Genomic DNA, 113149 nt, shown 5'->3' with positions numbered 1-113149 from the left:
GTTGAAGTCGACGACGCCGGCCACGTTCACGACCGCGGCGATGTTGCCCGTGAGCTCCCCGACGCGGTCACCCAGCCCGAGCAGCGGCAGGCCGACGTTGCCGTTCATGGGCGTGATCTTCTGCCGCAGGTACTCCTCGAAGGCGGGCCCGGGGTACTGCTCGCGGATCGGGTCGAAGACCGGCGAGGTCACGATCTGCGACCAGAAGCGCTCCTCCGGCGACTGGTTCTCCTTGGCCCGGACGAGCAGGTAGATGTGGGCGATCTCCGGGAACCTCGCGAGCAGCATGGCCAGCCAGACCTTGCCGAGGAAGCCGGTCCCTCCGACCACCACGAGCCGCTTGCCCGAGAGCACGTGCGACGGCACCAGCGGCGGGGCCGCCGCGGTTTCGTCGCCCTTGGCCCCACCCGGCGACCCCGGCACTGCCTCTCCGGCGCCGGCCCCGTTCGTAACACCCATATGGCTCATCGAGACTCCAGGAAGGCCGCTCAATTCGCGCCTGGGCAGGAACGCGTCAAGGGTGAGGTGCCGCGAACCGGGGTTCGCGCCCTCCCGGCATGCGGTTTGCTCGATTTGCTCGTGAAATCGGGGTCATCGCCAAGGACGGACGAGGCAGCCCGGGCGTTGCTCTCCTGCGTGAGAGCGCGTGGGGGCGCGCGGGTGCGCGCGGACGTGCGGGGGCCGTGGCAGATCCGGTGGGCTCGGAGCAATGCCTTGCCGGCGGCGGGGAAGCGCCCCAAGCAGTGCGGCCCATGATCTTCGGCGCGCACGAGTCCGTGGCTGGCGGCCTTCACCGCGCGATCGCGCTGGCGGGGGAGGACCGCTGCGAGGCGGTGCAGATCTTCACCAAGGTCTCGGGCCAGTGGCGGGAGCCGGCGCTGAGCGCGGAGCAGATCGCCGCGTTTCGCGCCGCGCGCGCGGCCTGGGCCGGCGCGGGGCGGACGCTCGCCCACGCGAGCTACCTCATCAACCTGTGCGCTGACGACGCCACGATCCTCGAGCGCTCGCGGGAAGCGCTGTTCCAGGAGCTCGCGCGGTGCGACGCGCTCGGAATCGACTTCGTGGTGTTCCATCCGGGCGCGCACCGCAGCCTCGGCGAGGAGGCCGGCCTCGACCGCATCGGCGAGAGCCTGTCGATCGTGCTCTCTCGCGGGAAGGGGCTCCGCGCGCAGCTGTGCATCGAGAACACGGCCGGGCAGGGGTCGACCCTCGGCGACCGCGTCGATCAGATCGCCGCGATGATCGAGCGCGCCGGGCCGGAGGGGTCGCGGCTCGGGGTCTGCATCGACACGCAGCACGCCTTCGCGGCGGGGCACGACCTCCGGAGCGAGGCCGGCTACGAGCGGTTCTGGAGCGACTTCGGCCGGCTGCTCGGGCTGGATCGGCTGCGGTGCATGCACGTGAACGACTCGAAGGCGGGGCTCGGCCAGCGGGTCGATCGGCACGAGCGCGTCGGCGACGGGGAGATGGGGCTCGCGCCGTTCTGGCGCCTCGCGAACGACGCGCGGCTCGCGCGCGTGCCGGCGGTGATCGAGCTGCCGCCGCTCGCGAAGGAGCGGCGCGGCTACCTGGAGGAGATCGCGCGGCTGCGCGCCCTCGAGGGCGCGGCGGAGCCGGTCACCCTGCCCGGTGCGGCACCCGGACGCCCTTCTCCTCCGCGACGTGGATCGCCGTCTCGTAGCCCGCGTCGGCGTGCCGGATGATCCCCATCCCCGGATCGATGGTGAGCACCCGCTCGAGCCTCTGCCGAGCGGCCTCGGTGCCGTCGGCGACGATCACCATCCCGGCGTGCAGCGAGTTGCCGATCCCGACACCGCCGCCGTGGTGGAAGCTCACCCACGACGCGCCGCCCGCGGTGTTCGCGAGCGCGTTGAGGATCGCCCAGTCGGCGATCGCGTCCGAGCCGTCCTTCATCGCCTCCGTCTCCCGGAACGGCGACGCGACCGACCCGCAGTCGAGGTGGTCGCGCCCGATCACGATCGGCGCCTTCACCCGGCCGACGCGGACGAGCTCGTTGAAGGCGAGCCCGACCTTCGCGCGATCGCCGTAGCCGAGCCAGCAGATCCGCGACGGGAGCCCCTGGAACGCGATCTTCTGCTCCGCGAGCTCGATCCAGCGGCGGAGATCGGCGTCGCCCGGGACCGCCTCGAGCACCGCGCGGTCGGTGGCGAGGATGTCCTCGGGATCGCCCGAGAGCGCGACCCACCGGAACGGGCCCTTGCCCTGGCAGAACAGCTCGCGCACGTACGCCGGCACGAAGCCGGGGATCGCGAACGCGTCCTCGGCGCCTGCCTCCATCGCGCAGGTGCGGATGTTGTTGCCGTAGTCGAAGACCTCGGCCCCGCGCCGCTGCATCGCGAGCATCGCCTCGACCTCCATGCGCATCCCCGCCTTCGCGCGCGCGACGTACTCCCCGGGATCGCGGGCGCGGAGCTCCGCCGCCTGCTCGAGCGTGAGCCCCGGCGGGACGTAGCCGACGAGCGGATCGTGCGCCGCGGTCTGCTCGGTGACGAGGTCGGGCGTGACGCCGCGGCGCACGAGCTCCGGGTAGACGTCGGCGGCGTTGCCGCAGAGGGCGATCGAGCGCGGCGCCCCGCGCTGGACGCTCTCGAGGACGGCGTCGAGGGCGCGGTCGAGATCGTCGATGCGCTCGTCGACGTAGCGGGTGCGGAGCCGCTTCTCGATGCGCGCCGGGTCGATCTCGACGCCGAGGCAGGCCATGCCCGCCATGGTCGCGGCGAGCGGCTGCGCGCCGCCCATGCCGCCGAGCCCCGCGGTGAGCACCCAGCGCCCGCCGCCCGGGGCGCGCGCCGCGTGCGCCTTCCGCGCGGCGACGAACGTCTCGTAGGTGCCCTGCACGATGCCCTGCGAGCCGATGTAGATCCAGGAGCCCGCGGTCATCTGCCCGTACATGGTCAGGCCGAGCGCCTCGAGCCGGCGGAACTCGTCCCACGTCGCCCACCGGCCCACGAGGTTCGAGTTCGCGAGGAGCACGCGGGGGGCGTCCGGGTGCGTGCGGAAGCGGCCCACCGCCTTGCCCGACTGCACGAGGAGCGTCTCGTCGTCCGCGAGCTCCCGGAGCTCGCGGACGATCACGTCGAACGCCTCCCACGATCGCGCCGCCTTCCCGGTGCCGCCGTAGACGACGAGATCGTCGGGGCGCTCCGCGACGTCCGGATCGAGGTTGTTGTGGAGCATCCGGAGCGCGGCCTCCTGGATCCACCCCTTGCAGCTCCGCTCGCTTCCCCGCGGCGCGCGCACCACCCGGGCCCCCTGCTCTCCGGTCGTCATGCTGTCGTGTACTCCACCCGGTCCGGATCGACCAGAAGGCGCGCCGTCCGCCGCGCCGCGCGGCCAGGCGAGGCGCACGCCGCCTCGCGACGCGAGCCTGCTCGATCCTCTCCGGGGCAGCCGGCTTCGTCCGAACCGGAGTATGCTTGCTCGGGGCGCGCGCAGCGCCCGTGTGTCCGGGAGAATCCATGATCTCGACGATCCGTTCGGCCCTCGCGCGTTGTCCGGTCCGGGCCCTCCAGCTCGCAGCCCTGGCGCTCACCCTCGCGACCACGGGGTGCGACAAGGTCGGGTGCTTCGAGTGGACCGAGATCGAAGGGGAATGCCCCTCCCAGGACGAGGCGCTCGCCTATTTCGGAAGCGATTTGTGCGGCGGCGAGGTCGAGTCGGTCGACAGCGAGGCCGAGTACGACGGCGATTACTGCTGCTACGACATCACGAAGCGCGACGAGTACGGGGGCACCTGCACCTCGCCGGGCGGGCGCATCTCGCCGCCGCAGCCGGCGCCGCCGCCCGCCCCGTCTCCGCCGAACTGAGCCGGCGCGCCGGACACCCCGCGCCTGCGCATCGCGGGCCTCGCGTAGGGCGCCGCCTCCGCCCTGGTTCATCGAGCCAGAGCTCGTCCAGCGCGTTCCTGTCGAGCTCCTCTAGAGCTCGTCCAGCGCGTTCCTGTCGAGCTCCTGGAGCGCCGCGAGATCCCGCGCTGCAAGCTCCTCCACATCGCCGGGAGCCTCGCGCGGGTAGGCCAGCGTGAGCTCGCCGTCGTGGACGTAAAGGTGCTGGCTGTCGATGCACCCGTGCGCGCCTCCGGCCGCGTGGAGCGCCGCGATGGCCTCGCCGAGGCGCGCACGCTGGGCCTTGGTCAGCGCGCGCGCCTCGTCGGCGAGCGCGCGGCCCTGGGGCAGCGCCACCCAGACCTCGCCGTTCGCGAGATCGACCCGGAGGACGGACGTCAAGGCCGCGTGGCCGGCGCGCGCGAAGGCTCGGGCCCGGGCGAAGGTCGCGTCGTCGAGCTGCAGCACGAGGACGTCGCGATCGAGCCAGGCGTCGTGCCAGCGCCCCTCCGTGTCCCGGCCGTCGCCGACCTCCAGGGTCGCCGCGAGCCGAGCCGCCGTGGCGGGCGGCGCGTCGCTCGATCGGGGCCGGCCGCTCCCGCGCGACCGCCGCGGCCGCGGGCGCTCTGGCCAGGCCATCGCGGTGATCGCGCGCCGCGCCTCGAACGCGTCGGCCGGCCGCGCGGCGGGGTCCTCCGCGAGCAGCGCCGCCACGGCCGCGTCGTGGGCCGCCGTGAGGTCCGGATGGACCTCGCTCGGCGCGGGATCGAGCTGCCCGCGCACGGCGGGGGCGGGCGGCTCTCCGGTGAGCAGCTCGGCGAGCACCGCGCCGACGCCGTACAGATCGCTCGCCAGCGTCGCCGGTCGGCCCATGCGCTGCTCCGGCGACATGTACGCGAACGTCCCGATCGCGCCCGCCGTGGCGGTGGACGAGAGATCCCCGAGGTGCGCCGCGCCGAAATCCGCGAGGTGAGCCGTCCCGATCTCGTCGAAGAGCACGTTGCTCGGCTTCACGTCGCGGTGGAGGATGCCGAGGCGGTGCGCCTCGCCGAGCGCGGACAGGAGCGCGCCCGCGATCTCGACGGCGCGCGCGGGCGTGACCGGATCCCCCCGCAGCCGCTCGATCAGGGACCCGCCCGTCATCCAGGCGAGCACCATCGCCGGCCCTTCGGGGTGGTACGCGCGGAGCGCGACGACGTTCGGGTGCCGGAGCTGGGCGAGGGCGCGCGCCTCGCGCTCGAACCGGAGGAGCGCGTCGCGGCCCGCTCCGAACGCCGCGCCCGCGAAGATCTTCACGGCGACGCGCTCCGCCGTGATCCGGTCGCGCGCCTCCACCACGCGCGCGTGGGGCGTGGCCGTGACCTCGCGCAGGGTCTCGTAGCGCCCGAAGAGGAGCGGCCCGACGGGCGCGGGGCCCGCGGGAGGAGGTCCCGCGGCGGCGCTGCCGGGAGCGGCGCCTCGCGACGAGAGCGCCTCCTGGCCTGGCGGATCGAGCCGGGCGAGCTCCTCGCGGACGGTCCGCGCGGCGTCCTCGAGCCCGAGCTCGCTCAGGCAGCGGCCGAGCAACGGCAGCGCCCGCGCCCGCTCGGCGGCGGCGGGCGGCAGCTGCTGGAGCGCCCGCACGGCGGCCTCGGTGCGGCCGTGGCGCGCGAGCAGCTCGCCCAGCGCGAGCCACGCCGCCGCGTCGCCCGGGCGGCGGCGGAGCGCGGCCTCGAGCACCCGCGCGCCGTCGGCGGGGCGGCCGGCGAGCTCGAAGCTCTCTGCGGCGCGGCACGCGTCGTGGGCCGCGGTGAACGCCTCCGCGGCCGCCGCGTGAGCGCCGAGCGCCGCGAACAGCGCGCCCGCGTGGCGCGAGAACCCGCGCGCCGCGAGGTCGGCGGCGGCGCGCAGCGCGGCGTCCCGGGGCGACGTGGCGGCGATCCGCTCGAGCGCCTCGCGCGCGAGCGCCTCGTCGCCGCCGAGCGCGGCCATCAGCGCCGCGCGGGCCGGGTCCCCGGCTGCCAGCGCCTCCCGGGCCGCGCCGGCGAAGTCGCAGACGCGCTCGAGCAGCTCGGAGGCCCCCGCGTGATCTCCGGCCGCCGCGAGGAGCGCGGCGCCGCGATCGCGCTGCCCGATCGCGGCGAGCTCGGCCGCGCGACGTCGCAGATCCTCGTACGCCACGCCGATGTCGGTCGGAGCGCCGTCAGCGCGCGGCGATGCGCGCTCGGCCGTTCACGGAGAGGTCGAAGCGCACCTCGCCGAGGTCGATCCCCGAGGTGTTGATCGGCACCTGCCGCGTCCGGTGCACGGCGAGGGTCGCGTTCGCCGGCAGAGGCCCGAGCGTCGAGGGATCCAGCAAGGAGCCCGGGATCACGCCCCGCCCGGTGTCCTTGAACGCGCACCGCACGGTCGCGCCGTGCGCCGAGGTCACGTCGACGTAGATGACGTCCCGCGCCCGGCCGGCCTCGCCGCTCTCGCCCGCGCGCCACTGCACGACCGCGCCGACCCCTGCGTCGAGATCGACGCCGTCGGCCAGCTCGGCGTCGCCGATGCGCACCTCCTCGGGACCCGCGGGGGCATCGGCCTCGAACGCGAACCGGTCGAGCTGCCCCGAGCCGGAGCTCTCGAACACGTACCGCGCCGGCGCAGGCAGATCGCTGGTGGCGTCGCGCGACGTGTAGAACACGCCGAAGACCAGGGCGCCCACGTCCGGGAACGCGCGGGCGGCGAGCGGCATCTCGGTGCTCTCGGTCTTCATCGTCACGTCGCCCGCGTCGAGGAGCTCGATGGGGCTGAGCGAGCTGAAGCTGCTCGCCTCGTCGTCGGCGGCGGGCGAGAGGACCATGCAGCTGCCGGCGGAGGGGAGGACGAACGGCTTCCCGACGGCCCCCTCGGCGAGCTCGGGATCCATCGCGGACGAGAGCCGCATGAACTTCGCCAGCACGTTCGTGACCGCCCCCGTACCCTCGGCGCCCGCGCTCGGAAGCGCGGCCTCGTCGAGCTCACCGGGGGCTGCGGTCGCGGCGGCGTCCCGGCTCAGGTTGATCGCGCGCTCGACGCGCACGACCCCCTGGGTGACCACGCCGTTGGCCTCCGTCGCGTCGCCCGCAACAGGCGCCGAACAGCCGACGAGAGCCGCACCTGCGAGCAGGCATGAGGTGGCGAGGGCGCCGTGGGGACGCATAGATCCGAGTCTAAGACGGGTCCTCCGGCCGGGCAAGCGCCTGTGCTTGCCACCGAAAATGGCAGGGAATCCGTCTGATTCCGTTTTGCTACGTTTTGTTACGCTTTGCCGCGGCTTGTCGCGACGTTTGGTTACGTCTGGGAACGCTCTGAACGCGGCGTGCGCCGACGTTGCAACGTCGTTGCGTTTGTTTCGATCGTGTCAGAAAGTGACCGTGAGGCCGCCGCCCGGGGCGATGGTGCCCTGATCGATCGCGACCGGATCGCCGGCGATCTCGCCCTCGGCGTGGTGGTAGGTCGCGGTGGCCTCGATCGCGACGTGCACATGGCGGAACCCCGCGCGGACGCCCAGCACGAACCCGAGCTGGAGATGCTGGCCCGACGCGTCGACGGGCGGTCCTCGGAGCGCCGCTCCGGCGGCGGGCAGCCGCACCTCGCCGCCGAGGAGCTCGAAGCCGAGCCGGGGACCGAACCAGAGCGCGTAGAGATCCGCGTCCGACCGGAAGCCGAGCAGGAGAGGGACGTCGAGCCCTGCGCCGTGGACGTCGATCCCTTCTGCGCTGGGACCCGGCCCGCCCGCGAGCAGCGCCGAGGCGCCGAGGCCGATCGACAGGGCCGCGTCGCCGAGCGGGAATGCGTGGCGCCCGTCGAGCCGGATGGCTCGCCCCGTGTACGTCAGCCCCGCCTCGTTCTCGCCCTCGATCCCGACGCGGGCGCTGGCCCAGGGCGCGACGCCCGGCGACACGGTGATCTCGGAGAGCTTTCGCCGCGCGGCGCCCTCCGCCGCCGCCGCCGGGCCTGTGGCGCTCGCCCCTTCGTCCGCCGCTCCGGCGACGACCATGTCACCCGACAGGCCGCCGCCGAGGCGCACGGCGCCGGGACGGAGGACGTGGGCCGGGTGGAGCAGCGGACCGCTGCCATGGCAGCCCGCGCAGGCACCCGCGAGGACCACTGCGGCCCAGCGCCGGATCACGGTGTGACCCGGGCGCCGCATTGAACCGACGATGCCGGCGGAGGCATGGGAAGCGCGGCCGGAGAGGCGACGCGATGGTGCGCGAAGAGGCGCGCTACTTGCGGAAGCGCGAGGGGTAATCGTTGGCAGCGGCCCGCTTCTTCAGCTCCCCGTCGTCGGGGTGCAGCCTGACGGCGCGCGCGATGAGGACTTCCTCGGTCTCCACGATCTGCGGGTTGGGCAGGCAGCACTCGACCGGGCACACGGCCTGGCACGCTTCGTGATCATAGAAGCCGACGCACTCGGTGCAGAGCTCCGGATCGATCACATAGATCTCGTCGCCCTCGCTGATGGCTTCGTTCGGGCATTCCGGCTCGCAGGCGCCGCAGTTGATGCAGTCTTCGGTGATGTAAGTCGCCATGGCCTTCGCTTCGTTCTCCGGGGTCACCCCGGTCCGCTCGTTTGTAGAGGCCTGACCGCAAGGTGTCAATTCGGGCGGAAGCCAGCGCCGGTTCCGGGACGGCGTCGTGGGCGTCGTGGGCCTGCGCTTGCGCGCGGGCGGCCCTGCCGGTACTAAGCGGCCTCCTCGATGCTCCGCCTCACCGAGCCCGCCCTCCTGCTCGCCTTCCTTGGCGCATCCTCGCTGCTCGCCGGATGTGGCCCCCAGATCGGCGATCCGTGCACCTCGTCGCTCGATTGCGTGCAGGCAGAGCAGCAGCTCCTCTGCGATGGGACGCAGCCTGGCGGCTACTGCACGGTCTTCAACTGCGAGCCGGACAGCTGCTCCGGGAGCAGCGTCTGTGTGGCGTTCAACCCGGTGATCGATCCGGCGTGCAGCGAGCTCGAGAACGTCCGCTGGCCGCGCTTCGAGCGCACGTTCTGCATGGCCACCTGCGATGAGGACGACGATTGCCGCAGCGGCTACTCGTGCGTCGCGCTGGGCAACATCCAGGGTGCTGCAGCGATAGCGCCGGGCGAGCGCAACGCCGCGATCGTCGACGCCAGGCCGGACGGCTCGAGGGCGTGCCTGCCGAACCCGCCGTCTGCGTCGAGCGTCGCCAGCGAGCCGCCGGGCGGCATCGAGAGCGAGCCCGGGGTGTGCAGGGCCGCTCCTGAACAGACGGAGGAATGGCCCCCCTACACTCCGGATGCCTCGGGCGCAGGAGGCGCTGGCGGCGCTGGAGGGTCGGGTGGTGCGGGAGGCGCCGGCGGCTCGGGTGGCGAAGGCGGCTCGGGTGGCGAAGGCGGCTCGGGCGGCGAAGGCGGCTCGGGCGGCGCTGGCGGCGAAGGTGGCGGTTCGGGTGGCGCTGGCGGCTCGGGCGGCGGCTGAGCGCCGCTCGGTGCGGCCCGGCTTTGCGCATCGACCGTGCTAGCGTTGGCCGCGTGTTCGGACCGGCCCCCGCGAAGAGAACGCTCGAGGCTGCGCTGCGCGACGTCGCTTCGCAGAAGCCCGCCGTGCGCGCGGAGGCCGTGAGCGACCTCGTCCCGTATGCCGCGACGGCACGGGAGCAGGTCGTGCGCGCCATCGAGGGCGCGCTCCGCGTCGATGAGCACGCGGCGGTCCGCGCGGCGGCGGCCATCGCCCTCGCCGACACGAAGGCCGTCGAGGCGCTCCCGGCCCTGCTCCTCGCCGTCGAGGACGTGGATCCCTACGTCCGGCAGATGGCGATCACGGCGCTCGGTGAAATCGGCGACATGCGGGCCACGGGCCGGCTCCGGCGCGCCCTCTCGGACGAGCGGCCCGAGGTGCGGTTCCAGGCGGTGATCGCGTTCCCGCGCGTCTGCGCCCAGCAGGCCGACGCGATCGAGGCCATCATGCAGGCCACCCACGACGACGATCCGCTCGTCTGCCACATCGCGCTGCGGATGTTCGAGGAGCTGGGGGAGTCCAGCGGCGAGCTGCCTCCGTTGGGCATGGAGCGGGCCCGCGCGCTGCTCGGCCACGCGTCCCCGCTCGTCCGGGCAGCGGCGGCCGTCGTCACCGCGCGCTTCGGCGATCCGGTGGGCCACCCCGTGCTCGCCGAGATCGTGGGAGGAAAGCTCCACGGCGTCGATCACGAGGACGAGGCCGCGGCCATCGAGCTCTGCGGCGAGCTCGGCCTCGCTGCTTCGCGGAGCGCCCTGGAGCGGCGCGCCTTCGGGCTCAGGCTCGGCTTCGGCCGCGATCCGCTGCGCTGGCACGCGCGCGTCGCGCTCGCGCGGATGGGCCACGAGCGGGCCATCCGCGACATCCTCAGCGAGCTCGGCGCGTGGGACCGCCACAAGCGCACGCTCGCCGTCGCGGCCGCCGGTCGCGCCCGCCTCTCGGCCGCCCGCCCCGCGATCGCGGCGATGCGGGGAGACGAGCGGAAGGCCGATCAGGGGGCCGTCGAGGAGGCGCTCGCCGTCCTCGCTGCCGAGGTGGATGCATGAACGATGAAGCCCAGTTCAGCGAGGCGGACCTCGCCCCGAGCCCCGAAGAGCGCGCCGCGTCGCGCCGCTCCCTCATCGATCGCGTGGCCGCGAGCGTGGCCGCGCTCGCGGCGGGGGCCTGGGTCGGCGGCATCGTGGCGCTGGGCGCCTGCGCTGCCCCGTTCGTCTTCCGGCTCGCCCCGGCCCCCTTCTCCGGTGACGCGATGAGCGCGGCGTTCGCGCGCTTCGATCAATTCGCGCTCGGCGCCGCGGTGATCCTCCTCGGCGCCGAGGTGGCGCGCACCTGGGCCGCGTACCGCCTGGGCGCCGGCCGCGCGGCGCGCGTGCGCCGGGTCGTCGCCATGGTGCTGGCCGGGTGCGCCGCGTACGTCGGTCTGGCGCTCACCCCCCGCATCGCGGCGCTCCACCGCGAGGGCGTCCGGCGCGGCGAGGGGGATCTCGGCATGGAGCTCGAGCGCATCCACCGCCGCGCCGAGCTCGTGAGCAAGTCGGAGGTGTTCCTCGGGGCGAGCCTGGTCCTCTTGCACGTCTTCACGCTCGGCGCGCGCCGCCCCGAGCAGGACGACGACGAGGAAGCGGCCGCCCCGCTGCCGCCCGGCCCGCGGTAAGGACGCCGCGCATCGCGCCCACGACACGGAGGGATCCGATGCCGCGTGACAACAAGCTCTATAGCGGCTTCGTCAACCACGATTACATCCTCACCTTCTCGATCGCCGACGAGGCGAACCGGTCGCGCCTCGTCGCGCTCTGCGCCGGACCGTGGCAGGGCGACGAGGTCACGCCCGACACGTGGGAAGTGTCCAACACGCTGAGCCCCGATCAGATGGAGCGCGCCATCCTCGATCTGATGGGCGACGCGGACCGCGCCGCTTACTACTACCTCTCGGACAGCAAGCGGATGTTCCGCGTCCTGCTCGGCTGAGCTCGTGCGCGAGCGACGTGAGCCGCTTCGCTCCGGCGCGCCGCGGAGGCGGGAGGGGCGTCCCCGCGGGCCGAAGGGGCCGCGAGCGCCGTCATTTCGCGGTATGGTCCGGTCATGAGCGAGCTGGAAGCCACGCCGCCCGGCGCCTCCGCGAGGTCCGCCGCCGACGCCCCTCCACCTCACGCGCCCACGTCCCGACCAGGGGAGGGGGCCGATGAGGGCTTGCTCAGCGTCCTCCGGGACGATGGATCCCTGGATCCCGCGACCGACCCCTGCCTGAGCGACGCGCTGCTGCTGCGCGCGTACCGCGAGATCAAGCGCCTCAGGCTGCTCGACGCGCGCATGCTCCTGCTCCAGCGGCAGGGGCGGGTCGGCTTCTACGGCGCGTGCACCGGCCAGGAGGCGACGCCGATCGCCACGGCGCTCGCGGTCGAGCCCACGGACTGGATCTTCCCCGCGCTGCGCGAGAGCGTGATGATGCTGGTGCGCGGCTTCCCGCTCCGCACCTATGTGGCCCAGGTGTTCGGCAACTCGGGCGACCTCCTCCAGGGGCGCCAGATGCCGTCGCACATGAGCGGGCGGCAGGTGAACCAGGTGTCCTGGTCGAGCTGCATCGGCCCGCAGCTCCCGCAGGCGGTCGGCGCCGCGTGGGCCGCGAAGCTGCGGCGCGACAGCACCGTGGTCGTGGGGTTCATGGGCGACGGCGCGACGAGCGAGCCCGATTTCCACAGCGCGATGAACTTCGCGGCCGTCTTCAAGGCGCCGTGCGTCATGATCTGCCAGAACAACCACTGGGCCATCAGCGTGCCCACGGACCGGCAGACGGCCTCGAGGACGATCGCCGTCAAGGGGCGCGCCTACGGCGTGCCGTCGGTGCGGGTCGACGGCAACGACGTCATCGCCGTCTACCGCGCCGTCTCCGAGGCGGTCGCGCGGGCTCGTGACGGCGGCGGCCCCAGCTTCATCGAGGCGCTCACCTACCGCGTCGGCGCGCACTCCTCGAGCGACGACCCGAGCCGCTACCGATCGCAGGAGGAGGTCGATCGCTGGACGCAGCGCGACCCGCTGCTGCGCCTCGGGCGCCACCTCGCCGGCCGCGGGCTCCTCGACGACGCGGCGGAGTCCTCCCTCGAGGCGGAGCTCAACGCCGAGATCGCCGCCGCCGTCGCCGAGGTCGAGGCGATGGGCCCGCCTGCCCGAGAGACGCTGTTCGACGACGTCTACGCGGAGCTGCCCTGGCACCTGCGCGACCAGCGCGCAGAGCTCCTGCGCTCCCCGAAAGCGCCGCCGCACGGCAGCGGGCGCTGACCTCGGGGAGGGATTTCCCCTCGCTGCGAGGTCGTGTAAGCCCCGGGCACCCAGGGACGGCTCGCGTTTGCGGGCGCGGCCTCAGGGCTGTCGGCGAGGGGCTTGCCTGACGAACCCCGGCGCCCCTAGTTCCAGTCTCCGAAGCGCACAAAAGGACAAGGATGAAGACCTACGACGCAATCGTGATCGGAGCCGGCCCCGGCGGTTACCCCTGCGCCATCCGGCTCGCTCAGCTCAAGCTGAAGGTGCTCTGCATCGAGAAGGAGAACGTCGGCGGCGTCTGCCTCAACTGGGGGTGTATCCCCTCCAAGGCGTTGATCTCCGCCGCCCACCTCTACGAGAAGTCGCAGGCCGGCGCCGCGATGGGCATCAAGGTCAGCGGCGTCGAGCTCGACGCCAACAAGATGCAGGACTGGAAGGAAGGCATCGTCAAGAAGCTCACCGGCGGCGTCGGTTCGCTGCTCAAGGGCAACGGCGCCGACGTCGTGAACGGCACCGCCACGGTCGTGGGGCCGAAGCGCGTGGACGTGACGCGGGCGGACGGCTCGGTGGAGCAGTTCGAGGCGACCAAGGCGATCGTGATCGCGACCGGCTCGACGACCATCGAGATCCCGACGTTCAAGTTCGACGGCGACACGATCATCGGCGCGAAGGAGGCGGTCAGCCTGCGCCGCGTCCCGAAGCGGCTGATGGTGATCGGCGGCGGCGTCATCGGCCTCGAGCTCGGCATGGTCTACCAGGCGTTCGGCGCCGAGCTCATCGTCGTCGAGGCGCTGCCGGAGCTGCTCACGGGCGTCGACCCCGACTGCACCAAGATCGTCGAGCGCAAGATCCTGAAGCGCGGCGGCACGATCCATAAGAACGCCAAGGCGCTCGGGTACGAGAAGCAGAAGGACGGCTCGGTCGGGGTGAAGATCCAGTCCGACGGCAAGGAGCAGACGATCGTCGTCGACACCGTGCTCGTCGCCGTCGGCATGCGGCCGAGCAGCAAGGGGCTCGGCCTCGAGAAGGTCGGCGTGACGGTCGATCAGCGCGGGTTCGTCCCCACGGACAAGTTCTGCCGCACCAACGTGCCGTCGATCTACGCGATCGGCGACGTCAGCGGGCCGCCCCTGCTCGCGCACAAGGCGACGAAGGAGGGCGAGATCGCCGCCGAGGTCATCGCGGGGCACAAGGCCGAGAAGGACTGGGTCGCGATCCCGGGCGCGATCTTCACCGATCCGGAGATCGCCACGGTGGGGCTCACCGAGGCGGAGGCGAAGGCGAAGGGCCTCGAGGTCAGCATCGGCAAGTTCCCGTTCTCGGTGCTCGGCAAGGCCATGGCCATGAACGAGACCGAGGGCTTCGTGAAGATCGTCGCCGACAAGAAGACGAAGCAGGTGCTCGGCGTCCACATCGTCGGGCCGGAGGCCAGCACCATGATCAGCGAGGCGTCCCTCTCGCTCGAGATGGCGGCCTTCCTCGAGGATCTCTCGCTCACGATCCACCCCCACCCGACCCTCGGCGAGTCGCTGATGGAAGCCGCCGCCCACGCCATGGGCGCGGCGATCCACATCGCCAATCGCTGACCCGCCCGCTCTCGATCATCACCAGCCTGCGCCGTCGACGAAACCATCGAGTCGACGGCGCGGGCCACCGCCCTCATCAATCGCGCATGAAATGGCACGTGTACCCGGCCGGGTATTTTTCCAGGTACTTCTGGTGGTACTCCTCGGCGCGCGTGAACGGCCCGGCCTCCACGATCTCGGTGACGAGCGGGGCGCGCCACTTGCCGCTCTTGTCGACGCGCGCCTTCACCTCCTCGGCGATGCGGCGCTGCTCGGGCGTCGTGACGAAGATCGCTGAGCGGTACTGCGTCCCGACGTCGTTGCCCTGGCGGTTCGGCGTCGTCGGATCGTGCATGCGGAAGAACCACCTCTCGAGCAGCTCGGCATAGGACAGCTTCGCGGGATCGAAGACGATGCGCACCGACTCGGCGTGGCCCGTCGATCCGGTCTTCACGTCCTGATAGGTCGGCGCCTTCGTCCGGCCGCCGGCATAACCGACCTCCGTCTCGAGGACACCGGGGATCTGCCGGAGGAGCTCTTCCATCCCCCAGAAGCAGCCGCCCGCCAGGACGGCCGTCTCCAGCGTCGTCTGGCACCCAGGCGCCTCTCCCGGCGCCGGCACGGCGCAGGCGTTCGCGCTCGCTTGCTGCCGAGGCGCGCCGCCGCGGCCCTCGAACAGCGCCCGATAGGCGCCGTAACCCTCCGCCTCGAGGCGAGCCAGCGGGATGAACCGGAGGGACGCCGAGTTGATGCAATAGCGCAGCCCGTCGGGCCCGGGCCCGTCCTCGAAGACGTGCCCGAGGTGCGAGTTGCCGGCCTTGGAGCGCACCTCCGTTCGGACCATCCCGTGGCCCCTGTCCGAGCGCTCCACGACCCGCTCCGGCTCGACGGGGCGCGTGAAGCTCGGCCAGCCGGTGCCCGAGTCGAACTTGTCGAGCGACGTGAAGAGCGGCTCGCCGCTCGCGACATCCACGTAGAGGCCCGCCTCGTGGTTGTCCCAGAAGGCGTTGCGGAACGGCGGCTCGGTCGCGTCGCGCTGGGTGACCTCGTATGCGAGCGGCGTGAGCTGCTTGCGCAGCTCCTCATCCGACGGTTTGCGATAGCTTCTGTCCGACATCGTCACAGCCTCCTTGGACCCCGGAATCACCTTGCTCGCCCTCCCTGCATCGCCGGCGCGAAAGCACGCGAACACGGCGGCGCACGCAATGAGGACGAGCGCGAAGAGAAGACCAGCAGCGCGGAGCCGTTTCATCATCCACCTGGCCTGTCGAGGGTAGCGCACCTAACCCTCCTACGCCCCGCGGCGCCGCTGGTTTCGCCCGGCGAGCGCGGCCCACGCAGCGCCGGCCTCGGCGCTACGGGCCGCCGCTCTCGAGCGAGGCGTCGCTCTCGCCGGCGCTCTCGCCGGCGCCCCGCTCGAAGCACTCGGCGGGGATCTCGCGCGCGCGGCGGACGAGGCGGGTCGCCCCGATGAACGCCGACGTGACCGGATCGTAGTAGCCGCTCGCCCCGTGCAGGCCCGGGACCGCGCGCTGGTAATGGCGCGCGACCCGCTCCATGAGCGCCTCGCGGACGTACTTGCCCACCATCGACGCCATCGCGACGCACAGATCCGAGGCGTCGCTATCGCGGACGAACGCGATCTCGCCGAGGCCGGGGAAGCGGTAGGCGCTGCGGGCGCGGCCCTCCTCGATCACGGCGTGCATCCTCCCCGCGAGCGGGCCGAACACGGAGCCATACTTGCCGAAGCCGCCGACCTTTCCGCACACCGCGAAGACCTCGGCGCCGGCGAGGCCGCGGAGCTCCAGGACGAGGCGCTCCATCGCGTGGAGATCGAGCACGAACCTGTTCTTCCCGGCGCGCGCCCCGTCGTTCATCCGCTTCGCGCAGAGCAGCACCGAGCGCACGGCGACGACCTCGACCCCCTTCTCCGAGAGCTTGTCGAGGTCCTTGCCGATCGCGCTGAGCAGCTCGTCGGGCGCGGTGAACGCCTCGCCCTCCGCCGACCAGCACTGCTCCTCGACGTGGCCCGGGCAGAGCGCCCGGAGCGCGGGGCGATCGTCGAGCGCGACGGCGTGGAGCAGCTCGTCCACCGACGACGCGACGCTGGCCGTCCCCGCGCGGCCGCAGCCGCGCGCGACCAGCGCGCGGGCCCAGGCCTCGCCGAGCGAGACATCCCCGTGCGCCACGAGCTGCTTCGAGTCGCCGAGCCGCTGGGCGAGGGCGCCGCGAGGGGCGCGGCCGGCGACCTGCCAGCCCGCCTCCGTGACGCGCGCGAGGACCGCCGTCACCACCATCGGACCGAGCCGCGGGCCCAGCCCGTTCTCATCGACGCCGATGCGGTAGCGGACGGAGGGCTCGGCGGACGTCATGCCGGCCCCTCTGCCACACCATGGCGCCCGCGTCACCGCGAGGATCTCCGCCAGGCCGCCCGCCGCCCCGCTCGGGATCACTTGCCGGTTCGGTCGCAAAATTCTCAAACTTTCGCGAGCTCATGCGCGATCCACGCGCGCCGCGCGCACCTTTTCCCCGGCTCTCACCGGGGGCGCCGCTATAGTCGACGCCTCATGCGCATCCTCCCCGTGCCCTGCCTCAGCGACAACTACGCGTACCTCGTGGCCGCGGACGGGCGGCGCGAGGCGATCGTCATCGATCCCTCGGAGGCCCAGCCGATCATCGCGGCGCTCGAGCGCGAGAAGCTCAGTCTGGTCGCCATCGTCAACACCCACCACCACCACGATCACGTCGGTGGCAACGAGGCGCTCCGCGAGCGTTACGGCGACCTCCCGGTCTATGCGCACTCGAGCGACGTCGGGCGCGTTCCGGCGCAGACGGAGCGGGTCGAGGAGGGCACGCCGGTCCAGGTCGCCGGCCTCACGCTCCAGCCGTTGCACGTCCCCGGCCACACGCTCGGCGCCGTCTCGTATTGCGTCGAGGACGTTGTGTTCACCGGAGACACGCTCTTCATCGCCGGATGTGGCCGCATGTTCGAGGGGACGCCGGAGGTGATGCACGCCTCGCTCTCCAAGCTCGCGGCGCTCCCGGCGCATACGCGCGTCTTCTGCGGTCACGAGTACACCGTGAACAACCTCCGTTTCGCCGAGGCGGTCGAGCCCGAGAACGAGGCTGTCCGCAAGAAGCTCGCGGCCGCCCGCGCGGCCCGGGAGCGCGGCGAGCCCACGGTCGGGAGCACGATGGCCGACGAGCTCGCGACGAACCCCTTCCTGCGCTGTGGCGAGCCGAGTTTGAGGGCGCGCTTCCCGGGGGCCGCGCCGTCCGACGTGTTCGCCGCCGTGCGTCGCGCGAAGGACGATTACCGCTGACTTTCGGCGTCGCGCGCGGCCGTATTCCGCTCGCGCCCGCCGTCCGATTTCTATACGACTAGGCCCATGGACTCCCGCGCTCCCATCTTCGGGTTCAACGACGCGCGCGACGAGATCGTGCGCACCGTGGTCGACCGGGTCGTCGGCTCCACGAGGGATCCGCTGCTCGCCATGAACGAGGCGGCGTATCAGGAGTCGAAGCGGCTCGAGGGGTCGCGGAAGCCGCAGGACATCCGCGAGCTCGCCGAGTGGCAGCGGCTCGCCCGCTCGCTCGGCCGCATGCACGACGCCGAGCGCCGCCGCCGCCTGCGGGAGCTGTCGGAGGAGTACGCGTGGGACATCGCGGGGAACTTCGACCGGCGCGTCTACCAGCTGTCGTCGCGGCTCCTGCCGCCGGTCGTGAGCGCGCTGCTCGCGCCGCGGAAGCTCATGACCGTGGTCCGCGACCCGCTCAAGCTCGTCAGCCTCGAGCTCCTGGCCGACCGGGTGCTCGTGGAGGGCCCGCTCGCGAAGCTCCGCTCGCTCGTGCAGCGCGGCACGGCCGTCTACGTCCCGACCCACATGTCGAACATGGACTCGATCGTGTTCGGCTATGCCCTCGAGCGCGCCGGCCTGCCGCCCGCCACGTACGGCGCCGGCAAGAACCTGTTCACGAACCCGGTCCTCTCGTTCTTCATGCACAACCTCGGCGCCTACCGCGTCGACCGGCGCATCCGGCACAACCTCTACAAGGACGTGCTGAAGACGTACTCGGGCGTGCTCCTGGAGCGCGGCTACCACTCGCTGTTCTTCCCGGGGGGCACGCGGTCCCGCTCGGGCGGCGTGGAGCGGAAGCTCAAGCTGGGCCTGGTCGGCAGCGCGTTCGAGGCCTACACGCGGACGCTGCAGAGCGGCCGCGAGCGCCGCGTCTTCTTCGTCCCGGCCACGATCAACTACCTCATCACGCTCGAGGCCGAGACGCTGATCGCCGATTTCCTCTCCGAGGCCGGCAAGGGTCGCTTCATCATCGAGGACGACGAGTCGAGCCGCATCGGCCGGATCGCCTCGTTCCTGCGCAAGCTCCTCGCGATGAACGCCGCGGTGGTCATCCGCTTCTCCGAGCCGCTCGACCCGTTCGGCAACCGGGTCGACGAGCTGGGCCGCTCGTTCGACGCCCGCGGTCGCGAGGTCGATCCGGCGAGCTACGTGAAGGATCAGGGCGGCAAGGCGGTCATCGACGCGGCGCGCGACGCCCAGTACGCGCGCGAGCTCGGCGAGGAGATCTGCCGGGCGTACGCGCGCGACACGGTCGTGATGGCGACCCACGTCGTCGCGGCGGCGAGCTTCGCCCGGCTCCGCAGCCAGGCGCCCGCCGCGGATCTCTTCACGGTGCTCCGGCAGCGCGACGTGCTCACGGTGCCGCGCGACGACCTCGCGGCCGACGTGGTGGCGCTCTGCGATCGGCTGCGCGCGCTCGAGCAGCGGGGGTGCATCGTGCTGGGGGAGGACGTCCGGCTCGGCTCGGGCGGGGACATCGTCGAGCGCGCGCTGCGCTCCTTCGCGGGCTACCACTCGTCGCCGGTGCTCGACTCGCGGCCCGACGGCATCGCGATCTGCGACACCAACCTGCTCTTCTACTACCAGAACCGCCTCGCCGCCCACGGGATGGCGTGGGACGTCATCGCCCCGCCCGGCGTCCCTTCCGGCCTGCAGGTCCAGCCGCCGCTCCCGCCGCTCGAGCCCGCCTCGTCGGCGCCGCCCTTGGAGGAGCCGCGGGGCGCGACCTCGTCCGCTTCGTCCGCTTCGTCGTCGTCGTCCCGCGCGGGCGAGGCGGACGCGCACGTGGGCTCGATGAACGGCGCCGGGGGTGGCCAGTGAGCGCCCCGGGGAGCGCGCGTCCGGCGCCTTCGGTGGGGGTCATCGGCGGCGGTTTCTGGGGCGTGGCGCTGGCGCTCGCGGCCAGCCGCACCGGCGCGGAGGTCCTCCTGTACTCTCGCCGCGAGCAGCCGCAGATCAAAGGCGGCCCGCGGATCGTGCGGGACCACGCGGAGGTCGCCCGGGCGCGGCTGCTCGTGATCGCTGTGCCGTCGAACGCGGCGCGGACGGCGCTGCGCGCGCTCGGCGATCACATGGACGGCTCGCACCTCGTGATCCACGGCGTGCGCGGCCTCGAGGGTGAGGCGCTGAAGACCGTCTCGGACCTGGTGCGCGAGGAGACCCCGGCGCGCCGGGTGGGCGCGCTGGGCGGCCCCGTGCAGGAGGACGAGCTCCGGGAGGGCCGCCCCTCGGCGATGGTGTGCGGCTCGCGCTTCCCGGAGGTCCACGCCGCGGTGACCGCGGCGTTCCAGTCCCAGGCGCTCCACGTCTACACGACGCCGGATCTCCAGGGCCTGGAGTGGGCGTCGGCGCTGGTCGGCTGCCTCGCCGTCGGCGTCGGCTTCGCCGAGCAGGCGGGCGCGGGGCCGGGGTTGCTCGCCGCGCTGATCTCGAGGGCGGTCGACAGCGCGGCTCGCGTCGCCGCCGCGGCGGGCGCGGAGGAGCGGACGATGCTGGGGCTCGGCGGCTACGGCGACCTGCTCGCCTCGATCCGGCTCGAGGGCCGCCCCGAGGTGGTGCTCGGCAAGGCGCTCGCGCGCGGGCGGACGCTCGACGAGGCGGTCGCGGAGGCCAGGCTGCGGGTGGAGGCGATCCCGCTGATCCCGCGCGTCGTGGCGTTCGCGAAGGCGCGGAAGGTGGATGCGGGGGTGTTCGAGGCGCTCGAGGCGACCCTGAAGGGCGGCGCGCCGAGGGCGGTGCTCGATCGGATGTTCGCGGCGTGAGGCATGGCGACGGCAGCGCGCTCACTCGTTCGCGAGCGCGAGGACGGCCTGGGCCACGCCGGTGACGACCTTTGCAGCGCGCGTGTAGTCGAGCGTATCCGGCGTGTCCTTGTCGGTGTGGTAACGCCGGTTGCGCAGAAACGCTGTGTCCGTGATCATGACCGCTGGATAACCCGCTTCCCAGTAGCTCCGGTGGTCGGACCAGTCCACGCCCTGAACGAGCGCCGGAGCGCTCAGGGAATAGGCGGGCAGATCGGTCGCGCCGCCCATCGCCCCCTTGACGGTGCGAACGAGCGAGAGCCCTTCCAGGTTGCCGATCACGGCCACGAAGTTCCCCTTCGTGGGATAGAGCATGGATAGCGGCGCCAGCGGGAACGCCTGGCTGTCCTCCTCGTCGGTGAAATACCCGATCATCTCCAGGCTGATCATCGCCCGGACCTTCACGCCTGCTGCTTGCATCGCATTCGCGTGATGCGCGCTGCCCATGTGCGCAGACCGGAAATAGGGCGGCTCCTCCAGCGTGAACGCCACGAGCTCGACGTCGCCACGGAGGGGTGCGCGGCCGAGCATCCGCCCCAGCTCGAGCAGCCCAGCCACGCCGCTCGCGTTGTCGTCGGCGCCGGGCAAGTCGTCCGCCGCGTCGTAGTGGGCGCCGACCACGACGCGCGTCGACGAGTCCGGGCCGAACCGGGCGAGCACGTTGCGGTACGTCCGCCCCTCGACATCGTAGAGCTGCTCGGTCACGCGTCCTCCAGCGGCCCTGAGCTCGTCGCGGAGGTACGCCGCCGCGCGGTCCAGCTGAGCGATCTGCCGGTAGCCCCGCGGGCGGAACTCCTCCACGAGCATCCGAACGTCGCGCTCCACGCGAGCGGGGTCCGCGAAGAGCGCCGGAGCTGGCGGCGGGAGCGCCGCCACGAGGGGCTGGCTGACGCAGGCTCCGATGGCCGCGAGGCCGGAGAGGAGCAGCGCCGCGGCGGCCGTGGCCCATCGGCCGTAGCGGGGGCGAAGCCTCGTGATCGCACGAGCGTCTTCCAGGGGCGTCGCTGCGCTCGTGGTCATCGAGAGGGCAGGACATCTGGCGGAGGTGCTCTGTTCCTGGCGCGGGCAGGAATCGACGGGTGATCCTCCGAGACGGCCGACCGCGATGAGCACGCCGCGGCCGTCCCTGGGCGCAGCGTCGCTGGGGGCGCCGCCGCGGGCGAGCTCGCTGGGGCCTGCGGGCGCCGGGGATCTCGGCGCCGAGCCGCGCGTCGCGGCCGGCCGCGCTGTCAGCCGCCGCCGTCTCGCCGGCTCGCGTCGGTCGTCCCCGGAGCGGCGGGCGGCTCGACGCTGTCGCAGCAGCGGAATCCCGTGGAGTAGTCGTGATAGGTCGGCTCGTGGGCGATGGTGGTGAAGTAGCAGCCGGGGCCGAGCTCGCTTGTCGTGCTGAAGAAGCCGCCCATGAACACGCCGTTTCCCTCGTGCCACGGCTGATCGCGGCGCTCGACGCCTTCGGTGCTCATCCGTATGACGAGCTCGCCATCGACCATGTCGCCGACCCACTCATGCAGGTTCCCGACCATGTCGTGGACGCCGAGCTCGCTGGCGCAGCCGGTGTGTTCGCCGCTCCTCGCCAGGAAGCCTGGTTTCTGGTCGAGGTCGGGGCTGTTGAAGTGTCGTTCGTAGCTCCACCCGCCCGGCGGGTGCTCACCGAAGACCTCCCGCAGGAGGTGGGGTTTGCCGGTATTGCACCGCCCGCGCTCGCCGCGCGGGCCGTAGGGGTAGCGGTGGGCGCCGTTGCCGCGGCAGGCGCGCTGCCATTCCCGCCGCGTGCAGAGGCGCTTGCCCGCGGCGACGCACGCGGCCTTGGCCTCGACGCGGCTGATGTACGCCTGCGGAAAGACGCCGGCCGCGCTGCGGGCGAGGTACCGGACGCCCGGCTCGGGGCGCTTGAAGTGCGGGTGGACGGCAAGGTCGCCGCCGGCGTCGATGACCAGGTGCGCCTCGTAGCGATCGATGCAGAATCCGCCGACGAGGGCCATGTCGGCTGGGCAGGGGCCGGGCGGCGGGGCGGGAGGGGCGAGCGGCGGGGCGCCGGTCGAGCCGAGCGGGGGCGCCTCTGTGGGGAGGGCGCTCGGGCTGACGGTGATCTGCGCGGGATCGGGGGCTGCGCTGCCCGGGATGGTTGCGCCGGCGTACGCGCTGCCTGCGGACGCTGGCGCCGTGAGCGCGGAAGCCGCGGCGGGAGCCGTCCCCTTAACGGCATCCGTCATGGCGGGGTCGCCGGCGGCGTCCGCTTTCTTCACGGGGCTGGCCCCGCCGTCGTTCGGAACGGAGCACGCGGTGAGCCCTACCAGTGCGGCGAGCAAGGCGGAGCCTGCGGGACGTGACGGGCGGTGTCGGGGCGACGCGGATCTCTTCGACAGGCGAGCCCGGAGGCGATCGCTGGGCGGCGCAGAAGGCACGAGGCGGAGTGTACACGCGTCCCGCGCGGCGGCGTGAGATCGCGGTGCGCCCTTCCCTCTTGCCCGCCAGCGCGGCCGCGTCGCTCCCGTGGGCTCGCGTCGTGGTAACTGAGGTCACGCGGAAGGCAGGAGCGAAGCGTCGAAGTCAAGGAGGCTGTCGCGCTCGATCGGCGGAGCGGTGGTCTCGTCTCGACGCAACGGTCCGCGAGGAGCATTGACGCTGACGTTCCGTGCTTCTCGCACTACGATGGCGCGCATGAGAATGCGCACATCGCTCCTGTGGCTCGCTGGTATCGGCATCATGGTCGTATCCGGCTGTGGGCTGGTGCTTGGCCTCGACGACTTCCAGGACGCCGCGCCTGCCGACGGCACGACGGCGACTGGGACAGGCGGAGGCTCCGCGTGCGAGCCCGCGCACGTGATCGAGTGCTACTCCGGGCCCCCCGGGACGAAGGGCGCCGGGATCTGCGAGGCCGGGACGCAGGCGTGCAAGCGGGACGGCTCCGGATATGAGGCGTGCGAGGGAGAGGTGACGCCGGCGGTGGAGACGTGCGTGAGCACGGACGACGAGGACTGCGACGGGAAGGATTGTGTCCGGTGGGCGAGGCTCATCGGGGGCACAGAGCAAGAGACGGTGAGCCAGGTCGCGGTGGACTCAGCGGGCAATGTTTATGTTGGTGGCAAGTTCACGGGAGCGATGTCGTTCGGAGAAGATGTGCTCATCGCTGCTGGAGGTAACGACGCGTTTCTAGCCAAGTTCTCTGCTTTGGGGGAGTACGTCTGGAGTCGACAAGTGGGCGACGTAAAAGGAGATAACGTGTACGCGCTCGCGGTCAATTCCCACGGCGAAGTCATGGTCGCGAGCTTGGAGCTCGAAAGTCAGCTGGGCTCGATGAACATAGTGCTGCACAAGTACGACCCGGATGGGCGGTTGCTGTGGCGGAAGCCGTTGGGCGGAAAGATCTGCGGGCTCGTGCCGAGCGTCGTGAGGGGGATGAAGTTCCTTCCAGATGGGGACGTTGTGCTTGTGGGGGACTTCTGCGGAACAATCCGATTCGACGACGGACACAGTATTTCTAATGAGACCGATTCGGAGGAAATATTCGTGGCCAAGTTGCGGTCTTCCGACGGTTCCGTCGACGATGAGAGCGGCTGGGTCCGGGTGTGGGGCGGTGAGGACGCGCAGGTTGCCCAAAGCGTGAACGTCGATGCAGCGGGCAATATCATCCTGGCGGGGATCTTTTATGGCGAGCTGGTTCTGGGTGACCTTTCATACGAGTCCGCTGGTGGCGCGGATGTGTTCCTGGTGAAGCTCACAAGCGGTGGCCTCGTGAGCTGGGCGAGGGTTGTGGGAGGCACTGAGAACGATGCGCTGTGGTCCATCGCTGTAGATAGACTGGGTGGTCCGGCGCTTGCGGTAGGGTTCCAAGGGACGGTTGATTTTGGCGGTGGTGAGGTCGTCGTGGATGACCGCGCCGGCGCCTTGCTGAAATATACGACCTCTAACGTTTATGAATGGGCTCGAGTCTTCGACCGCGCGTTGACTATCGGTGGGATCTTGGCCGAGTCTGAGAGTGATGTGATGATCGTTGGTGGTCTGGTCGGTACTGTGGAGTTGGGCGGCGATCTGCTTCGCGCGAAATCCGAGAGAGATTTGGTGCTCGCGAAGGTTGGGCCCGAAGGTGAGCCTCTCTGGGCCAGGACCTTCGGTCTGATGGGGGAGGACGGCACGAGCGTGATAGCGAGCGCGCTCAGCGATCGCGGTGAGCTGCTGATTGCCGGCGCTGCGAGGGGAAAGATCGATTTTGGTGCTGGAGCGATGACCCCACAGGGCGACGTGGATATCTTCGTCGCGAGCTTTCAGCCGTGAGGCGCCCGAGAGTGTTCGTGTGTGCCTCGCTGCCTCTGGTGGCGAGGGGCGATCGATCTGTGCTGCTCAATTCATGGGCTGCACGGGTCTGCGACAGCTTCGCACGTGTCCGCGCAGCTCGTGCAGGTGCACTCATAGGCAGCGCGGTAGAGCGCCACCACCTCCTCACCGTCGGCAGCGGCAGCCGTGTCGCAGCTCCTGAAGCACTCTGGCTGAGGGTCCCCCGTGAAGCAGATCTGTGTACATACAAGCCATTGTTGGCAGCCGGGATTACCTAAGCAGCTGGTCAAGCAGCCGCTTGTGAACGCACACGCGCGGCAGTCTGCACCGTTGTTGCCGCCACCAGCACCCTGTTCACCCGCGCATGTGCTGACGCACGCGACGAACGCCAGGTTGGTGGTGGCGAGATCGTCACATTGTTCCGCGTCGAGAACGCACTGCGCGATGCACTCATACTGTGGGTTAGAGCAGTCTATGGGGAATTGCTCGCAGATGGCTGAGCCGCATTCTGTCGCGCGCGAACAGGCTTGATCGCACACATCACCGCCCCCGCCGTCCCCGCCAGCTCCGCTCGACGTCGCGGCCGTCGTCGAGCTGGTGCTCGCCCCTGTCGTGCTGCTCGTCGTTCCCGCGCTGCCGCTCCCTCCGCTCCCCCCGCCGCCGCCAGGGTTCTCCGTCGTCTCGCCCGAGCACGCTGCGAACGCGGCGCCCGCCGCGAGACAGAATACGAACACCAAAGAAGAAGTCCTGCTGCGCATCGCCGTTCTCCTTGGGCACGCCGCGGGTGTTCCACGTGATTGCCCCAACGGCGCGGGATCGTTCGCCTGCTTCATTCCCCCGGCAAGGTTTTTCGCCGAGGAACCCATGCCCGGGCGCGCGCATCCCCACGACCAGCTTCCGGTGACGCCGTCGCCCACCCGAAGCCGGCCCCGACGTCGCCCTCCGCGCCCGGCGCGCCCCCGGCACACCACGCCGTGCTGGACGACCCCTCGCCGCCGCCTCCCGTCAGCCCGGCCCCGGCGACAGGGCCCCGAGCTCCGCGCCTTTTCGCTCCACGCCGAGCAGATCCCGCGCAGGCACCTCGCGCGCGTCGCCCTGCCCGATCAGCATCTTCGACGACCGCTTCGGCCTGAAATCCGGCCGGTTCGGGTTGAGCTTCCACCATCCCCCCTCGAGGATCACCCACGGCTCCTCGCTCGCGCGCACTACCTCCGTCGCGAACCGCGCGCGCGTGATGCCCGTGATCGCCCGCGTCTCCGGCAGCGCCGCCGCGAGCCGCTTCAGCCCCTCGGGCATGCCGCCGTAGCTCACCTGGGTCACCACGTTGTGGCCGGCGTCGAACCGGTAGATGCTCGTGCTCAGCACCTCGATCGACGGCGAGGCGTCGCTCACGAGGATGTTGTTCCGCAGGCGGCAACCCCAGCTCCCGTTGCCGCACTGGAGCGCGGGCCGGCCCCTCGCGCTCAGCACCACGGTGTTGTTGCGGATCAGGTTGTTGCGGCAGCCCCAGAGCGGCAGCGCGTCAGGCCCGGTCACCTGCTCCGGAGCGCGCGGGCCGGGCTCCACATAGGCCCGGTCGAACGGGTTCGCGTTGTCCCACTGCGCGATCCCGCTGGCGAGGTTGCCATAGATGAGGTTGTTCTGCACGACCGAGTCAGACACCCCGGCGAGGTTGATCGCCCCCCCGCCGCTGCGCCCGTTGCCGTTGATGACGTTCTGCTCGATGATGAAGTTCACGCCGCGGCCGTCCGGAAACCCGTGCTCGCCGAACCGCTCCGTCGCGCGCTTCATCAGCTCCGCGGCCCAGGCGCGGGTCGGCTCCCTCCGCGGATGATCCCGGAACGACGGGTGCTCCAGCACCGCGTCGAGCGAGGCCTCCGGATCGAGGTTCGCCTGGAACCCGCTCGCGTTGTTGCCGAAGAACACGTTGCGACGAACCACGTAGTTGTCCGATCCGTCGGATATGTAGGCGCCGTGCTCGCCCGCCGAGAAGGCGAACAGGTTGTCCTGCAGGAGGACCGTGTGGCTGTCGGTGGAGTGGACCCCCCACGTCCGATGGTGATGCGCGAAGTTGCCGACGATGGCGATGTGGTGCGCGAGCCTGCTGGTCTCGCCGAAGGCGCCGTCGATCATGATCCCCGCCTTCGGCTCGGCCGCGCTCTGCCTGCCAGGCGCGCTGCTGCCAGCGAGACGGAATCCCTCGATCACGACGTGGTGCGCTGCCTTCAGGTAAATCATCCAGTTCGGGTCGGCGGCGCACCCCCGGTTGATCACGACCTCGCCCGGGCTCCCCATCGCCTTGAAATGGATGTACCGCTCCTGACCGGCGCTCGGCTTGTCGCCAACCGAGAACCCCGCGTACGTCCCGGGCAACACGGCGATGAGGTCGCCGCCGCGCGCCGCGTCCGCCGCCTCCTGGAGCGTGGCGAACGCGCGCGTGACAGGGAGGTCCCGCGGCTCGGCCGCAGCGCCGCGCGCGTTCAGATCGAGCGCGGCCACGCGGATCGCGGCGGGGGCCGGCGCGCCGACGACGAGGACGCGCTCGTACCGCGCCTGCAGCTTCAGCGTCTGGCGCACCCACTCGTCGGAGTCCCGCGTGGTCACGAACGGTTCGGCGGCCGCGGGCGCTTGCGGCGCCGGCGACTCGGCGGCCTTCGTCGGCGGGGGCCGTTTCTGCGCCGGCGGGGGCGCCGCCTCCTCGGGCGGCGGCCCCGCGACCTGGATCGTGCCGCCGCACGCGAGCGCGGCGACCGCGATGAGCCCGCCGCCGATGCGCGCGCAGCCACGGGCCAGCTGGATGACGCTTGTCGATCCTCTCATCTCGACGCTCCGGGGAAGGCCACCCCTCCGAGGTGCGCCGCGCGTGCGGCGCTCGGCTCTGGCTACACCGGCTTACCCCAAAGCGCGCGCTTCAGCCAGACGAGCGCGCGCCTCGGCCAGGGCCCGCCACGGCCCGCGCGCGCCCGGCCCGCGCCGCGCGCAGCGCGCCGAGCGAGGTGCGACATCGCCTTCCTGCGGCGGCCGTCATGCAGCCGACACGTGCCCGTTTGCTTCCGTCGCTGCCCTTCCTTTGGTACGAAGAGCTCATGAAAGCGCTGCCCTCGCTCGTGAGCGTCGCTCTTGCCGGCGCCACCCTCCTCACGCTCGCGCCCGAAGCGCAGGCGAACATCAAGAATCCGAACGATCACCCCCGCTACTTTGCCGAGCTCGAGCCGCACGGGGACTTCGTCTTCATGCACCGCGACTACGGCCTGCGGCGGTACGGGCCCGGGCGCTACAACGACTTCGGCGACCCCGAGTTCGGCGTCGGCTTCAGGGCGAGCATCGAGCTCGCCGACCCGGCGTTCATCCCGAAGCTCAACAACACTGTCGCCATCTCGTTCGGGCTCGATCTCACCAACTGCAGGTACTGCCGCCGCGACTTCACCATCTGGAGTCCGGTCACCATGCAGTGGAACTTCTTCTTCACCGATCAGTGGAGCGCGTTCGCCGATCTCGGCGCTGTCGTCCGTACCGACGGGTTCTACAACGACGTGTGGCTCGACTTCGTCACCATGGTCGGCGGCCGCTACCACTTCAACGACAACATGTCGCTCACGATGCGGATCGGGTATCCCTTCTTCAGCGTCGGCGTCTCGTTCTTCGTCGGCTGAGCCGCTCCCCCGCCGGCTCTGGCCCTCTGGCGGGCTGAGCCGCCCCGGGCGCTGCCCTGCTGTCGCGCTCTCCTGGTGCATCCGGGGCCGGCGGGAGCGCACGGACTCCGCCGCGGGCGGCATCTCGCCGGCGCGAGCGTACGGCGCGGACATCGGGCGCGTGCGGACAGGGCCCGCCCTGGTTAGACTAGCCGGAGATGGTCGGCTGGTATTTCGTAGGCATCCTCGGTCTCGCCCTGCTGATGGTGGTCCACGAGGGAGGGCACTTCTTCGCCGCGCGCGCTTACGGCATGCGCGTCTTGAAGTTCTCGATCGGCTTCGGCCCCACCTTCTTCAAGATTGTCCCGAAGGACGGGTACTACTGGTTCACGACCGCCGCGGACAAGGTCCGCGTGCGGCTCTTTCGCCACGACCCGTTGAAGCACGGCCCCACCGTGTTCCAGGTCGCCATGATCCCCTTCCTGGCGTACGTCCAGATCGCGGGGATGAACCCCCTCGAGGAGGTCGATCCCGAGGACAAGGGCAGCTACGCGAACGCGAGCCTGATGGGCCGGATCGCCGCGATCTTCGCCGGTCCGCTCGCCAATTACCTGTTCGCGTCGGTCCTCTTCTTCGCGAGCCTGATGGTGGGCGGCAAGCCCCACCGCCTGACCGACATCGGCGTGGTCGCCGGGATGCCGGCGGCGGCCAGCCTGAAGGACGGCGATCGCATCGTCGAGATCGACGGGACCCCGGTCCACGACTGGGAGAAGATGGCGGAGATCATCTCCAAGAGCCCCGGCCGTCCGCTCGACCTCGTGGTGGAGCGCGCGGGCGAGCGCGTCTCGGCCAAGGTCACGCCTGCGAACGAGAGCGGCTCGGGCAAGATCGGCGTGATCCCCGTCGGGCCGGTCCAGCGGGTGCCGGTGACCGCGAGTGAGGCCGCGCTGCTCGCGCTGAAGATGCCGCCGAAGGTCGTGCAGGACCTGGTCGTCGGGCTCGGCCAGGTCCTCACGGGCAAGATCGAGGGCGAGCTCGGGGGCCCGGCGGCGATGATCGGGCAGACCGCGCAGGCGGCCAAGCGCGGCTTGCCGCACGGGCTCGAGTTCCTCGGGGTGCTCTCGGCCTACCTCGGCGCGTTCAACCTGATCCCGTTCCCCGCCCTGGACGGCGGCCGCCTGATGTTCCTGTTTTACGAGGCCGCCACGCGGCGCCGGCCGAACGCGCGCGTCGAGGCGCACATCCACCTGGTCGGCGTGTTCATGCTGCTCGGGCTGATGCTCTACGTCACCGCGAACGACTTCGGCCTCGGGTCGAAGTAGCCCTCCCTGCGTGGCGACGAGGCCGCCCGCGCGGGTTCCGGCGCCCGACGGGCGCCTCGCCCGCGCGGTGATGCGGCTCCTGCTGCGCTGCCTGCCGCTGCTCTTGCTCTGGCCGTGCGCGCGGCCGGCGTCCGCGCTGGCCGCGGCGCCGGGCGCGTGGTCCGACGAGGAAGAAGAGGCCGTCTTCGACGTCCCCGCGCCCCCGACGCTCCCCGGGCTCACGCTGCGCGACCCGACCTTCACCTTCGAGTACACGGCGGCCGTGATCGAGCCCGACGCGGCGAGCCGGGCGGGCGGCAGGCTCGCCTTCGCCTGGTACTCGCACGGCGAGATGGAGGTGCCGCTCGTCCCGCGCAAGTGGTTCGTCGGCGCGGTGCATGACAGCGCCGCGGCGAGCGTCCCGGGGGTCGAGCGGTCGATCCTGCTCGGGAGCCCCGAGCTGTACGGGCGCGGCGTCTGGTCGAGCGTGCGCGGGCTCGCCTCCGGCGGAGGCTTCGGCGTCGTGCTCCCGGTCCCGCGCGACGTCTCGCGCGACCAGGCCGAGGTGCTCCGGACGGCGCGCGTGGTGCGGCCGTGGGACGAGACGCGCTTCCGGGAGCTCACGCTCACGTTCCGCCCCTGGTTCGACATGCGGCACATCACCGGGCCGTTCATCTTCCAGCTCAGGCAGGGCCTCGACTGGTCGCTGGTCGTGCGCGGCCGGCGGTCCGGGGAGCGCCGCACCGACATCACGGCGCACACGGCGTTCTACTTCGGCTACCGGCTCGCGAGGCCGGTCGGGGTGGGTCTGGAGCTGTGGGAGGTCTACCAGCTGACCCAGGACCTGCCGGACGACCGGCGCGCGACGTTCGCGGTCTCGCCGAGCGTCCGCTTCATCCTGTCGAACGTGCAGCCGGCGCTGAGCGTGCTCTTGCCGGTCACGACCCCGCTGCGCGGCGACGTCGCCTCGTATTATGCCGCGCGGTTCAGCGTCGGCTTCACCTTCCCGACAGGCGCTCCACGGGCGCGCCGGTGAGCGCGGCGAGCGCGGCGGGCGCGCTCGCCGGGCGCGCTCCTGGCTGAAGGCGCGCCGAAGGCGCCGAAGGCGCGGGATCGGCTTCGAGTGTGCGTGCATCCAGCGCGGGCGCTCGGTACCCTGGCCGCGTGGTCAACGCAGGATGGCTCCGGCGCGGTCTGGTTCTCGCGGCGCTACTCGGCCCGGCCGGCTGCTCGACCCAGCTCGTGAGCCTGAACGAGGGGCCCCGCGAGTACGTCGCGACGGACTACGAGAACGTGCTGCGCAGCTGGACGCGCACGGAGCACCTGTTCGCGCTCTCCGAGCTCGACAACTTCCTCACCGCCACCGCGACCTTCGAGTCGTGGGACTTCCGCTGGGCCTACGTGGTCCGCTACGCGCAGGACTACCGGCTCACGATCGAGCAGCGGCAGAAGCTGCTCGAGAAGACGCTCGAGGAGACGCGCCAGCGCCATCAGTTCTTCGTCGCGATCTTCGGGGGCGAGCGCAAGTACAACGACCTCTCGACGCCGAACAGCGCGTGGATCGTGCGGCTGATCGACGACACAGGGAACGAGACGGCGCCCGAGGAGATCGTCGCGATCGCCAAGCCGAACGCGCTCGAGCGGACCTACTTCCCGTACAACACGGTGTGGCGCCAGGCGTTCCGCATCCGCTTCCCGCGCGCGACCGCGGACGGGAAGCCGACGATCTCGCCGAGCGCGAGGTGGTTCGGGCTCCGCTTCGCCGGGGCGCAGGGCAACAGCGAGCTCGTCTGGCAGGTCAACGAGGAAGCGGAGCCCGTCGATCCCGCCGAGCTGGAGCAGGGGGCCGCGCGGCCGCTGCGGCCGAAGAGCGGCCAGCTCTAGCTCTGCCCGCCGGGCATCCCGCCAGGGCTCGCTGACGCGCGGAGCCAGCCGAGCCCCGCGCGGCTCTGGCCCCGCGCGCCGCCTCAGCCGCGCTGAGCGTTCATCGAGACCGACTGCGCCAGGATGGAGAGCAGCTCGGGCGTGCTCTCGAACAGCTCGCGCAGCGTGGGGTGGTCGGCGAGGAGCACGAGCGCGCCACCCCCGGCGGCGCGAGCGAGCGACGGCGCCGGCTGGCCTCCGAGCAGCTCCGAGGCGAACAGGAGCTCGCCGGGCCTCGCGGTGCCTGCGATCGCCTGCGATCGCTCCTCGACCAGCTCCAGCGCGCCGGCGCCGATGATCACGAGCCCGGGGATGGGGTTGCCCGCGTGGATGAAGTGCTCGCCGGGCGCCAGGCCGCGCAGCCGGAGCCGGCCGAGGACGCGGCGCAGCAGCGCATCTTCGAGCTCGCCCAGCGGCCCCATCGTGGCGCCTGCGAGCGACTGGATCCGGTCTGCGACGGTGCGCAGCTCGTCGAGCACCCAGGGGCAGCTGCGGAGCGCGTGATCGATGGTCGCCTGCCCCCAGATCGCCACCCGCGCGCCGTCCGCGCCGGCGACGACGCGCAGGGGGATGCCTTCCTCGAGCGTCCCTCGGGACGGCACGAGCGTCCTCGTCGCGGCGCGCTCGGCGGGGATATCGACGATGTTCGCGCACACGGCGGCGTCCCCGCGCAGGACCAGCGCGGCCCCGTCGACGGCGAGCTCCTCGTCGCACGAGAGGTCTTCCACGCGCGCTGCGAGCGCGAGCTCGTCGTGCATCTCCTCGGGCAGGTCCGCGAACGCCTCGATCTGCTCCAGATCGCGGCCGGTGAGGGCCGCGGCGTCGGCGGCTGGCGCGGCGCTGGCCGCGCCGGGCCGCGGCAGATCCGGCGCGATCTCCGGTGCGAGGTCGAGGGCCGCGAGCGCCTCCGTCTCCGGTGGCGCGCTGGGCGGCGCGTCGAGCGCCATCGCGGCGAGGTCGGCGCTCTCGCCTGCGGCCGGCCGCCGCCCCTCGAGCGCGGGCACATCCACGCGCGGCGCCGCGGCGAGATCGGGGAGGGCCTCGACCGAGCCCGGCGCGCGGGCGTCGGCGGCGGCCGCCGGCCGCGGCGCGGCGCCGGCCGCCTGGGCCGGGGGCTCTTCGACGAGCGCGAGGTCCGCGTCGTCGAGCAGCTCTTCCACAGGCTCCGGCGCGGGCTCGCCCGAGGCTTCCTCGAGCGCGAGCGGGCGCGGCGCCTGGACCTCGGCGCCGAGGGGCGCGGGCTCGCCGCGGGATGGGGTGGCCTTCGTCTGCAGGTCGTCGTCCTGCTCCGCTGCCTGTGGCGAAGGCGGAGGGGTGGCGAGCCGGCTCGACATCGGCGCTTCGAGGTCGCTGTCGGAGAGCTCGATGACGACCGTCCCCTCGATCGTCGACTCCGCGGGCGACGCGTCTGCGCTCGCAGGGGGCTCGATCTTTGCGCTGTCGCCCGCGGAATTCGCGGTGCCCTTCGCGAGGATGCTGTCGGCCGAGGCCCCGAGGTGTCCTGGGGGTTCGTTTCCGGTGGGCGTCGCCGGGCGGGTGCGCGTCGCCGCAGGCGTCGGGGGCGCGGGAGGTCGCGCGGAGATCGGCTTCCGCTTGAGCGTCAGATCGAGCGGCGCGGCCGAGGTGATGACCTCGTCTTCTTCTTCGTCGCCCGGCTGTGGCGTCGAGGGATGCCTGCGGGCCACGAGGTATGTGTCGCCGTTCGACGTGATGATCTCCTGGGGAGGCCGCGGCGGCGCGGCTGGCTCCGCGTCCTCGGACCAGGGGTCGAGGATCGGCTCGCGCGGCCTTCGTTTGGAGCTGATCGCTCCCTGTGCGGGCGCGGCCGTGCCTGTGCGGGCCGGGGTGGGCGTCGGGGCCTCAGCCTCGACGACGATCTCGCCGATGTCGTCGCTCGGCGCGTGCTCTTCAGCGGGGGCTGGAGGGCTCGAGGCCTGGTGCGACGCCGATATCTGGAGCGAAGCCGCTGCGGCCAGCGGTGCGGCGGATACCGGCAACGATGGCGCGGCGGGCTGCGCGGGCGGCGGGACGGACGCCGGCGATGGCGCGGCGGGCGGCGGGCCGGTGGGTGATGGCGTGGCGGATGCCGAGACGGACAGCGGTGGCGCAGCAGGCGATGGCGGCGGCGCGGCGAGCGGCGGCACGGGGGGGGATTGCGGTGGCGCGGCGGCCCCCGGGGGCGCATTGGGAGGTGCGACCGGCATCGACGAGGCCAGCGGCGGCGCGAGGGGCGGCGGCGGCGTGGCGGTGGCCGAGAGTGCCGGTGGACGCGTGGCTGGTGCCGGAGGTGCGGCCGGCGGCGGAAGCGCGCCGGGCGGCGGAAGCGCGGAGGCCAGCGTGGGCGGCGGCGGCGTCGGGGGAGGCAGAGCCTGCGGGTGTGGCGGCGTGCTGATCGGCGGCTGCGGCGGCGCGAAAGATGGCGGCGACACCGGCGGGGGCAGCACCTGCGGGTATGCAAGCACGCCAGCTGACGGTGCAGCGGAGGGCGGCCCGGCGTGCGGAGGCGGAGGTTGCGGGCGCGGAGGTTGAAAAGACGGCGGATGCGGTGCTGGCGCCGGCTGCGGGCGTGGGGGCGCAAAAGGCGGCGGGTGCGACGCGGGTGGAGGCCCGAACGTGGGCGGAGGCGGCGCGGGTGGAGGCCCGAACGACGGTGGAGGCGGCGCTGGCGGAGGTCCGAACGACGGCGGGTGCGACGCGGGTGGAGGCCCGAACGACGGCGGGGGCGGCGCTGGCGGAAGTCCGAGGGACGCCGGATGCGGCGCTGGCGGAGGTCGGAACGACGGCGGGCGCGACGCGGGCGCGGCGCCTCTTGTCGCCGGCGGCTGCGGCTCCGCGATGGGGCTCCGCAGCGGTGGAGCAGGTAGAGGTACCGCCGGAAGCGCCGACGGAGGCCGCGGCGCCGCCGGCGGTGGCTCGCTCATGGAGCGTGTCCCGGCGGGGCGCGGGGGCTGCAGGGGGGTCATCGCGGGGTCGGACCGGCCGCGCTCCGGCGATGGAGGTAGGGCCGACTGCAGCTCATGCGGCGTGGGCACGGAGGCAGGGCGAGGGGGGATCGATGACGGCCGCCGCGATCCTCCCCGCGGCACGGCCGGCGGTGGTATCGGGGCGGGCGGTCGCGCGCTCGGTGTCTTCGCCTGCGCTGTCACCAGAAGCGGGTCCGTGGTGAGCTGCTGCCGGAACGACGGAACCCCCGGCGCGGGAGGCAGCGGCGGAATGGCGTTCGCCATGGGGGCAGGCAGCGGAGGCGCCGGCGGTGGCTGACTCCGGTACATCGCGCCGGCCTGGACGTTGGGCGCAGCCGTTGGCGGTGCGGAGGGCGCGGCCGACGGCGCCAGCGGTTGCGCGTGCGGTGGGTCGAGCCGCTGCGGGTACGCGGCGGGGGGCGGCTGCGAGCGCGACACGCCAGGCGGAGCCGCCGGCGCGAAGGGCGGCGGCTGCGAGCGCGACACGCCAGGCGGAGCCGCCGGCGCGAAGGGCGGCGGCTGCGAGCGCGACACGCCAGGCGGAGCCGCCGGCGCGAAGGGCGGCGGCTGCGAGCGCGACACGCCAGGCGGAGCCGCCGGCGCGAAGGGCAGCGGCTGCGGCTGAACGGGCGGCGCAGCCTGCGGGAAGGCACCGTCGGGAGGCTGCTGCGTCGGCGGCTGCGCCATCGGCGGCGTGGGGGGCGACGTGCTGCCTTGCGCATCGCCGGGCGGCGCGGGGGAGAACGGCGCGATCGGTCGTGCTCCGGCGCCCTGCCCGCCCTCTGCGCCCGGGCTGAGCGGCGGCGACAGCCGGGACGATCCCGTCAGTCGCTCTGATTCGGCCGCCAGCTCCGGCTGCGAGAGCGGTTCGAACATGTCGATCTCGATCGAGGGCATCGAGGCGCGCAGCTCCTGGGTGAGCGACATGCGGCGGCGCCAGGTCTGCTCGTCCGACGGCGGCGCCTCGTCAGAGGACGGGGGCGGCGCGTCGCCTTCGCTGTCGATGGTCTCCAGGAGATCGGGATCGCTCGGCTGCCCGACCTCCGAGGCCATGACCTCCTCGAGCGCCGTCACGCACAGCCCGAGCTCCGAGGCGCGGAACGGCTGCCCGGCCGCCCCGGCGGCGTCGGCCGCGCGTCGCAGCCACACGATAGCGTCGCGCCGCTCGCCGCGCGCCCACAGCGCGCTTGCCGTGGAGATCCCCCACACGACATCTTCATCGTCATTCGGGTGAGGTTCGGGGAGGGCGACCACGCGGTTCGCCATGAGCAACACCACCTATCACAGGCCCCACTGCGGCCGTTTACCCCATGGTACCGAGCGAGCCGACGTCCCGGATCGGGCGTCGCGCGAGCCCCGCGGCGCGGAAAGCCGCGCCACCCAGGAGCTTAGCCGCGCTCGCCACGGCACGTACAAATTACGGTACGGATGTCGCTTTTAGCGCTCGCCTCGCCATCGTCGCCCGCCAGCTGCCCGTTAGGACCCGGTGCTGGCACACATTCGCGACGCGAACGCGGATCCAGGCGACGCTCCGACGTGAATTCGACGTGGCCCGACGTATAAGGAGCGAACGCCGCGTGCGCCGCGTGTGTCCGCAAAGCGCCCGGCCAGGGGGCCCGGCGGATTCTGGTTGAGCACGGGGCACGCGCGGGTGCGTCCGCGGCCTGTGCAATGACGCCGGGTCAGGTGGAGCGCCGTCCACCGATGCGCCGCGGCCGGCAGCCCAGGACCGCCGCGCGGCGGCACATCTCCTCGACACCATCCCGCGATGCGGCCTCTCCGGGCATGCGTCTCGCGAGCCAGCCGATGAGCGTCAGCCCCGCTGCGCGGGCGTCTGCGGGCATCGTCCCGTCGTTCAGGAGGCTCGCGATCTGGGCGATCAGACGCGTGCGCGTTTCCTCGGGCGCCATCCTGGGTGCTCCATGAAGCATTCGAACGGGAAAGTCAAAAGAACCGCCATGCCGGCGCGCAGCCCCGTCGGCGGGCACCTCGACGCTGTGTGCTCCTCGACATCCCGTCTGTCCCGCTTGCCTGGGTCGGCGGCGTGCCAACACCCTCTGTGCAGTGGCGTCAAGATAAATCACACAGGGTCAAATCGGCGCGATCAGCACCTCGCGATCCTTGGCGCCGTTCGCGGGCCCGACGAGCCCGCGCTTCTCCATTGCCTCGACCAGCTTGGCCGCGCGGTTGTAGCCGACGCCGAGCTTGCGCTGCAGCCACGAGGTCGAGCAGCGCCGGGTGTCGGCCACGATGCGAACCGCGGCGTCGTACATCGGATCGGCCTCCGCGTCGGACGTGTCGGGCTCCTCGCCCTCCTCGTCTCGGGGCCGGAGGATCGCCTCGTCGTAGACGGGCTCGCCCTGGAGCCGGAGGAAGTCGGTGATCTTCTGGACCTCCTCCTCGGAGCAGAACGGGCACTGGACGCGGCGCGTATCGTTCGAGCCGTTCATCTTGATCAGCATGTCGCCGCGGCCGAGCAGGTGCTCCGCGCCCTGCTCGTCGAGGATCGTCCGGCTATCCACCTTCTGCGCGACACGGAAGGCGATGCGCGTCGGGAAGTTCGCCTTGATCATGCCGGTGATCACGTCGACGCTCGGCCGCTGCGTCGCGAGGATCACGTGCATGCCGGCGGCGCGCGCCTTCTGCGCGAGGCGGGCCACGCTCGCCTCCACGTCCTTGCCTTGCTGCATCATGAGGTCGGCGAACTCGTCGACCACGATCACGATGAACGGGATCTTCTCCGGCAGCGCCGCGTCCGATCCGTCCTTCGCCGCGTCGATCTCCACCTCGAGCCCGTCGGCGCCGATGGCGCTCACCTTGGCCGGGGGCTTCGGCGGGCGCGCCTCGCCGCGCTGCACGCGCTCGACCCAGGCGTTGTAGGTCGTGATGTTCTTCGTCCCCGCGTTCGCGAAGAGCTGGTACCGGCGCTCCATCTCGTCGACGGCCCACTTGAGCGCGTTCGCCGCCTGCTTCATGTCCGTCACGACCGGCAGGAGCAGGTGCGGGATGCGGTCGAAGGGCGCGAGCTCGACGACCTTGGGATCGATCATCAGCAGCCTGAGCTCCTCCGGCGTCTTTCGGAAGAGCAGGCTCACCAGCATCACGTTGAGGCCCACGCTCTTGCCCGCGCCGGTCGCGCCCGCGACGATGACGTGCGGCATCGACGCGAGGTCGGCGAAGTACGGCGTCCCGATGATGTCGCGGCCGAGCACGCACGGCAGCGGCGCCTTCATCTCGACGAAGCGGCGATCCTCGACGAGCTCGCGCAGGTTGACGGGCAGGCGGTGCTCGTTCGGGATCTCGAAGCCGATCCGGTTCTTGCCGGGGATGGGGGCGACGATGCGGACCTTGCGCGAGAGGCCGAGCGCGAGGTCGTCCGCGAGGCCTGCGACCTTCGACACCTTGGTGCCGGCGGCGGGAGAGACCTCGAACGTCGTGACGGTCGGCCCCGGGTGGATCTCCTCGACCTTCCCGCTGACGCCGTAGTCGGCGAGCGTCTTCTCGAGGAGCTGCGCGGTCGCCTTCAGCTGATCCGCGTCGAGCTGCAGGCGCCCGCCCGCGGCCGCCTCGAGCATGTCCGTCAGCGGCAGGCGGAAGCCCGCTCCGGCCGCCGGGACGACCTTCACCACGGCCGGCTTCTCGCTGACGAGCTCGCGGCTCGTATCGACGATCGTCGGGTCGCGCGGCGCGACCCCGCGAGCCCGCTCCGGGCCGATGGCGGGCGAGGGCTCGCGGTGAGCCGCCGCGGCGTCCGGCGCGCGCACCGGCAGCTCGCGATGAGCCGCCGCGGCGTCCGGCGTGCGCACCGGCAGCTCGCGATGAGCCGACGCGGCGTCCGGCGAGCGCACTGGCAGCTCGCGCACCGGCAGCTCGCGCCGCTGGCGCACGGGCAGGATGGGCGACGGTGTCGGCACGTCGACCTCGTCCGGTTCTCCGAGAGCGGTCACCATCTCGTCGTCGCTCGGGTCGAGCGCCGCGAGCGCCTCCGGCTCGTCCTCGTCGAGGTCGCCCTGCACCTCGTCGAAGTCGCCCTGCACCTCGTCGAGGTCGCCCTGCACCTCGTCGATGTGCGCCTCGCCTCCGAACGACGGCTCTTCGCTGTCCTCCTGGGCCGCGGCGCCGCGCGGCGCCGCGGGAGACGCGGCGCGACGCCGTGTTGCTCGGCGCTGCGTTCCCTCGCGCGGCTCGGCGGCGCGCTGCGCCCGGCCGCGCGGCTCGACGCCGTGCGACACGGCCCCGCGCGGCTCGGCGCCGTGCGACACCGCCTCGCGCGGCTCGTCGTCCCGCTGCGCTGCCTCGCTGGGCTCGGCGCCGCGGGTCACCACCTCGTGCGTCTCACCGCCGTGGATCACCAGCTCGTGCGGCTCGGCGCCGTGGGTCACCACCTCGTGCGCCTCCCCGCCGTGGATCTCCACCTCGCGCGGCTCGGCGTCGTGCGGCTCTGCCCCGCGCGGCTCCGCGCTCAGATGCGCCGCTTCGCGCGGCTCCTTCGCCTGCGCCTTCCGCCCGCGCCGCGGCTTCGCCGGGGCGGCCGGCTCCTCGGGGGACGCCTCGAACGGCGCGCTCTTCCAGAGATCGAGCGCCGGCGCCGCGACGGGCGCCGGCTCGACGGGCGTCGCCCTGGCGGCGGGATCGGAGGGCCGCTCGTCGGTGTCGTCGGCCAGCGCGGCGATGATCGCGTCCGGGCTCGAGTTGCGCGCGATGATCGGCGGCGCGCTCTGCGTCTTGGCCTCGGTCTGCCGCTCCAGGTCGCGCGCCGCGGCCCACGCCCCGAAGAGCGCGCGCGCCCAGCCGGCGACGCGCACGGCGATGGCGATCGCGAGCTGCTCGGCCCGGTGCGCGAGCTCGATGAACGAGAACGTCGCGCGGCCCATCAGGATGAGCGCGACGACGGTGAGCCCGATGATGTAGGACCCGATGTTCGAGAAGAGCGCGCGCAGCACCTCCCCGAACAGCTCGCCCACGGCCCCGCCGAGCGGCATCGCGCCGAACGCGACAGCGCGCGGGAACGCAACATGCGCGAGCGCCGCGAGCACGATGACCACCACGATGTCGCCGCTCAGCCGGAACAAGCTGGCGATCGAGCGCTTCGCCCCCAGGAGCGGCATCGCCAGCAGCGCGAGCTCGAGCGGGACGAACCACGCGATGACGCCGATCGCCTCGATCGACGTCCCCGCGAGCGCAGCGCCCACGGGCCCCACCCAGTCGTCGCCGGAGACCTCTGGCCGCATCGGATCCCCGCGAAAGGAGGCGAGCGCCAGCGCGCTGTACAGGGCGGAGACCAGCAGAACCAGCGCCGCCGCATCCCGGGTGTAGCCATGGCCCGGCGGCGCAGCAGGACCCGCGATCCCTGCTGGGCTGGTCCGCGCGGCGCCGCGCGCCCCGGACCGCAAGGGCTCGCCAAGGCCGGCGGCGGGCTGGGCGCGGCGAGGAGCGAACAAGGGGACGTGCATACCTACCTGTACCTACTTTGCTCACATATGCGCACTGCGCTCCGGGGGCAAGAAGTATGGGAGGGCTGCAAGAAGTGGAAGAGACCGGAATGAGGCGGGACGGACAAAGAAGGGGGCGAGGCGGCGTGAGCGCTGCCATGTGCGCGCGCCCGAGCTCGCCGGGCAGGGCGAAACGCAGCCGCTTCCGGGCAGCCTGGCGAGGGGAGGGAGCCGGGAGGGCGGGGGATCGCCGGCCGCCGGCGCGCTGGAGTTCTGGCCAGATTTCGCGCAGACTTTGAAAAGGCTCCTCTCTATTCCGGCCTTGAAATTCTTTCAAACAGAGCGCTGCGGGCGGTACCATCCCGACCCTCCTGGGACGTGCATGGAAACTGTCGAACGAGCAGGGCGGCGCGTCGGCGCTGCGGGCCTTCTTTTGCTGTGCCTCGCGACCGCGGGCGCAGGGCTCGCGACGAGCGGGTGCCGCGTCAACGAGAACGACATCCACCGGTGGGAGACCACGGCGCACGGCCCGGACAAGCTCAGGGCGGTGCTGTTTCACGATAAGTACGACAGCTCGCTCCGCGTCGAGGCGGCCACCTCGCTCATCCGCATGAAGCCGCGGCAGGGCCGGCGCGTGGGCATCGGCATCATGGTCGAGACCCTCGCGACCATGGCGCCGGAGGCCCGGCAATCCATCGTGGCGGCGCTCGTGCCGTCGATCATCGCCGAGCTGAGGAAGCCGCCGCCCGTCGCGCAGCCAGGGCAGCCGCTCCCGCAGGACACGTCGTTCCCTTACAAGGACGCGGCGTACGCGATGCTCACGTCGGATCGGACCGTGATCATCGCGGACGAGGGGCTGAAGGAGGGGCTCAAGGCCGCCCTCATCGACTGGGCGATGGCGGACTTCGAGCACCGGCTCGAGGACCGCTCGCAGGCCTACGGGATGGAGCAGCTCCTGCGCTTCATCGGCCCCGCCGCGGTGGCCGGCCTGCCGAAGCTGATGACCCGCGAGGCGAAGCGGCTCGACCAGCTGGCGTCGCTCGTGGCCGAGTACGGCGACCCGCCGACGAAGGAGGCCGCCTCGGCGAACCTGGTCGCCATCGCCAGGTTCGTCACCTCCGGCGAGTGGACCGCCGTCAAGAAGCCCGAGCTCCAGGCGGCGAACGCCGCGTCGAAGCTCGCGCCGACCGAGAAGCAGTTCGAGGCGCAGCTCGCGCAGTACCAGGAGGAGGAGCTGTTCCGGGTCTTCGGATCGATGAAGAAGCTCGGCGGCCGGCCGTCGGTGGACTTCCTCCTCGGGTTCGCGGCGAACAAGGAGCAGCCCGAGAAGCGACGCCAGGCCGCCCTCGCCGCGCTCGAAGGCCGGCTCGATCGCAACAACCCGAGCGACATCCAGCGCATCCTCGAGATCGCGACCGCGGACGCGCCCGACGCGGTGCTCGACCAGGCCTTCCGCCGCGTCGGCGAGATGCCGCGCGAGCTCGTCGTCGAGAAGCTCTACGGCCTCTTCAAGACCGACAAGTGGAAGATCCGCCGCGCCGCCGCCGCGACCATCCTGAAGATGTCGACGGTGAAGCACATCGACGAGTTCATGAGCAGGCTCCCCGACGGCAAGGACAGCAAGGGGTTCGCCATGCCGGAGGCGCTCACGTACGGCGCCGCGCTCGGCGACCTGAAGGAGGGCTCGCCCGTCGAGGCGCTGAAGAAGCACTTCACCGCGGGTCCGGCGGCGGTGCGGACGAGCGCGATCGCCTACTACTTCACGTTCGGCACGGCGGCCGATCTCCCGGCGGTCAAGCCGCTCGAGGGCGACACCACGCGCGTGCCGGTGTGCGAGGCCGACCCGGACTGCAAGTGGGCGTGCGAGGTGCAGAAAGAGGGATCGACCGAGCGCGAGCTCAGGGACGTGAAGACCGTCGGCGAGTTCGTTCAGTACTGCGTCGAGCCGGCCATGCAGGACAGGAAGCCGGAGCTCGAGAAGGGCGAGAAGAAGTGACGCGCTTCTTCGTCCGCCGCGCGCGTCACGCGCGGCCCAGAGCCGTCAGCTGCTTGCAGGGAAGAGGCCGGGAGGAGGCTTCCCAGCGCAATTCATCCTCCATTATCGTTGGGTAGAGATGAGCGCGGATCCGAACAAGAAAAGCGCACGGACGTTCCAGTGTCGCGATGTCCTTTGGGAGACGTTCGAGCAGATGGCGCGCGAGCTCGAGTGCTCCATCGACTACCTCATCAACGAGTCGATGAAGCAGTACGCTCGGCAGCGAAGCTACAGCCCGCGCACGCCGTTCCCGCCGCCCGCCAGGGGTGACGGGGTGCCCCCCTCCGGGCACATGGCGGTCCCGCACGCTCATCAGGCCAGCGCGCCACCTCCCCTCGCGACGCCCCAGCCGCCCGGGCTGGCGACGTCCGGCTCGGCGCCGCCCCTGGGAGGCTTGCAGCAGCAGCCGGCAGCCGGGATGCCCTACGGCGCCTCGGCGCCTGCGTACGGCGCGCCGTCGCCACAGTACGGCGTGGCGTCCGTCGGGCCAGGGCCGACGCCGATCCCGGCGATCACGCCGCCTCCTCCGCCTCCAGGGCAGGTGCGTCCGGGCGCGCCGCCGCCGCCCCCGCCACCCCCCGGCAGCAGCAACGCGGGCGGCAAGCGGCCCAGCCTGCCCGTGCCGCCGCCCGTTCCGGGTCGCGTCGTCGGCGGCCCGCCGCCTCCGCCGACCAGCGTGACGCGCCTCGGCGCGCCGCCGCCGCTCCCGTCGCAGGTCACGAACCCCGGCGGGCGCCAGAGCCTCCCGGGCGCCGCGGCGAGCCGCTCGGGTCCGCCGCCGCCGCCGCTGAGCAACGCCGCCGGTTACGCCTCGCCGATGGGGCCGCCGGTGGCGCCGCCCCTCGCGCCCCCGCTGTCGCCGCCGCCGTACGTCGCTGCGCCGCAGGCCTCCAGCAGCGTGCCGGGTCCGCCGCCGATGGCCATGGGGATGCCGAATCAGGTCCCCGTCGGCCCGACGCTCGCCGCGTTCTACGCGGGGCAGCGGTTCGTTGTGAACAAGGATCGGTTCATCATCGGGCGCGGCAAGCAGTCGAGCGACCTGACGATCAAGGACCCGAACGTGTCGCGCCAGCACGCCATGGTCGAGTTCCTGAACGGCCAGTACTACATGGTCGACATGGGTTCGACGAACGGCGTCGAGTACAACGGCCAGCGCATCGCCCGGAAGGCCATCGTCGAGGGCGATCTCTTCCGGATCTGCGATCACGAAGTGCGCTTCTCCTACCGCTGAACCCGCCGACCGCGGGCGCGCAGGCGGGAGTTTGGCTGGAGCGCAGGCGAACGCTTAGGATCCCGCCGCAGGATGACGAAGCGTGGAGGCGCCGAGGCCGGCTCGCAGGAACGGCGCCGCGGGGCGCTGCGACGAGCGCGTCGCGGCGGCGCCGCGGCGATAGCCCTCGGCGCGGCGATCTCAAGCGGAGCGGTCCTCGCTTCGCAGCTGCCGCCGTGGGTCCCCGCGGGCGACGCCCCGCTGCCGGCGTGGGTCAGGAGCGCACGCGTGCTCAAGCGCGACCAGCCGCTGTTCGACGCCCCCGGCGAGGGCGCGCGCCGGCGCGGCTCCGTCGATCGCAACGTGCAGCTGCCCCTCTTCGCGGCCAGGCGCGCCGGCGGATGCCTCGGGCGCTGGCTCGAGGTGGGCGCCGCGGCCTGGGTCTGCGACGACGCCGTCGAGCTGTCCGCCGCGGGTCCGATCAGCCCGCTGGTGCGGACGTGGCGCGAGATGCCCGATGGGCTCCCGTACCGCTACTACTTCGTCGGCCCCGACGGGACCTTCGGCTATCGGCGCGCCGAGGCGGCCGACATCGACGCGCCAGACGCGCAGCTCGAGCCCGGCTTCGCGGTGGCGATCGTCGAGGAGCGGATCGTGGGAGGCGCCCGGTACGGCCGCACGAACAGCGGCTTCTGGTTGCCGATGCGAGATCTCGGTCCAGTGCGCGCGTTCGCGTTCCACGGGGTGGACGTCGCGCCGGGCGCCGCGCAGATCGCGGCCGCGTGGGTCGTGTCGGAGCGGGCTCCGCTCTACACGCGGACGGGGGCGGGCTTCACGCGGACCGAGGAGAGCAAGGTGCGGTTCGAGGTGGTCCCTTACCTGGAGGAGGCGCAGGGCGCCTCGGGGAAGCTCGCGCGCATCGCGGAGGGCGACGTCGCGGCGTGGATCTCGACCCGCGATCTCCGGCGCCCGTCGGTGGCGCCGCCGCCCGAGGTCGACGTCGAGGCGGGTGAGCGCTGGATCGACGTCGATCGCTCGACGCAGACGCTGGTGGCCTACGAGGGGCCTCGCCCCGTGTTCGCGACGCTCGTCTCGACCGGCAAGGGCGCGCCCGGGTCGCAGCGCGCCACGCCCGCCGGCACCTTCCGGATCTGGGCCAAGCTGCTCACCTCGGACATGGACAACCTCGAGGACGAGGCCGCCGAGCGGTACTACCGGATGGAGGACGTCCCCTACGTCCAGTACTTCTCGAAGGGCATCGGGCTGCACGGCGCGTTCTGGCATCGCTCGTTCGGCCAAGTGCGGAGCCACGGCTGCGTGAACCTGGCTCCGCTCGATGCGCAGCGGCTGTTCTGGTGGACGTCGCCCCGGCTCCCCGCCGGCTGGACGGCCGTCCTCCCCACGGCGCACGAGCCGGGCACCGTCGTGCGCGTGAGGTAGCGGCAGGCGCGAGGCCCGTCGGGGTAGCCGTGAGGGGAGGGGGCGGGAAGGAGCAGCGGAGCCGGGCCCGGTAGGCGCGGCGAGCGCTGGCTCAGGGGGCGATCTTGCCCTGGAGGAAGAACGCGATGACCCAGGAGAGGAGCACGAGCGACTCGATGAGCGCCAGGCCGAGGATCATCGGGGTCTGGATCCGGGCAGCGGCGCCCGGGTTCCGGGAGATGCCCTCCAGGGCGGCGGCTGCCGCGCGCCCCTGGCCCATGGTGCCGCCGAGGGCAGCGATGCCGATCGCGAATCCGGCAGCGACGGCGAGCCACGAGTTCGCGTCGTACTTGTTCGACGCCGCGCCATCCTGCGCCAGCGCCATAGCGGGAACCAGTACCAGCGCAGTGCCGACAACGGCGGACAGCGACAGCTTGCTCTTCAGCGACATCCGAATCTGCTCCTTTCAAGCCACACAGCCCGCGGGGCTGCATGCGAAACATCTGCTTGGGTCGGGGGCCGCGGGGCGGTCCCCCATCGAGATCCGGGGATCGCTCCAGGGACCTCTGCTACTGCTCGGCAGGGGCCGCGCTTCCGCGATCCACCACCGTTGTGGGGCAACCCATCGACAGCGGGGCCCCTCTAATCCGATTTTCGAGGGCTGGCTAGCCTTCTCTTCACCTCCAGCGCCATTCTCCGCGGCGCCGGTGGGCGGCTGACCAGGCGGTCAGGCGAAGCGGTCAGTGGTGGTCTGCCTTCTCGGTCGCGAGCCCGATGTAGATGCAGCTCAGCAGGCAGAACACCAGCGTCTGCACGACGATGACGATGATCGCCAGGAACATCAGGGGCACCGGGACGAACAGCGCGACGAGCCCGAGGAAGATGCTCGCCACGAGGTGATCGACGCCGATGTTCAGCATGAGCCGGATCGAGAGCGTGACCGGGCGGACGCAGGTGGAGATGACCTCGATGGGGAAGATGAGCGGCGCCAGGTACCACTTCGGCCCGGCGAGGTGAGCGAGGTAGCTCCAGCCGTTCTCCTTCAGCCCGTAGTAATTGAACAGGACGAACACCACGACCGCGCACCCGATCGTGACGTTCAGGTTCGAGGTCGGCGGGTTCACTCCCGGGATGAGCGCCGACGCGTTCGAGAAGAAGATGAACGCGGCCGAGCCCCCGATGAGCGGGAAGTACCGCTTCGCGTTCGCGGGCCCCATCACGTCCCGGGCCATCCCGTAGAAGTAGCCGAAGAACGCCTCGAAGAACGTGCGCAGCGTGAGCTTGTCCTCCGGGATCACGGACTCGTTCAGGCGCCGGTACTGGCCGCGGACCTCGCTGGCGAGGAGCACGAACAGCACCATGATCAGAAGGCTCATGAAGATCGGCTCGGTCCCGCGGTAGTCCACGGTGTGGTGACCGATGAACGTCTTGCCGATGTTGCGAGCGTTCTCCCGGAGTCCGGGGAGCTGCGCCAGGAGGTACGTGAGGAACCCTGTGTGCTCAGGCATGGCTTTCGTCGTCGATGCGCCGCGCCGGCAGCCGCGCGGCTGTGCCGGCACGGCCGCGAGCGCTGGCGCGCCTTGTGGGAGTTCGCCCTCGATCGAGGGGCCTCGCCTCTACCACAACTCGTTTACGGTGGGCACCCTGGAGCGCTCCAAGTCTCCTCACGCCGCGCGGGTCGCTCCCGGAGGCCGGTTCCGGCAGGAGCTCAGCCGTGAGCGCCCGGCGGGCTTCCGTCCGCCGGGGGCTTCGGTCCGAACAGCGTCCCCAGGGTGATGCCGACGACGAGCGAGGCGTAACCGACCATCAAGGCGATGCCCGAGACCAGGTCGCTCTTCAGGAGGAGCCACACGCCGCCCATCAGGCCGAGCAGCTTGATCATCGCGATCAGCGTCCACGACACCGTGTGGCCCCGGCGCGAGAGGAACGCGTCGACGATGCGCGCGAAGACGTACAGGTTCACCGTCGCGATGGCGCCGCCGATGCACACGCCGAGCGCCGCGCGCGCGCCGTACGCGAGCAGCGCGGCCACGGACAGGACCGCGGCCGTGCCGGCGACCCAGCGGAGCACAGACCGCATGGTGGCGTCCCCGACGCCGGGCCGCTCCTCCGCGTCGGGCTCCTCGTTCGGCGGGTCGCTGCCGGGCGCCCCCGGCCTTCGCTCAGCGCTCATCGTTCCCCTTCGCGTCCTGCAGCCCGCCGGGATCGCGGACCTCGTCGCTCGAGCCTGTCCGGCGGTCGTCGTCCGGCGCGCGCTCGTCCTGCCGCGCCTTCCGGTCGTCGAACCTCGGCGCAGGGTTCCCCTGCTCGCGCTCCTCGCGCTCGGCCACGGCCTGCATGTCCTTCCACGCCCGGTAGACCGCCTTGCCGGCGGCGCCGAGCCCGAAGAAGAACCAGAGCACCGAGAGGTACGGATCGGTCCCGAGCTTCCCGTCGAGCCAGCGGCCGATGAACAGGCCGACCAGGATGCACAGCACCACCTCGAGACCGACGGTCCCGTAGCTTCCGACGGCCTTCCAGTCCTGCTTCATCAGGGGATCCGATCACCGGGCAGTACGTGGGTGCCTCCGGTCGCGATTACAAGCGGTCCCGGACGGGGTCAACCGCCGTCCGGCGTCGCCGCGCCTGTCGTCCTACCGTCGCTTACCGTCGCGCGACCAGCGCCTCGAGCGAGGAACGCATCTTCCGCGCGGCCTTGCCGCGGTGGCTCACGAGGTTCTTCTCGGCCTCGCCGAGCTCGGCCATCGTCCGTCCGTAGCCCTCCACGACGAACAGCGGATCATATCCGAAGCCGCCCGCGCCGCTGGGCTGCCTGCCGATCCACCCCTCGCAGCGCCCTTCGGTCACGATGGGCTGCGCCTCGGACCGCGAATCGAGCAGCACCATCACGCAGCGGAAGCGCGCTCGGCGCCGGTCGTCCGCGACGTCCGCGAGCGCCGCGAGCAGGGCCTCGTTGTTCTCCGCGTCGGTCGCGCCCTCCCTCGCGAAGCGGGCGGACCGGACGCCCGGTCGTCCGTCGAGCGCGTCCACCTCGAGCCCCGAGTCCTCGGCGAGCGTCACCATCGCCGATCGGAGCGCCCCGGCGCGCACCTTGAGGAGCGCGTTGTCCAGGAACGTCGCGCCGTCCTCGACCACCGGCGGCGCGCCCGGCAGCACATCCGCCAGCGAGAGCACCTCGATCGGGAGGTCGGAGAGCAACGAGCGCAGCTCCACCAGCTTTCCTCGGTTCGAGGTCGCGGCGAGCAGGCGCAGCGGCTCTCGGCTCACGCGACCCTCCAGCGATCCGTCTGGAAGAGCGCGGAGAGGTCGACGCCGGCGCTCGACAGCGCCCGGTGCTGCGCGCTCGCGAGCGACGCCACGCCCGCGAGCGCGAGGTCGGTCATGCGATCGAGCTCCGCCCGGGGGATGGCCTCGTCCTCGGCCGTCGCCTGGACCTCGACGATCGAGCCGACCGCCGTCGCCACGACGTTCATGTCGACGCGCGCCGAGCTGTCCTCGGTGTAGACGAGGTCGAGCGCGAGCCCGCCCGGGAGGTGGCCCACGCTGATCGCCGCCACCTGATCGCGGAGCACCGGCGCCTCGAGCGATCCGGCCGCGCGCATCCGGTCGAGCGCCAGCGCGAGCGCCACGAAGCCGGCGGTGATGGACGCGGTCCGCGTGCCCCCGTCCGCCTCGAGGACGTCGCAGTCGATCGCGATCGTCTGCTCGCCGAGCTGCTTGAGATCGATCGCCGCCCGGAGCGCGCGGCCGATGAGCCGCTGGATCTCCTGCGTGCGCCCGCTCGGGGCCTTGCCCCGCCCGTCGCGCGGCTCCCTGCGGGCCGGGCTCGATCGCGGGTGCATCTGGTACTCGGCCGTGAGCCAGCCCGCGCCCTTCCCCATCATCCAGGCGGGCACGGTGGGCTCGACCGAGGCCGTGCAGAGCACGACCGTCCTCCCGGCGCGGTAGAGGACGGAGCCCTCTGCGTTGCGGTGGAACCCGAGGATCATCTCCACGGGGCGGTGGACATCGAGGGCGCGGCCGTCAGGGCGATTCACGGGGCCGCCTTAGCACACTTCGCGCGTCGCGCGGGCGCGCCTCGCGGCGGGCTCGCGCCGCTACATCCCGAACCAGGGACCCGGGTCGATCACCTCGGCGCCGCGCCTCAGCTCGAAGTAGAGCTTCGCGCCGTTCGGTCCGCTCGCGACCGTGCCCACCCGCGCCCCGCCCGGGAGCTGATCGCCGGCGCGCACGTCCGCGGCGCCGAGGTTCGCGTACACCGAGTAGAGCCGCTCGCCGTGATCGACGATCACGGTGAGCCCGTAGTCCGCGTACGTGTCGGCGAAGGCCACCCGCCCCGCGGCCACGCTGCGGACCGGCGCGCCGTCCAGCGCGGTGAGCTCGACGCCGGGGCCGCCGGCGCCGCGGCGCGACACCTTGCGCACCTCCGCGCGGCCGGCGATCGGGAAGGGGAGCCGCCCCATGAGCGAGCGGAAGCCGGCGCGGCGATCGAGCTCGGCGGGCCCGGTGTCCGCGCCGTAGATCGCGAGGTAGTCGGGGCGCACGCTCGTCTCGAACGCGCGCGAGAACGCGGCGCGGCGCTCCTCCTCCTGGGCCAGCGCGACCCGGGCGCGGTTCATCGCCTCGCGGTGCACCTCGAGGGGCGCGCGCTCCGCGCCGAGGTGCGTGAGCCGGTCCGCGAGCTCGGCGCTGCGCCGGGTCAGCTCCGCCTCGTGGGCGAGGTCGCGCTCGAGGGCGAGCCGGGTGCGCTCCACGCGAGCGGCGTGGTCGACCAGCGCGTCGAACCCGCCGCCCACCGGGAGGAAGCCGGCGCGGACGTGGCGGTAGTACGCGCGCCCGCGCGCGATCATCCGGCGGCGGGTGAGCTCCAGCGCGGGGCCGATCGCGTCGAGCTCCGCGCGCAGCGCCTTCTCCTCGGCGTCGAGCTTCGCGAGCAGGCGATCGAGATCGTTCTCGGCCAGCGCGGAGCCCGGGCGCGCCGCCGGAGCCGGCGCCCTGGCGGACGTGGGCGCCGGGGCGCCCGGCGCCGGCACCTCGGCGCCGCTCGTCGCGGCGCCGGTGAGGAGCGCCAGCGCGAGCGGCGCGAGCCGGGCGCGGCGCCTCACACGGCCACCATCTTGCGCAGCGTGAGCAGCGCGGTCGTGGCGCCGAGCGCGGCCCCGAGGGTGACCATCCCGAACGCGACCTCCCACGGCAGGAACGACGGCGAGACGCCGAGCAGGTTGGCGAGCTCGTGATCGAAGCGGCCGCGCACCATCATGAACAGGGCGCCCAGCATGAGCAGCGCGCCGGCCGCGCCGGCGGCGCCCTGCGTGGCGCCCTCGACGATGAACGGCCGGCGCACGAAGCCGTCGGTCGCGCCGACCAGCTTCAGCACCTCGACCTCGATCTTCCGGCGATGCAAGAGCAGGCGCATCGTCGAGCCGATGACGCTCACGACGGCGCAGAGGACGATCGCGGCGAGGCACGCGCTCGCGGCGACGCCGCCGCTGAGGAGGGACGACAGCCGCTCCGTCCAGCGCTGGTACGTCTCCACCGTGTCCACGGCCGGCAGGGCGCGCAGCTTCACCGTCATCGAGGCGAGCGCCTCGTCGGAGACCTCCTCGGTGAAGCCAACCTCGAGCGACGCGGGGAACGCGCTCGGCGGGAGCGCGGCGAGCGCCTTGTCGCCGTCGTCGTGCACCACCTCGCGGCGCGCCTCGGCGCTCGTCACGAGCCGCACCTTCTTGACGCCCTCGGTGCCCTCGAGCGCGCGGGTGAGCTCCGCGGTCTGCGCATCGGTCGCGCTGTCGCGCAGGTAGACCGTGGCGCGGCCGGCGCGCGACCAGCGATCGCGCACCGCCACGAGGTTCGTGACCACGAGGAGGGCCGACGCGAGGCAGACGAACGCGACCGCGAGCGAGAAGATCGACAGCGCCTGCAGCCGCCAATCGCTCCTCCCTGCCCTCCAGGTGCGAAGCCATCTCCGCCGATCGTCACGCTCGCTGGTCTGCATCCGGTTCCCTCTATCCGTCTCGTGAGGCGGAGCCCTCGGCGCTACGCCGCGCCGCGCACGCCGCTATCCATCTCGTCCTCGTCGCCATCCGCGAGCTCGCCGCCGGATCCGAGGCCGTGCGGTACGTCGGTCGCCTTCCCGTCGTCGAGCACGACCACGCGCCGGGGGCGCACGTCGAGCAGCGTCCGATCGTGCGTGGCGAACAGGACGGTCGTGCCGGTCTCGTGGATGTCCTCGAAAAGCCCGAGCAGATCGATCGCGAGCTGCGGATCGAGGTTGCCCGTCGGCTCGTCCGCGAGGATCAGCGTCGGCTCCCCGACGATCGCCCGCGCGATCGAGACGCGCTGCTGCTCGCCGCCGCTCAGCACCTGCGCCCGATCGCCGCCGCGCCCCGCCAGGCCGACGCGCTCGAGCGCCTCGCCGACCCGGGTCCGGAGCAGGCGCGACGGGAGGCCGAGCACCTCCAGCGTGATGGCCACGTTGTCGAACACGGTCCAGCTCGGGACCAGCTTGAAATCCTGGAACACGAAGCCGATGTTGCGCCGGAGCGCGGGGATCGACGCGTCGGTCAGGCGCGCGATGTCCCGGCCGAGGAAGAGGATCCGGCCATCGTCGACGCGCTCGGTGCGGTGCACGAGGCGGAGGAGCGTGCTCTTGCCCGAGCCGCTCGGGCCCGTGATGAACACGAACTCGCCGCGCTCGATCGAGAGCGACATCCCGCGCAGCACCGGCTGATCGGCGCGGTACGACTTGTAGACGTCCTCGAAGACGAGGATCGGCCGGCGCGCGGCGGACGCGTCGTAGCGGTGGCCGGGCCGGAGCGCCGGACGAAATGAGCCTTGCAGAGGGGGCGCCGCCATCGGAGCCTTCACCTATCAGCCTGCTCGCACACGGAAAACTTTTCGGCCGACGCTCGGGCGAACGCCCCCTGCGGGTCGCCTTTTTCGGCCTCCCGCTGGCGGCGTTGCTGCTCCACGGCGACGGTCACGACATCGCCCTCGCCGCGATCAGCCGCGCCGACGCGGTGGGGCTCCGCCGGGCCCGCCGGCTCTTCGGCTCGCGCCTCCTGCTGCGTCCCGACGTCGAGCGCCCGGAGCTCGCGTCGCGCGTCGAGGCGCTCGCGCCCGATCTCCTGGTGAGCTGGTTCTGGACCACGCGCCTGCCGATGTCGCTCGTGAGGGCGGCGCGGCTCGGCGGGATCGGCGTGCACCCCTCGCTGCTCCCCCGTCATCGCGGGCCGGACCCCACGTACTGGGCGATCGCCTCGGGGGACGCCGAGAGCGGCGTCACGGCGCACCGGATCGAGGCCGAGTACGACACCGGCGAGATCCTGGAACAGGAGAGGCTCCCCATCGATCCGGGGTGGACCGCGTGGCAGCTAGCCCGGGCGCTCGACCGGCCGAGCCTCCGGGTCCTGCGGCGCACGGTCGACCGGTTCGCCCGCGGCGAGGAGGTGGCGGGCGTCGCTCAGGATCCTGCCCTCGCGACGGAGGCACCTGCGCCGGACGACGAGGCGTGCGCCATCTGCTGGTCCTGGCCGACGGAGCGCGTCCTCCGGCACGTCCGCGCCCTCGCGCCGGCTCCGGGAGCGTGGACCGAGATCGAGGGCGCCTGCGTCATCGTCCTCCGGGCCGCGCCGGCGGCGAGCTTCCCCGAAGCGCTTGCGCCCGGCGAGGCGTTGGTCGAGGGCGGGGTGGTCTTGGTGCGGACCGGCGACACGGCCGTCGCGCTGCTGGAGGGGGAGATCGACGGAGAGCCGGCGTCGGTGGATGAGCTCGCGGCCCTCGTGGCGTCGGGGGCGTCGCGCGGGTGACCGCTAGCAGGGGCGCCTGGCGGCCGGCCGCGTCGCCGGCGGGGCCGCCTGGCCGGCTCGCGGCCATCGAATCCTGAACCTATGCGCGCGCGACCGCGTAGGATGCGCCCTTCGGAGGATTCATGTCGGAACCCGCGCAGCTTGCGAAAAGCGCCCGCGAACTGCTCGCCGCGGCGCTCAATGCGCTCCAGTCGAACGGGGGGGTGTCGTCTGAGATCGAGGCGCTCGCCGAGCCGATAGCGCAGGCGATGGGCATCATGCACCGCATCGAGCGCTCCGGGGGTCAGGCCCTCGACGGCAGCGAGATTGCGCTCGGCCATGTGCGCGACGTCCTGAACCGTCTGCAGAGGATCACCGCGGCCGATCCGGTGGTGGACGTGCTGATGGAGCACGTCGCCTCCTCGCTGAGCAAGGTCAACGCGCTGAGCAGGGCGCAGGCCGCTGGCGCCTCCGCGCAGGTGCGTGCGCCCGTGGCGGCGGCCGTGCCAGCGCCGGTAGCGCCAGCGCCTGTAGCGGTGGCCGCGCCAGCGCCGGTTGCGCCTGTAGCGGTGGTCGCGCCAGCGCCGGTTGCGCCTGTAGCGGTGGTCGCGCCAGCGCCCGTTGTGGCGGTGGCCGCGCCGGCGCCGGTAGCGCCAGCGCCTGCAGCGGTGGCCGCGCCCGCGCCGTTCGCGCCAGCGGTGGCCGCGCCCGCGCCGTTCGCGCCAGCGCCTGCAGCGGTGGCCGCGCCAGCGCCGTTCGCACCTGTGCCCGCGGTGGCCGTGTCTGCGCCCCTCCAGCACACGCTACCCTCGTCGCAGCAGCCGCGGCGTGCGCCGGCGCCCGCAACGCCCGCTCACCCTGCCGCGTCGCACCCGGCCGCGGACCCACGCGGCGCTCCGCCGCCCCAGGCCACGCCGCAGCCCGTCGACCACCGCACTCACGCTGCGGTCGTCGATGTCGAGCTCGGCGCTCTGACACCGTCGAATTTTTACAAGGGGCTGGCTGGCAACGACGTCATCGAGCACGGGGGCATCTTCGTCGCGACCTACAAGATCCCGCCGACGGGCTCCGTCGTGACCCTGCGTGTCCGCCTGCCGGGCAACTACGAGTTCACCGCGCAGGCCGCGGTCCGGTGGACGCGCGAGGCAGGCGGCTCGAGGGACTCGGCCGAGCCAGGCTTCGGCGCCCGGATCACGCAGATCTCGGCGGAGGGCCGGCAGCTCGTGTCCCGGTTCACGCGCAACAGGGAGCCGCTCTTCTACGACGACCTCTGAGGTCGCAACGCCGCCTCGATCGTGGTGAACTCTTCTCCCGCGCGCGCCGGCTCGCGAGCGAGCCGGCCGCTCCACCGCGCAGCGTCCGTCCTCTCTGCCGTCGCCCTCGCGGCGCTGCTGCTCCTCGCCCCGCGGCCGGCCTGGGCGACGGGCGACCCCGATCTCGCCTTCTGGACGTTCGAGACCGCCCACTTCCGCGTGCACTATCCGCAGGGCCTCGAGCCCATCGCGGCGCGCATCGCCTCGCTCGCCGAGACGATCTACGGGCGCGTCGAGGATGCGCTCGGCTACGCCCCGAAGGGCCGCACGGAGATCGTGATCACCGACGACTCCGAGATAGCGAACGGGTCGGCCGGCACGCTTCCCTACAACTCGATCCACCTCCTCGCATCCGGTCCGGACGACCTGTCGACGCTCGGCGACTACGACGACTGGTACCTCGATCTCCTCACGCACGAGTTCACGCACATCGCGCACATCGATAACACCTCGGGGATCCCGGCGATCCTGAACGCGATCGTGGGCAAGACGTTCTCGCCGAACCAGGTGCAGCCGCGGTGGATCATCGAGGGGCTCGCCGTGGTGAGCGAGAGCCACCACTCGAGTGGCGGCCGGATGCGCTCGAGCATGTTCGACATGTACCTGCGCGCCGACGTGCTCGAGGACAACATCGCGGGGCTCGATCAGATCTCGAGCTCCGCGGTTCGCTGGCCGCAGGGCAACCTCTGGTATCTCTACGGATCGAGGTTCCTGGGCTGGATCATCGACGTCTACGGGCCCAACACGATGCGCGCCGTCTCCGCCGACTACGGGGCGTCGCTCCTCCCGTGGGGGATCAACCGCGCGATCCGCCGCGTGACCGGCAGGACCTACGTCGAGCTGTACGACGGCTGGAAGGATCACCTCCGCCGGCTCTACCGGGAGCAGATGGCGGCCGTCGAGGCGCGCGGGCTCCGCGAGGGCGCGCGGCTCACCTACCACGGGCGCAACGTGCTCTACCCGCGGTTCGTTCCGCCCGCCGCGCGCCGGACCGCTGCAGACGAGATCGTCTACTTCCGCGACGACGGCGGGGAGCGCCCCGGTATCTACCGCGTCTCCCTCGCCGCGCCCGCGCCCGGGAGCGAGCGCCACGAAGCGCTGGTCGCGCGCACCAACGCGCCCTCGCGACCGGCGTTCACGCCGGCAGGTGACCTGGTCTTCACGGCGCTCCTGCCGTGGCGCAACCACTACTACCGAAACGATCTGGTCTTGCTCCCGCGCGGCAAGGCGGCGCCCGACGGCGACGAGCCCTGGCGGCGCCGGTTGACGCACGGCCTCCGATCCGCGGCCCCGGACGTGAGCCCGACCGGAGATCTCGTCGCCTTCTCCCTCAACAGCAAGGGCACCCGCTACCTGGAGATCGCGCGGCTCTCCAGGGATGGCGCCCTGTCCGACCGGCGCGATCTCGTCCCGAGCGCCCGCTTCGAGCAGGCCTACTCCCCGTCGTTCTCGCCCGACGGCAAGCGCCTCGCGTACAGCGTATGGACCGCCGGCGGCTACCGCGACATCCGCGTGGTGGACGTCGCCACCGGCGGCTTCCGGCAGGTGACCCGCGATCGCGCGACCGACATGAACCCCGTCTGGTCGCCCGACGGCGAGACGCTCTATTTCACCTCCGATCGGACCGGCATCCACAACGTCTACGCCTACGGCGTCTCGTCCGGCGTCTTGCGCCAGGTCACGAACGTGAGACTCGGGGCCTTGCACCCGGCGATCAGCCCCGATGGCAAGACGCTTGTTTATGTCGGATATACCTCTCGGGGCCACGACCTCTTCGCCATGCCGCTCGATCCGGCGCGCTTCCTCCCGGCGCCGCCGCCCCCGGGCGATCGCCCCGATCCCGCCACCGAGCCTTCGGCGGCGCGGCTCGAGCGCGTCCCTTACAACCCGCTTCCCACGCTCGCGCCGCGCGCGATCACGCTCGACTACGCGCCCGGGAGCTATGGCTCGAACGCGCTCACCGTGACCGTGACCGGCACCGACATCGTCGGTCGCCACACGATCTTCGGCGAGCTCACCGTGCAGCCGGACGCGCCGGCCCCGAACGTCCTGCTCGGGTACAACTACGGCCGGCTGCCTGTCGACCTCGGCGTCCGCGCGTACCACAACATCTCGCCGCGCGGCGGCTACCGCCTCAACGGCCGCAACGTCGTCTACGACGAGCGAACGATCGGGGTCTCCTCGGGCATCAGCTATCCGATCCGCGGCGAGTTCTCGCGGCATACCCTGAGCGCGTCGTTCGGCAGCGCGGCGTTCAAGGGGCAGCTCCCCATCGGCGACAAGCTCGACCCGTACGCGCCCCGGACCATCCTCCCGCCGCGGGGCACGCTGAACCTCGCGCACCTCGGCTACGCATTCTCGAACGCCGAGGGCTCGCTCGACGCCGCCGGGGCGCCGCGCGGGGTGTCGCTGAGCGCTGGGCTCGATTACGCCGGCCCGGAGACGGGCAGCAGCTACACGACCTACGCGTTCTCGACGGGCCTCACCGCCTACGTCGCCATGCCCTGGTCAGGCGATCACACCCTCGCGTTTCGCGTCGCCGGTGCGGTGTCTGGCGGCAACTTCCCCCGGGGCGCCAGCTATGGCGTGGGCGGGTACGATCTCGAGAACCTCACCCTCGTCGACACATTGCTCACCGGGGTCACGAATAGCTCGTTCACGCTCCGTGGCTACGCGCCGGGCGCGATGTTCGGGCGCTCCTATTTCTCGCAGACGTTCGAGTACCGCGTGCCCGTCCTGCAACCCGACCGCGGCCTCGTGACGCTGCCGATCTACCTGCGCCGCATCGACGCGAGCCTCTTCCTCGACCACGGAGGCGCATTCAACCGCTTCGAGATGGACGACCTCGCCCTCTTCACGCGGAAGAGCCTGCTCTCGCCCCAGCTGCACGCCTCGGTCGGCGGCGAGCTGTGGCTGAGCTTGAGCCTCGGGTACGTCCTCTCCTCGCAGCTGCGCTTCGGGTACGCCTATGGCCTGAGCGATCTCGCGATCCCCGGCGGTCAGTTTTACTTCGTCGCGACGAACTCGTTCTGAGCGCCGCGCGCCTGCTGGAAATTTTGCCCGCGCCGACCCCTTCGCCCAGGGTGCTCGGCATGCGCCGCGTCCTCCTCGCCCTGAGCCTCTTGCACCTCGCCAGCTGCGGCATCGCCCCGAGCACGTCCCAGCGCCTCACCGAAGCGGCGCTCGAGATGAACACGGCTGCCCGGTTCGGCCGCATGGATGTCGCGCTCGAGCGCGTCGGCTCGAACGCGCGCCAGGATTTCATGAATCGTCACGCCGGGTGGGGCACCCGCCTCCGGGTCGTCGACGTGGAGTTCGGCGGCTTCGAGATGACCCAGCGCGAGGAAGCCGAGGTCTACCTCGACGTCCTCTGGCTGCGGAACGACGAGGCCACCGTTCGCAGCACCCGGGTGGCGCAGCGCTGGCGCGACGAACGGGGCCACTGGGAGCTTATCGGCGAGGAGCGAAGGGAGGGCGACACTGGGCTCCTCGGCGAGCCCCCGCCCAAGGAGCCCCAGCCCACGCAGAATGGGGCTGGCGATTCGGCGAGCGCGACCGACATGGGTCGGCAGCCCGGCCTGAGCCTCCACACGCGTGTGATTCGCGACGAGTGAGCGACGCCGCTGACGAGGTGCGCGGCCGCACGCCGCGGGGCGCGCCGGGCCGAGCACAACGCCGACGTTAGCGGCCTCGGTGAGCGACGGGATCGCAACAGCGCGGCGATGCGACGGGTGGCGCGTGGTGCGCGGTCGATCGACCACGCACGGCACCCGATCAAGAAGCCGGCGAAGGGCTCGCAGGAGCGGCGCTCTTGGGAGCGCGGGGCTTCTTGGCCTTGCCAGCGACCTCTGCCGGGGCCTTCGCCAGCTTGCTGCGCTTGGCGCGCTCCTTCTTGGCAGCCTGCGCCTTGCGGCGCCTCATCTTCATCGACTGGCGGCGATCGCGCTTGCCCATCTGCTTCAATCTCCTCACGGTCGGGGGCGCGGCATCATGACGACAGCTCGCCAGGCGAGCCCCATCCTGCACCGGTGGATGGCCTACCGCGGGGCCCCTCAAAGGGAGCGGGACTCTGCCCAAGAGCGAATGGAAGCGCAAGGGGCAATGCGCGCGGAGATGCAGTTCTCGTGCTAGACGAGTGTGCAGTGCATCGCGCCGCCATGAGGCGTTGACCTCCGCCTCCCCGCGCGGTCACGTCAGAGGCGCCCGGTCACATCAGAGGCGCGCGCTCGTTCTGAAGGATCCGAAGGATCTGAGCCGCCTGGGCCGCATCTGGCAGGGCTCAGCCGCCGACCGCGCCGTCCAGCGCGACCTCGCGGCCGCGCACCTCGAGGCGGTACCGGGAGTTCACGGTCTCTATGTAGAAGACCTCGCGCCCCGCGAGGCGCAACACGCGCTTGACCGGCGTCGTGACATATTCATGCATTCCGTCGGAGAACTCGATGACGATGACCGAGCCTTTCCGTGGTGCACGGACGAGCCGGCCAACGACTGCGCGTGATCCCCGGCCGAGCTTGCGGAGCACAACCTGCACAACAGAGATGCTAGCACGCGGATCTCGGCCGAGCACAAGCTGCACAAGCAGCGCCTCTCGCAACTAGGTCCCACCCTGGCCCAGGGTGTCCGGCTGCATCGGAGCGGTCCGGACCTTCGCGCCGCGGACGGCGAGCCGGCGGGAGGGGTCGCCCCCCCGGGCGGAAAGTTTCCATGAATCGATCGCCCGTCGCGGCGTGTACGTTGAGCCTGCACACCTGCCGGCCACCAGGCAGGCACACCGGTCCGTGACGCACCGTCATCGCCGGATCCTGGTGAGGGCGGAAATCACGACGAACGATTTCGGCTTTGCGGAGGCCTCGTGAAGGCTGCGCGGTGGTCTTCCTGACGGGCCGACAATGCGCTGGCGTCGTCGGCCGAGGGGACCTCGCCGGGGGCACGGCGCCGCGTTCAGGTGCATCTGCGCAGCGCGGCGCCGATCGGCCTGGCGCGCTGCGGCTCGGCGGCTCGTCGGCTCCGCGTCAGCGGCGGAGCGCTGTCGAGCCTGTCCGGTTGTTCGGATCGCTCACGCCGGGCGCGCCCTTGTCAGCGAAGTAGGTGCGGAGCATGTCGCATGCGACGTTCGTCGCCTTCACCCGCCATTTCGCGCCGTTGGCGACCATCACGGAGATGGCGACCTCGGGCTTGCGGCTCGGCGCGAACCCGACGAACCAGGTGTAGAAGGGCCCCTCGGGCGTCGGCTTCGTGAGCGTCCCCGTCTTGCCCGCGACGCGGATATCCGGGAGGTAGGGGCGGCCGTTGCGATCATGGAACGAACGGTAGCTCGTGCCGTTATCGACCGTCGCCTCCATCATCGCGGTCACCGCGTTGGCCGTGCTCTCGTCCATCACCCGCTTGAGCACCTGGCGCTCGCTCGGGCCCTGGTAGATGTCGCCGATCTCGTCCTTGACGCTCGACACGACGTGGAGCCGGATCATCTCGCCGCCATTGGCGAGCGTGGTCGCCAGGTTTGCTCCCTGGAACGGCGACAGCGTCGTGTTCCAGAAGCCCGCCGCGGTCCGCGCGAAGCCGAGATCGTCTTCCGGGAGCGCGATCGTGCTCGTCGCGACCTTCACGTCGAACGGCGTGTCCTGACCCCAGCCGAGCTTCTCGGCCACGGCGCCGAGCTTTTCGCGGTCGAGGTTCTTCGCGGCGAGCCGCGCGAACACCGTGTTGATGCTCCGGCCCATCGCCTGCGCGAGCGTCGCGCAGTACTTGTCGCGGCGCTTGTTGTCGACCATGTCCGCCGGCCGGATCGAGTGCTCGCCGCCCGAATAACACTGCTTGGTGTTCGGGCTCAGGCCCGCCTCGACGAGGGCGGTGCCGGTCACGACCTTGAAGACGCTCGCCGACGGCGCGGTGGCCTCTGCAGCGACGTCGTGCATCGCCCCCTCGTTCACGTAGCTCGCCCAGACCAGCACCTTCCCGGTGCGGATATCGGTCATGACGACCGCGCCCTCCGGGACCTGGCCTGCCCGCAGGAAGCCGAGCGCCGCCCGCTGGTACATCGGATCGATGGTCAGCTCCGCGACGCGGTCGGCGTGCGCCGGCGCCGTGGGAGGGGTCTTCCGGTCGTCGATGCGCGTCAGATCGAGATCCGTGAGCGGCGGCGGCGTCACGGTCCGCGTGATCGTCGGGCCCCCGGCGGTCGTCTTCTTGGCGAGCAGCCCCCCGAGCTGGACGTCGTGCTCGCGCAGCATGGGGAGGGTCACGGCCACGAGCCCTACGGCTGCACCGACGGCGATCCACTGACGCATGTCGCGCATGGCCCGACGGGTACCCCGCCGCGCTGTCCTGGGCCAAAATTGAGGCGCGCGATCGGGCCGTCGGGCACGCCGGGCCACGAGACGTGCGTGGCAGAGGATCCTGCGGCGCGCTTTGTTGGAGGGCAAATGAACGAGGGCGCGGCTGGGGCTCCGCGCCGCGCGGGGAGGGGGCGCGGGGGGCTAGAAGGACAGGCCGACCCGGGCGCCGAGCTCGTGCAGCGCGTGCGCGTCGGCCCGCTTCAAGGTGTTGCCCGGCACCCGGAAGAGGTTCTCTTCGGAGCCGCTGCCCGGTGTCAGGTACGCGTTGTAATTCACGCTGAGCCGCACGTTCCTCGTGTGCCAGTAGTTGGCGGCGAGTCCGACCTGCATGACGTTGAGGTCGGTGCCCGGACCGCCCTCGGCGCCCGGCGTATTCTCGTCGTACGCGCCGTCCCGGGACGCGCCGTCGTAGGTCGCGTTGATCCCCGCGAGCAGCGCTGCGACCTCGAGCCCCGACTTCGGCTTTTCGGGCTCCTTCGTCAGATCGACCTTCACGGGGCGCGGGCTGTACCCCGGATCCCCGGTGACGAAGGCGTCGCCCACGGGCCACGCAGAGAGCTGCACGTACCAGCCGAGGCCCTTCACCTGGCCGAGCCGCTCGGTGTTCGTGAGCTGATAGCCTTCCACGGCCTCGCGGGTGTTGTTCGCGAGGTAGTAGGCCTCGGCCCGGAGCTCGACCATCTTGATCGGCAGCCGGAGCTCGCCGCCGATCGCGTTCTGCGCGCTCGACGGGATGACGTGGATCCGCCGGTCGAGCGAGTCCTTGTAGCCGCCGCTCCAGAGCGAGTAGCCGTTCCCGGTCCGGATGGGCGCGTAGTCGTAGCCCACGTAGTCCTGGTCACGCCACCCGTGCTGCGCGCTGAGGCCGATCTGCGCCTTGGCGAGCAGCCCCTTCTTGTCGCCGGCGAACGGGCGGGCGAACACGCGGCCGATGAAATGGGGCGACGCGTCGATGCCAGGGCGGTTCTGGCCGTCGCCGGCGACCACGCCGATGCCGTAGAAGAACATCTTGTCGGCGACGTCGCCCCACGCCATCAGCCCGATGCTCTTGGCCTCGGGGTGGGCGAAGCTCCGCATCGCGATGTTGCGCTCCATGAACGTGGTGGCGTTGCTGCTCGTCTGGATCTCCATCCCGAACGGAGAGTTGAACTGGCCGAGCATGAAGTTCAGCGCCGGCATGACGGAGTAGTTGATCCAGAAGTCGGCGAGCGCGGCGTTCGCGCTCGTGCTCTGAACCGCGGCGAAGCGCGCGGTCTCGGCTGTCGGCGCGGCGCCTGCTGATGCGGCGGCTGTCTCGGTCTCGCCGTTGGCGTTCCCGAGCGCCTGGCCGCCGAAGTCGACGTCGAGCTTGAACGACCAGCGCTTCAGGAACTCGCCGTCGAACTCCAGCCGGGCGCGGCGGGCGAAGAAGCGCGGCTGCAACGCGTTCCCTCCGTTCGCCGCCTTCACGTCCGAGACCCCGCTGCCGAAGCTGCTGACGAAGTCGAGGTGCAGCCGCCCCTTCGGGTACAGCCGGAAGGTATCGTTGGCGTCCCGAAGGAAGAAGCCGCCGTGCCAGCCGGCGAGCGGTTGCTGCTCCTTCACGACCGCAGTTTCGGCGGTCGGCGCGAACACCTGCGCAGGCGGTGGCGGCGGCGGCGCGGCGGCCGGTGCCGCTCCAGGTACAGGAGGCGGCGGCAGCTGCTCTGTGGGCGGCGCCTGGTCGGGCGGCGGCGCGGGCGTCGGGGCGGCAGCGGGCGGAGGCGGAACCGCGCCGGCAGGAGCCGCCGGGGCAGCGGCCGGAGGCGGCGGCGGGGCAGGTTGCGCTGGGCCCTGGGGTCCAGGCTGTGCTAGCGCCGAAAGGCCCGACAGCGTAACAGTCATGCCCAGCAGCGCCGATGTAGCTAACCTCATGCAGTTCTCCCTGTGTGCGGCTCGCCCGCTCGCCGGATCTCGCATGCACTGCGACGCGAAATTATGACCAGGACGTTACGATTCTGTGTAGGCCATACGGCGAGCGAGCGCGACGTTCGAGCGAGAGGTGGGCCGCGTCAAGGTCCTGCTCATGGAGTGGCGGCACGTGCCGGCGACGGAGCGCCGGGGCAGAGGCGGGGAAGGATCACGGGATGACGACCAGCGTGCGGATCACGGCGGATGTCGAGGTGCTCGACAACAGCACCTTGGTGGCCCTCGCCGGGCCGGGGAACGAGCATCTCAAGCTCATCGCGCGCACTCTTGGCATCGAGTCGGGCGTTCGAGGCAACACGATCCGGCTCGCCGGGGACGCCGACAAGGTCGCGCTCGCCGAGCGGTGCCTGGCAGAGGCCGCGCAGATGTTGAGGAGCGGCGTGGTCCTCGATCCCCAGGACTACGTGCGCGGGGTGCAGGCGCTCCGGGACGACCCGGGGATGACCTTGCGGGATCTGTTCGAGGACGTCGTCCTCATCTCGGCGCGCCGCCGGCCTATCTCGGCGAAGGGGCTGGCGCAGAAGCGCTACATCCAGGCGATCCGATCGCACGACATGACGTTCGGCATCGGGCCGGCGGGGACGGGCAAGACCTACCTCGCGATGGCCATGGCGGTGCACGCGCTGCTCGAGCGCCGCGTGAAGCGGATCATCCTGACCCGTCCTGCCGTCGAGGCGGGAGAGCGGCTCGGCTTCCTCCCCGGCGATCTCGCCGAGAAGGTGAATCCTTACCTGCGCCCGCTCTACGACGCGCTCCATGACATGATGGATGCGGACAAGGCGCAAGGCCTCGTGACGCGCGGTCAGATCGAGGTCGCGCCGCTGGCCTTCATGCGTGGCCGCACGCTCAACGATTGCTTCGTCATCCTCGACGAGGCGCAGAACGCGACGAGCGACCAGATGCGCATGTTCCTCACCCGCCTCGGCTACGCCTCCCGCGCCGTGGTGACGGGCGACGTCACGCAGGTCGATCTCCCGCATGGCGCGCGCAGCGGCCTCGCGGAGGCGCGCGAGCTGCTCGCGGGGATCGAGGGGATTGCGATCTGCTCGTTCACCGAGGTCGACGTCGTGCGCCACCCGCTCGTGCAGCGGATCATCGTGGCGTACGAGCAACGGGACGCCGAGGTGGCGCGCCAGCGCGAGGAGCGGCGGGCGGAGGCGGGTCGCGGCGGCGCGCGCGGCGGCGCCGCGGGAGAGGCCGGGGCTGCACCGCAGGAGCCGCAGGGCCGCGCGCCAGCAGGCGAGCCGGGAGGAGCCGGCGCGGCGAGCTGACGCGCGACGCCGCCGGGCGAGGCGTCGGCGTCGACGTCTCGCCCGGCTGCGCTGATCATTTCTTCTTCAGCTCGATCGGGGACTCGCGCACCAGGAGGGCATCGGGCCCGGTCACCCGGATCCTGCCGTGGATGACGTTCTCCTTCAGCTCGCCGACCAGGACGCCGGTCATCGCGTTCGGCGCGCGCGGATCGTCGGGGAAGACCGATGCGCGGACCATGCCGTCCTCGACCTTTCCCACGAGCGTCGCGTCGCCGAGCGCTCCCTTCGCGGCGCCCTTCAGCTCACCGCTCGGCTCGATGGTCAGCGTCACCGTCCCAGGGCCGGTGACCTGCTTCCCGTCGTCCTTCTGGCGCGCGGCGTCCTTGACCTTCGGGGGCATCACGACGCTGCCTTTCTTGGCGTCGTAGCGCCCCTCCCATGTCCCTTGCCATGCGGGCGTGCCCTTCGGCTCGCCCGCGTCTCCCGGCGCGCCTGCGCTCGGGGGCTCTGCTGCGGCCGAGCCGGCCGCGGGCGGCGCGAGCTGCGCGCTCGGCTGAGGCGGCGGGGGCGCGGGCCGCTCCGGCTCGCTCGGGCGAGGCGGGCCCTCCTCGCATGCCGCGAGGACGACGGCGAAGGACAGGAAGAGCGCGGGGGCAACGCCGCGCGCCCGGCGAGCTCGTGTTCCGATGGCGTTCACGTGGACGCTTTTATTACGAGCCGGGCTGGCCGTCGCGTCGATTTGACGTGCCCGCGCCGAGCGCGCGGCGCCTTGGGCTCAGGAGGCCCTGCGGAACGCGAGGGTCCAGTGCCGGTCGCTCGTCATCTGCGCGCATTCGGGGGGAATCCGGAGCGAGCGCAGCACCTCACGCACCTCGTCGAGCGAGAGCGCCGCGCGCAGCGACGCGTCGAAGAGGGCTCGCTGGTACGCCGTGTCGTTCGCTGCGTACGTGTCGACGAGGGCGGCGATCGACGCCTCGTCTTCCGGACGGACCAGGTCCCGCACGAACAGGAGCCCCCCGGGCTGGAGGACGCGGAGCATCTCGCGCAGCACCTGCGCTGGCTCCGGGACGTGGTGGACGATGCTGTTCGAGAGCACGGCTGAAAACGTCTCATCCGGTTCAGGCAGCGCCTTGGCATCCACGAGCGCGAGCGCGATGGCCTCGGTGAGCCCGGCCTGCTCGACATGGCGGCGCCCGAGTTCGAGCATCGCCGCGGAGAGATCGATCGCCTTGATCCGCGCGGCGGGGGCGCGCCTGCAAAGCTCGATGGGCAACAGGCACGTCCCTGTGCCGACGTCGAGGGCGTATGCGAGACCGGGGTTGTGGGAGAGGAGCGCGTCGCAGAACGCCGTGTTCACGGCGGCGTGATCCATGCTGTCGTAGGCCAGCGCGTCCTCGTCGGTATCCATGACCTCTGGCTCGAGCACGCGCACCAGCGACATGCGCGCATCCTTCTCCGCGGCCGACGCGCGTGTCAACCGATTGTCGGCGGCTGGTCAATCTCGGCAGCCGGTCGGACGGAGGTCGGGCGGGGGCGGGGTGGGTCCTGGGCGTCGTAGATGTAGATATGGACAGGAAGGCGTTTGAAGAAGTCGAGGCGGAGCGGGCCGGCTCCAGCCGCGCGTGCACACCGGTCCGCCGGACACGACGGCCTTGAGGCGCCTACCCAGCTGGAGCCGCGGGCGGCGGCCGCGCGCGTGATGTTGAGAGCGGCGCTGCGCGGCCCGAGCGCGCCTCCGGCGACGGGACCGGCGCAGAGTCGTCATTTCGAAGAGCTCGGCGGGTTGGCGCGCGATCGGGCGGTCAGCGTGGGTCCGCGCAATCCCCGGCGTGATGAGCGGATGTCGGGCAGAGAGCTCGACCCGGAGTCCCGGCCCGCCGGCGCTCATAGCGAAGCGTCCGTGCTGCGCCCCACCTGTCGAGCGGGGCATCCTATCAGGCCTCCGCATAGGTCAGTCGTGCGCCCGGGGCGTGCAATGTAGCCACGCGCCGGCCGCATGTGTGTGGTCGCCAGGCGGTCGCACCCTGCGTGAGGCGCTTCAATGATTGGGGCTGGCGAGGCTCGCGTCGGGTCGCTGCACCTCGCGGATGTGCGCGTGCCCGCATTGCCGCCCGTGACGGGCGCGGCCCCGCGACGCGGGGTTGCTCGGTTCTCGGACGGTGCTTACCTGCCCAGACCTGAGCACCCGAGACACGCAATGCCGCGGTGCATCGTCAAGGGGGCCGAGTGAGGATTGGCGCGGCCAGGGGCCGTCCCGCGCGGGGGAGGGGTCTCGGCCATCAATCGACGCTGCGGGGGTTTCATCGCTCGGCGCCTGTCGAGCAAAGCAGCCCAGCCGTTCGGGGCCGTCCCGTCCAATGAGCTCTCCGATTGAGCCCGCCCGCAGCGCCTATTGAAAGAAAAGACGGTCCGCTATCCTCAATTCGCTTGACCAGGCAAGTGGCAACGGCATAGTCGTATCCAACCGCCGAGCTGGATTCGGCGACGAGGGAGAGCACATGGCAACGGACGCCTTTTCACAGCAGATTGTAAACCTCGTGCGGAAAATGCCGGACGAGGCGATCCTCGCGCTCGTCAAGAATCAGCTGGGCGCCGTGACAGGGGAAGCGCCGTTGGTTCCTCCTGCGGCGCCGCGCCGCGGCCGCGCGCGCGCCCGCGCTGCTGGAGCGGTCCAGTCCAAAACGTCTTCCGTCGCGGCCAAGCGCGGCGCCGCGCCGAAGCGTCGGCCTGGTCGCCCGCGCAAGTCGCCGGCCGCCTCGGCGGAGCGTCAGGAGACGTTGGATGCCGTCGAGCGCGTCGTCAAAGCGAGCTCTGGCGTCAGCGCGAGCGAGGTGGCGAAGCAGGCGGGTATCCCGCAGACCCGCGCCGCCGCCGCGCTGAAGGAGCTGAAGCTGGAGAAGCGGATTTTCCAAGGTGGCGACCGTCGCTTCGCCCGCTATGCAGGCGACGCGAAGACCGCCGAGCAGGCGAGCGCGAACGCGCGCAAGACCGCGGCTGGGCCTGCGCCTGTCGTGAAGAAGCCGAGCGTCAAGGGGCGCAAGCGCGTCGCTCCGGCTGCCGCTCCTCCGAAGTAGGTCTGGGGACCACCGCGCACGTCAGCATCAGATGGGATGCACGCTGTGCTGACGCGCTGCGTTTGGAATGACTATCCCGTTCGAGACGGAGCTCAGGGCGGGCTCCAGGTGAGCCCGCCATCATCGGAGGCCACGACGTACCAGCCGCGGCGCGATGTCCCGGTGACATCCGCTTGGAGGAGCATCAAGAGTCGATTTCCGAACGAGAGGAGGGCTCCTAGCTCGATACGGCCGCGCTCGCCCGTGGCTTCGCCGATTACCCTGGGGACGTCGTAGAGCTTGCCCACCTCCGGCGGTTGCGCGATCGCGATATGGAGCCCCCATCGCGCTGCCGCGCGGGAGGTCAGCACTGCGGTGACGCCTTCGCGTGTGGGCGCCAGGGCGATAGACCGTTCATGCGGCTCCAACCAGGGTCGAAAGGGCGGCTTCTCGGCGATGACGCAGGTGCCTTGGAGGGTGCACGTAGCGAGCGTGGGCTCTCCGGTTGTGGGCGTCATGACTTCGACCATGATCCGATCGGCCGCGCAGCCGACCGACGCTCCGGGCGGGGCTTTCGCCGGGAGCTTCAGCACGGCTGTCTGGGCAGCGGAGACGGCGACCACGGCGGTCTTGTCGGGCGGCTGAGGAACGAGCTGGATCGACCAGCCGGCGAAGTCGCATGCTGGTGTCGTGGAGAGCGCGGCGATGGCCGCTGGGCTCATCGCGAGTCCCTCGACGCTCTTCGGTGCGTCGAGCGGCTTCCCCGGCGCGGGGACGGGCCGCACGAGGAGGCTGCGCCCGCGCACCGACAGGAGCATCGGTGGGCGGCCATAAGGCACGGGCAGCGCTTGTTCCTGCGTGGGGAGCGGGACGGGAGGCACCGGCTCGGCGCCCGCCGGCCCCGCATAGACGAGGGTCGCGTGCCGAGGCTTGGGCTCCACGAGCAGCGCGGCGCTCTCGGCGGAGAGCACCGCGGGCACAGCGTTCACCAGCGGCCGCGCTCCGCGGCTCAGCGCTGGAAGCGTGACCGGTGAAGGCGCCGAGAGGTCGGTCGCCTCGAACGGAGCGAAGAAGAGACTCGGCGGGTCCAGCGCGGACGGCGTCCCTCGATTCCCTCGTGTCTCCGTCGGGAGAGCCGGGCCACGCGGACCGGTGGTGAGCACCGTGGCGCCGTCTCCGCCGACCGACCAGGTCGACCACCCCTCGCGGACGCGCCGCAGAGATCGCCAGGTCCGGCCGGCGTTCTCGGTCACGAGCGCGATCGCCTCGTTCTCGACCTCTCCTGTCACCACGGCTCGCCGCTCATCGAGCACGAACGCCCGTCGCCATCGCGTCGACGACGGCGCGAGCGCCGAATCGATGCCACGCGCCTGGCCAATGGCGGTGGTGAGCTCATCCGAGGACGCCGCGCCCGGGGGCGGCGGGACGGTGATGGGCGCTGCCTTTTCCTTCTTCCCGCAACCGAGCGCCAGGAGGGCCGTCAGGGCGGCAAGGGCGGTCGCGGCGGCGCGGCGCCGCGTGGGCGCGCTCACTATGGAGTCGGGCATCGGCAATCTCTTCGCTGGTGTCGCCCTGGCTTGCTGCGCGTCGGCCCTGGCTCCTCCACGACTCGCACGCTCGCTCGCGTCGCGCCCGAGCCGTCTTGTCGAAGCGCCCGTGGCGTCACGGCGAGATGCGCGCGCGGCGACCGCCCTGTCTCCCCGCTGCATCGCCCCGAGCTCCGCGTTCGATTCGCGTCTGCCCCATAGCGGGGTGCGGGTTCGCGCGCTCCAGGCTCATCTGCGTCGTTCGGCTCGTTGCGGCGTACCTTCGTACGCCTTACTCGTCTGCCTAGCGGCTGAGCCCGTATCACACCAACCTGCGCCCCCGCTATCCTGCCGGCCGCACGCCGCGCGGCCAGCACTAGTCGGCCTGCTCCGGATCCATGCAGCACCGGAAGCCCGTCGAGTAGTCGTGGTAGCCGAAGGAGTGGGCGGTCGTGGCATATTTGCAGCCCTCGCCGTTGCGCGTCGTGTCCATGAAATAGCCGCCACGGAAGGTGCCGCTCGGATCATCGACCCACTCGTGGAGGTTGCCTACCATGTCGAACACGCCGTAGGCGTTGGTGCATCCCGCGCGCTCGCCCGTCGGGAGCAGCGCCTGGGACAGCTGGTTGATGAGCGGGTTGTTCATCGCCGTCGTCCAGCGCTCCTCGGGCTTGATGTCGAGCAGCGCGGCGATCTCGGCGACGGGGTGAACCCGTCGCTCGTCATCGTTGCACACGGCCTGCTGGCGGAGCGCGCCGTAGGGAAACGTCGTGTCGTCCGGCCCTCGGCAGGCGGTCACCCACTCCTCCGAGGTGCACAGGCGCTTGCCCGAGGCCGCGCACGCCATCTTGGCCTGCCGCCCGCTGATGTAGCCCTGGGGGATGACCCCCTGCCAGGACACGGCGCGGACGCGGCGCTCGTTCCCGTCAATCGGATCGTAGGGCGACCAGGGGCGCTCACCGCTGGGCGTCACCTCGACCAGCGCGCCCTCCCAGCGGTCGACGCACACGCGATCGTCGACGAGGGACATCTCCGCGGGGCAGCGCGCGCTGGCCGTCGAGGAGGACATCGGGATGGCGCCGATCTCGGACTCCATCCCCGAGGCGAGCGTTGCGCTGTCCTTGACGGCAGCGAGCGCGCTCTCCTTGGCCTTGATGCGCCTTTCCGTCGGGACGGCGGCGGTGCCCTCGAGCGAGGCGCGCACCATCAGGCGCGGCGTGATCTGCTCCGCTGTCGTCGACCCCGGAGCACAGCCGGCCGACGCGACGAGCACGCCGAGCAGCGCTCCACCGCGGAATGGACGCGCCCCCGACGATCGCGGAACGGAGGCTGCCAGGCGCGGGCGGGAGGAGTCCTTGGCCACGGAGGAGCCGAGGATCCCTTCCCGCGATCTTTTTTGCAACCGAATACCGCGCTCGGGGGCTCCCCGAACGGGCCTACATGAGAGGGTGCGCGCGCCGGGGCGCTAAGGTGGGTGTGGGCTGGTGAGAGGCCCAGAGGTCATCTGGTGTGCGTCGAATGCCAGGGGAAAAGAACGGCGAGAGCAGAGCGCGCACGGTGGGCGCGCAGGCCGTGCACCCGTGGCGGCGGCCGGGTCAGTCGAAGGCCATGATCTCCTCGTAGCATGCGTCGTAAGCCTCCTGGCAGGAGACATTCGGGTTGTCGTTCATGCACGCGACGAGATCGTCCGCTGCATCTCGGTTGAGGGGGTTCATCTGAGCCGCGCACTTGGCGGTGTCGAACGTGCCGGCGTCGCAGAAGTCGGAGATGGTGTCGCAGATCTCGTCGGCCTGGTGCGGGCACGCGTTGGCGTACGTGCGGTTCATGCACGCTTGAACGGGATCCACATCGCACGCCCGCTCCACGCCGATGTCGCTCAGGCAGTCCACGAGGTCCGCAGCGTGACCCGGGGAGAAGACGGCGAAGCCGTGCTTGCAGAGCCCGTAGCCGATCGGGTCCTCGTCGCGGTTCGCGCCGCACTGGCTCGTCGCCCCCTGCGCAGGCGAGATGTTGAGCTCGTCGCAGGCCGCGACCGTGAGGTTGCCGTCCGACGCCTCGATGCAGGCGTCGCTGCCGCCGGTGCCGCCCTGGCCGCCGTCGCCGCCGGTGCCGCCCTGGCCGCCGTCGCCGCCGGTGCCGCCGTCGCCGCCCTGGCCGCCATCGCCGCCCTGGCCGCCGGTGCCGCCGTCGCCGCCGCTGCTCGTGGACCCGTGGGTGACGCCGGGGCCGACCGTCTGGTCCACCTCGTTGTCGGTGTCCTCCGTGGTCACGACGCAGCCGGTGTAGATGGCGGGCAAGATGAAGGTAAGCGCGAGGAAAGAATGGCGATGGCGAGCAAGCATGGTCACGTTGCCTCCTACAATGTCAGGGAAGAGTTCCACGGCCTGGTGCGTTCGACTGAACCTGGGGCTCCCCTATTCCCCTCGCAATCCTGCTCTTCGGCCTGGTCCAGCCGTCCGACGTCGACGCTCCGGGGGTGCACCTCCGCCGTCGACGGCTCAGGCCGCCGTCGACAGCTTGTTTCAGCTGCATTTCGTCAGTGTCAAGAACAGATTTCAGCCTCGTGTTCGTCCGTCCGTCTGCCCGGGCACCAGGCTCGGCATGCCCGGAGCCCCCCGACGTCCGTTCAGGAGGATCTGAAAAGCTGCTCAGCCCGCGGGGACGCGCGAAACAAACTGAAAGGGAGCGGAAGGATCGCGCTTGCGTACCGCCCCTCCCGCTGGTAATCACCGCGCTCCGTTTTCCCGGGCGATCGGGTGTCCTCCCGGTCTCCCAGTAGAAGAGCCGTAACGGCGCTTCGATCCCAGCTCCGCCCCTTCGGCCGCCGCGGGAACCCCCCCGGTGACGCGAAGGGGGCCCACGTCGATGGACGTCGGGCTGGGACCGGAAGCGTACGACGGTGCAACCGGTTCGCAGTGAACCGAAACCCGGTACGGAGTCACTCCGCCCGCCGGTGTCGCGAGGTGTCTCGAATGGTAAGCAAAGCCAGTGCGATGTTTTCGCGGATCGCCCCGCGCAAGGCTCGCATGATCGCCGATCTCGTTCGAGGTCGCGACGCGGACGAGGCGATCCAGCTGCTCTCGTTCACGCAGAAGAGCGGAGCCCCCGTCCTGCGGAAGATCATCGAGAGCGCGGTCGCGAACGCCCAGCAGGCGGGCGCGGACATCGACGCGCTCTTCATCAGCAAGGCCACCGTCGACAAGGGGCCGAACAAGTTCAACCGCCGCTGGCGGCCGCGCGCGATGGGCCGTGCGACCCGGATCACCAAGGGCGTGTCGCACATCGTCATCGAAGTCGACGAGAGAAAGTAAGTAGAGGACCTGCCGATATGGGACAAAAGACCCATCCGTATGGCTTCCGCGTCGGTGTCATCAAGACGTGGAGCAGCAAGTGGTACGAGGACGGCGCTGCGTATCAGAAGTGGCTCCACCAGGACATCCGCATCAAGCGCGCGATCAAGCAGTACCTCTACAACGCCAACATCGCCGGCGTGGAGATCGAGCGCGCCGCCAACCGCGCGAAGGTGATCGTCTTCACCGCCCGCCCCGGCATGGTGATCGGCAAGGGCGGCAAGGGCATCGAGACGCTGAAGAGCGGGAACGTCGGCACCGCGTCGAAGGGTGAGACGCTCTTCCCCGGCGTGTCGTCGTTCACCGACAACGAGGTGTTCATCGACGTGCAGGAGGTCCGGAAGGCCGAGACCAACGCGCAGCTCGTCGCCGAGAACATCGCGACGCAGCTCGAGCGCCGGATCGCGTTCCGCCGGGCGATGAAGAAGGCGGTGGCCACCGCGATGAAGTTCGGCGCGAAGGGCATCCGCGTGCGCTGCGCCGGCAGGCTCGGTGGCAGCGAGATGAGCCGCGTCGAGACCTACCGCGAGGGCCGGGTGCCGCTGCACACGCTCCGCGCCGACATCGAGTTCGGCCTGGCCGAGGCGAAGACGAAGGTCGGCATCATCGGCGTGAAGGTCTGGATGTTCAAGGGCGAGGTCCTGCAGCGTAAGGCGCGCCGGATCCAGTAGAGGGATTGCAGAATGCTGTCTCCGAAGCGAACCAAGTTCCGCAAGATGCAGAAGGGGAACAACCGCGGCCTCGCCATGACGGGCAGCGACGTCTCCTTCGGCGACTTTGCGCTCCAGTGCGTCGAGCCTGCCCGCGTCACCTCGCGGCAGATCGAGGCGGCTCGTATGGCGATCCAGCGGCACGTGAAGCGCGCGGGCAAGCTCTGGATCCGCATCTTCCCGGACCGCCCGGTGACGAAGAAGCCGCTCGAGGTCCGCATGGGTGGGGGCAAGGGCGCGCCCGAGGAGTGGTGCGCGCTCGTGCAGCCGGGCCGCGTGATGTACGAGATCAGCGGCGTGAGCGAGGAGACTGCGAAGGAGGCGTTCCGCCTCGCGTCGCACAAGCTCCCGATGCAGTGCAAGTTCCTCGCCCGCGGGCTGACGTGAGGTAGGCGATGAAGGCGAAGGATTTGCGTGAACGCACCACCGAGCACCTGCGCGAGCTCGAGAAGTCTCTGGCGGCGGGCCTGTTCGAGGCGCGGTTCAAGAATTTCACGAATCGGCTGAACGACACGGCGACGATCCGCAAGGCGAAGCGGGATCTCGCGCGGGTGAAGACGATCCTCACGCAGCGCACGCGTGCCGAGGAGAAGGCGTAGCCATGGCGAAGAAGAAGGCAGAGACCCAGCAGCCGGCCGCTGCGGCGCCCGAGCTGGCAGCCGCGGCGCCTGCGCAGGCCGAGACCGAGGCGAAGGCGCACGGCTTCCGGCGCAAGCTGGTCGGCAAGGTGACCAGCGACAAGATGAACAAGACGGTCACCGTCGAGGTCATCCGGAACGCGCTCGACCCTGTGTACAAGAAGTACGTCCGTCAGCGGGAGCGCTACAAGGCGCACGACGAGACGAACCAGTACAAGGTGGGCGATCGCGTCGAGATCACGGAGCACAGGCCGATCTCCCGCGACAAGCGGTGGCTCGTGACCAAGCTCGTTGCCCGCCCGGTGGAGGAGTAGCGCCATGATCCAGGTGTCGACGCATCTCGAGGTCGCGGACAACTCCGGCGCCCGAATCGTGAAGTGCATCAAGGTGCTCGGCGGCTCGCGCCGCAAGTACGCCGCCCTCGGCGACGTCATCGTCGTCTCGATCAAGGAGGCGTTGCCGGGCACCAAGGTGAAGAAGGGCGAGACGGCGCGCGCCGTCGTCGTCCGCACCGCCCGGGAGTACCAGCGCTCGGACGGCAGCTACATCAAGTTCGACGGGAACAGCGCGGTCCTCATCAACAAGGAGAAGGAGCCGATCGGTACCCGTATCTTCGGGCCGGTCGCTCGTGAGCTCCGCGCGAAGAAGTTCATGAAGATCATCTCTCTCGCTCCGGAGGTCCTCTGATGAAGCGCCTCAGGGTCGGTGACCTCGTGCAGGTCATCAGCGGCAAGGAGGAGGGGAAGCAGGGCCGGATCACCAAGATCCTCGCTGACGAGGATCGCGTGGTCGTGGAAGGCCTGAACACGGTGACCCGCCACCAGCGGCCCACGCCTCGCAACCAGGAGGGTGGGAAGATCACCAAGGAGGCGCCGATTCACGCCTCGAATGTCATGCCGGTCGATCCGGCGACGGGCAAGCCGACGCGCGTGAAGGTCCGCGTCGGTGAGGACGGCAAGAAGACGCGCGTCGGCAAGAGCGGCAGCGCGATCGGTGTGGGCTAGCCATGGCGGACAAGAAGGACAAGGACAAGGCGGCCAAGGACGCCGGCAAGGGCAAGGACAAGCCCAAGTCGCAGCAGGCCAAGCCGCAGGCGCCCGCCAAGAGCAAGGAAGCCAAGGGCGCGAAGGCCAAGGGCGCCGAGGCAGAGGCCTCCGGGCCGACCGAGGAGCGCCCGCGCGACCCGAACTACGCGCCGCGGCTCCGCACGCACTACAGGAAGAGCGTGACGGCCGCGCTTGCGAAGAAGTTCGGCTACAAGAACCCGATGATGGTGCCCCGCCTGCAGAAGGTGGTCATCAACATGGGGCTCGGCGCCGCGGTGCAGAACCCGAAGATCATCGACTCCGCCGTCGAGGATATGCGGGCGATCTCCGGCCAGAAGCCGGTGGTGACCCGGGCCCGGAAGTCGATCGCGACCTTCAAGCTGCGCGAGAACCTGCCCATCGGGGTGATGGTGACCCTGCGTGCCGAGCGGATGTGGGAGTTCGTGGATCGCCTGATCGCGTTCTCTCTCCCGCGTGTTCGCGACTTCAAGGGCGTGAGCCCGAAGGGGTTCGACGGCAAGGGTAACTTCACGATGGGCCTGCGCGAGCAGATCATCTTCCCCGAGATCGACTACGACAAGATCGATGTCGTGAAGGGGCTCAACATCTCGTTCGTGACCACGGCGAAGACGGACGAAGAAGGACGCGCGCTCCTGACCGAGCTTGGCATCCCGTTCCGGCATTGAGGGATTTTCGATGGCCCGTGCAAAAGAGTTTGCGAAGCTGAACCGTCCGCCGAAGTTTTCTACGCGGCACAAGAACCGTTGCAAGGTGTGCGGGCGCGCGCGCGCTTACTACCGCGACTTCGAGCTCTGCCGCGTCTGCCTTCGGTTGTTCGCGCTCCGTGGTGAGCTCCCTGGTGTGATCAAGGCCAGCTGGTGATTCTATGATGACCGATCCCATCGCCGACATGCTGACCCGCATTCGCAACGCGGCGCTCGCGCGGCACGACAGGACCGAGGTCCCCGCGAGCCGCATCAAGGCCGCGGTCGCGGAGATCCTCAAGTCCGAGGGCTTCATCGCCGACGTGCGCGAGACCGAGGGCGAGGGTCCCAAGAAGCTCACGATCGTGCTGAAGTACGGGCGCGATCGACAGAGCGCGATCGACGGCGTGCGCCGCGTCTCCCGCCCCGGGCGCCGCGTGTACGTGCGTCACGACAGGATCCCGCGCGTGTTCAGCGGGCTCGGGATCTCGATCCTGAGCACGTCCCGCGGGCTCATGAGCGACAGGGATGCGCGCCGCCTCAAGATGGGTGGCGAGCTGATCTGCGAGGTGTGGTGATGGAAGCTCAGGCGAACGCAGCCCAGCCCGCGAACGGTGACAGCCGGCTCGCTCCGAAGACGTCGCGCGTTGGCAAGCGCCCGATCGATCTGCCGAAGGGGGTCACCGCGACCGTCAACGGCCGGAAGATCGACGTCAAGGGCCCGAAGGGCCAGCTCTCCCGCGCGATCACCGACAAGGTGGACATCAAGCTCGAGGGCAGCAAGCTGCACGTGAGCTCGGTGGCGCCGGGGCGCGACGGGTCGCGCCTCCAGGGCCTCACGCGGGCGCTCGTGGCCGCGATGGTGAAGGGCGTCGCCGAGGGCTACGAGCGGACGCTCGAGCTCAAGGGGACCGGCTATCGCGTCGAGCTCAAGGGCACGACGCTGAACTTCGCCCTCGGCTTCTCCCACCCGGTGACGTTCCCGGTGCCCACGGGGCTCACGGCGACGATCCCGGCGGACTCGAAGGGCACCGTCCTGGTCCTGACGGGCGCGGACAAGGAGCTCATCGGGCAGACGGCCGCGACGATCCGTGGCTTCAGGCCGCCGGAGCCGTACGGCGGCAAGGGCGTCCGTTACCGCGGCGAGCGCGTGCGGGAGAAGGCTGGCAAGGCCGGCAAGGGCGGCAAGAAGTAAAGGCGAGCGGCGGCGTGTACGCCGCTGCACCGAGGGACGAGACGGTCATGGGCATGAAAATCGTCGGTCGGGAGCGCCGGAAGCTCCGTATCCGCAAGAAGGTCGAGGGGACGCCGGAGCGCCCGCGCCTCAGCGTCTTCCGCAGCTCGAAGCACATTTACGCGCAGGTCATCGACGACGTGAGCGGCAAGACCCTCGCCCACGCTTCGACGCTGTCGAAGGACCTCAAGGGCTCCCTCGACGAGGACAACAAGGTCGAGGCGGCGAAGAAGGTCGGGGCTCTGATCGCGAGGATCTGCAAGGAGAGGCAGATCGACAAGGTCGTCTTCGACCGCAACGGCTATCTGTATCATGGGCGCGTCAGCGCCCTCGCCCAGGCGGCGCGCGAGGCAGGTCTCGATTTCTGACTCCCACAGCCGCTGCCCTGATGGTGAGGGCGGCGGGCGCGGTCAACTGCCGCGGCGGAGAACGTGATAGAGGACGGTTATGGCGTTCGATCATGTCGACGAAGAGAAGCTGAAAGAGCGAGTCATCCACATCAACCGCGTCGCCAAGGTCGTCAAGGGCGGCCGGCGCTTCAGCTTCTCGGCGCTGGTCGTGGTGGGCGACGAAGCGGGGCACGTGGGCATCGGCCTGGGCAAGGCGAACGAGGTGCCGGAGGCCATCCGCAAGGGGAACGATCAGGCTCGCAAGAACCTGTTCCGCATTCCCCTGGACGGCGTGACCATCCCGCACGACTCGTTCGGCCACGTCGGGGCGGGCAAGGTCCTGCTGAAGCCGGCCAGCCCTGGGACGGGCGTCATCGCCGGCGGCGCGGTGCGCGCCGTCGTCGAGTCGGCGGGGATCCACGACGTGCTGTCGAAGTCGCTCGGCACGAGCAACCCGCACAACGTCGTGCACGCGACCGTCGCGGCGCTCCGTGGGCTGAAGAGCCCGGAGAGCGTCGCCGGGAAGCGGTCGATGCAGCTCGACTCGCTCGACTACCAGCGCCGCGGTAGCACGAACACCGCGGGTCGACGGCGCGCGAGCGTGGCGCCGCCCCCCGGGAAGCCGGGCGGCAGCGGTGGCGCACCGAGCGGCGGCGGTGAAGGAGGCTCGCAGTGAAGCTCCGGGTACGTCAGAAGGCCAGCAACATCGGCCAGGTCGAGCACACCCGCAAGATCATCAAGGGGCTCGGCCTGCGTGGGCCGGGGTCCGTGGTGGTCGTCGCGAACACGCCCTCGTTCCGTGGCATGGTGAAGAAGGTCCTCCACCTCGTCGAGGTCGAGGAGGTCGCCGACGGAGCGACCTCGTCGAAGGCCTGAGAAGCGAGATCGTCATTCCAGCGGAGTCGCCGCGTACGGAAGTGTGAAACATGGACATTCTTTCTAAGCTCCAAGCCCCTGAGGGCGCCGTAACCAAGAGGCTCCGCGTTGGCCGTGGCGTGGGGTCGGGCGTCGGCAAGACGTCTGGCCGCGGACAAAAAGGGCAGAAGGCGCGGGCCGGCGGCAACATCAACAAGAAGCACTTTCAGGGCGGGCAGACGCCGATCCAGCGTCGCCTCCCGAAGCGTGGCTTCCGCAACCCGCTCGCGGACATCGTCGTCAACGTCAACGTCGGCGACCTCGAGGCGTTCGACAATGGCGCCCAGGTCGATCTGATCGCGCTCCACGAGCGCCGCCTCGTGCAGGGGCGGTTCGACGTGCTGAAGATCCTCGGCGACGGTGAGCTCACGAAGAAGCTCACGGTGACGGCGCACCGCTTCTCCAAGGGAGCGGTCGAGAAGATCGAGAAGGCGGGGGGCAAGGCGGTCGTGCTCGCGGCGCCTGCACCCCAGGGCAGCTCGACGGACTCCTCGTCCTCGTAGTCAGCGCGCACGCGCACCCACCAAGCCGGAGTCCAGGATCGCCTATGGCCAGCCTCGCGGGAATCACCAACTTCCACAAGATCCCCGAGCTCCGGCGACGCGTGATCTTCACCCTGGTGATGCTCGCGGTCTACCGGGTCGGCGTCTTCGTGACGACGCCCGGCGTCGACCGGAACGCGATGCGGCAGTACGTCGCGAAGCAGTCCGGTGGGCTCCTGAGCTTCTTCAACATGTTCTCGGGCGGCGCGCTGGAGAACCTGTCGATCTTCGCGCTCGGGATCATGCCGTACATCTCGGCCTCGATCATCATGCAGCTCATGGGCATGGTCTACAAGCCCATCGACGAGCTGCGGAAAGAGGGCGAGCAGGGTCGCCGGCGGATCGATCAGTACACGCGGTACGGCACGGTCGCGCTCTCGCTGTTCCAGGCCTTCTCGATCGCGAAGATGCTCGAGGGCCTGTCGAGCAGCGAGACCGGGGCCGGGATCGTGAACCACCCCGGCATCGGCTTTCAGCTGATGACGGTCATCACGCTGACGACCGGGACCGCGTTCCTGATGTGGATCGGCGAGCAGATCACGGAGCGCGGCGTCTCGAACGGCGTCTCGCTCCTGATCTTCGCGAGCATCGTCACGCGCATCCCGGAGGAGGTCGGCAACTACTTCGCCCAGAACGCCGGCGATCTCCAGCCCCTGACGATGGCCGCGATCGTCGCGTTCATCGTGTTCGTCATCGCCGTCATCGCGTTCTTCGAGAACGGCAGGCGTCAGATCCCGATCGTGTACTCGCGGCGCCAGGTCGGTCGCCGCGTCTACGGCGGGCAGACGGCGCACCTGCCGCTGAAGGTGAACACGTCCGGGACCATCCCCCCCATCTTCGCGTCGTCGCTGCTGATGTTCCCGCAGACGCTCGCGAACATGAACGTCCCCGGGGCCGAGCAGATTCAGGCGATCATCAACCGGGGGGACTGGGTCTTCAACACCGGCTACGCGCTGCTCATCATCTTCTTCTGCTTCTTCTACACGAACGTCACGTTCCAGCCGGTGGACGTCGCGGAGAACCTGAAGAAGCAACAGGCAAATATCCCCGGGATCAGGCCAGGCAAGCAGACGGCGGACTACATTCACCGCGTGATCCAGCGGATCACCGTGGGCGGCGCGCTCTATGTCGCCGCGGTGTGCGTGGTGCCCTCGATCGTCGGCAACCTGCTGCGTGTCCCCTTCGGCTTCGGAGGCACGTCGCTCATGATCGTCGTCGGCGTCGCGCTCGACACCGTGAACCAGCTGGAGGCGCACCTGATCACGCGGAGCTACGAGGGGCTGACGGGCCCCGGTGCCACCCGCATCCGGGGCCGCAGGCTCCCGGAAGCGTGATGGAGGGCAAATGATCTTGGTTCTGGTGGGGCCTCCTGGAGCTGGGAAGGGTACGCAGGCGAAGCTGCTGTGCGCACGCTTCGGCATCCCGCAAATCTCGACCGGCGACATGCTGCGCGAGGCAAAGCGGTCGGGGACCTTGGAGAAGCGCTATCTGGACATCATGGACTCTGGCGGACTCCTTCCGGATGAGGCCGTTATCGGCCTCATCGCGCGCAGGACGGTCGAGCCCGACTGCGACGCCGGCTTCCTGCTGGACGGATTTCCCAGGACCGTGCCTCAGGCGGACGCGCTCGACGAGCTGCTCGCCAGCGCCAACCAGGGCGGCAAGCGGATTGATGCGGTGATCCAGCTGGACGTGGCGCGTCCCCTGCTCGAGGAACGGCTGATCCATCGCCGAACTGACAAACGCAGTGGACAGATATATCATCTCGTCTATAATCCGCCGCCCCCCGGTGCGGAGCTAGAGCATCGGGCCGATGATCGGCCCGAGGCTGTTGCAAAGCGTCTCGACGCCTACGAGGCGATGACGGCCGCGCTTCTTCCGTTCTACGAGCAGAAGAAGCTGCTGCATCGCGTCGATGGAGTCGGGAAGCCTGAAGAAGTTACGCACAGGGTGCTGTCGGCCATTGGCCGGCCGGGCTCGGGTGGAGAATGAGGCGTAAGAATCAGACCAGACCGCCGAAGGAACCGAAGGGCGACAAGCTCGAGTTCGACGGCGTGGTTCAAGAGGCCCTGCCGAACGCCATGTTTCGCGTGAAGGCGGACAACGGCCTCGGCGTCCTCGCGACCATCAGCGGCCGGATGCGGCAGTACTACATCAAGATCCTGCCGGGCGACCGCGTGACCGTCGAGGTCTCGCCGTATGACCCGAGCCGAGGCCGGATCACGTACCGGCATAAGTAACGTAGTTTTTTGAGGAATCTGGAGGCTCCCCGTGAAGGTGCGCCCGAGCGTCAAGAAGATCTGCGACAAGTGCAAGGTGGTCCGGCGGCGTGGTGTCGTTCGGATCATCTGCGAGAACCCCCGCCACAAGCAGCGCCAGGGGAACTAGCTCTTTCGGCGGAAGCCCGCCCTCGTTTCGGTTTGGAGTAACCATGGCTCGTATCGCTGGTGTCGATCTCCCGCGTCGGAAGCATGTCGCCTACGCCCTGCCGTACCTGTTCGGCATCGGGCGGACCCTCGCCTTGCAAATCTGCGAGAAGACCAACATTCCGCAGAACAAGCGGGTCGAGGAGCTCAGCGACGCTGAGGTGAAGGCGATCCGCGACCTCCTGGACGCCGAGTACAAGGTCGAGGGCGACCTGCGGCGCGAGGTGCAGCTCAACATCAAGCGGCTCATGGACCTCGGCTGCTACCGAGGGCTCCGCCACCGGCGCGGGCTCCCGGCGAACGGGCAGAGGACGCATACGAACGCGCGCACCCGGAAGGGACCGCGCAAGGGCATGTTGCAGCGGCGTCCTGCCGCGACCAAGTGACGAGCGGGGATTAGGACGCCATGGCGCAAGCGAAGACGGCTGCCACTACCACGAAGGCCAAGCAGAAGAAGAAGGTCAAGAAGAATGTCTCCGCGGGTATCGCGCACATTCAGTCGACCTTCAACAACACGGTCGTGACGATCACGGACATCAACGGCAACGCGATTGCGTGGTCGTCCGCTGGCGCTCGCGGCTTCAAGGGATCGCGCAAGTCGACGCCGTTCGCCGCGCAGCTCGCGGCGGAAGAGGCGGCGCGCCGGGCGCAGGAGCACGGGATGCGTTCGGTCGCCGTGTTCGTGAAGGGGCCGGGGGCCGGGCGCGAGAGCGCGCTCCGTGCGCTCCAGACCGCTGGCTTCAAGGTGACGCTGATCCGCGACGTCACGCCGATCCCCCACAACGGTTGCCGGCCGCCCAAGCGGCGCAGGGTTTGAGGTAATTCACGATGGCTCGCTACATTGGTCCGGTCTGCAAGCTCTGCCGCCGCGAGGGGATGAAGCTCTACCTCAAGGGCGAGCGGTGCTACTCCGAGAAGTGCGCGTACACGCGGCGCCCGTATCCCCCGGGCCAGCACGGCCAGGGGCGCATCAAGCTGAGCGAGTACGCGGTGCGCCTGCGCGAGAAGCAAAAGGTGCGTCGCATCTACGGCGTGCTCGAGCGGCAGTTCAGCGGGTATTTCCAGGAGGCCAACCGGCGCAAGGGCCGGACGGGCGAGGAGATGCTCGGGCTGCTGGAGCGGCGGCTCGACAACGTGGTGCACCGGATGGGCTTCGGCTCGTCCCGCGCCGAGGCGCGCCAGCTCGTCCGGCACGGGCACGTGAACGTGAACGGCAAGCGGCTCGACATCCCGAGCTACGTCGTGCGGGCGGGTGACCGGGTCGAGCTCACCGAGGGGGCGCGCAAGTTCAAGAGCGTCCTCGCTTCGATCGGCGGCGCGGACAAGCGGCCGGTCGCGAGCTGGATCGACGTGGATCGCGCGGCGTTCACCGGTGCGGTCAAGGGCGCGCCGATCCGCGAGGATCTCAACGAGCCGGAGATCCGCGAGCAGCTGGTCGTCGAGTACTACTCGCGCTGATCGCGCGAGGGCGGCGCGGAGGAGGGCGGCGTCGCGAGCGCACCTTGCAGGGTGCTCTCGCTCGCTGCGGGCTCCCCTCGGCGCCGCCGTCCCGCGCTCGCGCGCGGGGGCATGGAGCCTAGGATGCGGGCAGGAGGCGGCGCCGACCGGTCGAGTGCGGCCGCGGCGTGAGACCTCCGCGCAAACCTCATGAAGGAAGGAGATCGCCATGACGATGAACAACCCGAACCTCACGATGATCGCCCGTAACTGGCGCGATCTGATCCGGCCCAAGGGCATCTCGATCGACGCGGACAGCGGGACCCAGTTCTACGCCAAGTTCACGTGTGAGCCCCTGGAGCGCGGCTTCGGGATCACGATCGGGAACTCGCTGCGCCGCGTGCTGCTCTCCTCCCTCCAGGGGGCGGCCGCGACGGCCATCCGCATCGAGGGCGCGCTGCACGAGTTCACCACCGTGCCGGACGTGGTCGAGGACGTCAGCGACATCATCCTCAACGTGAAGGAGGTCGTCTTCAAGGCGGCCACCCCGAAGACCTACTCGGTGCGGATCGATCGCGAGGGGCCCGGGCCCGTGTACGCGCGCGACATCCAGCTGGTCGAGGGCCTGTCGGTGCTCAACCCCGACCACCTCATCGCCGTGCTCGACAAGAAGGGCCCGCTCTCGATGGAGCTCACGGTCAACGTGGGCCGCGGCTACGTGCCCGCCGAGCGCAACAAGACGCCGACCATGCCGATCGGGACGATCCCGATCGACGCGCTGTTCTCGCCGATCCGCAAGGTGAACTACACCGTGCAGAACGCCCGCGTCGGGCAGGTGACCGATTACGACAAGCTCACGCTCGAGGTCTGGACCAACGGGTCCGTCTCGCCGGCGGACGCGGTCGCCTTCGCCGCGAAGATCCTCAAGGAGCAGCTCTCCATCTGGGTCAACTTCGAGGAGAGCGAGGAGACGAGCTACCAGGCGGTGATGAGCGACGACGAGCCGCTCAACGAGAACCTGTTCCGCTCCGTCGAGGAGCTCGAGCTGAGCGTCCGCTCCGCGAACTGCTTGCAGAACGCGAACATCACGCTCATCGGCGAGCTCGTGCAGCGGACCGAGCAGGACATGCTCAAGACCAAGAACTTCGGTCGCAAGTCGCTGAAGGAAATCAAAGAGATCCTCGCGAACATGGGGCTCTCGCTCGGGATGAAGATCGACAACTGGCCGCAGCTCCTCGAGCGCTGGAAGGCGCAGCAGGCGCAGGCGTGAGTCGGTACTGAGGGAACGTCATGCGTCACAAGAAAGCGGGCAGGCAGTTTGGTCGGGATACCTCCAGCCGCAGGGCGATGCTTCGCAACCTGACGGCGAACCTGATCACCCACGAGCGGATCGAGACGACCGACGCCAAGGCGAAGGAGCTGCGGCGCGTGGCCGAGCGGCTCATCACCAAGGCGACGCGGCTCGGCAAGGTCGCGTACACCGCGCACGGGGAGCTCACCCCCGGCGACAGAGCGCGCCGGCTCCACGCCGAGCGGCTCGTTGGCAGCTACATCCCTCGCTGGGGGGTCGCGACCGACGGCAAGAAGGTCGACATCATCGCGAAGGTGATGATCGATCTCTCGAAGCGCTTCGAGGGGCGGCCGGGCGGCTACACGCGGATCATCAAGCTCGGTCCGCGCCGCGGTGACTGCGCGCAGATGAGCCTCATCGAGTTCATCGACGCGCCGCCGGTCGCGGACGCGCCTGCGCAGGCCGCCGAGCCGGTCGCCGCGGCGGAGCCGGCCACCCCGGCGACGACCGCCGGCTGAGCCGGAACCAGGCCGGCGCCGCGTGGCGCTGGCACAACAGCAGACAGAACGCCGGGAGAGCGCTCAGCTCGCCCGGCGTTTCTGCGTTGTGAGCCCGGCCGGCGCTCAGGGGCCGGCCGCTGCGTGGGCCTGGTGCGCGCGACGGCTCAGCGGTCGGGCGGGCCGGCTGCAGGGGCGTCATCGCTCCGCGGCTCCGCCTCCTCGACAGGCTGTGCTGGCAGGTCGGGGTCCGCCTTCGAGGCGGCAGCCGGGGCCGGCTCTGGAGACATCTGGGGCTGCGGAGGAACGGCGCTGTCCTGCCTTGGAGGCGCCGAGGCAGATGATGCGGTCGGCTGCGGAGGGGGCGGCGCCGAGGCAGGTGATGCGGTCGGCTGCGGAGGGGGCGGCGCCGAGGCAGGTGATGCGGTCGGCTGCGGACGGGGCGGCGCCGAGGCAGGAGACGCCGGCGGGGGCGGAGGAACGGTGCCGGCTTGCGCTCGAGCGGGCGACGGCGCGCTCCGTCGCCGGGCGATGAAGAACATCGAGAGCACCGCGGCGAGACCTACCGCTCCCGCGGCGATGTGACGGTTCGTCTGGCTCTTCCGCTCCGCGACCTTGTCCCCGAGGGAGGCGAGCGCCGCCCTCGCGCCGGCGTGGGATGGATCGAGCTCGATCGCACGCTCCAGCACGAACTTGTCCGGCGTGCCGCGCTCGATGAGGAGCGCGCCTTCGAGGTAGGCGATCTCCGCTTCGATCTTCTTCGCGCGCTCGCCTGGCGCGTCGAGGCGCAGCGCCTTGCGGAGCATGGCGAGCGCGTCGTCGCGCCGGTCGGCAGACAGCGATCGCGCCCGCTCCACGTAGGCGTCCACCATCTCCTTGCGGCGCTCGAAGAGCGGCGCGCGGGCGAGCACCTTGTCGAACGCGTCGGTCGCCTCGGCGGGCGTGCCCGCGCTCGCCGCGGCGACGCCCTCGTCCATCAGCTTGTACACCTCCGCGAGGCGCGCGCGATCGTACGTCCCGAAGAGCTCGCGCGCGACACGGTCCCACGACCACTCGCGCGGCGGCTTCGCGCCGGTGAGGTCCAGGTAGGCGTCGCGGAGCTGCCAGATGCCGGGCTCGCCGATCGCGGAGATCGCCTCCCGCGCGGCGTCGCGCAGCCGCGCGCGGTCGCTGTTGCAGAAGCTCAGGATCACGCGCACGGCGTCCACGTCCCGGACGCGGCCGTAGGCGCGGAGGACGTCGGCCAAGATCTGCGTGTCATTCGACGCGATCGCCTCGCCGGGGATCGCCCGGCCGAGCAGGTCGAGCTGCTTGTTGGCCCATCGCTGGACGATCTTTGCGTCGTGCTGGCGCGCCTCGATCAGCGCGGGGACCGCCTTGTCGCGCAGCTTGGCCACCTGCCGCTGGAGATCGATGCGGAGCAGCTCGCCGAAATAGGCGTGCAGCGCGATGAGCTCGCGGACCGCAGGCGTCGTGCCTGCAGCGGCGAGCATCCGCTCCATCGCGAGCAGCTTGACGACATCGCGCCACGCGCTGTCCCGCGGCCGCGCCGCGGCCAGCATGAAATCCAGCCAGTCCCCCTCGTCCTTCTCGTCGTCAGCGCCCTTCTTGGCGCTCTGGTCGGCCTTGGCGTCCTTCTTTGCGCCCTGCTCGGCCTTGGCGTCCTTCTTTGCGCCCTGCTCGGCCTTGGCGTCCTTCTTCGCGTCACCGGCGCTCTTCTTCGCGTCACCGGCGCTCTTCTTCGCGTCACCGGCGCTCTTCTTTGCGTCGCCAGCGCCCTTCTTCGCGCCCTTGTCGGCCTTCGCGTCTGCAGTTTTCTTCTTGTTGCCGTCGCGCTCGTCCTCCCCCTTCATCGCCTTGCGGCCTTCTCTGCGCGCGTCCGCGAGCACGCGAGGCGCCGCGTTCCGGTCGAGCGAGCCGCGGATGTCCTGAACGCGCAGCCGCACCGCATCGACGATGCCAGGGATCGGCTCATCGAGGGCCGCGCGGGCGTTCTCCCGCGAGCGCGCGTCCTCCGACGTGATCTGGTCGAGTATCCGGTCGAGCTCGCGGACCGCGGCGATATCAGGCTCCGGGCGGGCGATCGGGGCGAGGCGCGGGAGCTCAGGGAGCGCGGAGGAGGCCGGCGCGGAAGTGCCCGCGTCGCGCTCGCCGGCGGCGCGCGCCGGAGGCGTCGCGAGCGGCGCCGCTGCGAGCAGACCGATCAGGACGAGCCACGCGCACGCCGGCGTGCGTCGCCGCGCCGATCGCGCGCCTGCGTCTCTCGGATCCGACGTGTGGCGTGCCAAGCGCCTCAATCCGTGATGCGAAAGTCGAAGAAATCGCCGGAGAAGCCCCGCCACCGGACGTCGACGCGCTCGACCCGCGCGGCGCTCGGGCCGCGGTTCGCCCAGGCGATGAGCTCCTTCAGCTCGTCCTCCTCCCCCTCGGCGAGGACCTCGACGCTGCCGTCGGAGCGGTTTTTCACCCAGCCGGTGAGGCCGAGCCGCTTGGCCTCGCGCTGCGTGGAGGCACGAAAGAAGACGCCCTGGACGCGACCGCGGACGAACAGCTGAACCTGTTTGAGCCCCATGGAACCAGCTTGACTTAGCCGCGCGTTCCGGGGGAGGCAACTTCAGGCAGCACCTGGGAGCCACGGGCAGTTCGCCCGCGCCGTTCTTCGTACGGACGGCGCGGGCGACCTGTGTCCGTGCCGCGCCCCACGACGCGCGCGCGTCGTCCGTGCCCCCCGCCGCGCATTGACAGAGCAGACGCGCTTGATAGAGTCGCCGCCCGATCGGCAAGCACAGCCCGCCGATCGAGCGACATGAACGTGAGGGGCGCCGGTTGCGAGGCGAGCCCTCTTCCCTCTGGCGACCCGCCGACATCGACGACATGCTCGGCCCCGCCTCGGGTCCGACCCGCTAGACCCCCCCAAACAAAAACCAACGACCGGCGGCCTCCACGCCCTTGACAGGGCACGCGCCGTCGCATCCTGGAGCTTTCCGACTCATGCACCTCAGGGAACTGAAGCAGAAACCGATGGCCGAGCTCGTCCAGATGGCGAAGGGGCTCAACATCGAGGGCGCTGCCGGGCTGCGCAAGCAGGAGGTCATCTTCGCTCTCCTGCAGGCCCACGCGGCGCAGGACCAGCCGGTCTACGGCGAGGGCGTGCTCGAATGCCTGCCCGACGGCTTCGGCTTCCTCCGGGCGCCGGACTACAACTACCTGCCGGGTCCGGACGACATCTACGTCTCGCCGTCCCAGATCCGGCGCTTCAACCTCCGCACCGGCGACAGCGTGAGCGGCTCCATCCGGCCGCCGAAGGAGCGCGAGGCGTACTTCGCGCTGCTCAAGGTCGACAAGATCAACGGCGAGCCCCCCGAGGTCGCGCGCGACAAGATCCTGTTCGACAACCTCACGCCCCTCTACCCGCAGCAGAAGTTCAACATCGAGAACGGGACGAAGAGCTTCTCGACCCGCATCATCGACATGCTCTGCCCCATCGGGAAGGGGCAGCGCTGCCTCATCGTCTCGCCGCCCCGCGCGGGCAAGACGGTGCTGCTCCAGCAGATCGCCAACGCGATCTCCGCGAACCACCCGGACACGACGCTGATCGTGCTGCTCATCGACGAGCGCCCGGAGGAGGTGACCGACATGCAGCGCACCGTGAAGGGCGAGGTGATCAGCTCGACCTTCGACGAGCCCCCGACGCGCCACGTGCAGGTCGCCGAGATGGTGATCGAGAAGGCGAAGCGCCTCGTCGAGCACAAGCACGACGTCGTGATCTTGCTGGACTCGATCACCCGCCTGGCGCGCGCCTACAACACGGTCGTCCCGCCGAGCGGCAAGATCCTCTCCGGCGGCGTCGACTCGAACGCGCTGCACAAGCCGAAGCGGTTCTTCGGCGCCGCGCGCAACGTCGAGGAGGGCGGCTCGCTGACGATCGTCGCCACCGCGCTCGTCGACACGGGCTCGCGCATGGACGAGGTCATCTTCGAGGAGTTCAAGGGCACGGGTAACAGCGAGATCCATCTGGATCGCAAGCTGATGGAGAAGCGGATCTTCCCCTGCCTCGACATCAACAAGAGCGCGACCCGCAAGGAAGAGCTGCTGCTGCCGGAGTGGATCCTCCAGCGCGTGTGGCTGCTCCGCCAGCTGCTGCACCCCCTCAACGTCATCGACTCGATGGAATTCCTCCTGGACAAGGTGAGCCGCACCGAGACCAATCAGGAATTCCTCGAGAGCATGAACCAGTAACGGCGCGTCCTAGGGGCGCTCCCGGCGGTCGTCGGGAGCGCTCTCTGTCACGCGAACGGTCCGCGCAGGGGCCCGCGCGCGCGCTCCTCCGGGCGAAGTCGTGTTAGCGTCTCCTGGTGACCGCGAAGGCGGAACAACGCACGAAGGCGCTGCAGGCTCGCGTACAGGAGCTCGAGGCGCGCCTCGCCCACGCCGACAAGACGGTGCGGGCGCTCCGGGATGTCGGGCTGGCCCTTGGCAGCACCCTGGATCTCGACCAGCTCCTCGCGCTGATCCTGAACAAGATCACCGAGCTGCTCGACGCGGACCGCGCCACCCTCTACCTGCTCGACGAGCAGCGGCAGCGGCTCTTGTCGCGCATCATCATCGGCGAGGAGGCGCGCGCGATCGAGCTGCCCGTCGGCGCGGGGATCGCGGGCCACGTCGCCAAGATGGGGCGCACCGTCCGCGTGAAGGACGCCTACCGGGATCGCCGGTTCCAGCGCGACTGGGACGAGGTCACGGGGTACCGCACCCGCTCGATCCTCGCCGCGCCGATGAAGAACCACGTCGGCCGGACCATCGGGGTCATCCAGGTCCTGAACAAGCACGGGGAAGGGGAGTTCTCGGTCCACGACGAGGAGCTGCTGAGCGCGCTGGCGACGCAGGCGGCCGTCTCGATCGACAACTCGCGGCTGTTCCTCTCGGTGATCCAGAAGAACACGCAGCTCGTGGAGACGAAGGAGCAGCTCGAGCACCGCGTGAGCGACCTCAAGCTGCTCTTCGACCTCGAGAGCGCGATGGGCCGCGCGACCACGATGGAGGACCTCGCGCGCGCGGTCATCACGGAGGCCGGCAGGGCGTGCGAGGCGCGGGCGGGGGGGATGCTCGTCGACGAGATCGAGGGCGGGCTGTTCCTCTACTTCTTCGATCTCGCCGCGTTCGACGGGGGCAGCGCGCCGCCCCGCGCGCCCGCCCTCGGAGAGGAGCCGGAGGGCGTCGTGGGCGTGGCCCCCCCGGGGCCGGCGGTGAAGCGCATCGCGATGCGCCGCGGCGAAGGGGTGGTCGGGCGCGCCATGGTGAACAACGAGGCGGTGTTCTTCTCGCGCGAGGGCGGGGGCCGGGAGCCGGACGACACGCTCGTGTCGCCGCGGCTCGCCCAGCTCGTCGGCGCGGAGCTCAGGACGGCGATCGCCGTGCCGCTCGAGGGCGAGGACGCGGTGCCGATCGGCTCCATGGCCCTCTACAACTCCAGGAACCCCCACGGCTTCTCGAAGGACGATCGCGCGCTGCTGCGGCTCGTGTCGGCGAACGCGTCGACCGCGCTGCGCCTGTTCCGGTCGCGCCTCGAGCGGGAGCAGAGCGAGCGGCTCACCACGATCGGGCGCCTGCTCTCGGGCGTGATGCACGACATGCGCACGCCGCTCACGGTGATCAGCGGTTACGTCCAGCTCATGGCCGGCGCTCCCGACGCGGCGACGAGGGAGGACCACGCGCGGCTGATCCTCAAGCAGTTCGACGTGATCAGCGCGATGCAGCGCGAGGTGCTGGAGTTCGCGCGCGGCGAGCGGAGCATCCTCGTGCGCAAGGTGTACTTGACCAAGTTCTTCGGCGACATCGAGAAGCAGCTGGAGCACGAGCTCGCCGGGACCGGCATCTCGCTGTCCCTGGAGCTCGAGGACCGAGGGACCGCGCGGTTCGACGAGGCGAAGATGACGCGGCTCCTGCACAACCTGGTCCGCAACGCGGTCGAGGCGATGCGGCCAGGCGGGGGCACGGTGACGATCCGCGCCTACCGCGACGGGGGCGACCTCGCGATCTGCGTCGCGGACACCGGGAAGGGGATCCCCAAGGAGATCCAGGGCCGCCTCTTCCAGTCGTTCGTCACCTCCGGCAAGCGCGGCGGCACCGGCCTCGGGCTCGCGATCGTGAAGAAGATCGTCGACGAGCACGCCGGGACGATCACGGTCGCGTCGTCCGACAAGGGCGCGAAGTTCACCATCCGCCTGCCCCAGGAGAGCGCGCCGTCGCGGTCTCCCGGGACCGCAGGGGGGCAGCCCCAGCTGGTGTCGACGGACGGTGGCTCGGCGACCAAGGCGGGCGCGAGCGTCGCGCCGGTCGTCCACGAGGGCATCCCCCGCCGCAGGCCGGCGGGCTCAGCTCCCTCCGTCACCCCAGTGAACGAGCGGGGCCGACGCTCGTCCAGCAACGGCTCGGGCGCCTGACGCGCTCCCGCCGCTTGCGCGAGGCGCACCCGATGGAGAGACTCGAACGGTGTCCCAGCTCCGCCTGAAGCTCCTCGAGCCGCACCGGACGTCGCTCGAGAAGTGCGTCTACTGCCCCAAGCTCTCCCGCGCCGCTTGCCCCGTGTCGAACGTCGAGGCCAACGAGACGGTGACGCCGTGGGGGAAGATGTCGATGGCGTACTTCGCCGCGCGCGGCGACGTGCCGCTCGACGCAGGCCACGCCGAGCCGGCCTGGGCGTGCTCCGCGTGCTTCGGGTGCCGCGAGCGCTGCGATCACAAGAACGAGGTGGCCACCGTGCTGACGGACGCGCGCGCGGAGTTCTTCGCGCGCGATCTGGCGCCGGAGGGGGCCAGGCGTGTCGCGGAGCGCTTCTCGGCCCGCGAGGAGGGCCGCGCCGGTGAGCTCGACGCGCGCTCTCGATCGGCGGTGGCCGCGCCTGACGCGGTCCACGTGCTGCTCGGCTGCGGCTACGAGCGTCACGCGCCGGACGTCGCCCGCGACGCGCTCGACGCGACAGAAGCGCTGGCGGGCGCCCCGGCCCGCCCGGTGCGCGCCTGCTGCGGGTTGCCGCTCCTGTACGCCGGCGATCGCCCGGGCTTCGAGGCCGCCGCGCGGCGGCTCGCCGCGGAGGTCGCGCCCGGGGGGCGCTTCGTCGCCGTCGATCCCGGGTGCGCGCGCGCCGTGCGCGTCGAGTACCCGCGCGCGGGGGTGAGCGTGAAGGCCCCGGAGCTGTTCGTGGATCTCGCGCGCTCGTCGCTCGACAGGCTGCAGCGGTCGGCGTCGGAGCGACGGGTGCGCTACCACGATCCCTGCCAGCTCGGGCGCGGCCTCGATCGCTACGACGCGCCCCGGGAGATCCTCGCCCGCATCACGGGGCGCCCGCCGGAGGAGTTCATCCACCGCCGCGAGCACGCCGACTGCAGCGGCGGCGGCGGCCTCCTGCCCGCCACGCGTCCCGCGTCGTCCGCCGCCATCGCCGACGCCAGGATCGCGGAGCACCGCGCGCTCGGCGGCGGGCTGCTCGTGACGCACTGCGCGCAGAGCCTCCAGCGGTTCAGGACGCGGGGCGAGCCGGCGGAGGACCTCGCGAGCCTCGTCGCGCGGGCCGTCGCGCCGCGATGACCGCGCCGCCGCCAGCCGCGGACGAGGCGCGCGGCGGCGCCGCGGGGCCGGAGGAGCGCGCGCCCCAGAAGCGGCGCACGGTCGCGGGGAGGCTCCTCGCGAGCTACCTCGTGGTGCTCGCCGCCTTCGCGCTGACCGTCGGCTGGAGCGTCCAGGCGCTGCGGGCAGCCTCGCGCGACGCCCAGCTGCTGCGCGCCGGGTACGTCCCGCTGCTGCTCCGCATCGGCGAGGTCCTGGCCGAGCAGAACGTCTTCAACGCCCAGCTCAACCACATCACCGCCGCGAAGAACCCGGGGGACGTGCGCGAGTGGATCGAGACCGCGAGGCGGACCCGTCCGCTCGCGTTCTCGATCGTCAAGGACGCCGCCCGGGCGCTCGCCGGCGCCGATGAGAAGGCGACCGGCGAGGACGCGCGCGTCGGGCAGGCGGCCGCGTCGTCCGGCGTCCGCCGGTTCAGCGACGAGATCGCGGCCGAGGTGGCGGCGATCGAGCGGCTCGTCGGCGCCAGCCCGGAGCGGTTCGCCCAGCTCTTCCAGGCGCTCGCCGTCGGCGACCGCGACCTCGCCGAGCGCACGCGCGACGAGCTGGTCAAGCGAGAGGTCGAGGGCGCGCAGCGGCTGCGGGCGATCAGGATCCGCGTCGAGGGGCAAATGGCGAGCCTCACCGACGAGGCGGAGCTGCGCGAGGAGCGCTCGATGCACCTGCTCCTCGGGCTGGGCGTGCTGACGCTCCTCGTCGGCGTGATGATGTCGCTGTACGCGCGGCGCGTGCTCGCCCCGCTGACCGCGGTCACCGAGCGGGCCAACGCCGTCGCGCGCGGCGACCTCACCCCGAAGCAGGCGCTCGCGACGAACGACGAGATCGGCGAGCTCGCGACGACGTTCGAGGACATGGTCGCCGCGATCCGCCGCGCGCGCGCCGAGCTCGTGAACGCCGAGCGGCTGGCGGCGATCGGGAAGATGGCCGCGCACGTCACGCACGAGATCAGGAACCCGCTGTCGTCGATCGGGCTGAACCTGGAGCTGCTCGAGGAGGAGGTGGCGCGCGCCTCCGCCGCGGACACCCCTGACGCGGAGCTCAGGCCGGTGATGAAGGAGTCGGCGCAGCTCGTCACCGCCATCCGGGCCGAGGTGGATCGCCTGTCTCGCATCGCGGAGCAGTACCTCAGCGTCGCCCGCCGTCCCCGCCCGCGCGTGGAGCCAGAGCGGGTGGGCGACCTGGTGCAGGAGCTGGTGGCGTTCGTGAGGCCCGAGCTCGACCGCGCCGGCGTCGCGGTCCGCGTCGAGGTGGAGGAGGCGGGGCCCGAGATCCTCCTCGACGAGTCGCAGATCCGTCAGGCGCTCCTGAATTTGCTCCGCAACGCGCGCGAGGCGATGCCGAAGGGCGGCGAGATCGTCGTGAGCGTCAGCTTCTCGAGCGGCGCCGCGACCATCGCGGTCGACGACACGGGCCCCGGCGTGCCGGAGGAGCTGCGCACGTCGATCTTCGACCCCTTCTTCACGACGAAGCAGCGCGGCACGGGGCTCGGGCTTGCGGTCACGCGGGACATCATCGAGGCGCACGGCGGCACGATCTCGTGCGAGCCGCGCGAGGCGGGGGGAACGCGGTTCCGTATCGCGCTGCCCGCCGGGCGCTCACCGGCCCTGGGCCGCGCCGCGGACGCGGTGCCGTGAGCCGCGCCGGCCGCGGCGCGCTCGCGCGGCGGAGAGCGGCACGTCCGACGCCGAGCCGCTGCGCGCGGCCTATTTCGGCATGTCCAGGTACTCGAGGGCATACCCCATGAGGAGGAAGCCCACGACGGCGAACAGGATCGCCGCGAGCACATAGACGATGGTTCGAAGCGTCCGCGCTGGCGGCGGCGCCGGAGGCCGCTGCTCGATCGGCTCTGGCTCACCGGCGGTGGCAGGCCCCAGGCTCACCGAGCCCATGCTTGGCCGCACGGGTCTGTAGACGAGCGTCGGACCCTGGCCGGTCGTCGACCCGCCCGAGCTGTCCTCGGAGAAATCCGGGAGCGTCCGCGGCGTCACGGGGTGGGACACGAGCGGGGGCACGAGCTCTCGGGCCGCGTTGTTGAGCACCATGGTGCCGTTCGGGCCGGTCCACTGGACGGGCGCCACCGGCGCCTGTCCGCCCGGCGCGCGCCCGCCAGGCATGTACGGCGGGAGCTGGCCCTCGTTCTGCGTGAGCGGCGGCTCCCCGAGAGGGTGGGCCGGCCGCTCAGGCTCGCCGTGCGGGCGCACCCCGGTCTCGACGCGCGGTTGCGCCCCCGGGTCGGTCGCCGTGCGGATCAAGATGGGGTCGATCGGCGGCACCGGGAGCTTGACCGCGCCGGAGGACGGGGGCTTGTAGCTCGGGTGCGCTGGCGGGATGGGCGAGCTGAGCGCATGGCCGGAGGCGCTGCTTGCCGGCAGCGTGGAGATGGGTGAGCCGCTGATCGGGTGGCTGGAGCTCCTCGCCGGCCGCAGCTCCCGCCAGGCGGTGAGCCCCTCGAGCGCGCTCTGGAAGCGGTCCGCGGGCTCCCGCGCCAGCCCCTTCGCGAGGAACGCCTCGAGCCGCGGGTCGACGGGCCCGTCCATCGCCTCGGCCAGCCTCCGCGCGTCGGTCTTCTGCTTCATCTCGACCATGATGAGCAGGTTGCGCGCCTGGTAAGGCAGCTGGCCGCTCATCGACTGGTAGATCATCGTGGCGCAGGCGTAGATGTCCGCGCGGTGGTCGACCGTCTTCGCCTTGCCGATCTGCTCGGGCGGCATGAACGAGAACGTGCCCAGGCTCTGGCCCATCTCGGTCAGGGTCTCCGCTCCCATCTCCTTCGGCAGCTTGGAGATGCCGAAGTCGAGGATCTTGACCCGCTTCGACCCGTCGGGGCGCGCCTCGATGTACACGTTCGACGGCTTCAGATCGCGGTGGATGATCCCGGCGCGGTGCGCGTCGGCGAGCCCCATCCAGACCTGCTCGATGATCGGGTGAAGCTCCTCGAAATCGATCGGTCCCGTCCGCTTCAGCCGATCGATCAGCGACTCGCCCTCGAGCAGCTCGAACACGAGGACGATGCCGTGCTCGGGGTCCTCCTCGACGTCGAGGATCTCGGTGACGTGATCGCTGTTGATGGATCCCGCGGCGCGCGCCTCGCGCCGGAACCGCTCGGCCGCGGACGACTTGGTCTTCGACTCCGCGCGCAGGAGCTTGATCGCCACCTGGCGGCCGGTGCGGATGTTCTCCGCGGCGAACACCTCGCCCATGCCGCCGCGGCCGAGCTGGCGGATGATGCGATAGCGGTTCGCAACGACGGTTCCAGCTTCGAGCTCCAAGCGCGCCCTCGCCCCAGAGTATCCTCCGCGACGATGCAGAGGATCAAATTCTCCGGCGCGAACGAGGTGATCCGACCGTAAGCCGCGGGATGCCGGTCGTGGGCCGCCGTCGCTCTTCCCTGGGCCGAGCGCGGCGGAAGAGCCGCAGGATCGAGCTCTTCCGTGGGGTCTCCTCCCCTCCGCCGAGGAGCAGGCGCTTCGCCGTCGCGCGCGGCGCCTTCGCGTCGGTCGCAGGGGCACGGCCGCGCCCCTGCGCCGCCGCGGGGCTCACTCCTCTTCTTGCTGGCGGAGCTTCGCCATGACGCTCAGGTCCTCGAGCGTCGAGGTATCACCGGTCAGCTCTCGACCAGCGGCGACGTCCTTCAGGAGCCGGCGCATGATCTTGCCGCTGCGGGTCTTCGGCAGGGCGTCCGCGAAGCGGATGGCGTCGGGGCGCGCGAACTTGCCGATCTCCTTGGCGACGTGCTCGGCGAGCTTTGCCTGGAGCTCCGGCCCGGCCTTCACCCCCGGCCGGAGCGAGACGAACACCACGAGCGCCTGTCCCTTGAGGTCGTCCGGGCGACCGACCGCGGCCGCCTCTGCGACGGAGGGGTGCGACACGAGCGCGCTCTCGATCTCGGCCGTCCCGATGCGGTGGCCGGCCACGTTCAGCACGTCGTCGATGCGGCCGACGACCCAGAAGTAGCCGTCCTCGTCGCGGCGCGCGCCGTCGCCGGTGAAATAGCAGCCCTCGACGTCGCTGAAGTATTGCTTCCGGAAGCGATCGTCGTCGCCCCACACCGTGCGCAGCATCGACGGCCACGCCTGCTTCAGGACGAGCAGCCCGCCCTCGCCCGCCGCGACGGGCTTGCCGTCCTTCGTCACGACCTCGGGCACGACGCCGAACATCGGCAGCCCGGTCGACCCCGGCTTCGAGGACGACGCGCCGGGCAGCGTGGTCATCATGATCGAGCCCGTCTCCGTCTGCCACCAGGTGTCCACGATCGGGCAGCGGCCGCCGCCGATGGTCCGGTGGTACCAGACCCACGCCTCGGGGTTGATCGGCTCGCCGACCGAGCCGAGGAGCCTGAGGCTCGACAGATCGCTCTTCGCGGGCCACTCGTCGCCCTGCCGCATGAAGGCGCGGATGGCCGTGGGGGCGGTGTAGAGGATGGTGACCCCGTGCTTCTCGATCAGCCTCCAGAAGCGGCCCCAGTCGGGGAAGTTCGGGGCGCCCTCGTACATGAGGCACGTCGCGCCGTTCGAGAGCGGGCCGTACACGATGTAGCTGTGGCCCGTCACCCAGCCGACGTCGGCGGTGCACCAGTAGACGTCGTCGTCGCGCAGATCGAAGACGTACTTCGTCGTGACGTGCGCGCCGACCAGGTAGCCGGCGGTCGTGTGGAGCACCCCCTTGGGCTTGCCGGTCGAGCCGCTCGTGTAGAGGATGAAGAGCGGGTGCTCGGCGTCGACGACCGTCGGCTCGCAGGCCGGGGCGGCCCCGGCGAGGAGGTCGTGCCAGAAGACGTCGCGGCCCTCCGTCATCTCCACCTCGCAGCGCTCCTTGCCGAGGTGCTGGTACACGACGACGCGCGTCGCGCTCTTCGCCTCCGGCTGCGCGAGCGCCTTGTCGACGGTCGCCTTCAGCGGCACGACCTGCCCGCGCCGGTACGCGCCGTCCTGCGTGATGACGAGCTTGGCCTGGCTGTCGTGGATGCGGTCGCGGAGCGCGTCCGCGGCGAAGCCGCCGAACACGACGGTGTGCACCGCGCCGAGGCGCGCGCAGGCGAGCATCGCCACGGCGACCTCTGGGACCATGCCCATGTAGATCGCGACCCGGTCCCCCTTCTCGATGCCGAGCCGCTTGAGCGCGTTGGCGAGCAGCAGCGTCTCGCGGTGGAGCTGGGCATAGGTCAACGTGCGCGTGGCGCCGTGCTCACCTTCCCAGATGATGGCGGCCTTGTTCTTGGTGGCCGTCGTCAGGTGTCGATCGAGGCAGCTCTCCGTGACGTTGAGGGTCGCGCCGAGGAACCACTTGGCGTGCGGCAAGGACCAGTCGCTGGTCGTGGTCCACGGCGTGCGGAACACGAGGTCGCTCGTCTCCCGGCGCCAGAACGCGTCCGGCTGCTCGATGCTCTCGCGGTAGAGCGCCTCGTAGGTCGCCTGCGCGCCGACGCGCGCACGACGCGAGAACTCGGCCGGCGGCTCGAACCGGCGCGTCTCCTTGAGCAACGACGTGATGGCATCCTGCGACATGGTCACCCCTTGAGGGGACGGCGGCAGCCGATCCCCGACTGACGTTGAAGGGGACGGCGGCAGCCGATCCCCGACTGACGTTGAAGGGGACGGCGGCAGCCGATCCCCGGCTGACGTTGAAGGGGACAGCGCGAGCCGATCCCCGGCTGACATTGAAGGGGACGGCAGCAGCCGATCCCCGGCTGACACGATTGAAGAGGACGGCAGCAGCCGATCCCCAGCCCATGCTCCCCGCTGGAGAGCGCGGCGAACCCTCTACGGCTCACCGCGAGGGCGTGCGAGGATACATCCGTCAAGCGGCAGAACAAGGATGGAACGAGCGGCCGGGATCGGCAGAGGCCGATCACCAGAACGCATAGCCGGCGTGCAAGCTGCCTCCCAGCTGCAGCAGCACGGCCGAGTAGAGCGTGACGTCGTCCTGATCGCTGTTCTTGTAGCTGATGCCGCGCGACGACTGGAAATAGCTGTCGAGCGAGAACCCGAGGAGCACGCCCCCGAGGTCCAGCTCGACGCCCACCTCGGAGAACACGAACGCGTTCACCCCTGCGGCCTTCTGGCACAGGCCATTGCAGATGTCTCCGTCCTGCGTCTTGATGCTGTCGAACTTCACGGAATCGTAGGTGAGACCGCCCCCGATCGAGCCCACGAACCGCCAGGTCTGCCCAGGGGTCATCAGGCGGACGTTCAGCCCGAGGCGCGTCGAGCCGAGCGTGTAACTGGCGTTCGGGTAAGCGGGGTCGTCCGAGCCGGTCGCGATGTTCGCGTACTGGAGCATCACGTCGAACGCCGCGGGGGTGTTCACGCGGTATCCCACCCGGATCGAGCCAGCCCCGCCGCTGTTCGCCTCCGGCGCCGGGAAGGCTCGCGGGTGGCCGAGCGGCCAGAGCAACGACGCGGCGCCGATCACGTAGTAGCCCTGCGGCGGGAGCGAGAGGGGCACCGGCTTCGGCGGAGGGGGCAGGGGCGGCGTGAACGGCTGCGCCGCCGGGGTCGCGGGGGCTCTGTCCGGGACCAGCGCGAGCTTCACCTTCTTGTCGCGCTCGCCGCTCACGACGGTGACGCTCTCGTCGGCGCTCGCGTGCCCCTCGGCGCGCGCGCCGATGCGGTGCACCCCCGGCCCGAGCTCCACGACCCGCGTCCCCGAGGACGAGGGGGGCTGTTCCTCGCCGTCGATGATCAGCGTGGCGGTCTGTGGGCTGAGCTCGATCGTGAGATGGGCGAGGAGCGCGCGCATCTCCTCGATGGCGCCGCGCGCCGTCTTCTCGTCGCCCTCATCCATCGTGTCGCGGTGCTGCGCGAGCGCGCGCTCGAGCGCCGCGATGGCCCTCGGGTAGTTGAAGAGGGCCTTCTCGGCGAGCGCGATGTTGAACAGCGGGCTGGCCTTCGGCTTCTCCTTGTAGGCCGCCTCGAACTCGACGACCGCGGCCCGGTAGTTCCTGTCCTGGAACAGCTTGATGCCGTTCTCCATGTGCTGCCGGTACGGCTCGACCTGCGCGAGCGCCGGCGAGAGCTGCACGGTCAGGCCGAGCGTCGCCGCGCAGAGCGCCAGCGTGAGTCGTCCGAGTGATCTGCCCAATCCCGCCTCAGTCGACCTTGAGCTGCAAACCAGCCGCGACCCCCGCGGGCTTCTGCGTCGCGACCGCCGGGGCGGCCTGCGCCGGACCGGCGGCCTTCGCCCCGGCGCCAGCGCCCCTGGGGCGGGCCGCGAAGGGGAGCGCCGTCGCCTTCTTCGGGCTGGGCTCGGCCTTGGGCGCCGGAGCGAGCGCGACGGGCGCCGCGGTCGTGGCCTCGGCCGGAGGCGGCGCCGGTGTCACGGCCGCCGGCAGCGGGTGGAGCAGGACGTCGATCGGGGAGTTGCCGTCCTGGAGCGTCACCTCTTTGTCCACGGGCGTGTAGCCGGAGGCCTCGATCCGCACACGCTTCGTCTCGCCCGTGCGGCCGCGCAGCGTGCGGTCGGCCAGCGCCGCGCCGTCGACGGTGAAGAGGGCGCCTTCGGCGTTCGTCCGGAGTTCGACGGAGACCTGGGTGGGCAGCGCAGGCGCGGTGGCCACCGTGCCCGCCTCCGACGAGCGGCGCGCGTGAAGGACCGCGCCGGCGAGCCCGCCAACCAGCGCGACAAGCGCCACCGCGGCGAACGCGAGCCGCCGCGGGCCGCGCGCTCCCGTCTGCCCGCTGCTCGACCAGCCCACCTTCGAGCCGCTCCCGTGCACCTCGAGCGTCGGATCCAGCCCGATGCTCGGATCACCCGGTGTCTGCTTGGCCGGCGTCTGCCCGAGGGCGCCAGGAGCGCTCGTCGTGTGCGCTCCGAGCTCGTCGCTCGAGCTGCGCCGTGACGCGAGGAGCCCGCCGGCGCCGGCGACGAGGGCGTCCAGGAAATCTCGCGCGGAGGAGAACCTCGCGTCCCTGTCCCGCGTGAGCGCCTTCGCGATCACGCGCGCGATCGGCTCGGGGACGGCCGGGTTGCTCATCCGCACGTCGAGGGCGTCCTTCATGCAGATGTTGACGATCACCTGCTCGTACGAGCCGCCGCTGTGCGGCGGGTGTCCCGTGAGGCACTCGTAGAGGATCGCGCCGACGGCCCAGAGATCCGTCCTGCCGTCCACGTCGGGCATCGCCTGCGCCTGCTCCGGCGACATGTAGAACGGCGTTCCGAGCACCGTGCCCTGCCGGGTCAACGTGTGGGCCGGAGCGCCGTCGGCGCGGCGCACCTTCGAGATGCCGAAGTCCAGGATCTTGGCGAAGTTCGGGTCGTCGTCGCGGTCGACCAGGAAGACGTTGTCCGGCTTGAGGTCGCGGTGGACGATGCCCGCCTCGTGGGCGCGGTGGAGGCCGCGGAGCAGCTGCGCGGTCACGTGGAGCGCCTCGCCGAGATCGAGCCTGCCGCAGCGCCGGATGCGGTGGCCCAGATCCTCGCCCCGGAGCAGCTCCATGACGAGGAAGGGGATGTCGTCGGCGAAGCCGGCGTCGAAGATCTCGACGATGTGCGCGCTCTCGACGGCGCTCGCCGCCTGCGCCTCGCGGTGGAACCGCGCCACCGCGTCCTTGTTCTGCGCGAGATCGGCGTCGACGAACTTCATCGCGACGCGCTTGCCGATGGCGGTATTCACCGCCTCGTAGACCGTGCCCATCCCGCCACGCCCGATCGTCCGTACGATTTCGTACTTCTGAACCCGCTTTCCGACGTACGCCCCCTCGGCCAGCTGGGTCGCTGCGGCGGTGGTGTCGGTGCTGCTAGGCATGGCGGTTCGACGTGGGGGAAGCGGACGAAGCCCGTGAAGCCCTTTGGACGAACCGCATCAAAGAAAGCTGCGCCCCGTCCCCGCGCGGCAGCTTATCACCTCCCCACGCCGGGGTGCACCTTCGCCGGCGGGGCCCGAGGGGTGCGTCCGACGAGGATTCTCCGTCGTACCTTAGCCACCCTCATCCGCCTCAGCGCGGCATGGGGGGTGCGTCCGCGCTCGGCGCCTCGCCGAGGCGCGGATCGAGCCCCCCCTCCTTGTCCAGGGCCGACAGGTCGCTGAATCCGCCGATGCTGGCTCCATTGATGAAGATCTGAGGAACCGTCCGCTGCCCGGAGGCCTTGACCAGCCAGGCGCGGAGGTCATCGCGGTTCTCCACGTTGATCTCCGTGAAGCGCGCCTGCTTCTGGGTCAGCAGGCGCTTCGCCATGGCGCAGTATGGGCAGTAGTCGGTGACGTAGATGGTGACTTCGGCTGCTTGCATGGGCATCTCGTCCTCTTTCCTTTCCCGGGCAGGCCAAAGATGCAAGCGCACAGGGCTCCACCTTGCGGTAGGCTGCGCGCATGGCCGAGAAAGAGGGCACGATTCACCTCGATCGCTATACCGGCGACGCGAAGCAGGTCGTCGCCGGCGCACAGCAGATCGCGGACGAGCGCCAGCACGCGGAGGTCACGCCGCTGCACCTGCTCATGAGGTTGCTGGAGCGCGACCGGGGCGTGTCCGAGGTCTTTCGGCGGGCGGGCGCCGACCCGAACGAGGTGCTCCAGCTCGCCGAGAACGCCCTGAAGAAGCTGTCCAGGGCGGGCAGCAGCGGTGTTGCCTACGTGAGCCCTCGCCTGCTCGATCTGCTCGGGCGCGCCGAGCGGGAGGCGACCCGGGACAAGTCGCAGAACGTGGGCATCGAGCACCTGTTGCACGCGCTCGCCCAGGAAATCCGCGGGCCTGCCGGGGAGATCCTCTCTTCGTTCGGCATCGGTCCGGGCGCGTTCCGGCCGCACCTCGGGGCGCTGGAGGCGGCCTCGCGGGAGCCCTCGCCCGCGCCGGCCAACGCGGCCGAGCCGGGTCAACCCGCGCCCTACACGCGGGACCTCGTCGCTGACGCGCGCGAAGGGCGGTTCGACCCGGTCATCGGCCGTGACGTCGAGGCGCGCCGCTTGCTGCAGATCCTCGAGCGGCGGTTCAAGAACCACCCCCTCATCGTCGGTGAGCCCGGCGTGGGCAAGACCGCGCTCATCCGGGGCCTGGCCGACCGGATCGCGCACGGCGACGTGCCCACGAACCTCGCGGGCGCCCACCTCTACGAGCTCGACACCGGCGCGCTCGTCGCCGGCGCGAAGCTCCGCGGGGAGATCGAGCAGCGCCTCAAGGTCCTGGTCGATCGGCTGCGCGGCGAGCAGGACGCGGAGAGCATCCTCGTCGTCGAGGATCTCGACGCGCTCTTCGGCCAGGGGGTGCAGGGCGCCGGTGTGGGCGAGCTCCTGAAGCCGCTCCTGTCGCGCGGGGAGATCCGGATCATCGCCACGACGACGCCCGAGGGGGTGCGCAAGATCAACGAGCGCGATCCCGGGATCATCCGGCGCTTCTCGACGATCACGCTGGAGGCGCCGAGCATCGATCAGGCGACGGAGATCCTGCGCGGGATCGCCACGAAGTACGAGGCCCACCACCGCGTCCGGGTGGGGGAGAGCGCCATCACCTCGGCGGTCGCGCTGGCCAAGCGGTACATCTCGGATCGCGCGCTCCCCGACACGGCGGTGGACCTGCTCGACGAGACGTCCGCCCGCAAGCGGGTGGAGGTCGACGGCGTGCCGGCCGAGCTCGACACGCTGACCCGGCGTGTCGACGCGCTCCGCGCCCAGATCGCCGCGCTCGCGGACGACGAGGACAAGCTCAGCGTCCAGACCCGCACACGCCTGGAGGCGGAGCTCGCGGAGATCGAGCCGAAGGCGTCGTCGATGCGCAGCCGCAACGCGTCGCGCCGCGGCGTCATCGCGGCGTGCCAGGCCATCCGCCGGGAGCTCGTCGCCGCGACGGAGGCCTTGAAGGCTGCCCAGCGCGACAAGGCGTTCGCCAAGATCGGCGAGCTCGAGCACGTCACGCTCCCGGAGATCAGGCGGCGGCTCCAGGCCGCGGAGGAGGCCGCGCAGCGGGAGGGGGTCGCGCCGACCTCGAACGTCGTCGGCGAGTCGGACGTGGCGGCGACGCTCAACGACTGGACCGGGATCCCGGTGGCGAAGATGCTCGAGGGCGAGGCCGAGAAGCTCCTCAAGATGGAGGCGCGGCTCGCGCAGCGGGTGGTGGGTCAGGACGAGGCGGTGCGCGCGATCGCGAAGGCGGTGCGCCGCGGGCGCGTCGGCCTGCGCGATCCGGGCAAGCCGATCGGCTCGTTCCTGTTCCTCGGCCCGAGCGGCGTCGGCAAGACGGAGCTCGCGAAGGCGCTCGCCGAGTTCCTGTTCGACGACGAGCAGGCGCTGACGCGCATGGACATGAGCGAGTTCATGGAGCGCCACATGGCCCAGCGCCTGATCGGCGCGCCCCCGGGCTACGCGGACAGCGAGCAGGGCGGCTTTCTCACCGAGGCCGCCCGGCGCCGGCCGTACAGCGTGCTCCTGTTCGACGAGGTCGAGAAGGCCCACGCGGACGTGTTCAACCTGCTGCTCCAGATCCTCGACGACGGCCGGCTCACCGACGGCCGCGGGCGGCTCGCCGACTTCTCGAACACGGTCGTCATCATGACCTCGAACATCGGGTCGAAGCGCGTGCTCGAGACCGACGCCAAGCTCTGGACCACGGAGGACGGGCGCGAGGCGATCCGCGATGTCCTGCTCGAGGAGCTGCGCGGGTTCTTCCGCCCCGAGTTCCTGAACCGGGTCGACGACATCGTCGTCTTCAAGGCGCTCAGCAAGGAGGACCTCCGGGGCATCGTCGACATCCAGCTCCGTCGGCTGGAGCAGCTGCTCACGGACAAGGACATCCGCCTCGCCCTCACGGACGCCGCGAAGGCCCGGCTCGTCGAGCTCGGTTACGAGCCGAGCCTCGGCGCTCGCCCGCTGAAGCGGGCGATCCTGCGCGAGCTCCAGAACCCGCTCGCCGAGACCATCCTCGCCGGCGGGTACCAGCCCGGCCAGACGATGCAGGTCGACGTGGTCGACGAGAAGTTCGTCTTCACCAAGGCGTGAGGGCGAAACAGGCGCGCGGTACGCGGCGAGCGGCGAGCGCGACCCGCGCCGCGACCGGGCGCGCGGTCCGGGCTGCGCTTTGCAGGGGCTTTCCAGGGCCTTGCCCACGCGCGGAGGCCGCGGGCGTCGCTCCGGCGAAGAACCTGGGCGACGCCGCTGCGAACCACTTGCCAAGCCGGAGAAGGTCCGTATACTGCCGCTCCCGCGCTCACCGGGCCCTCCGATCGAGGGCCATTTGCGTGACGTATGGCGAGGGATCGCGGTCCCCAGGTTGAGGAAGACGCACCATGTACGCGGTCATCAAGACGGGCGGCAAGCAGTATCGGGTCGCCGAAGGTCAGAAGCTCCGGGTTGAGAAGCTTGTCGGCAATGCCGGTGACAAGGTCACCTTCAGCGAGGTGCTCCTCGTCGGCGGTGACTCTCCCAAGGTTGGCAAGCCCCTCGTGAGCGGCGCCTCCGTCGCCGCCGAGATCACCGGGCAGGACCGCGGCAAGAAGATCGTGGTCTTCAAGTTCAGGCGGCGGAAGAACTACCGTCGCAAGAACGGCCATCGCCAGCCGTACACCGAGCTCAAGATCACCGGCATCACCGCCTAGCAGGAGAAGTAGAGATGGCTCACAAAAAAGGCGGCGGCTCCTCCAGGAACGGCCGCGACTCAAGCGCACAGCGCCGTGGGGTCAAGGTGTACGCCGGGGCGCCCGTGCGCGCTGGCAACATCCTGGTCCGGCAGGTCGGCTCCTCGATCCACGCCGGCCACAACGTCGGCACCGGCCGCGACTTCACGCTCTTCGCCCTCGTCGACGGCGTCGTCACGTACGAGTGGAAGTCCAACACCAAGAAGCAGGTGTCGGTCTACCCGGCTTCCTGAGCCTCCCTCACCGGGAGGGCGTCCTGATCCGTTCCATCCCGTCCCGCCTGCTGCGCTCCACGCGCTTCCGAGCTACTCAAGCGCGGTGACGACCTACAAACTCCTCGCCCTCGACGTCGATGGGACCCTCGTCCGTCGTGATGGGTCCATCCACGACGAGGACCTCCGCGCCATCCAGCGGCTCCAGGATGCCGGTGTCCCGGTCTCGATCGCGACCGGGCGTCTGTACTCGGGGACGCGCGAGGTCGCGCGGCGGATCGGCGTGCTCGGCCCCATCGCGTGCGTCGACGGCAGCCACATCGTGCACACCGAGGGCGACGCGCACCTGTACTCGCGCACGATCTCCGGCGCCGAGGCGTCCCTGCTGCGCTCGATCACCGAGCGGCATGCGACGGCGTCGTTCCTGTTCGCGCAGGACAGCATCGTGCACGACGCGACCGGCGCGCCGCACGTCCACTATGTCCGGGGCTGGTCGCACGCCATCGCCGAGGTCGAGCGCGTCTCGTCGCACCCGTACTGGGAGCACGACCACGGCCTGCTCGCGCTGGTCGCGCTCGGGACCGAGCTCCAGGTCGCGGCGGCCGTCGAGGAGGTCCGAGCCGAGCTCGGTGAAGCGGCCTTCGTCGTCTCGTTCCCCCTCATGCGGGACGACCAGACGAGCCTCTTCGCGATGATGGTCCGGGCCGCTGGGCCGACGAAGGGCACGGCGATCGCGTGGCTCGCGGAGCACCACGGCTGCGAGCTGTCGGACGTGGTCGTCGTCGGCGACTGGCTCAACGACGTGCCGATGTTCGAGGTAGCGGGGCGCTCGTTCGCCATGGCGCAGGCGCCCGAGCAGGTGAAGCAGGCAGCGACGGACCGCCTGAAGGCCGACGGCCTGGTGGGCGGCGGCATCGCCGAAGCCATCCGCCGCGCCTTCGGTCACTGAGCGCCGGCAGACGGGGAGCGCCGAGGGCAGCGGAGGAGCGCCGCTCAGCGCTCCCCCACCGCCTTCGTGCCCGTCAGGCCTTGCGCTGCTGCGCCGGCTGGGCCGCCGCGGCGAGCTGCTGCTGCTGCTGCTGCAGGTACTGAGCGACGGCGCGCGACCGCTCGATGGCGAACTGCTTGACCTCCTTGTTCGGAGAGCCCGCGAGGGCGTTCAGCAGCTTGGTCACCTTCTCGAGCTGGCGCGACTGGAACAGCGCCTCGAAGTAGTTGTTCGCCAGGCGCACGTCGCGGCTCATCTTCGCCTCGTGCGGCTGGAGCAGGCGGACCACCGCCTCGAGGTCGTTCTTCTGCCCGTAGAGCGCCGACAGGCAGAGCAGCGCCAGCGGGTTGTCCGGGTTCTGCGCGACCGCCTTCTTGGCGTACTCGACCGCCTTGTCCCGCGTCTCCTCGTTGGCCGCGTAGAAGCCCTGGATCGCGATGTACGGCGCGGCCGTCTTCTTGTCGGCCGAGAACTTCTCGATCGCGGCGACCGCGCTCGCCTCGTCGCCGCGCTGCTTCTCGTACTGGAAGAGGTAGGCCCACGCGTCGATGCAGTCCACGTCGATCGAGAGCGCCTTCTCGATGAACTCGCGCTCCTTCGCGTCGTCCTTCTTCGCCTGGTAGAGCTTCGCGAGGTGCAGCGAGGGGTAGGGGTTGTCCTTGAGCAGGTTCTGCGCGCCCTTCAGCGTCCCCTCGGCCTTGTCGTGCTTGTCCTGCGAGAGCTGCGCGATGCCGAGCGCGAGCCAGTCGTCGCCCGTGCCGCCCTTCGCGACCACCTTCGAGAGCACCTGCTCGGCGCGCGCCAGCCGGTTGTGCTTGAGGAGCTCCTGCGCGTAGATGCGCCCGCGGTTCAGGTCGTCAGGCTGCTCAGTCCAGTGCTTCTCGAGCCCCGCGAGCAGGTCCTCCAGGCCGATCGCGATCGGGCGCCCCTGATCGTCCTGCACCTGCACCGCCGGCCCGTTGAAGCCGAGGAGCTGCCACATCTGCTCGAGGGTCACCGCCGCGGGACCCTGCTCCAGCAGGCCCTTCAGCTCGTCGGTCGGCTTGTTCATCGGGATGACGATGAGCGCGTTCCCCGGCACACCGTTCGGAAACGCGCTCACGGGCGCGACGATCGCCGCCCCTCCGGTGATGTTGAGCCCACCCGCCTGCTGCTGTCCGTTGGTCGTCATCGTCGATGCTCCGAGATCTCTCCCCCACGCGCGCCGAGGCGCAGGCATCGCCCAGCCTCGCCCCGGTACCCTGCGCGCCGTCATGATGGGGGCCGTAGTTCGTGTAGAAGGGGCGCGAACGCTAGCAGGGAGGGCCCAGCCGGGCAACGGGGGAGCTCGGAGCGCGCGCGGCCTCATCGCGGCCGTCGCGTTCGGGTCAGACGCGCTTCCGCCGCTTCCGCCGCCTCCACCGCTTCCACCCGTGAATCCGCGCGTCGCGACCGTGAACCTCGCCGCGGTCCCGGTGCTCGAAGCCGGCTGCGCCGCTGCGGTTCGCGTCGCCGTCGCCGCCTCGCGGTCGCTCGTGTGATCCCTGTCGTGCTCGCTGTCGCTATCGCCGTCTCGGACGCCCATCTCGCTCGCCCTCTCGGCCGCCGTCCTAGTCGAGTCGTGGGCCGGCGGCGAGGGGTGCCTCGAGCGTGCGCGCCGATCCGCGGCGCGCCGGCGCGCCGCCGCGCAGCCGCTCCGCGAGGTGCGTGCGGCGCTCCTCGCGGCGGGTCTCCGCCAGCGCCAGCGACACGGCCCGCGGATCCGCCACGAGCACCACGAGCCGCTTGCCGCGCGTCACCGCCGTGTAGATGAGGTTGCGCGACAGCATCACGAAATGCTGGGTGAGGATCGGCACGATCACCGCCGGATACTCGCTTCCCTGGCTCTTGTGGATGCTCGTCGCGTAAGCGAGCGTCAGCTCGTCGATCTCCGCTTCCTCGTAGCTGACCTCGCGATCGTCGAAGCGCACCTGGAGCTTCCGCTCCTCGGTGTTCACGTCGGTGATGAAGCCGACGTCGCCGTTGTACACCTCACGGTCGTAGTCGTTGCGGAGCTGCATCACCTTGTCGCCGAGCCGCAACGTCCTCGCGCCGCGCGTGACGCTCGGGCCCTCGGGGTTCAGCGCCGCCTGCAGCCGCGCGTTCAGCGTGATCGCCCCCGCCTCGCCCTTGTGCATCGGCGTCAGGACCTGGACGTCGCGCCGCGGATCCAGCCCGAACCCCTTGCCGATGCGCTCCGTCACGAGGTGGAGGATCAGATCCGCCGCCGCCTCGGCCTCGATCCGCTCGATCACGTAGAACTCGCCGCCGGGCCCGCGCGCGCCCTCCGGCGGCTCGCCGTCGTGGATCCGGTGCGCGTTCCGGACGATGAGGCTGCCCTCGGCCTGGCGGAAGATCTGCGTGAGCCGCACCGTGGGCACCTCGCCGGAGGCGATCACGTCCCGCAGCACCGCGCCCGGCCCCACCGACGGGAGCTGATCGACGTCGCCCACCAGCACGAGGCGCGCGCCGTCGGACGTCGCCTGCAGGAGCGCGTCGGCGAGCGCCAGGTCGAGCATCGACGCCTCGTCGACCACGATGGCCCCCGCCTCGATCGGCCGGCCCCGCTGGCGGCCGAACTTGCGCTGCTTGGGATCGAACTCCAGCAGGCGGTGGAGCGTGACGGCCTCGCGCCCGGTCGCCTCGCTCATCCGCTTCGCGGCGCGGCCCGTGGGCGCGGCGAGCCGCACCGGGAGCCGGGCGCGGTCGAAGAGCGCCAGGATGGCCCGGACGATGGTCGTCTTGCCCACGCCCGGGCCGCCCGTGATGACCAGCACCTTGTTCCGCGCCGCCTGCGCCACGGCGTCCCGCTGGGCAGGCGCCAGCGAGACCTGCGTCTTCGCCTCGAACGCGGCGACCGCCGCGTCGACGCCCTCCACGAGGCGCGCCTCGGGCGCCGCGCCGTCCTCGCCGTCGCCCAGCAAGGAGCGCATCCGGCGGGCGAGCCGCACCTCGGCCTCGTGGAGGTCCTTCGGGTAGACGGCGATCTCGCCGGTCTCGAGCGTCTCGACCCGCACATGGCCGCTCGCCACCAGCGCGTCGATCGCGTTGTCGACCTCGGCGGCGTCGCGCTCGAGCATCGCCGCGGCGAGCTCCGCGAGCTCCGGCCGCGCCGCCAGCGTGTGGCCGCGCGTCGACAGATCGACCAGCGTCTGCAGCACGCCCGCCTGCGCCCGCTCCGGCGAGTCGGCCCGGACGCCGATCGAGCGCGCGATCCGGTCGGCGGTCTTGAAGCCGATGCCCCACACGTCGAGCGCGAGCCGGTACGGGGAGCGGGAGACGATGTCGATCGCGTGGGGGCCGAACCGCTTGTAGATGCGGCTCGCCAGCGCCGGGGAGGCGCCGTGCGCCTGGAGGAAGATCATGATGGCCCCGATCGCCCGCTGCGCCGCCCACGCCTTCGCGACGGCCTGCGCCCGCCGCTGGCCGAGCCCGGGGACCTCGGCGAGCCGCTCCGGCGACCGGTCGAGGATCTCCAGCGTCTCGGTGCCGAACGCCTCCACGATCCGCTTCGCGTACGCCGGGCCGATGCCCTGCACCATGCCGGACCCGAGGTAGCGCTCGAGCCCATCGAGCGTGGCGGGGGCGATCGGCAGCAGGGTCTCGACCTTGAGCTGCTCGCCGTGCTTCGGATCGCGCTCGTAGCGCCCCGTCGCGCGCACGCGCGTGCCCGGCCCGACCGGCGGGAGCACGCCTACCCAGACCTCCGGCGGGGCGCCGGGGGTGACCTCCACCCGCAGCACCCGGAAGCCGCTCGACTCGCTCTCGTACGTGACGCGGACGACCTCGCCCTCGACCGTCGCCGGCCCGTTGCCCGCCGCCTCCCGGGCCGAGAAGAGCTTCTGCTGGCTCCCGCCGCCCGGCTGCCGCTCGCCGGTCCCGCCCGTGCGCTCGCCGCGATCGTCGTGGCGCGGCGCGTTGTCCGGCGCCGGCGCCGGCGCGGCTGCCCCCCGGGCCGCCCGATCGGGGCGGCCGCTCCGCTGGGACGGTTGCACGAGGGCAAGCATGTAGCCGCCGGCGCGGCGGCGGCAACGTCCTCGTGCGCGGACGCGAGCGCCGCTGCAGAACATCGCGCAACGCCGCATAGCGCCCCCGTAACCTGGGCTCACGCTGAACGCGCGTCGCGTGGAGCGCGCCGCACGCGAGCGCGGGGCCGCGGTTGGCGTCGCTCCCTCGTGTCAGTATAGTGGCCCGCGATGGGGCGCCGCAGCTTGGTTTCCGTCCTCTGCGCCCTCCTCCTCGCGGGCTGCGCCGGGAGGGCGCCGGAGGCGGCGCGGTCCAAGGATGGCCTGCTGCGCGCGGCCTCCGGGGTCTCCTCGGAGCAGCGCGGCGCCTCGCCTTCGCTCGCGCCCGGGACGGCGGCGGAGGAGGCCGCGCTCGCGGACGCCCACGATGGCGAGGTCGACGACGACGAGGGTGAGGTCGACGACGGCCTGGAGCTGCCGGCGGATCCGGGGACCGGGGCGCGGGCGCACTCGCCGCTCTCGGCGATGACCGAGGCCCAGATCGAGGAGCTTTTCTCGAAGGATCCCGCGGCGCTCGGGCCGATGTCGCTGGGCGCGACCAACGCGGGCGCGCTGTTCAACGGCGTCCGGATGCCCGAGGGCGATCGGTGGGAGCTCGTCGATCCGGCCCACGCCTGGGGGACGCGCGAGACGATCGACGCGCTCGACCGGGCGATCGCCGAGGTGCACCGGCAGTTCCCGGGGAGCCCGAAGCTCTACATCGGGCACATCAGCGCCCGGGAGGGCGGCCGCCTCTCGCCGCACAAGAGCCACCAGGCCGGGCGCGACGTCGACATCAGCTATTTCCTCGACGCCCGGCACCGCTGGTACCAGCGGGCCACGGCGGCGAACCTCGATCGGGAGCGCACCTGGGCCTTCGTCCGGGCGCTCGTCACCGAGACCGATGTGGAGCTCATCCTCATCGACAGCAGCGTGCAGCGGCTGCTCAAGGAGCACGCGTTGAAGATCGGGGAGGACAAGGACTGGCTCGACGAGGTCTTCCAGCTCGGTTCGAGGAAGCTGCGCCCGCTCGTCCGCCACGCCCGGGGGCACGCGAACCACATCCACGTCCGGTTCTACAGCCCGATCGCGCAGGAGTCGGCCGCGCGCGCGTATCCGCTGCTCGTGAAGCGCGGGGCGATCAAGCCCACGTCGCAGTACGTGCGCCACACCGCGAAGAAGGGGCAGACCCTGGGCTCGCTGGCCCGGCAGTACGGCACCACCGTGGAGGCGATCAAGCGGGCCAACGGCCTTCGATCCACGGCGATCCAGGCGAAGCGCGTCTACAACATCCCGCGGCCGTCCAGCGGCCCCGCCGCGCCGCCGAAGCAGGTCGTCGTGCCGCCGCGGCGGCTGCCCCCGCCGAAGGCGGCCGACGCGCCTCCACCGCCGGCGCGCCACGGCGAGCCCGGGCCCGCGCTGGACGGCTGAGCGGCGGGAGGCGCGCCGCGCCCTGCGGCCCGCCCGCGGCGCGGGGAGCCGCAGGGTGCCGTGGACGCGGCCTCAGTGCTTCACGTCGACGACGAGCCGCGCCGGCTTGGTCAGCTCGAGGACGCGGTACCGGTTCGGCGACGAGACCCCGAGCACCCAGGTCACCTCGGCCTCGAAGTCGCACGTCCGCTCGATCTCGCGCGCCACGCCGAGCGCGAGCTTCCGCTCGCGGAACGGGACCGTGGCGTTCCCCGCGTCGTTGTGCGCCGCCGCGGGGGTCATCCGCACCGCGAGCCATCCGTCGCCCGCGATCTCCGTCGCCTCGCCCGAGCCGCACTGGCGCACCGGCTTGTCGATGTAATCGATGTGGTAGCCCGGCACCGCGTCCCCCTCGAACTCGAACACGACGCGGTCGTAGTGCTCGTGCCGGGCCGTTCGCACGTCGCGCAGGACCGCGACCTTCGCGCCGGCGCGCGGCTTGTCGGTGGCGCCCGCGGTGCCCTCGAACGCGTCGGTGCTCGTGGGATCGGCCTCCTTCGGTGGCCGCGGGGTGGGCGGCACGTCGTCCACTGCTGGCTCGGCGGAGGCGCGCGTGTCGATCGGCGTGACGTTCGGCATGGGCTGGGCAGGCTCGCTGCCGGCGCCGTTGCGGCAGCCCGCGGCGAGCGACACGGCGGCTGCGAGCAGCAGGGAGGCGGTCCTCATGAGGTCCCTTCCATGGTGCCGCGGCCTCCGCGCGTCCACCGAGACGCCGGCGCGCCTCGAGGATCACCGCGCCGAGGCCCGCGCTCGGCTCAGGATGGCCGAGAGCCGGGGCACGATCTCGTCCACCGCGCGCTCGCCCTTCACCGAGCCCTCGACGCGGAGGGGCGTTCCCCGGCCGTCCTCGCCGGGCACGACGAAGAGCGGGATCATCTCCGACGCGTAGCCGGCCTCGGCGAGCCGCTCCCGATCGCGGTCGAGGTCGAACTCCAGCAGGCGCAGCGCAGGCAGGACCGCGTCGAGCTGGCCGGCCTTCACCGCGTCGTGAAACCTCGTGCACGGCTCGCACCAGGGCGCGCCCACGTAGACGACGAGCTCGCGGCCCTCCCGCCGCGCGCGCTCCCGCGCCTGCTGCACCAGCGCGGCGAGCTCGCCGCCCTCCGGCGCCGGCTCGAGCTCGGCCCGCTGCGCCGCCGGCCGCGTGGCCCCGCTCCCGGCGGCCGGCTGGGAGGTCTCTTCCCGCGAGCAGCCGAGCAGCGCCGCGAGACAGAGGACCAGCCCAGCGCAAACCGACCCCTTCCTGCCATGAGCGTTCACGTCGTCGTTTGCCTCTCGGCCAGGGTCTTTGCTCAGGGCCGGCCGCGCTGCCAGCGATCAGGGCAGCACCAGCTTGAGCGAGAACACGTAGTCGACGTTGACGCCTCGACGGGCATGGGGGCGGCCTGGACGGCGGCAGGGGTGTTCGTGGCGTCCGGCCCGCGCCGGCCGAGCGCCAGCACCAGGCCCCCGCCGACGAGCGCCGCCACGAGCGCGACCAGGTAGAGGGACACGGTCGCGTGACGGGGCGGGGCGACGGAGCCGCTGAAGGTCGCGGGGGCCTGCGGCGGAGAGAGCGAGTCGAGCTGCGTCGGGCGAAGCGACACGAGCTGCTCGCTGGGAGAGGGCGAGAAGGCCGAGATGCGGAGCTCCGAGATCGACGACGCGGAGGGCAGCGCGCCCCGGGGCTGCGCCAGGGACAGGCGGTCCGGGACCGAGGCCCGTGAGGCGTGCGAGACGTGCGAGACGTGCGAGACGTCGAACGGCTCGCCCGCCGCGCTCTTCAGCGCGGTGAGGCACTCCCTCATCGACTGGAAGCGCCTGTCAGGGCTCTTCTCGAGACACCGCATCACGATGGTCGTCATCGCCGGCGACACGAGCGCGCCCTGAGCGCCATCGGCGAGCGGCGGCGGCGGCTCGCTGACGTGCGCCATGAGCGTCGCCGAGGCCACCTTCCTGTCGAACGGCGCCCTGCCGCAGAGCATCTCGTAGAGCAGGACGCCGAGCGCATAGACGTCCGCGCGCGGCGAGAGCTCGTGGCCCATCGCCTGCTCCGGAGCGGTGTACTTGGGAGAGCCGATGAACACGCCCCTCTGCGTCAGCTCGTCCAGCTGCCGCCCCGAGACGTCCTTGACCAGGCCGAAGTCGAGCACCTTGACGAAGTCCTTCTCGTCCTCCTGGTCGACGAGGAGCACATTGCCCGGCTTGAGATCCCGGTGCACGAGGCCGAGGCCGTGCGCCTCGGCGAGCGCGCGGCAGATCTGCCGCGCGATCCGGCCCGCGCGCGCCTCCGGGAGCGCGCCCTCGTCGTGGAGCACGCGGTGGAGCGTGCGCCCGGCGATATACTCCATGGCCATAAAGTAGATCCCGCGCGGATCGTCCCGGCCGTAATCGAAGACCGTGACGGAGTTCGGGTGGGTGAGCCTCGCCGCGGTCGCGGCCTCGCGCGAAAAGCGTCGAAAGAACTCCGGATCTTGCTCGAGGCGCTCATCGGGGAGGAGCAGCTTGAGGGCGCAGATCCGGCCCAGCGCGAACTGCTCTGCCCTGTAGACCCTGCCCATCCCCCCGCGCGCGATGAGCGAGATGATCCGGTATCGATCGGCGATCGTCGCGCCGATGAGGGGGTCTTGACCGCTGCTCCTGGCCGCGCCCATGGTTTTTACTATATGCGCGATGACGGGCGCGCCGCCACCCCAACTCGTGTGTTCTGGCCGACTGCGCGGCTCTGGATCAACGATGCGGCTTGGATCGTACGGCGGTGGAGCGCGAGCGATGCGGCGAGTTGCCGACACGTTTTCCTGACGGCCTCGCCCCACGGATCCGCCGCGGTTAACCAGCGAGCGCCGAACCATTGCGATCCGGTTTCGCGCGGCCCGCGCCCGCGCGCTGTCCAGCGCCGGGCGCCTCTCCTCCCGCGCGCCCGTCACAGCGCGGCGACATCGATGTCGACCTCGCGCGGCTCCTCGGTGACGCCGCTCGGCGTGGCCCCGGCGCCCAGGATCGCGCCCACGGTCAGGGTCAGGGTCACCTCTCCGCTCGTGAGGGGCGTGGCGACGTACTTCCAGCGCAGCCGCACGCTGCCGCCTCTCTCCCCCTCTGCCGAGAGCGCCTCCACGGCGCGCCGCTCGATCTCCGGCGCCGTGAGCGCGGTGCGGAGCCGGTGGCCCGTCGAGGCGATGGCGGGCCAGCGGATGAGGGCGCGGTTGAAGGTCCCATCGAGCGTGTGGGTCACGACTGCGCGGTGCCCCTGGACCCGGACGCCGTTCACGGCCCGGAACACGAACGTCTTGTAACGATGGACCTCCGGGGCGGAAGCCGCCGTTCCGTCCTGATCCTCGCGCAGCGTCCTCCGCTGCACAACGGCCCCGATCTCGTCGTTCGGTATGCCCCAGCTGTTCAGGCG

Annotated in this window: 105 protein-coding genes and 1 pseudogene (2 of these 106 only partly in view); 61 read left to right on the top strand and 45 right to left on the bottom strand. The window is 71.2% G+C overall.

Annotated elements, in window-relative coordinates; all coding sequences use genetic code 11:
* Positions 1-468: the start of an AMP-binding protein gene (locus WMF11_RS44655; RefSeq protein ID WP_437975072.1), read on the bottom strand. Its footprint begins 4125 nt before the window's first position; 468 of the gene's 4593 nt are visible here — the first part of the coding sequence; it begins with the start codon at positions 466-468; the stop codon falls past the left edge of the window.
* 284 nt (positions 469-752) lie between these two features.
* On the opposite strand from WMF11_RS44655, the gene WMF11_RS44650 reads away from it, so the two are divergent.
* Entirely contained in the window at positions 753-1703 is a 951-nt protein-coding gene (locus tag WMF11_RS44650) for a deoxyribonuclease IV (protein ID WP_437975071.1), read from the top strand.
* On the opposite strand, the gene hutU is transcribed toward WMF11_RS44650, so the two are convergent.
* Positions 1618-3291, bottom strand: a complete 1674-nt coding sequence (gene hutU, locus WMF11_RS44645; protein ID WP_437975070.1) for a urocanate hydratase — start codon at positions 3289-3291, stop codon at positions 1618-1620. The genes WMF11_RS44650 and hutU overlap by 86 nt on opposite strands.
* Before the next feature lie 188 nt (positions 3292-3479).
* On the opposite strand from hutU, the gene WMF11_RS44640 reads away from it, so the two are divergent.
* Complete coding sequence (locus WMF11_RS44640) at positions 3480-3827, top strand: hypothetical protein (protein ID WP_437975069.1); 348 nt, start codon at positions 3480-3482, stop codon at positions 3825-3827.
* Between the two features lie 111 nt (positions 3828-3938).
* Here the strand turns inward: WMF11_RS44640 and WMF11_RS44635 are convergent, their stop codons facing one another.
* The 4 genes from WMF11_RS44635 to WMF11_RS44620 all read right to left on the bottom strand — a co-directional run bounded on the left by WMF11_RS44635 (position 3939) and on the right by WMF11_RS44620 (position 8380).
* Entirely contained in the window at positions 3939-6005 is a 2067-nt protein-coding gene (locus WMF11_RS44635) for a protein kinase domain-containing protein (RefSeq protein ID WP_437905138.1), read from the bottom strand.
* 22 nt (positions 6006-6027) lie between these two features.
* On the bottom strand, positions 6028-7008 hold the full coding sequence (locus WMF11_RS44630; RefSeq protein WP_437546623.1) for a hypothetical protein: 981 nt from the start codon (positions 7006-7008) through the stop codon (positions 6028-6030).
* Between the two features lie 201 nt (positions 7009-7209).
* Positions 7210-7980, bottom strand: a complete 771-nt coding sequence (locus tag WMF11_RS44625) for a hypothetical protein (protein ID WP_437975068.1) — start codon at positions 7978-7980, stop codon at positions 7210-7212.
* Between the two features lie 94 nt (positions 7981-8074).
* The gene (locus tag WMF11_RS44620) at positions 8075-8380 is read right to left on the bottom strand and encodes a YfhL family 4Fe-4S dicluster ferredoxin (protein ID WP_012240614.1); all 306 of its coding nucleotides are present in this window, start codon (positions 8378-8380) and stop codon (positions 8075-8077) included.
* Positions 8381-8548: 168 nt separating this feature from the next.
* Between WMF11_RS44620 and WMF11_RS44615 the strand changes: the two genes are divergently transcribed.
* The 6 genes from WMF11_RS44615 (at position 8549) to lpdA (ending at position 14169) form a co-directional block, all read left to right on the top strand.
* A complete protein-coding gene (locus tag WMF11_RS44615) occupies positions 8549-9289 on the top strand; it encodes a hypothetical protein (RefSeq protein ID WP_437905136.1) in 741 nt (246 codons plus the stop codon).
* Positions 9290-9342: 53 nt separating this feature from the next.
* A complete protein-coding gene (locus WMF11_RS44610) occupies positions 9343-10371 on the top strand; it encodes a HEAT repeat domain-containing protein (RefSeq protein ID WP_437546617.1) in 1029 nt (342 codons plus the stop codon).
* Positions 10368-10979 carry a DUF4149 domain-containing protein gene (locus WMF11_RS44605; protein WP_437905135.1) on the top strand — a complete coding sequence of 204 codons (612 nt, stop codon included), beginning with the start codon at positions 10368-10370 and terminating at the stop codon, positions 10977-10979. The genes WMF11_RS44610 and WMF11_RS44605 overlap by 4 nt, the downstream gene beginning before the upstream one ends.
* Before the next feature lie 38 nt (positions 10980-11017).
* Positions 11018-11293: a hypothetical protein gene (locus tag WMF11_RS44600; RefSeq protein ID WP_012240611.1), complete on the top strand. Its 276-nt coding sequence runs from the start codon at positions 11018-11020 to the stop codon at positions 11291-11293.
* A 114-nt stretch (positions 11294-11407) separates the two neighbouring features.
* A complete protein-coding gene (locus WMF11_RS44595; RefSeq protein ID WP_437975067.1) occupies positions 11408-12601 on the top strand; it encodes a thiamine pyrophosphate-dependent dehydrogenase E1 component subunit alpha in 1194 nt (397 codons plus the stop codon).
* A 161-nt stretch (positions 12602-12762) separates the two neighbouring features.
* Positions 12763-14169, top strand: coding sequence for a dihydrolipoyl dehydrogenase (gene lpdA / locus WMF11_RS44590; RefSeq protein ID WP_437742307.1), 1407 nt, complete (start codon positions 12763-12765; stop codon positions 14167-14169).
* A 76-nt stretch (positions 14170-14245) separates the two neighbouring features.
* Here the strand turns inward: lpdA and WMF11_RS44585 are convergent, their stop codons facing one another.
* Together WMF11_RS44585 and WMF11_RS44580 are read right to left on the bottom strand one after the other, a co-directional pair.
* A complete protein-coding gene (locus WMF11_RS44585; protein WP_437555606.1) occupies positions 14246-15400 on the bottom strand; it encodes a bifunctional methionine sulfoxide reductase B/A protein in 1155 nt (384 codons plus the stop codon).
* A gap of 103 nt (positions 15401-15503) precedes the next feature.
* Positions 15504-16520, bottom strand: coding sequence for a hypothetical protein (locus WMF11_RS44580; RefSeq protein ID WP_437975066.1), 1017 nt, complete (start codon positions 16518-16520; stop codon positions 15504-15506).
* A gap of 195 nt (positions 16521-16715) precedes the next feature.
* Here WMF11_RS44580 and gloB point away from each other — a divergent pair, with 195 nt between their 5' ends.
* The 3 genes from gloB to WMF11_RS44565 all read left to right on the top strand — a co-directional run bounded on the left by gloB (position 16716) and on the right by WMF11_RS44565 (position 20269).
* Entirely contained in the window at positions 16716-17471 is a 756-nt protein-coding gene (gene gloB / locus WMF11_RS44575; protein WP_437546607.1) for a hydroxyacylglutathione hydrolase, read from the top strand.
* A 66-nt stretch (positions 17472-17537) separates the two neighbouring features.
* Positions 17538-19328, top strand: a complete 1791-nt coding sequence (locus tag WMF11_RS44570) for a 1-acyl-sn-glycerol-3-phosphate acyltransferase (RefSeq protein WP_437975065.1) — start codon at positions 17538-17540, stop codon at positions 19326-19328.
* Positions 19325-20269: an NAD(P)-binding domain-containing protein gene (locus WMF11_RS44565; RefSeq protein WP_437975064.1), complete on the top strand. Its 945-nt coding sequence runs from the start codon at positions 19325-19327 to the stop codon at positions 20267-20269. Before WMF11_RS44570 ends, WMF11_RS44565 begins: the two co-directional genes overlap by 4 nt.
* Positions 20270-20290: 21 nt before the next feature.
* On the opposite strand, the gene WMF11_RS44560 is transcribed toward WMF11_RS44565, so the two are convergent.
* Positions 20291-21328 carry a M28 family peptidase gene (locus WMF11_RS44560; protein WP_437905130.1) on the bottom strand — a complete coding sequence of 346 codons (1038 nt, stop codon included), beginning with the start codon at positions 21326-21328 and terminating at the stop codon, positions 20291-20293.
* Positions 21329-21537: 209 nt separating this feature from the next.
* Positions 21538-22521 carry an SUMF1/EgtB/PvdO family nonheme iron enzyme gene (locus WMF11_RS44555; protein ID WP_437975063.1) on the bottom strand — a complete coding sequence of 328 codons (984 nt, stop codon included), beginning with the start codon at positions 22519-22521 and terminating at the stop codon, positions 21538-21540.
* A gap of 448 nt (positions 22522-22969) precedes the next feature.
* Between WMF11_RS44555 and WMF11_RS44550 the strand changes: the two genes are divergently transcribed.
* Positions 22970-24583 carry an SBBP repeat-containing protein gene (locus WMF11_RS44550; RefSeq protein WP_437975062.1) on the top strand — a complete coding sequence of 538 codons (1614 nt, stop codon included), beginning with the start codon at positions 22970-22972 and terminating at the stop codon, positions 24581-24583.
* 540 nt (positions 24584-25123) lie between these two features.
* Here the strand turns inward: WMF11_RS44550 and WMF11_RS44545 are convergent.
* Together WMF11_RS44545 and WMF11_RS44540 are read right to left on the bottom strand one after the other, a co-directional pair.
* On the bottom strand, positions 25124-25360 hold the full coding sequence (locus WMF11_RS44545; protein ID WP_437975061.1) for a hypothetical protein: 237 nt from the start codon (positions 25358-25360) through the stop codon (positions 25124-25126).
* 228 nt (positions 25361-25588) lie between these two features.
* Positions 25589-27403 carry a right-handed parallel beta-helix repeat-containing protein gene (locus tag WMF11_RS44540; RefSeq protein ID WP_437975060.1) on the bottom strand — a complete coding sequence of 605 codons (1815 nt, stop codon included), beginning with the start codon at positions 27401-27403 and terminating at the stop codon, positions 25589-25591.
* A 266-nt stretch (positions 27404-27669) separates the two neighbouring features.
* On the opposite strand from WMF11_RS44540, the gene WMF11_RS44535 reads away from it, so the two are divergent.
* The 4 genes from WMF11_RS44535 to WMF11_RS44520 all read left to right on the top strand — a co-directional run bounded on the left by WMF11_RS44535 (position 27670) and on the right by WMF11_RS44520 (position 31400).
* Complete coding sequence (locus WMF11_RS44535; RefSeq protein ID WP_437712620.1) at positions 27670-28236, top strand: hypothetical protein; 567 nt, start codon at positions 27670-27672, stop codon at positions 28234-28236.
* Positions 28237-28433: 197 nt separating this feature from the next.
* On the top strand, positions 28434-29537 hold the full coding sequence (locus WMF11_RS44530; RefSeq protein WP_437546592.1) for a M50 family metallopeptidase: 1104 nt from the start codon (positions 28434-28436) through the stop codon (positions 29535-29537).
* A gap of 10 nt (positions 29538-29547) precedes the next feature.
* Positions 29548-30552 carry a hypothetical protein gene (locus WMF11_RS44525; protein ID WP_437975059.1) on the top strand — a complete coding sequence of 335 codons (1005 nt, stop codon included), beginning with the start codon at positions 29548-29550 and terminating at the stop codon, positions 30550-30552.
* Positions 30553-30680: 128 nt separating this feature from the next.
* On the top strand, positions 30681-31400 hold the full coding sequence (locus tag WMF11_RS44520) for a hypothetical protein (protein WP_437546588.1): 720 nt from the start codon (positions 30681-30683) through the stop codon (positions 31398-31400).
* An 83-nt stretch (positions 31401-31483) separates the two neighbouring features.
* On the opposite strand, the gene WMF11_RS44515 is transcribed toward WMF11_RS44520, so the two are convergent.
* A complete protein-coding gene (locus WMF11_RS44515; RefSeq protein ID WP_437975058.1) occupies positions 31484-33124 on the bottom strand; it encodes a hypothetical protein in 1641 nt (546 codons plus the stop codon).
* A 199-nt stretch (positions 33125-33323) separates the two neighbouring features.
* On the opposite strand from WMF11_RS44515, the gene WMF11_RS44510 reads away from it, so the two are divergent.
* The 3 genes from WMF11_RS44510 (at position 33324) to WMF11_RS44500 (ending at position 35636) form a co-directional block, all read left to right on the top strand.
* Positions 33324-33968, top strand: coding sequence for a hypothetical protein (locus tag WMF11_RS44510; protein ID WP_437975057.1), 645 nt, complete (start codon positions 33324-33326; stop codon positions 33966-33968).
* A gap of 759 nt (positions 33969-34727) precedes the next feature.
* Positions 34728-35027, top strand: a complete 300-nt coding sequence (locus WMF11_RS44505) for a hypothetical protein (RefSeq protein ID WP_437975056.1) — start codon at positions 34728-34730, stop codon at positions 35025-35027.
* 249 nt (positions 35028-35276) lie between these two features.
* The gene (locus tag WMF11_RS44500) at positions 35277-35636 is read left to right on the top strand and encodes a hypothetical protein (protein ID WP_437295800.1); all 360 of its coding nucleotides are present in this window, start codon (positions 35277-35279) and stop codon (positions 35634-35636) included.
* 856 nt (positions 35637-36492) lie between these two features.
* On the opposite strand, the gene WMF11_RS44495 is transcribed toward WMF11_RS44500, so the two are convergent.
* Entirely contained in the window at positions 36493-39855 is a 3363-nt protein-coding gene (locus WMF11_RS44495) for a DNA translocase FtsK 4TM domain-containing protein (RefSeq protein WP_437975055.1), read from the bottom strand.
* Positions 39856-40216: 361 nt separating this feature from the next.
* Here WMF11_RS44495 and WMF11_RS44490 point away from each other — a divergent pair, with 361 nt between their 5' ends.
* The 3 genes from WMF11_RS44490 (at position 40217) to WMF11_RS44480 (ending at position 44519) form a co-directional block, all read left to right on the top strand.
* Positions 40217-41830 (top strand): hypothetical protein, encoded by a 1614-nt coding sequence (locus WMF11_RS44490; protein WP_437905119.1) that lies wholly within the window; start codon positions 40217-40219, stop codon positions 41828-41830.
* Between the two features lie 118 nt (positions 41831-41948).
* Complete coding sequence (locus tag WMF11_RS44485; RefSeq protein WP_437975054.1) at positions 41949-43100, top strand: FHA domain-containing protein; 1152 nt, start codon at positions 41949-41951, stop codon at positions 43098-43100.
* A gap of 72 nt (positions 43101-43172) precedes the next feature.
* Positions 43173-44519, top strand: a complete 1347-nt coding sequence (locus WMF11_RS44480; protein ID WP_437975053.1) for a L,D-transpeptidase — start codon at positions 43173-43175, stop codon at positions 44517-44519.
* Positions 44520-44610: 91 nt separating this feature from the next.
* Here the strand turns inward: WMF11_RS44480 and WMF11_RS44475 are convergent, their stop codons facing one another.
* The 9 genes from WMF11_RS44475 to WMF11_RS44435 all read right to left on the bottom strand — a co-directional run bounded on the left by WMF11_RS44475 (position 44611) and on the right by WMF11_RS44435 (position 51353).
* Positions 44611-44949, bottom strand: a complete 339-nt coding sequence (locus tag WMF11_RS44475) for an ATP synthase F0 subunit C (RefSeq protein WP_012240589.1) — start codon at positions 44947-44949, stop codon at positions 44611-44613.
* 289 nt (positions 44950-45238) lie between these two features.
* Positions 45239-46006 (bottom strand): F0F1 ATP synthase subunit A, encoded by a 768-nt coding sequence (gene atpB, locus WMF11_RS44470; protein WP_437546573.1) that lies wholly within the window; start codon positions 46004-46006, stop codon positions 45239-45241.
* Between the two features lie 200 nt (positions 46007-46206).
* Positions 46207-46671: an ATP synthase subunit I gene (locus tag WMF11_RS44465; protein WP_437546572.1), complete on the bottom strand. Its 465-nt coding sequence runs from the start codon at positions 46669-46671 to the stop codon at positions 46207-46209.
* Positions 46661-47029 carry an AtpZ/AtpI family protein gene (locus tag WMF11_RS44460; RefSeq protein WP_437546570.1) on the bottom strand — a complete coding sequence of 123 codons (369 nt, stop codon included), beginning with the start codon at positions 47027-47029 and terminating at the stop codon, positions 46661-46663. Before WMF11_RS44460 ends, WMF11_RS44465 begins: the two co-directional genes overlap by 11 nt.
* Before the next feature lie 112 nt (positions 47030-47141).
* Complete coding sequence (gene rdgB, locus WMF11_RS44455) at positions 47142-47765, bottom strand: RdgB/HAM1 family non-canonical purine NTP pyrophosphatase (RefSeq protein ID WP_437975052.1); 624 nt, start codon at positions 47763-47765, stop codon at positions 47142-47144.
* On the bottom strand, positions 47762-48535 hold the full coding sequence (gene rph, locus WMF11_RS44450; RefSeq protein ID WP_437527822.1) for a ribonuclease PH: 774 nt from the start codon (positions 48533-48535) through the stop codon (positions 47762-47764). Before rph ends, rdgB begins: the two co-directional genes overlap by 4 nt.
* A gap of 60 nt (positions 48536-48595) precedes the next feature.
* Complete coding sequence (locus WMF11_RS44445) at positions 48596-49603, bottom strand: murein hydrolase activator EnvC family protein (protein WP_437546566.1); 1008 nt, start codon at positions 49601-49603, stop codon at positions 48596-48598.
* Entirely contained in the window at positions 49600-50493 is an 894-nt protein-coding gene (locus tag WMF11_RS44440; RefSeq protein WP_437546564.1) for a cell division protein FtsX, read from the bottom strand. Before WMF11_RS44440 ends, WMF11_RS44445 begins: the two co-directional genes overlap by 4 nt.
* A 41-nt stretch (positions 50494-50534) precedes the next feature.
* The gene (locus WMF11_RS44435) at positions 50535-51353 is read right to left on the bottom strand and encodes a cell division ATP-binding protein FtsE (RefSeq protein ID WP_012240581.1); all 819 of its coding nucleotides are present in this window, start codon (positions 51351-51353) and stop codon (positions 50535-50537) included.
* Between the two features lie 104 nt (positions 51354-51457).
* On the opposite strand from WMF11_RS44435, the gene WMF11_RS44430 reads away from it, so the two are divergent.
* The 4 genes from WMF11_RS44430 to WMF11_RS44415 all read left to right on the top strand — a co-directional run bounded on the left by WMF11_RS44430 (position 51458) and on the right by WMF11_RS44415 (position 57212).
* Complete coding sequence (locus WMF11_RS44430) at positions 51458-52306, top strand: methionyl-tRNA formyltransferase (protein WP_437975051.1); 849 nt, start codon at positions 51458-51460, stop codon at positions 52304-52306.
* Positions 52307-52509: 203 nt separating this feature from the next.
* The gene (locus WMF11_RS44425) at positions 52510-53559 is read left to right on the top strand and encodes a hypothetical protein (protein WP_437975050.1); all 1050 of its coding nucleotides are present in this window, start codon (positions 52510-52512) and stop codon (positions 53557-53559) included.
* A gap of 24 nt (positions 53560-53583) precedes the next feature.
* Entirely contained in the window at positions 53584-56631 is a 3048-nt protein-coding gene (locus WMF11_RS44420; protein ID WP_437975049.1) for a BamA/TamA family outer membrane protein, read from the top strand.
* Between the two features lie 59 nt (positions 56632-56690).
* Positions 56691-57212 (top strand): hypothetical protein, encoded by a 522-nt coding sequence (locus WMF11_RS44415; protein ID WP_437905112.1) that lies wholly within the window; start codon positions 56691-56693, stop codon positions 57210-57212.
* Between the two features lie 160 nt (positions 57213-57372).
* Here the strand turns inward: WMF11_RS44415 and WMF11_RS44410 are convergent, their stop codons facing one another.
* From WMF11_RS44410 to WMF11_RS44395, 4 genes are all read right to left on the bottom strand, one after another.
* On the bottom strand, positions 57373-57552 hold the full coding sequence (locus tag WMF11_RS44410; RefSeq protein WP_437546553.1) for a hypothetical protein: 180 nt from the start codon (positions 57550-57552) through the stop codon (positions 57373-57375).
* A gap of 325 nt (positions 57553-57877) precedes the next feature.
* Positions 57878-58174, bottom strand: coding sequence for a hypothetical protein (locus WMF11_RS44405; protein WP_437546551.1), 297 nt, complete (start codon positions 58172-58174; stop codon positions 57878-57880).
* Between the two features lie 436 nt (positions 58175-58610).
* Positions 58611-59894, bottom strand: a complete 1284-nt coding sequence (locus WMF11_RS44400) for a penicillin-binding transpeptidase domain-containing protein (RefSeq protein WP_437546549.1) — start codon at positions 59892-59894, stop codon at positions 58611-58613.
* A 180-nt stretch (positions 59895-60074) separates the two neighbouring features.
* Positions 60075-61517, bottom strand: coding sequence for a porin (locus WMF11_RS44395; protein ID WP_437975048.1), 1443 nt, complete (start codon positions 61515-61517; stop codon positions 60075-60077).
* Positions 61518-62038: 521 nt separating this feature from the next.
* On the opposite strand from WMF11_RS44395, the gene WMF11_RS44390 reads away from it, so the two are divergent.
* The gene (locus tag WMF11_RS44390; RefSeq protein ID WP_437546545.1) at positions 62039-63151 is read left to right on the top strand and encodes a PhoH family protein; all 1113 of its coding nucleotides are present in this window, start codon (positions 62039-62041) and stop codon (positions 63149-63151) included.
* A gap of 55 nt (positions 63152-63206) precedes the next feature.
* Here the strand turns inward: WMF11_RS44390 and WMF11_RS44385 are convergent, their stop codons facing one another.
* Positions 63207-63830 (bottom strand): hypothetical protein, encoded by a 624-nt coding sequence (locus WMF11_RS44385; RefSeq protein WP_437975047.1) that lies wholly within the window; start codon positions 63828-63830, stop codon positions 63207-63209.
* A gap of 78 nt (positions 63831-63908) precedes the next feature.
* Positions 63909-64574 carry a class I SAM-dependent methyltransferase gene (locus WMF11_RS44380; RefSeq protein WP_437975046.1) on the bottom strand — a complete coding sequence of 222 codons (666 nt, stop codon included), beginning with the start codon at positions 64572-64574 and terminating at the stop codon, positions 63909-63911.
* 1057 nt (positions 64575-65631) lie between these two features.
* On the opposite strand from WMF11_RS44380, the gene WMF11_RS44375 reads away from it, so the two are divergent.
* The gene (locus WMF11_RS44375) at positions 65632-66207 is read left to right on the top strand and encodes a hypothetical protein (RefSeq protein ID WP_437546540.1); all 576 of its coding nucleotides are present in this window, start codon (positions 65632-65634) and stop codon (positions 66205-66207) included.
* A 92-nt stretch (positions 66208-66299) separates the two neighbouring features.
* On the opposite strand, the gene WMF11_RS44370 is transcribed toward WMF11_RS44375, so the two are convergent.
* The 3 genes from WMF11_RS44370 to WMF11_RS44360 all read right to left on the bottom strand — a co-directional run bounded on the left by WMF11_RS44370 (position 66300) and on the right by WMF11_RS44360 (position 70054).
* Complete coding sequence (locus tag WMF11_RS44370; RefSeq protein ID WP_437975045.1) at positions 66300-67733, bottom strand: hypothetical protein; 1434 nt, start codon at positions 67731-67733, stop codon at positions 66300-66302.
* A gap of 355 nt (positions 67734-68088) precedes the next feature.
* Positions 68089-68985, bottom strand: a complete 897-nt coding sequence (locus tag WMF11_RS44365) for an SUMF1/EgtB/PvdO family nonheme iron enzyme (protein ID WP_437905107.1) — start codon at positions 68983-68985, stop codon at positions 68089-68091.
* 322 nt (positions 68986-69307) lie between these two features.
* Positions 69308-70054, bottom strand: coding sequence for a hypothetical protein (locus tag WMF11_RS44360; RefSeq protein ID WP_437979394.1), 747 nt, complete (start codon positions 70052-70054; stop codon positions 69308-69310).
* A 630-nt stretch (positions 70055-70684) separates the two neighbouring features.
* Between WMF11_RS44360 and rplV the strand changes: the two genes are divergently transcribed.
* From rplV to rplQ, 24 genes and pseudogenes are all read left to right on the top strand, one after another.
* Positions 70685-71023 (top strand): 50S ribosomal protein L22, encoded by a 339-nt coding sequence (gene rplV / locus WMF11_RS44355; RefSeq protein WP_012240567.1) that lies wholly within the window; start codon positions 70685-70687, stop codon positions 71021-71023.
* Positions 71024-71040: 17 nt separating this feature from the next.
* Positions 71041-71733 carry a 30S ribosomal protein S3 gene (rpsC, locus tag WMF11_RS44350; RefSeq protein ID WP_061609597.1) on the top strand — a complete coding sequence of 231 codons (693 nt, stop codon included), beginning with the start codon at positions 71041-71043 and terminating at the stop codon, positions 71731-71733.
* Between the two features lie 12 nt (positions 71734-71745).
* Complete coding sequence (gene rplP / locus WMF11_RS44345) at positions 71746-72159, top strand: 50S ribosomal protein L16 (protein WP_012240565.1); 414 nt, start codon at positions 71746-71748, stop codon at positions 72157-72159.
* Positions 72160-72167: 8 nt separating this feature from the next.
* A complete protein-coding gene (gene rpmC / locus WMF11_RS44340; protein WP_437482390.1) occupies positions 72168-72371 on the top strand; it encodes a 50S ribosomal protein L29 in 204 nt (67 codons plus the stop codon).
* A 53-nt stretch (positions 72372-72424) separates the two neighbouring features.
* Positions 72425-72724, top strand: a complete 300-nt coding sequence (gene rpsQ, locus WMF11_RS44335; protein ID WP_272102908.1) for a 30S ribosomal protein S17 — start codon at positions 72425-72427, stop codon at positions 72722-72724.
* Between the two features lie 4 nt (positions 72725-72728).
* On the top strand, positions 72729-73097 hold the full coding sequence (gene rplN, locus WMF11_RS44330) for a 50S ribosomal protein L14 (protein WP_012240562.1): 369 nt from the start codon (positions 72729-72731) through the stop codon (positions 73095-73097).
* Positions 73097-73414 carry a 50S ribosomal protein L24 gene (gene rplX / locus WMF11_RS44325; protein WP_272102121.1) on the top strand — a complete coding sequence of 106 codons (318 nt, stop codon included), beginning with the start codon at positions 73097-73099 and terminating at the stop codon, positions 73412-73414. The genes rplN and rplX overlap by 1 nt, the downstream gene beginning before the upstream one ends.
* 2 nt (positions 73415-73416) lie before the next feature.
* A complete protein-coding gene (rplE, locus tag WMF11_RS44320) occupies positions 73417-74142 on the top strand; it encodes a 50S ribosomal protein L5 (protein WP_437546534.1) in 726 nt (241 codons plus the stop codon).
* 10 nt (positions 74143-74152) lie between these two features.
* Positions 74153-74338 (top strand): type Z 30S ribosomal protein S14, encoded by a 186-nt coding sequence (locus WMF11_RS44315; protein ID WP_012240559.1) that lies wholly within the window; start codon positions 74153-74155, stop codon positions 74336-74338.
* A 4-nt stretch (positions 74339-74342) separates the two neighbouring features.
* Positions 74343-74738, top strand: a complete 396-nt coding sequence (rpsH, locus tag WMF11_RS44310; protein ID WP_012240558.1) for a 30S ribosomal protein S8 — start codon at positions 74343-74345, stop codon at positions 74736-74738.
* A complete protein-coding gene (gene rplF / locus WMF11_RS44305) occupies positions 74738-75355 on the top strand; it encodes a 50S ribosomal protein L6 (protein WP_437277607.1) in 618 nt (205 codons plus the stop codon). Before rpsH ends, rplF begins: the two co-directional genes overlap by 1 nt.
* 47 nt (positions 75356-75402) lie before the next feature.
* Positions 75403-75762, top strand: coding sequence for a 50S ribosomal protein L18 (gene rplR, locus WMF11_RS44300; protein ID WP_012240556.1), 360 nt, complete (start codon positions 75403-75405; stop codon positions 75760-75762).
* A gap of 79 nt (positions 75763-75841) precedes the next feature.
* Positions 75842-76321, top strand: a pseudogene (gene rpsE / locus WMF11_RS44295) (30S ribosomal protein S5); the annotation flags it as partial.
* Positions 76322-76455: 134 nt separating this feature from the next.
* A complete protein-coding gene (rpmD, locus tag WMF11_RS44290) occupies positions 76456-76659 on the top strand; it encodes a 50S ribosomal protein L30 (RefSeq protein WP_437295775.1) in 204 nt (67 codons plus the stop codon).
* 50 nt (positions 76660-76709) lie between these two features.
* A complete protein-coding gene (gene rplO / locus WMF11_RS44285; RefSeq protein WP_437546532.1) occupies positions 76710-77201 on the top strand; it encodes a 50S ribosomal protein L15 in 492 nt (163 codons plus the stop codon).
* 44 nt (positions 77202-77245) lie between these two features.
* Complete coding sequence (secY, locus tag WMF11_RS44280) at positions 77246-78574, top strand: preprotein translocase subunit SecY (protein WP_437546530.1); 1329 nt, start codon at positions 77246-77248, stop codon at positions 78572-78574.
* A gap of 10 nt (positions 78575-78584) precedes the next feature.
* A complete protein-coding gene (locus tag WMF11_RS44275) occupies positions 78585-79232 on the top strand; it encodes an adenylate kinase (protein ID WP_437546528.1) in 648 nt (215 codons plus the stop codon).
* Positions 79229-79480 (top strand): translation initiation factor IF-1, encoded by a 252-nt coding sequence (gene infA / locus WMF11_RS44270; RefSeq protein WP_012240550.1) that lies wholly within the window; start codon positions 79229-79231, stop codon positions 79478-79480. The genes WMF11_RS44275 and infA overlap by 4 nt, the downstream gene beginning before the upstream one ends.
* 31 nt (positions 79481-79511) lie before the next feature.
* Positions 79512-79628, top strand: a complete 117-nt coding sequence (gene rpmJ / locus WMF11_RS44265; RefSeq protein WP_012240549.1) for a 50S ribosomal protein L36 — start codon at positions 79512-79514, stop codon at positions 79626-79628.
* Between the two features lie 43 nt (positions 79629-79671).
* Positions 79672-80052 carry a 30S ribosomal protein S13 gene (gene rpsM / locus WMF11_RS44260; RefSeq protein ID WP_012240548.1) on the top strand — a complete coding sequence of 127 codons (381 nt, stop codon included), beginning with the start codon at positions 79672-79674 and terminating at the stop codon, positions 80050-80052.
* A gap of 20 nt (positions 80053-80072) precedes the next feature.
* Positions 80073-80483, top strand: coding sequence for a 30S ribosomal protein S11 (gene rpsK, locus WMF11_RS44255; protein ID WP_012240547.1), 411 nt, complete (start codon positions 80073-80075; stop codon positions 80481-80483).
* Positions 80484-80494: 11 nt separating this feature from the next.
* Complete coding sequence (gene rpsD, locus WMF11_RS44250) at positions 80495-81124, top strand: 30S ribosomal protein S4 (protein ID WP_437546525.1); 630 nt, start codon at positions 80495-80497, stop codon at positions 81122-81124.
* 208 nt (positions 81125-81332) lie between these two features.
* On the top strand, positions 81333-82373 hold the full coding sequence (locus tag WMF11_RS44245; RefSeq protein WP_437546523.1) for a DNA-directed RNA polymerase subunit alpha: 1041 nt from the start codon (positions 81333-81335) through the stop codon (positions 82371-82373).
* 20 nt (positions 82374-82393) lie between these two features.
* Complete coding sequence (gene rplQ, locus WMF11_RS44240) at positions 82394-82912, top strand: 50S ribosomal protein L17 (protein WP_437546521.1); 519 nt, start codon at positions 82394-82396, stop codon at positions 82910-82912.
* 146 nt (positions 82913-83058) lie between these two features.
* Here the strand turns inward: rplQ and WMF11_RS44235 are convergent, their stop codons facing one another.
* Both WMF11_RS44235 and yccX read right to left on the bottom strand, forming a co-directional pair.
* Positions 83059-85179 (bottom strand): hypothetical protein, encoded by a 2121-nt coding sequence (locus WMF11_RS44235; protein ID WP_437975044.1) that lies wholly within the window; start codon positions 85177-85179, stop codon positions 83059-83061.
* 5 nt (positions 85180-85184) lie between these two features.
* The gene (gene yccX / locus WMF11_RS44230; RefSeq protein ID WP_012240542.1) at positions 85185-85463 is read right to left on the bottom strand and encodes an acylphosphatase; all 279 of its coding nucleotides are present in this window, start codon (positions 85461-85463) and stop codon (positions 85185-85187) included.
* 419 nt (positions 85464-85882) lie between these two features.
* Here yccX and rho point away from each other — a divergent pair, with 419 nt between their 5' ends.
* The 4 genes from rho to WMF11_RS44210 all read left to right on the top strand — a co-directional run bounded on the left by rho (position 85883) and on the right by WMF11_RS44210 (position 92151).
* A complete protein-coding gene (rho, locus tag WMF11_RS44225) occupies positions 85883-87130 on the top strand; it encodes a transcription termination factor Rho (protein ID WP_012240541.1) in 1248 nt (415 codons plus the stop codon).
* Between the two features lie 116 nt (positions 87131-87246).
* The gene (locus WMF11_RS44220; protein ID WP_437546517.1) at positions 87247-89334 is read left to right on the top strand and encodes a GAF domain-containing protein; all 2088 of its coding nucleotides are present in this window, start codon (positions 87247-87249) and stop codon (positions 89332-89334) included.
* Between the two features lie 49 nt (positions 89335-89383).
* On the top strand, positions 89384-90478 hold the full coding sequence (locus tag WMF11_RS44215) for a (Fe-S)-binding protein (protein WP_437975043.1): 1095 nt from the start codon (positions 89384-89386) through the stop codon (positions 90476-90478).
* A complete protein-coding gene (locus tag WMF11_RS44210; protein ID WP_437975042.1) occupies positions 90475-92151 on the top strand; it encodes an ATP-binding protein in 1677 nt (558 codons plus the stop codon). The genes WMF11_RS44215 and WMF11_RS44210 overlap by 4 nt, the downstream gene beginning before the upstream one ends.
* Before the next feature lie 69 nt (positions 92152-92220).
* Here the strand turns inward: WMF11_RS44210 and WMF11_RS44205 are convergent, their stop codons facing one another.
* From WMF11_RS44205 to grxC, 5 genes are all read right to left on the bottom strand, one after another.
* Positions 92221-93786: a serine/threonine protein kinase gene (locus WMF11_RS44205; protein ID WP_437905104.1), complete on the bottom strand. Its 1566-nt coding sequence runs from the start codon at positions 93784-93786 to the stop codon at positions 92221-92223.
* A gap of 267 nt (positions 93787-94053) precedes the next feature.
* Entirely contained in the window at positions 94054-96021 is a 1968-nt protein-coding gene (acs, locus tag WMF11_RS44200) for an acetate--CoA ligase (RefSeq protein ID WP_437905103.1), read from the bottom strand.
* A 343-nt stretch (positions 96022-96364) separates the two neighbouring features.
* On the bottom strand, positions 96365-97597 hold the full coding sequence (locus WMF11_RS44195) for a hypothetical protein (RefSeq protein WP_437975041.1): 1233 nt from the start codon (positions 97595-97597) through the stop codon (positions 96365-96367).
* A 7-nt stretch (positions 97598-97604) separates the two neighbouring features.
* On the bottom strand, positions 97605-99260 hold the full coding sequence (locus tag WMF11_RS44190; RefSeq protein ID WP_437905101.1) for a serine/threonine-protein kinase: 1656 nt from the start codon (positions 99258-99260) through the stop codon (positions 97605-97607).
* A gap of 190 nt (positions 99261-99450) precedes the next feature.
* The gene (gene grxC / locus WMF11_RS44185) at positions 99451-99744 is read right to left on the bottom strand and encodes a glutaredoxin 3 (RefSeq protein ID WP_044966993.1); all 294 of its coding nucleotides are present in this window, start codon (positions 99742-99744) and stop codon (positions 99451-99453) included.
* 80 nt (positions 99745-99824) lie between these two features.
* Between grxC and WMF11_RS44180 the strand changes: the two genes are divergently transcribed.
* The 4 genes from WMF11_RS44180 to WMF11_RS44165 all read left to right on the top strand — a co-directional run bounded on the left by WMF11_RS44180 (position 99825) and on the right by WMF11_RS44165 (position 104236).
* Positions 99825-102440 (top strand): ATP-dependent Clp protease ATP-binding subunit, encoded by a 2616-nt coding sequence (locus WMF11_RS44180; RefSeq protein ID WP_437905100.1) that lies wholly within the window; start codon positions 99825-99827, stop codon positions 102438-102440.
* A gap of 287 nt (positions 102441-102727) precedes the next feature.
* Positions 102728-103036 carry a 50S ribosomal protein L21 gene (gene rplU, locus WMF11_RS44175; protein ID WP_437712533.1) on the top strand — a complete coding sequence of 103 codons (309 nt, stop codon included), beginning with the start codon at positions 102728-102730 and terminating at the stop codon, positions 103034-103036.
* Positions 103037-103050: 14 nt separating this feature from the next.
* A complete protein-coding gene (gene rpmA / locus WMF11_RS44170) occupies positions 103051-103308 on the top strand; it encodes a 50S ribosomal protein L27 (protein ID WP_272102141.1) in 258 nt (85 codons plus the stop codon).
* Between the two features lie 85 nt (positions 103309-103393).
* Positions 103394-104236: an HAD family hydrolase gene (locus WMF11_RS44165; RefSeq protein WP_437905099.1), complete on the top strand. Its 843-nt coding sequence runs from the start codon at positions 103394-103396 to the stop codon at positions 104234-104236.
* Positions 104237-104309: 73 nt separating this feature from the next.
* Here WMF11_RS44165 and WMF11_RS44160 read toward each other — a convergent pair whose 3' ends face one another.
* Both WMF11_RS44160 and recD2 read right to left on the bottom strand, forming a co-directional pair.
* Positions 104310-105446 carry a tetratricopeptide repeat protein gene (locus WMF11_RS44160; RefSeq protein ID WP_437546498.1) on the bottom strand — a complete coding sequence of 379 codons (1137 nt, stop codon included), beginning with the start codon at positions 105444-105446 and terminating at the stop codon, positions 104310-104312.
* Between the two features lie 418 nt (positions 105447-105864).
* Positions 105865-108288, bottom strand: a complete 2424-nt coding sequence (gene recD2 / locus WMF11_RS44155; RefSeq protein ID WP_437975040.1) for an SF1B family DNA helicase RecD2 — start codon at positions 108286-108288, stop codon at positions 105865-105867.
* A gap of 201 nt (positions 108289-108489) precedes the next feature.
* On the opposite strand from recD2, the gene WMF11_RS44150 reads away from it, so the two are divergent.
* Positions 108490-109728 (top strand): LysM peptidoglycan-binding domain-containing protein, encoded by a 1239-nt coding sequence (locus WMF11_RS44150; protein ID WP_437975039.1) that lies wholly within the window; start codon positions 108490-108492, stop codon positions 109726-109728.
* Between the two features lie 72 nt (positions 109729-109800).
* Here the strand turns inward: WMF11_RS44150 and WMF11_RS44145 are convergent, their stop codons facing one another.
* The 4 genes from WMF11_RS44145 to WMF11_RS44130 form a co-directional block, all read right to left on the bottom strand.
* Complete coding sequence (locus WMF11_RS44145; RefSeq protein WP_437975038.1) at positions 109801-110433, bottom strand: AMIN-like domain-containing (lipo)protein; 633 nt, start codon at positions 110431-110433, stop codon at positions 109801-109803.
* Positions 110434-110496: 63 nt separating this feature from the next.
* Positions 110497-111027, bottom strand: coding sequence for a thioredoxin (locus tag WMF11_RS44140; protein ID WP_437905096.1), 531 nt, complete (start codon positions 111025-111027; stop codon positions 110497-110499).
* A 32-nt stretch (positions 111028-111059) separates the two neighbouring features.
* Positions 111060-112400: a protein kinase domain-containing protein gene (locus WMF11_RS44135; RefSeq protein WP_437975037.1), complete on the bottom strand. Its 1341-nt coding sequence runs from the start codon at positions 112398-112400 to the stop codon at positions 111060-111062.
* 269 nt (positions 112401-112669) lie between these two features.
* Positions 112670-113149, bottom strand: partial view of a hypothetical protein gene (locus tag WMF11_RS44130; RefSeq protein ID WP_437905094.1) — the 3' portion only. It continues 417 nt past the right edge of the window; the window shows 480 of its 897 coding nt (coding positions 418-897); the start codon falls outside the window, past its right edge — the gene reads right to left on this strand; its stop codon occupies positions 112670-112672.

This window comes from Sorangium sp. So ce295, assembly GCF_051527405.1.
Classification (GTDB): domain Bacteria; phylum Myxococcota_A; class Polyangia; order Polyangiales; family Polyangiaceae; genus Sorangium; species Sorangium cellulosum_B.
Note: the sequence above shows the minus strand (reverse complement) of the source record. Positions and strands in the feature narration are given on the sequence as shown.

What these genes read in the sequence shown, in the direction of transcription:
- WMF11_RS44650 (WP_437975071.1), top strand. Translation starts at nt 753, where the DNA reads ATGATCTTCGGCGCGCACGAGTCCGTGGCTGGCGGCCTTCACCGCGCG.
- hutU (WP_437975070.1), bottom strand. Translation starts at nt 3,291, where the DNA reads ATGACGACCGGAGAGCAGGGGGCCCGGGTGGTGCGCGCGCCGCGGGGA.
- WMF11_RS44640 (WP_437975069.1), top strand. Translation starts at nt 3,480, where the DNA reads ATGATCTCGACGATCCGTTCGGCCCTCGCGCGTTGTCCGGTCCGGGCC.
- WMF11_RS44630 (WP_437546623.1), bottom strand. Translation starts at nt 7,008, where the DNA reads ATGCGTCCCCACGGCGCCCTCGCCACCTCATGCCTGCTCGCAGGTGCG.
- WMF11_RS44620 (WP_012240614.1), bottom strand. Translation starts at nt 8,380, where the DNA reads ATGGCGACTTACATCACCGAAGACTGCATCAACTGCGGCGCCTGCGAG.
- WMF11_RS44615 (WP_437905136.1), top strand. Translation starts at nt 8,549, where the DNA reads ATGCTCCGCCTCACCGAGCCCGCCCTCCTGCTCGCCTTCCTTGGCGCA.
- WMF11_RS44605 (WP_437905135.1), top strand. Translation starts at nt 10,368, where the DNA reads ATGAACGATGAAGCCCAGTTCAGCGAGGCGGACCTCGCCCCGAGCCCC.
- WMF11_RS44600 (WP_012240611.1), top strand. Translation starts at nt 11,018, where the DNA reads ATGCCGCGTGACAACAAGCTCTATAGCGGCTTCGTCAACCACGATTAC.
- WMF11_RS44595 (WP_437975067.1), top strand. Translation starts at nt 11,408, where the DNA reads ATGAGCGAGCTGGAAGCCACGCCGCCCGGCGCCTCCGCGAGGTCCGCC.
- lpdA (WP_437742307.1), top strand. Translation starts at nt 12,763, where the DNA reads ATGAAGACCTACGACGCAATCGTGATCGGAGCCGGCCCCGGCGGTTAC.
- WMF11_RS44585 (WP_437555606.1), bottom strand. Translation starts at nt 15,400, where the DNA reads ATGAAACGGCTCCGCGCTGCTGGTCTTCTCTTCGCGCTCGTCCTCATT.
- WMF11_RS44580 (WP_437975066.1), bottom strand. Translation starts at nt 16,520, where the DNA reads ATGACGTCCGCCGAGCCCTCCGTCCGCTACCGCATCGGCGTCGATGAG.
- gloB (WP_437546607.1), top strand. Translation starts at nt 16,716, where the DNA reads ATGCGCATCCTCCCCGTGCCCTGCCTCAGCGACAACTACGCGTACCTC.
- WMF11_RS44570 (WP_437975065.1), top strand. Translation starts at nt 17,538, where the DNA reads ATGGACTCCCGCGCTCCCATCTTCGGGTTCAACGACGCGCGCGACGAG.
- WMF11_RS44560 (WP_437905130.1), bottom strand. Translation starts at nt 21,328, where the DNA reads ATGACCACGAGCGCAGCGACGCCCCTGGAAGACGCTCGTGCGATCACG.
- WMF11_RS44555 (WP_437975063.1), bottom strand. Translation starts at nt 22,521, where the DNA reads ATGACGGATGCCGTTAAGGGGACGGCTCCCGCCGCGGCTTCCGCGCTC.
- WMF11_RS44550 (WP_437975062.1), top strand. Translation starts at nt 22,970, where the DNA reads ATGAGAATGCGCACATCGCTCCTGTGGCTCGCTGGTATCGGCATCATG.
- WMF11_RS44540 (WP_437975060.1), bottom strand. Translation starts at nt 27,403, where the DNA reads ATGAGAGGATCGACAAGCGTCATCCAGCTGGCCCGTGGCTGCGCGCGC.
- WMF11_RS44535 (WP_437712620.1), top strand. Translation starts at nt 27,670, where the DNA reads ATGAAAGCGCTGCCCTCGCTCGTGAGCGTCGCTCTTGCCGGCGCCACC.
- WMF11_RS44530 (WP_437546592.1), top strand. Translation starts at nt 28,434, where the DNA reads ATGGTCGGCTGGTATTTCGTAGGCATCCTCGGTCTCGCCCTGCTGATG.
- WMF11_RS44510 (WP_437975057.1), top strand. Translation starts at nt 33,324, where the DNA reads ATGTCGTCGCTCGGCGCGTGCTCTTCAGCGGGGGCTGGAGGGCTCGAG.
- WMF11_RS44500 (WP_437295800.1), top strand. Translation starts at nt 35,277, where the DNA reads ATGTCGATCTCGATCGAGGGCATCGAGGCGCGCAGCTCCTGGGTGAGC.
- WMF11_RS44495 (WP_437975055.1), bottom strand. Translation starts at nt 39,855, where the DNA reads ATGCACGTCCCCTTGTTCGCTCCTCGCCGCGCCCAGCCCGCCGCCGGC.
- WMF11_RS44490 (WP_437905119.1), top strand. Translation starts at nt 40,217, where the DNA reads ATGGAAACTGTCGAACGAGCAGGGCGGCGCGTCGGCGCTGCGGGCCTT.
- WMF11_RS44485 (WP_437975054.1), top strand. Translation starts at nt 41,949, where the DNA reads ATGAGCGCGGATCCGAACAAGAAAAGCGCACGGACGTTCCAGTGTCGC.
- WMF11_RS44480 (WP_437975053.1), top strand. Translation starts at nt 43,173, where the DNA reads ATGACGAAGCGTGGAGGCGCCGAGGCCGGCTCGCAGGAACGGCGCCGC.
- WMF11_RS44475 (WP_012240589.1), bottom strand. Translation starts at nt 44,949, where the DNA reads ATGTCGCTGAAGAGCAAGCTGTCGCTGTCCGCCGTTGTCGGCACTGCG.
- atpB (WP_437546573.1), bottom strand. Translation starts at nt 46,006, where the DNA reads ATGCCTGAGCACACAGGGTTCCTCACGTACCTCCTGGCGCAGCTCCCC.
- WMF11_RS44465 (WP_437546572.1), bottom strand. Translation starts at nt 46,671, where the DNA reads ATGAGCGCTGAGCGAAGGCCGGGGGCGCCCGGCAGCGACCCGCCGAAC.
- WMF11_RS44460 (WP_437546570.1), bottom strand. Translation starts at nt 47,029, where the DNA reads ATGAAGCAGGACTGGAAGGCCGTCGGAAGCTACGGGACCGTCGGTCTC.
- WMF11_RS44440 (WP_437546564.1), bottom strand. Translation starts at nt 50,493, where the DNA reads ATGCAGACCAGCGAGCGTGACGATCGGCGGAGATGGCTTCGCACCTGG.
- WMF11_RS44435 (WP_012240581.1), bottom strand. Translation starts at nt 51,353, where the DNA reads ATGGCGGCGCCCCCTCTGCAAGGCTCATTTCGTCCGGCGCTCCGGCCC.
- WMF11_RS44415 (WP_437905112.1), top strand. Translation starts at nt 56,691, where the DNA reads ATGCGCCGCGTCCTCCTCGCCCTGAGCCTCTTGCACCTCGCCAGCTGC.
- WMF11_RS44410 (WP_437546553.1), bottom strand. Translation starts at nt 57,552, where the DNA reads ATGGGCAAGCGCGATCGCCGCCAGTCGATGAAGATGAGGCGCCGCAAG.
- WMF11_RS44400 (WP_437546549.1), bottom strand. Translation starts at nt 59,894, where the DNA reads ATGCGCGACATGCGTCAGTGGATCGCCGTCGGTGCAGCCGTAGGGCTC.
- WMF11_RS44390 (WP_437546545.1), top strand. Translation starts at nt 62,039, where the DNA reads ATGACGACCAGCGTGCGGATCACGGCGGATGTCGAGGTGCTCGACAAC.
- WMF11_RS44380 (WP_437975046.1), bottom strand. Translation starts at nt 64,574, where the DNA reads ATGTCGCTGGTGCGCGTGCTCGAGCCAGAGGTCATGGATACCGACGAG.
- WMF11_RS44375 (WP_437546540.1), top strand. Translation starts at nt 65,632, where the DNA reads ATGGCAACGGACGCCTTTTCACAGCAGATTGTAAACCTCGTGCGGAAA.
- WMF11_RS44370 (WP_437975045.1), bottom strand. Translation starts at nt 67,733, where the DNA reads ATGCCCGACTCCATAGTGAGCGCGCCCACGCGGCGCCGCGCCGCCGCG.
- WMF11_RS44360 (WP_437979394.1), bottom strand. Translation starts at nt 70,054, where the DNA reads ATGCTTGCTCGCCATCGCCATTCTTTCCTCGCGCTTACCTTCATCTTG.
- rplV (WP_012240567.1), top strand. Translation starts at nt 70,685, where the DNA reads ATGGTAAGCAAAGCCAGTGCGATGTTTTCGCGGATCGCCCCGCGCAAG.
- rpsC (WP_061609597.1), top strand. Translation starts at nt 71,041, where the DNA reads ATGGGACAAAAGACCCATCCGTATGGCTTCCGCGTCGGTGTCATCAAG.
- rplP (WP_012240565.1), top strand. Translation starts at nt 71,746, where the DNA reads ATGCTGTCTCCGAAGCGAACCAAGTTCCGCAAGATGCAGAAGGGGAAC.
- rpmC (WP_437482390.1), top strand. Translation starts at nt 72,168, where the DNA reads ATGAAGGCGAAGGATTTGCGTGAACGCACCACCGAGCACCTGCGCGAG.
- rplN (WP_012240562.1), top strand. Translation starts at nt 72,729, where the DNA reads ATGATCCAGGTGTCGACGCATCTCGAGGTCGCGGACAACTCCGGCGCC.
- rplX (WP_272102121.1), top strand. Translation starts at nt 73,097, where the DNA reads ATGAAGCGCCTCAGGGTCGGTGACCTCGTGCAGGTCATCAGCGGCAAG.
- rplE (WP_437546534.1), top strand. Translation starts at nt 73,417, where the DNA reads ATGGCGGACAAGAAGGACAAGGACAAGGCGGCCAAGGACGCCGGCAAG.
- WMF11_RS44315 (WP_012240559.1), top strand. Translation starts at nt 74,153, where the DNA reads ATGGCCCGTGCAAAAGAGTTTGCGAAGCTGAACCGTCCGCCGAAGTTT.
- rpsH (WP_012240558.1), top strand. Translation starts at nt 74,343, where the DNA reads ATGATGACCGATCCCATCGCCGACATGCTGACCCGCATTCGCAACGCG.
- rplF (WP_437277607.1), top strand. Translation starts at nt 74,738, where the DNA reads ATGGAAGCTCAGGCGAACGCAGCCCAGCCCGCGAACGGTGACAGCCGG.
- rplR (WP_012240556.1), top strand. Translation starts at nt 75,403, where the DNA reads ATGGGCATGAAAATCGTCGGTCGGGAGCGCCGGAAGCTCCGTATCCGC.
- rplO (WP_437546532.1), top strand. Translation starts at nt 76,710, where the DNA reads ATGGACATTCTTTCTAAGCTCCAAGCCCCTGAGGGCGCCGTAACCAAG.
- secY (WP_437546530.1), top strand. Translation starts at nt 77,246, where the DNA reads ATGGCCAGCCTCGCGGGAATCACCAACTTCCACAAGATCCCCGAGCTC.
- WMF11_RS44275 (WP_437546528.1), top strand. Translation starts at nt 78,585, where the DNA reads ATGATCTTGGTTCTGGTGGGGCCTCCTGGAGCTGGGAAGGGTACGCAG.
- infA (WP_012240550.1), top strand. Translation starts at nt 79,229, where the DNA reads ATGAGGCGTAAGAATCAGACCAGACCGCCGAAGGAACCGAAGGGCGAC.
- rpsM (WP_012240548.1), top strand. Translation starts at nt 79,672, where the DNA reads ATGGCTCGTATCGCTGGTGTCGATCTCCCGCGTCGGAAGCATGTCGCC.
- rpsK (WP_012240547.1), top strand. Translation starts at nt 80,073, where the DNA reads ATGGCGCAAGCGAAGACGGCTGCCACTACCACGAAGGCCAAGCAGAAG.
- rpsD (WP_437546525.1), top strand. Translation starts at nt 80,495, where the DNA reads ATGGCTCGCTACATTGGTCCGGTCTGCAAGCTCTGCCGCCGCGAGGGG.
- WMF11_RS44245 (WP_437546523.1), top strand. Translation starts at nt 81,333, where the DNA reads ATGACGATGAACAACCCGAACCTCACGATGATCGCCCGTAACTGGCGC.
- rplQ (WP_437546521.1), top strand. Translation starts at nt 82,394, where the DNA reads ATGCGTCACAAGAAAGCGGGCAGGCAGTTTGGTCGGGATACCTCCAGC.
- yccX (WP_012240542.1), bottom strand. Translation starts at nt 85,463, where the DNA reads ATGGGGCTCAAACAGGTTCAGCTGTTCGTCCGCGGTCGCGTCCAGGGC.
- rho (WP_012240541.1), top strand. Translation starts at nt 85,883, where the DNA reads ATGCACCTCAGGGAACTGAAGCAGAAACCGATGGCCGAGCTCGTCCAG.
- WMF11_RS44210 (WP_437975042.1), top strand. Translation starts at nt 90,475, where the DNA reads ATGACCGCGCCGCCGCCAGCCGCGGACGAGGCGCGCGGCGGCGCCGCG.
- acs (WP_437905103.1), bottom strand. Translation starts at nt 96,021, where the DNA reads ATGTCGCAGGATGCCATCACGTCGTTGCTCAAGGAGACGCGCCGGTTC.
- WMF11_RS44190 (WP_437905101.1), bottom strand. Translation starts at nt 99,260, where the DNA reads ATGCCTAGCAGCACCGACACCACCGCCGCAGCGACCCAGCTGGCCGAG.
- grxC (WP_044966993.1), bottom strand. Translation starts at nt 99,744, where the DNA reads ATGCAAGCAGCCGAAGTCACCATCTACGTCACCGACTACTGCCCATAC.
- WMF11_RS44180 (WP_437905100.1), top strand. Translation starts at nt 99,825, where the DNA reads ATGGCCGAGAAAGAGGGCACGATTCACCTCGATCGCTATACCGGCGAC.
- rplU (WP_437712533.1), top strand. Translation starts at nt 102,728, where the DNA reads ATGTACGCGGTCATCAAGACGGGCGGCAAGCAGTATCGGGTCGCCGAA.
- rpmA (WP_272102141.1), top strand. Translation starts at nt 103,051, where the DNA reads ATGGCTCACAAAAAAGGCGGCGGCTCCTCCAGGAACGGCCGCGACTCA.
- WMF11_RS44160 (WP_437546498.1), bottom strand. Translation starts at nt 105,446, where the DNA reads ATGACGACCAACGGACAGCAGCAGGCGGGTGGGCTCAACATCACCGGA.
- WMF11_RS44150 (WP_437975039.1), top strand. Translation starts at nt 108,490, where the DNA reads ATGGGGCGCCGCAGCTTGGTTTCCGTCCTCTGCGCCCTCCTCCTCGCG.
- WMF11_RS44145 (WP_437975038.1), bottom strand. Translation starts at nt 110,433, where the DNA reads ATGAGGACCGCCTCCCTGCTGCTCGCAGCCGCCGTGTCGCTCGCCGCG.
- WMF11_RS44135 (WP_437975037.1), bottom strand. Translation starts at nt 112,400, where the DNA reads ATGGGCGCGGCCAGGAGCAGCGGTCAAGACCCCCTCATCGGCGCGACG.